Source organism: Sulfurisoma sediminicola (assembly GCF_003865015.1).
GTDB classification, from domain to species: Bacteria; Pseudomonadota; Gammaproteobacteria; order Burkholderiales; family Rhodocyclaceae; genus Sulfurisoma; species Sulfurisoma sediminicola.
This window is the reverse complement of the sequence record NZ_BHVV01000008.1, coordinates 394568-506460: the sequence shown is the minus strand read 5'-3', so window position 1 is coordinate 506460 and position 111893 is coordinate 394568. Positions and strand designations below refer to the sequence as shown.

Annotated in this window: 110 protein-coding genes (2 of these 110 running past the window's edge); 62 read left to right on the top strand and 48 right to left on the bottom strand. The window is 66.4% G+C overall.

Annotation, left to right across the window (positions count from 1 at the left end; genetic code table 11):
* The 6 genes from accD to EJE94_RS13885 all read left to right on the top strand — a co-directional run.
* A protein-coding gene (gene accD / locus EJE94_RS13910) for an acetyl-CoA carboxylase, carboxyltransferase subunit beta (RefSeq protein ID WP_121243085.1) crosses the window boundary here: on the top strand, positions 1 to 89 show its 3' portion. Its footprint begins 775 nt before the window's first position; only the last 89 of its 864 coding nucleotides appear in the window; its start codon lies beyond the left edge, outside the window; it ends in the stop codon at positions 87 to 89.
* Entirely contained in the window at positions 86 to 1390 is a 1305-nt protein-coding gene (folC, locus tag EJE94_RS13905; protein WP_121243084.1) for a bifunctional tetrahydrofolate synthase/dihydrofolate synthase, read from the top strand. Before accD ends, folC begins: the two co-directional genes overlap by 4 nt.
* A 19-nt stretch (positions 1391 to 1409) precedes the next feature.
* Positions 1410 to 2111: an SPOR domain-containing protein gene (locus EJE94_RS13900; RefSeq protein WP_243642625.1), complete on the top strand. Its 702-nt coding sequence runs from the start codon at positions 1410 to 1412 to the stop codon at positions 2109 to 2111.
* 7 nt (positions 2112 to 2118) lie between these two features.
* The gene (locus EJE94_RS13895; RefSeq protein WP_121243082.1) at positions 2119 to 2610 is read left to right on the top strand and encodes a CvpA family protein; all 492 of its coding nucleotides are present in this window, start codon (positions 2119 to 2121) and stop codon (positions 2608 to 2610) included.
* Between the two features lie 18 nt (positions 2611 to 2628).
* Entirely contained in the window at positions 2629 to 4173 is a 1545-nt protein-coding gene (gene purF, locus EJE94_RS13890; protein ID WP_121243081.1) for an amidophosphoribosyltransferase, read from the top strand.
* Between the two features lie 146 nt (positions 4174 to 4319).
* Positions 4320 to 5489, top strand: a complete 1170-nt coding sequence (locus tag EJE94_RS13885; RefSeq protein ID WP_121243080.1) for an O-succinylhomoserine sulfhydrylase — start codon at positions 4320 to 4322, stop codon at positions 5487 to 5489.
* 430 nt (positions 5490 to 5919) lie between these two features.
* Here the strand turns inward: EJE94_RS13885 and EJE94_RS13880 are convergent, their stop codons facing one another.
* From EJE94_RS13880 to EJE94_RS13840, 9 genes are read right to left on the bottom strand one after another with little or no spacing between them, the layout of a single operon-like run.
* Entirely contained in the window at positions 5920 to 6708 is a 789-nt protein-coding gene (locus EJE94_RS13880; RefSeq protein ID WP_121243079.1) for a dienelactone hydrolase family protein, read from the bottom strand.
* Positions 6705 to 7190 (bottom strand): TlpA family protein disulfide reductase, encoded by a 486-nt coding sequence (locus tag EJE94_RS13875; protein WP_121243078.1) that lies wholly within the window; start codon positions 7188 to 7190, stop codon positions 6705 to 6707. Before EJE94_RS13875 ends, EJE94_RS13880 begins: the two co-directional genes overlap by 4 nt.
* A gap of 16 nt (positions 7191 to 7206) precedes the next feature.
* On the bottom strand, positions 7207 to 9045 hold the full coding sequence (gene recQ, locus EJE94_RS13870; RefSeq protein ID WP_121243077.1) for a DNA helicase RecQ: 1839 nt from the start codon (positions 9043 to 9045) through the stop codon (positions 7207 to 7209).
* Entirely contained in the window at positions 9046 to 9288 is a 243-nt protein-coding gene (locus tag EJE94_RS13865; protein WP_121243076.1) for a hypothetical protein, read from the bottom strand.
* A 14-nt stretch (positions 9289 to 9302) separates the two neighbouring features.
* The gene (locus EJE94_RS13860; protein ID WP_121243075.1) at positions 9303 to 10025 is read right to left on the bottom strand and encodes a UDP-2,3-diacylglucosamine diphosphatase; all 723 of its coding nucleotides are present in this window, start codon (positions 10023 to 10025) and stop codon (positions 9303 to 9305) included.
* Between the two features lie 23 nt (positions 10026 to 10048).
* On the bottom strand, positions 10049 to 10540 hold the full coding sequence (locus EJE94_RS13855) for a peptidylprolyl isomerase (RefSeq protein ID WP_121243074.1): 492 nt from the start codon (positions 10538 to 10540) through the stop codon (positions 10049 to 10051).
* Position 10541: 1 nt separating this feature from the next.
* Positions 10542 to 11105 (bottom strand): peptidylprolyl isomerase, encoded by a 564-nt coding sequence (locus EJE94_RS13850; RefSeq protein ID WP_121243072.1) that lies wholly within the window; start codon positions 11103 to 11105, stop codon positions 10542 to 10544.
* 40 nt (positions 11106 to 11145) lie between these two features.
* Positions 11146 to 12339, bottom strand: a complete 1194-nt coding sequence (locus EJE94_RS13845) for a L,D-transpeptidase family protein (protein ID WP_121243070.1) — start codon at positions 12337 to 12339, stop codon at positions 11146 to 11148.
* Positions 12339 to 13472: a L,D-transpeptidase Cds6 family protein gene (locus tag EJE94_RS13840; RefSeq protein WP_121243068.1), complete on the bottom strand. Its 1134-nt coding sequence runs from the start codon at positions 13470 to 13472 to the stop codon at positions 12339 to 12341. Before EJE94_RS13840 ends, EJE94_RS13845 begins: the two co-directional genes overlap by 1 nt.
* Before the next feature lie 152 nt (positions 13473 to 13624).
* Here EJE94_RS13840 and cysS point away from each other — a divergent pair, with 152 nt between their 5' ends.
* Positions 13625 to 15004, top strand: coding sequence for a cysteine--tRNA ligase (cysS, locus tag EJE94_RS13835; RefSeq protein WP_121243203.1), 1380 nt, complete (start codon positions 13625 to 13627; stop codon positions 15002 to 15004).
* 31 nt (positions 15005 to 15035) lie between these two features.
* Here the strand turns inward: cysS and EJE94_RS13830 are convergent, their stop codons facing one another.
* Together EJE94_RS13830 and EJE94_RS13825 are read right to left on the bottom strand one after the other, a co-directional pair.
* Positions 15036 to 15491 carry a DUF302 domain-containing protein gene (locus EJE94_RS13830; RefSeq protein WP_121243066.1) on the bottom strand — a complete coding sequence of 152 codons (456 nt, stop codon included), beginning with the start codon at positions 15489 to 15491 and terminating at the stop codon, positions 15036 to 15038.
* Positions 15488 to 16528, bottom strand: a complete 1041-nt coding sequence (locus EJE94_RS13825; RefSeq protein WP_121243064.1) for a c-type cytochrome — start codon at positions 16526 to 16528, stop codon at positions 15488 to 15490. The genes EJE94_RS13830 and EJE94_RS13825 overlap by 4 nt, the downstream gene beginning before the upstream one ends.
* 244 nt (positions 16529 to 16772) lie before the next feature.
* Here EJE94_RS13825 and EJE94_RS13820 point away from each other — a divergent pair, with 244 nt between their 5' ends.
* The 9 genes from EJE94_RS13820 to EJE94_RS13775 all read left to right on the top strand — a co-directional run bounded on the left by EJE94_RS13820 (position 16773) and on the right by EJE94_RS13775 (position 28769).
* Positions 16773 to 18470, top strand: a complete 1698-nt coding sequence (locus EJE94_RS13820) for a cytochrome D1 domain-containing protein (RefSeq protein ID WP_121243062.1) — start codon at positions 16773 to 16775, stop codon at positions 18468 to 18470.
* Positions 18471 to 18614: 144 nt separating this feature from the next.
* A complete protein-coding gene (locus tag EJE94_RS13815; protein WP_121243060.1) occupies positions 18615 to 19484 on the top strand; it encodes an ethylbenzene dehydrogenase-related protein in 870 nt (289 codons plus the stop codon).
* A 348-nt stretch (positions 19485 to 19832) separates the two neighbouring features.
* Positions 19833 to 20126 carry a c-type cytochrome gene (locus EJE94_RS13805; protein WP_121243058.1) on the top strand — a complete coding sequence of 98 codons (294 nt, stop codon included), beginning with the start codon at positions 19833 to 19835 and terminating at the stop codon, positions 20124 to 20126.
* Positions 20123 to 21277 (top strand): cytochrome D1 domain-containing protein, encoded by a 1155-nt coding sequence (locus tag EJE94_RS13800; protein WP_121243056.1) that lies wholly within the window; start codon positions 20123 to 20125, stop codon positions 21275 to 21277. The genes EJE94_RS13805 and EJE94_RS13800 overlap by 4 nt, the downstream gene beginning before the upstream one ends.
* Positions 21278 to 21279: 2 nt before the next feature.
* Complete coding sequence (gene ahbB / locus EJE94_RS13795) at positions 21280 to 22275, top strand: siroheme decarboxylase subunit beta (RefSeq protein ID WP_121243054.1); 996 nt, start codon at positions 21280 to 21282, stop codon at positions 22273 to 22275.
* 28 nt (positions 22276 to 22303) lie between these two features.
* Positions 22304 to 25909, top strand: a complete 3606-nt coding sequence (locus tag EJE94_RS13790) for an EAL domain-containing protein (protein WP_121243051.1) — start codon at positions 22304 to 22306, stop codon at positions 25907 to 25909.
* Complete coding sequence (locus tag EJE94_RS13785) at positions 25906 to 26379, top strand: Lrp/AsnC family transcriptional regulator (protein WP_207855981.1); 474 nt, start codon at positions 25906 to 25908, stop codon at positions 26377 to 26379. Before EJE94_RS13790 ends, EJE94_RS13785 begins: the two co-directional genes overlap by 4 nt.
* Positions 26369 to 26848, top strand: a complete 480-nt coding sequence (gene ahbB, locus EJE94_RS13780) for a siroheme decarboxylase subunit beta (RefSeq protein WP_121243047.1) — start codon at positions 26369 to 26371, stop codon at positions 26846 to 26848. Before EJE94_RS13785 ends, ahbB (EJE94_RS13780) begins: the two co-directional genes overlap by 11 nt.
* A gap of 73 nt (positions 26849 to 26921) precedes the next feature.
* On the top strand, positions 26922 to 28769 hold the full coding sequence (locus EJE94_RS13775; RefSeq protein WP_121243045.1) for a potassium transporter Kup: 1848 nt from the start codon (positions 26922 to 26924) through the stop codon (positions 28767 to 28769).
* Here EJE94_RS13775 and EJE94_RS13770 read toward each other — a convergent pair.
* Positions 28766 to 29125 (bottom strand): hypothetical protein, encoded by a 360-nt coding sequence (locus EJE94_RS13770; protein WP_121243043.1) that lies wholly within the window; start codon positions 29123 to 29125, stop codon positions 28766 to 28768. The two genes, EJE94_RS13775 and EJE94_RS13770, sit on opposite strands and share 4 nt — an antisense overlap.
* A gap of 90 nt (positions 29126 to 29215) precedes the next feature.
* Here EJE94_RS13770 and EJE94_RS13765 point away from each other — a divergent pair, with 90 nt between their 5' ends.
* Positions 29216 to 29713, top strand: coding sequence for an ankyrin repeat domain-containing protein (locus EJE94_RS13765; RefSeq protein ID WP_121243041.1), 498 nt, complete (start codon positions 29216 to 29218; stop codon positions 29711 to 29713).
* 6 nt (positions 29714 to 29719) lie between these two features.
* On the top strand, positions 29720 to 30208 hold the full coding sequence (locus EJE94_RS13760; protein ID WP_121243039.1) for a DUF411 domain-containing protein: 489 nt from the start codon (positions 29720 to 29722) through the stop codon (positions 30206 to 30208).
* Here the strand turns inward: EJE94_RS13760 and EJE94_RS13755 are convergent.
* Both EJE94_RS13755 and EJE94_RS13750 read right to left on the bottom strand, forming a co-directional pair.
* Entirely contained in the window at positions 30205 to 31497 is a 1293-nt protein-coding gene (locus EJE94_RS13755) for an NAD(P)/FAD-dependent oxidoreductase (RefSeq protein WP_121243037.1), read from the bottom strand. The genes EJE94_RS13760 and EJE94_RS13755 overlap by 4 nt on opposite strands.
* A 25-nt stretch (positions 31498 to 31522) precedes the next feature.
* Positions 31523 to 32134, bottom strand: a complete 612-nt coding sequence (locus tag EJE94_RS13750) for a c-type cytochrome (RefSeq protein ID WP_243642624.1) — start codon at positions 32132 to 32134, stop codon at positions 31523 to 31525.
* Positions 32135 to 32285: 151 nt separating this feature from the next.
* Between EJE94_RS13750 and EJE94_RS13745 the strand changes: the two genes are divergently transcribed.
* Entirely contained in the window at positions 32286 to 33551 is a 1266-nt protein-coding gene (locus EJE94_RS13745) for an ATP-binding protein (protein WP_243642623.1), read from the top strand.
* Positions 33548 to 34090 carry a response regulator transcription factor gene (locus tag EJE94_RS13740; protein WP_121243031.1) on the top strand — a complete coding sequence of 181 codons (543 nt, stop codon included), beginning with the start codon at positions 33548 to 33550 and terminating at the stop codon, positions 34088 to 34090. Before EJE94_RS13745 ends, EJE94_RS13740 begins: the two co-directional genes overlap by 4 nt.
* Before the next feature lie 15 nt (positions 34091 to 34105).
* Here the strand turns inward: EJE94_RS13740 and leuD are convergent, their stop codons facing one another.
* The 4 genes from leuD to EJE94_RS13720 form a co-directional block, all read right to left on the bottom strand.
* Positions 34106 to 34744: a 3-isopropylmalate dehydratase small subunit gene (gene leuD / locus EJE94_RS13735; protein ID WP_121243029.1), complete on the bottom strand. Its 639-nt coding sequence runs from the start codon at positions 34742 to 34744 to the stop codon at positions 34106 to 34108.
* 13 nt (positions 34745 to 34757) lie between these two features.
* Positions 34758 to 36164, bottom strand: a complete 1407-nt coding sequence (gene leuC / locus EJE94_RS13730) for a 3-isopropylmalate dehydratase large subunit (protein ID WP_121243027.1) — start codon at positions 36162 to 36164, stop codon at positions 34758 to 34760.
* Between the two features lie 35 nt (positions 36165 to 36199).
* Complete coding sequence (gene cimA / locus EJE94_RS13725) at positions 36200 to 37783, bottom strand: citramalate synthase (RefSeq protein WP_121243025.1); 1584 nt, start codon at positions 37781 to 37783, stop codon at positions 36200 to 36202.
* An 84-nt stretch (positions 37784 to 37867) separates the two neighbouring features.
* Positions 37868 to 39205: a sigma-54 interaction domain-containing protein gene (locus EJE94_RS13720; protein ID WP_121243023.1), complete on the bottom strand. Its 1338-nt coding sequence runs from the start codon at positions 39203 to 39205 to the stop codon at positions 37868 to 37870.
* Between the two features lie 424 nt (positions 39206 to 39629).
* Here EJE94_RS13720 and EJE94_RS13715 point away from each other — a divergent pair, with 424 nt between their 5' ends.
* The 17 genes from EJE94_RS13715 (at position 39630) to EJE94_RS13635 (ending at position 53638) form a co-directional block, all read left to right on the top strand.
* On the top strand, positions 39630 to 39821 hold the full coding sequence (locus EJE94_RS13715; protein ID WP_121243021.1) for a hypothetical protein: 192 nt from the start codon (positions 39630 to 39632) through the stop codon (positions 39819 to 39821).
* Positions 39822 to 39888: 67 nt separating this feature from the next.
* Positions 39889 to 40458, top strand: coding sequence for an SCO family protein (locus EJE94_RS13710; RefSeq protein ID WP_121243019.1), 570 nt, complete (start codon positions 39889 to 39891; stop codon positions 40456 to 40458).
* A 46-nt stretch (positions 40459 to 40504) separates the two neighbouring features.
* Positions 40505 to 40834: a hypothetical protein gene (locus EJE94_RS13705; RefSeq protein ID WP_207855979.1), complete on the top strand. Its 330-nt coding sequence runs from the start codon at positions 40505 to 40507 to the stop codon at positions 40832 to 40834.
* Positions 40797 to 41933: an ABC transporter permease gene (locus tag EJE94_RS13700; protein ID WP_121243017.1), complete on the top strand. Its 1137-nt coding sequence runs from the start codon at positions 40797 to 40799 to the stop codon at positions 41931 to 41933. The genes EJE94_RS13705 and EJE94_RS13700 overlap by 38 nt, the downstream gene beginning before the upstream one ends.
* Positions 41934 to 42238: 305 nt before the next feature.
* A complete protein-coding gene (locus EJE94_RS13695; RefSeq protein WP_121243015.1) occupies positions 42239 to 42916 on the top strand; it encodes an ABC transporter ATP-binding protein in 678 nt (225 codons plus the stop codon).
* The gene (locus EJE94_RS13690; protein WP_121243013.1) at positions 42917 to 43918 is read left to right on the top strand and encodes a hypothetical protein; all 1002 of its coding nucleotides are present in this window, start codon (positions 42917 to 42919) and stop codon (positions 43916 to 43918) included. It begins immediately after the preceding gene.
* Positions 43918 to 44406 (top strand): TlpA family protein disulfide reductase, encoded by a 489-nt coding sequence (locus tag EJE94_RS13685; protein ID WP_121243011.1) that lies wholly within the window; start codon positions 43918 to 43920, stop codon positions 44404 to 44406. The genes EJE94_RS13690 and EJE94_RS13685 overlap by 1 nt, the downstream gene beginning before the upstream one ends.
* 7 nt (positions 44407 to 44413) lie before the next feature.
* Entirely contained in the window at positions 44414 to 44599 is a 186-nt protein-coding gene (locus EJE94_RS13680; protein WP_121243009.1) for a metal-binding protein, read from the top strand.
* Positions 44600 to 44728: 129 nt separating this feature from the next.
* On the top strand, positions 44729 to 45097 hold the full coding sequence (locus EJE94_RS13675; RefSeq protein WP_121243007.1) for a hypothetical protein: 369 nt from the start codon (positions 44729 to 44731) through the stop codon (positions 45095 to 45097).
* A gap of 10 nt (positions 45098 to 45107) precedes the next feature.
* Positions 45108 to 45779, top strand: coding sequence for a hypothetical protein (locus tag EJE94_RS13670; protein WP_121243005.1), 672 nt, complete (start codon positions 45108 to 45110; stop codon positions 45777 to 45779).
* Positions 45776 to 48373: a heavy metal translocating P-type ATPase gene (locus tag EJE94_RS13665; RefSeq protein WP_207855977.1), complete on the top strand. Its 2598-nt coding sequence runs from the start codon at positions 45776 to 45778 to the stop codon at positions 48371 to 48373. Before EJE94_RS13670 ends, EJE94_RS13665 begins: the two co-directional genes overlap by 4 nt.
* 126 nt (positions 48374 to 48499) lie before the next feature.
* Positions 48500 to 49042: a flavin reductase family protein gene (locus tag EJE94_RS13660; protein WP_121243003.1), complete on the top strand. Its 543-nt coding sequence runs from the start codon at positions 48500 to 48502 to the stop codon at positions 49040 to 49042.
* Between the two features lie 377 nt (positions 49043 to 49419).
* On the top strand, positions 49420 to 50805 hold the full coding sequence (locus tag EJE94_RS13655) for an AlbA family DNA-binding domain-containing protein (RefSeq protein ID WP_121243002.1): 1386 nt from the start codon (positions 49420 to 49422) through the stop codon (positions 50803 to 50805).
* Positions 50806 to 50927: 122 nt separating this feature from the next.
* Positions 50928 to 51413 carry a protein NO VEIN domain-containing protein gene (locus tag EJE94_RS13650; RefSeq protein ID WP_207855976.1) on the top strand — a complete coding sequence of 162 codons (486 nt, stop codon included), beginning with the start codon at positions 50928 to 50930 and terminating at the stop codon, positions 51411 to 51413.
* Between the two features lie 121 nt (positions 51414 to 51534).
* A complete protein-coding gene (locus tag EJE94_RS13645) occupies positions 51535 to 51999 on the top strand; it encodes a hypothetical protein (RefSeq protein WP_121242998.1) in 465 nt (154 codons plus the stop codon).
* The gene (locus EJE94_RS13640) at positions 51996 to 52664 is read left to right on the top strand and encodes a hypothetical protein (protein ID WP_124962469.1); all 669 of its coding nucleotides are present in this window, start codon (positions 51996 to 51998) and stop codon (positions 52662 to 52664) included. The genes EJE94_RS13645 and EJE94_RS13640 overlap by 4 nt, the downstream gene beginning before the upstream one ends.
* Positions 52665 to 52759: 95 nt before the next feature.
* On the top strand, positions 52760 to 53638 hold the full coding sequence (locus EJE94_RS13635) for an FRG domain-containing protein (protein WP_121242996.1): 879 nt from the start codon (positions 52760 to 52762) through the stop codon (positions 53636 to 53638).
* Positions 53639 to 53811: 173 nt separating this feature from the next.
* On the opposite strand, the gene pepN is transcribed toward EJE94_RS13635, so the two are convergent.
* The gene (gene pepN / locus EJE94_RS13630) at positions 53812 to 56493 is read right to left on the bottom strand and encodes an aminopeptidase N (protein WP_121242995.1); all 2682 of its coding nucleotides are present in this window, start codon (positions 56491 to 56493) and stop codon (positions 53812 to 53814) included.
* A 58-nt stretch (positions 56494 to 56551) separates the two neighbouring features.
* Here pepN and EJE94_RS13625 point away from each other — a divergent pair, with 58 nt between their 5' ends.
* From EJE94_RS13625 to EJE94_RS13610, 4 genes are read left to right on the top strand one after another with little or no spacing between them, the layout of a single operon-like run.
* Positions 56552 to 57250 carry a sulfite exporter TauE/SafE family protein gene (locus EJE94_RS13625; RefSeq protein ID WP_121242993.1) on the top strand — a complete coding sequence of 233 codons (699 nt, stop codon included), beginning with the start codon at positions 56552 to 56554 and terminating at the stop codon, positions 57248 to 57250.
* The gene (locus tag EJE94_RS14990; protein WP_121242991.1) at positions 57250 to 58014 is read left to right on the top strand and encodes a pentapeptide repeat-containing protein; all 765 of its coding nucleotides are present in this window, start codon (positions 57250 to 57252) and stop codon (positions 58012 to 58014) included. The genes EJE94_RS13625 and EJE94_RS14990 overlap by 1 nt, the downstream gene beginning before the upstream one ends.
* A 50-nt stretch (positions 58015 to 58064) precedes the next feature.
* Positions 58065 to 58655: a cytochrome c oxidase subunit 3 family protein gene (locus EJE94_RS13615; protein ID WP_121242987.1), complete on the top strand. Its 591-nt coding sequence runs from the start codon at positions 58065 to 58067 to the stop codon at positions 58653 to 58655.
* Entirely contained in the window at positions 58655 to 58954 is a 300-nt protein-coding gene (locus EJE94_RS13610; RefSeq protein WP_121242985.1) for a cytochrome C oxidase subunit IV family protein, read from the top strand. The genes EJE94_RS13615 and EJE94_RS13610 overlap by 1 nt, the downstream gene beginning before the upstream one ends.
* Positions 58955 to 58958: 4 nt before the next feature.
* Here the strand turns inward: EJE94_RS13610 and EJE94_RS13605 are convergent, their stop codons facing one another.
* The 4 genes from EJE94_RS13605 to EJE94_RS13590 all read right to left on the bottom strand — a co-directional run bounded on the left by EJE94_RS13605 (position 58959) and on the right by EJE94_RS13590 (position 61663).
* Complete coding sequence (locus EJE94_RS13605; RefSeq protein ID WP_121242983.1) at positions 58959 to 59687, bottom strand: hypothetical protein; 729 nt, start codon at positions 59685 to 59687, stop codon at positions 58959 to 58961.
* 4 nt (positions 59688 to 59691) lie between these two features.
* Positions 59692 to 59955, bottom strand: coding sequence for a DUF2249 domain-containing protein (locus EJE94_RS13600; protein WP_121242981.1), 264 nt, complete (start codon positions 59953 to 59955; stop codon positions 59692 to 59694).
* 86 nt (positions 59956 to 60041) lie between these two features.
* A complete protein-coding gene (locus EJE94_RS13595) occupies positions 60042 to 61214 on the bottom strand; it encodes an NnrS family protein (protein ID WP_121242979.1) in 1173 nt (390 codons plus the stop codon).
* A complete protein-coding gene (locus EJE94_RS13590; protein WP_121242977.1) occupies positions 61214 to 61663 on the bottom strand; it encodes a MarR family winged helix-turn-helix transcriptional regulator in 450 nt (149 codons plus the stop codon). The genes EJE94_RS13595 and EJE94_RS13590 overlap by 1 nt, the downstream gene beginning before the upstream one ends.
* Positions 61664 to 61763: 100 nt before the next feature.
* On the opposite strand from EJE94_RS13590, the gene EJE94_RS13585 reads away from it, so the two are divergent.
* Positions 61764 to 62090: a TusE/DsrC/DsvC family sulfur relay protein gene (locus tag EJE94_RS13585; RefSeq protein ID WP_243642622.1), complete on the top strand. Its 327-nt coding sequence runs from the start codon at positions 61764 to 61766 to the stop codon at positions 62088 to 62090.
* On the opposite strand, the gene EJE94_RS13580 is transcribed toward EJE94_RS13585, so the two are convergent.
* The 4 genes from EJE94_RS13580 to EJE94_RS13565 form a co-directional block, all read right to left on the bottom strand.
* On the bottom strand, positions 62087 to 62770 hold the full coding sequence (locus EJE94_RS13580) for an ABC transporter ATP-binding protein (RefSeq protein ID WP_121243200.1): 684 nt from the start codon (positions 62768 to 62770) through the stop codon (positions 62087 to 62089). The genes EJE94_RS13585 and EJE94_RS13580 overlap by 4 nt on opposite strands.
* Before the next feature lie 34 nt (positions 62771 to 62804).
* Positions 62805 to 64007: an ABC transporter permease gene (locus tag EJE94_RS13575; protein WP_121242975.1), complete on the bottom strand. Its 1203-nt coding sequence runs from the start codon at positions 64005 to 64007 to the stop codon at positions 62805 to 62807.
* A gap of 79 nt (positions 64008 to 64086) precedes the next feature.
* On the bottom strand, positions 64087 to 65271 hold the full coding sequence (locus EJE94_RS13570; protein WP_121242973.1) for an efflux RND transporter periplasmic adaptor subunit: 1185 nt from the start codon (positions 65269 to 65271) through the stop codon (positions 64087 to 64089).
* Complete coding sequence (locus tag EJE94_RS13565; protein WP_165904846.1) at positions 65268 to 65831, bottom strand: TetR/AcrR family transcriptional regulator; 564 nt, start codon at positions 65829 to 65831, stop codon at positions 65268 to 65270. Before EJE94_RS13565 ends, EJE94_RS13570 begins: the two co-directional genes overlap by 4 nt.
* Positions 65832 to 65971: 140 nt before the next feature.
* Between EJE94_RS13565 and EJE94_RS13560 the strand changes: the two genes are divergently transcribed.
* From EJE94_RS13560 to EJE94_RS13540, 5 genes are all read left to right on the top strand, one after another.
* A complete protein-coding gene (locus EJE94_RS13560; RefSeq protein ID WP_121243198.1) occupies positions 65972 to 66595 on the top strand; it encodes a hypothetical protein in 624 nt (207 codons plus the stop codon).
* Positions 66596 to 66607: 12 nt separating this feature from the next.
* Positions 66608 to 67084 (top strand): hypothetical protein, encoded by a 477-nt coding sequence (locus tag EJE94_RS13555; protein WP_243642621.1) that lies wholly within the window; start codon positions 66608 to 66610, stop codon positions 67082 to 67084.
* 109 nt (positions 67085 to 67193) lie between these two features.
* On the top strand, positions 67194 to 67799 hold the full coding sequence (locus EJE94_RS13550) for a nitrous oxide reductase accessory protein NosL (protein ID WP_121242969.1): 606 nt from the start codon (positions 67194 to 67196) through the stop codon (positions 67797 to 67799).
* 7 nt (positions 67800 to 67806) lie between these two features.
* Positions 67807 to 68298, top strand: coding sequence for a nitrous oxide reductase accessory protein NosL (locus tag EJE94_RS13545; RefSeq protein ID WP_121242967.1), 492 nt, complete (start codon positions 67807 to 67809; stop codon positions 68296 to 68298).
* A 55-nt stretch (positions 68299 to 68353) separates the two neighbouring features.
* Entirely contained in the window at positions 68354 to 69076 is a 723-nt protein-coding gene (locus EJE94_RS13540) for a Crp/Fnr family transcriptional regulator (RefSeq protein WP_121242965.1), read from the top strand.
* A gap of 30 nt (positions 69077 to 69106) precedes the next feature.
* Here EJE94_RS13540 and EJE94_RS13535 read toward each other — a convergent pair whose 3' ends face one another.
* From EJE94_RS13535 to EJE94_RS13525, 3 genes are read right to left on the bottom strand one after another with little or no spacing between them, the layout of a single operon-like run.
* Positions 69107 to 69601 carry a copper chaperone PCu(A)C gene (locus EJE94_RS13535; RefSeq protein ID WP_165904845.1) on the bottom strand — a complete coding sequence of 165 codons (495 nt, stop codon included), beginning with the start codon at positions 69599 to 69601 and terminating at the stop codon, positions 69107 to 69109.
* Positions 69598 to 70227: an SCO family protein gene (locus EJE94_RS13530; protein WP_121242961.1), complete on the bottom strand. Its 630-nt coding sequence runs from the start codon at positions 70225 to 70227 to the stop codon at positions 69598 to 69600. The genes EJE94_RS13535 and EJE94_RS13530 overlap by 4 nt, the downstream gene beginning before the upstream one ends.
* The gene (locus EJE94_RS13525; RefSeq protein ID WP_243642620.1) at positions 70227 to 70700 is read right to left on the bottom strand and encodes a hypothetical protein; all 474 of its coding nucleotides are present in this window, start codon (positions 70698 to 70700) and stop codon (positions 70227 to 70229) included. The genes EJE94_RS13530 and EJE94_RS13525 overlap by 1 nt, the downstream gene beginning before the upstream one ends.
* 182 nt (positions 70701 to 70882) lie before the next feature.
* On the opposite strand from EJE94_RS13525, the gene nosZ reads away from it, so the two are divergent.
* The 14 genes from nosZ to EJE94_RS13455 all read left to right on the top strand — a co-directional run bounded on the left by nosZ (position 70883) and on the right by EJE94_RS13455 (position 85231).
* On the top strand, positions 70883 to 73177 hold the full coding sequence (gene nosZ, locus EJE94_RS13520; protein ID WP_121242959.1) for a Sec-dependent nitrous-oxide reductase: 2295 nt from the start codon (positions 70883 to 70885) through the stop codon (positions 73175 to 73177).
* A gap of 77 nt (positions 73178 to 73254) precedes the next feature.
* Positions 73255 to 73569, top strand: a complete 315-nt coding sequence (locus EJE94_RS13515) for a c-type cytochrome (protein ID WP_121242957.1) — start codon at positions 73255 to 73257, stop codon at positions 73567 to 73569.
* A gap of 96 nt (positions 73570 to 73665) precedes the next feature.
* Positions 73666 to 74397 (top strand): c-type cytochrome, encoded by a 732-nt coding sequence (locus tag EJE94_RS13510; RefSeq protein WP_121242955.1) that lies wholly within the window; start codon positions 73666 to 73668, stop codon positions 74395 to 74397.
* A 164-nt stretch (positions 74398 to 74561) separates the two neighbouring features.
* Entirely contained in the window at positions 74562 to 75545 is a 984-nt protein-coding gene (locus EJE94_RS13505) for a hypothetical protein (RefSeq protein WP_121242953.1), read from the top strand.
* A complete protein-coding gene (gene nosD / locus EJE94_RS13500; RefSeq protein WP_121242951.1) occupies positions 75542 to 76936 on the top strand; it encodes a nitrous oxide reductase family maturation protein NosD in 1395 nt (464 codons plus the stop codon). Before EJE94_RS13505 ends, nosD begins: the two co-directional genes overlap by 4 nt.
* The gene (locus tag EJE94_RS13495) at positions 76933 to 77880 is read left to right on the top strand and encodes a 4Fe-4S dicluster domain-containing protein (protein WP_121242949.1); all 948 of its coding nucleotides are present in this window, start codon (positions 76933 to 76935) and stop codon (positions 77878 to 77880) included. The genes nosD and EJE94_RS13495 overlap by 4 nt, the downstream gene beginning before the upstream one ends.
* Positions 77877 to 78860 carry a NapH/MauN family ferredoxin-type protein gene (locus tag EJE94_RS13490; protein ID WP_121242947.1) on the top strand — a complete coding sequence of 328 codons (984 nt, stop codon included), beginning with the start codon at positions 77877 to 77879 and terminating at the stop codon, positions 78858 to 78860. The genes EJE94_RS13495 and EJE94_RS13490 overlap by 4 nt, the downstream gene beginning before the upstream one ends.
* 43 nt (positions 78861 to 78903) lie before the next feature.
* On the top strand, positions 78904 to 79761 hold the full coding sequence (locus EJE94_RS13485) for an ABC transporter ATP-binding protein (RefSeq protein ID WP_121242945.1): 858 nt from the start codon (positions 78904 to 78906) through the stop codon (positions 79759 to 79761).
* Positions 79761 to 80234 carry a hypothetical protein gene (locus tag EJE94_RS13480; protein WP_121242943.1) on the top strand — a complete coding sequence of 158 codons (474 nt, stop codon included), beginning with the start codon at positions 79761 to 79763 and terminating at the stop codon, positions 80232 to 80234. The genes EJE94_RS13485 and EJE94_RS13480 overlap by 1 nt, the downstream gene beginning before the upstream one ends.
* A gap of 3 nt (positions 80235 to 80237) precedes the next feature.
* Positions 80238 to 81065 carry an ABC transporter permease gene (locus tag EJE94_RS13475; protein WP_121242941.1) on the top strand — a complete coding sequence of 276 codons (828 nt, stop codon included), beginning with the start codon at positions 80238 to 80240 and terminating at the stop codon, positions 81063 to 81065.
* Entirely contained in the window at positions 81062 to 81562 is a 501-nt protein-coding gene (locus EJE94_RS13470; protein WP_207855975.1) for a TlpA family protein disulfide reductase, read from the top strand. The genes EJE94_RS13475 and EJE94_RS13470 overlap by 4 nt, the downstream gene beginning before the upstream one ends.
* Positions 81563 to 81578: 16 nt before the next feature.
* The gene (locus tag EJE94_RS13465; RefSeq protein WP_121242939.1) at positions 81579 to 82520 is read left to right on the top strand and encodes a prenyltransferase; all 942 of its coding nucleotides are present in this window, start codon (positions 81579 to 81581) and stop codon (positions 82518 to 82520) included.
* 12 nt (positions 82521 to 82532) lie between these two features.
* Complete coding sequence (gene nirJ, locus EJE94_RS13460) at positions 82533 to 83687, top strand: heme d1 biosynthesis radical SAM protein NirJ (RefSeq protein ID WP_121242937.1); 1155 nt, start codon at positions 82533 to 82535, stop codon at positions 83685 to 83687.
* On the top strand, positions 83675 to 85231 hold the full coding sequence (locus EJE94_RS13455) for a nitrite reductase (RefSeq protein WP_121242935.1): 1557 nt from the start codon (positions 83675 to 83677) through the stop codon (positions 85229 to 85231). Before nirJ ends, EJE94_RS13455 begins: the two co-directional genes overlap by 13 nt.
* Before the next feature lie 41 nt (positions 85232 to 85272).
* Here the strand turns inward: EJE94_RS13455 and EJE94_RS13450 are convergent, their stop codons facing one another.
* The 10 genes from EJE94_RS13450 to EJE94_RS13405 all read right to left on the bottom strand — a co-directional run bounded on the left by EJE94_RS13450 (position 85273) and on the right by EJE94_RS13405 (position 93648).
* The gene (locus EJE94_RS13450) at positions 85273 to 87120 is read right to left on the bottom strand and encodes a nitric oxide reductase activation protein NorD (RefSeq protein ID WP_121242933.1); all 1848 of its coding nucleotides are present in this window, start codon (positions 87118 to 87120) and stop codon (positions 85273 to 85275) included.
* Positions 87121 to 87528: 408 nt separating this feature from the next.
* On the bottom strand, positions 87529 to 88530 hold the full coding sequence (locus tag EJE94_RS13445; protein ID WP_243642619.1) for a 4Fe-4S binding protein: 1002 nt from the start codon (positions 88528 to 88530) through the stop codon (positions 87529 to 87531).
* Positions 88523 to 88915 (bottom strand): hypothetical protein, encoded by a 393-nt coding sequence (locus EJE94_RS13440; protein WP_121243194.1) that lies wholly within the window; start codon positions 88913 to 88915, stop codon positions 88523 to 88525. Before EJE94_RS13440 ends, EJE94_RS13445 begins: the two co-directional genes overlap by 8 nt.
* Positions 88896 to 89690: a CbbQ/NirQ/NorQ/GpvN family protein gene (locus EJE94_RS13435; protein ID WP_121242929.1), complete on the bottom strand. Its 795-nt coding sequence runs from the start codon at positions 89688 to 89690 to the stop codon at positions 88896 to 88898. The genes EJE94_RS13440 and EJE94_RS13435 overlap by 20 nt, the downstream gene beginning before the upstream one ends.
* Positions 89687 to 89947: a cytochrome C oxidase subunit IV family protein gene (locus EJE94_RS13430; RefSeq protein WP_121242927.1), complete on the bottom strand. Its 261-nt coding sequence runs from the start codon at positions 89945 to 89947 to the stop codon at positions 89687 to 89689. The genes EJE94_RS13435 and EJE94_RS13430 overlap by 4 nt, the downstream gene beginning before the upstream one ends.
* Before the next feature lie 4 nt (positions 89948 to 89951).
* A complete protein-coding gene (locus tag EJE94_RS13425) occupies positions 89952 to 90542 on the bottom strand; it encodes a cytochrome c oxidase subunit 3 family protein (RefSeq protein ID WP_121242925.1) in 591 nt (196 codons plus the stop codon).
* A gap of 75 nt (positions 90543 to 90617) precedes the next feature.
* Entirely contained in the window at positions 90618 to 91334 is a 717-nt protein-coding gene (locus EJE94_RS13420) for a DUF1684 domain-containing protein (RefSeq protein WP_121242923.1), read from the bottom strand.
* Between the two features lie 97 nt (positions 91335 to 91431).
* Positions 91432 to 92808 carry a cbb3-type cytochrome c oxidase subunit I gene (locus tag EJE94_RS13415; protein WP_121242921.1) on the bottom strand — a complete coding sequence of 459 codons (1377 nt, stop codon included), beginning with the start codon at positions 92806 to 92808 and terminating at the stop codon, positions 91432 to 91434.
* A gap of 34 nt (positions 92809 to 92842) precedes the next feature.
* Complete coding sequence (locus tag EJE94_RS13410; protein ID WP_121242919.1) at positions 92843 to 93271, bottom strand: c-type cytochrome; 429 nt, start codon at positions 93269 to 93271, stop codon at positions 92843 to 92845.
* Between the two features lie 146 nt (positions 93272 to 93417).
* Positions 93418 to 93648, bottom strand: a complete 231-nt coding sequence (locus EJE94_RS13405) for a hypothetical protein (protein WP_121242917.1) — start codon at positions 93646 to 93648, stop codon at positions 93418 to 93420.
* 222 nt (positions 93649 to 93870) lie between these two features.
* Between EJE94_RS13405 and EJE94_RS13400 the strand changes: the two genes are divergently transcribed.
* The gene (locus tag EJE94_RS13400) at positions 93871 to 96780 is read left to right on the top strand and encodes a hypothetical protein (protein ID WP_121242915.1); all 2910 of its coding nucleotides are present in this window, start codon (positions 93871 to 93873) and stop codon (positions 96778 to 96780) included.
* A gap of 9 nt (positions 96781 to 96789) precedes the next feature.
* On the opposite strand, the gene pbpC is transcribed toward EJE94_RS13400, so the two are convergent.
* The 8 genes from pbpC to EJE94_RS13360 form a co-directional block, all read right to left on the bottom strand.
* The gene (gene pbpC, locus EJE94_RS13395; RefSeq protein ID WP_121242913.1) at positions 96790 to 98991 is read right to left on the bottom strand and encodes a penicillin-binding protein 1C; all 2202 of its coding nucleotides are present in this window, start codon (positions 98989 to 98991) and stop codon (positions 96790 to 96792) included.
* The gene (locus tag EJE94_RS13390; protein ID WP_121242911.1) at positions 98988 to 104705 is read right to left on the bottom strand and encodes an alpha-2-macroglobulin family protein; all 5718 of its coding nucleotides are present in this window, start codon (positions 104703 to 104705) and stop codon (positions 98988 to 98990) included. Before EJE94_RS13390 ends, pbpC begins: the two co-directional genes overlap by 4 nt.
* A 29-nt stretch (positions 104706 to 104734) precedes the next feature.
* The gene (locus EJE94_RS13385; protein WP_165904844.1) at positions 104735 to 105148 is read right to left on the bottom strand and encodes a TFIIB-type zinc ribbon-containing protein; all 414 of its coding nucleotides are present in this window, start codon (positions 105146 to 105148) and stop codon (positions 104735 to 104737) included.
* 4 nt (positions 105149 to 105152) lie between these two features.
* Positions 105153 to 105533 (bottom strand): hypothetical protein, encoded by a 381-nt coding sequence (locus EJE94_RS13380; RefSeq protein WP_121242907.1) that lies wholly within the window; start codon positions 105531 to 105533, stop codon positions 105153 to 105155.
* Positions 105534 to 105552: 19 nt separating this feature from the next.
* Complete coding sequence (locus EJE94_RS13375) at positions 105553 to 106221, bottom strand: hypothetical protein (protein ID WP_121242905.1); 669 nt, start codon at positions 106219 to 106221, stop codon at positions 105553 to 105555.
* Between the two features lie 125 nt (positions 106222 to 106346).
* Entirely contained in the window at positions 106347 to 107246 is a 900-nt protein-coding gene (locus EJE94_RS13370) for a hypothetical protein (RefSeq protein WP_124962467.1), read from the bottom strand.
* Positions 107247 to 107546: 300 nt separating this feature from the next.
* Positions 107547 to 110273 (bottom strand): DUF2339 domain-containing protein, encoded by a 2727-nt coding sequence (locus EJE94_RS13365; RefSeq protein ID WP_124962466.1) that lies wholly within the window; start codon positions 110271 to 110273, stop codon positions 107547 to 107549.
* 14 nt (positions 110274 to 110287) lie between these two features.
* Positions 110288 to 111893: the 3' portion of an MFS transporter gene (locus EJE94_RS13360; protein WP_121242901.1), read on the bottom strand. Its footprint extends 101 nt past the window's final position; the window shows 1606 of its 1707 coding nt (coding positions 102–1707); its start codon lies beyond the right edge, outside the window; the stop codon is at positions 110288 to 110290.

The following is a 111893-nucleotide window of genomic DNA, read 5'->3' as shown; positions in this document are numbered from 1 at the left end:
CGATCGACATGATCGTAGATCGCCGCGAGATGCGCGACCGCCTCGCTTCGCTGATCACCCTGCTGCAGAGGGTTCCGGCAGTCCAATGATCCTGCATCAGTGGCTGGCGCACATCGAGCGCCAGCACGCCCAGCCGATCGCGCTGGGCCTCGACCGGGTGCGCGAGGTCAGTCGCCGTCTCGGCCAGCGGCAGCACTGCCCCGTCATTCTCGTCGGCGGCACCAACGGCAAGGGCTCCACCTGCGCCATGCTCGAGCGCATCCTGCTTTGCGCCGGTTATCGTGTCGGCCTCTACACCTCGCCGCACCTGATCGACTACAACGAGCGTGTGCGCATCGACGGGCGGCCCGCCGACGATGCCGCGCTCTGCGAGGGCTTCGCCCGGGTCGAAGCGGCACGCGGTGACGTGCCGCTGACCTATTTCGAATTCGGCACGCTCGCCGCGTGGGAAATTTTCTCCCGCCGGCCGCTCGACGCCATCATCCTCGAGGTCGGTCTCGGTGGCCGCCTCGATGCCACCAACATCTTCGAGCCCGACGTCGCCATCGTCACCGGCGTCGATCTCGATCACATGGACTACCTCGGTCCCACTCGCGAGGACATCGGCCGCGAGAAAGCCGGCATCTTCCGCGCGGGCAAGCCGGCCATCTGCGGCGACGCTCAGCCGCCGGCGAGCCTGCTCGAATACGCTCGAAGCCTCGGCAGCGTCCCAGGGGATACCGCTTCGCATAACCTGCAGCTGATCGGTCGCGACTTCGGCTACGAGAGACAGGAGGGCCAGTGGCAGTTCCGGGGCCGCCTGGGACAACGCTCGGGGCTGGCCTGGCCGGCGCTGCGCGGCGCGATGCAGCTCGCGAACGCCTCCTGCGCGCTGGCGGCGCTCGACGCGCTGCGCGACCGGCTGCCGGTGGCGATGCAGGACATCCGCCGAGGCCTGCTCGAGGTCGAATTGCCCGGGCGTTTCCAGGTGCTGCCGGGGCGGCCGACGCTGGTGCTCGACGTCGCCCACAACCCGCAGGCGGCGCGCGTGCTGGCCGAGAATCTCGGCAACATGGCCTTCCACCCCAGAACCTGGGCGGTCTTCGGCATGCTGCGCGACAAGGACGTCGGCGGCGTCATCGCGGCGCTGAAGCCGCGCATCGACGTCTGGCTGCCATGCTCGCTCGAAGGCCCCCGTGCCGCCAGCGCCGACTTTCTCGCCACCGCGCTGGAGGCGGCCGGCTGCAGGGTCGGTGGCCGCTTCGCCAATCCCGCCGCGGCCCTGGCGCAGGCCCAAGCCGCCGCGGGTGAAGGTGATAGAATTCTCGCCTTCGGATCCTTCCTGACGGTGGCCGAGGTTCTGCGCGCGCGAGCACCTCAACCCATGGCGAATGGCGAAAATTTCGACTGACAGCGCGACTGCGAGCGCAATGGACGACGACGCGCAAAGCGAACTCAAGCGCCGCGCCCGGCGGCGCCTCGTCGGCGCGACGGCTCTCGCGCTCGCCGCCGTGATCGTTCTGCCGATGGTGATGGACCACGAGCCGCGCGTTCCGGCACAGGAAATCCAGGTGCGCATTCCCAGCCAGGATGGCGGTGGAGGTCTCGTCTCGCGCATCCTGCCCGGCAAGGGCTCGACGGCGTTGCCGCCCCTGGCCGACAGCCAGCCTGCGGCGCAGCCCGGCGTCTCGCCCAAGGTGGACACAAAGGCCGAGGCCAAGACCGAACCCAAGATTGAGCCCAAGGCGGAAGCCAACGTGGAAGCGAAGGCCGAGGTGAAGGCCACGCCCAAGGTCGAGCCGAAGCCAGCGCCTGTTGCCGCCAAGGCCGAGCCCCAGCCGCCGGCGAAGGCGGCCGAAGGAGCGCGGGCCGCCGCGGCGCTCAGCGGGCAGGGCAGCGGCACGGAACAGTGGGTGGTCCAGCTCGGCGCCTACAAGGAAGCGGGCAACGTCAAGCTGCTGATGAAGAAACTCAAGGAAATGGGTGTGCCGAGCTACACGGAAGAGTTCGACTCGCCGCAAGGGCCGCGGACACGGGTGCGCGCCGGTCCCTTTGCGACGAAGGAGGCGGCCGAAAAGGCGCAGGTGAGGGCGAAGGCCATCGGCGTCAGCGGGACCGTCGCGCCCAAGTGAGGATGGGGTGACGGCATTCGACTATGCCGTGCTCGGCATCATGGCGGCATCGCTGTTGCTGGGGCTGTGGCGCGGAGTGGTGAGCGAGATACTGGCGCTGGCGGCCTGGGTGGTCGGCTTCGTGGTGGCCCGCATGTTCGCGGCCGACGTGGCGCCGGTGTTCGGCAAGCTGCTGCCGGATGCCACGCTGCGCTACGTGGCAGGTTTTGCGACCGTATGCCTGGCGGTGCTGGTAGTATTTTCGATCGGCCGGCTGGTGGTGCGGCTGTTGTTGAAGGCGGTCGGGCTGGGTTGGGCGGATCGCACGCTCGGCGCGGTGTTCGGCATCGGTCGCGGCGTCTTGATCGCGCTGATGCTGGTACTGGTCGGCGGTCTGACGCCGCTGCCGAAGGAAGTATGGTGGCGCGATGCGACATTGGCGCCACCGCTGGAAACGGCGGTCATCGCCGCGAAGCCCTGGCTTCCGGCGGACCTGGCGAAACGGATTCGTTACAGATAGCGGGACGGGTGAAGCGCGATGTGTGGAATTCTCGGAGTCGTAGCGACAACTCAGGTCAACCAGCTGCTCTATGACGGCCTGCAGGTGCTGCAGCATCGCGGCCAGGACGCGGCGGGCATCGCCACGGCCGAAAGCGGCCGTTTCCACATGCACAAGGGCTCGGGTCTGGTGCGCGACGTCTTCCGCACGCGCAACATGCGCAACCTCATCGGCCGCTGGGGCATCGCCCACTGCCGCTACCCGACCGCCGGTTCGGCCTACAACGCCGCCGAGGCCCAGCCCTTCTACGTCAACTCGCCCTTCGGCCTGATGCTCGCCCACAACGGCAACCTCACCAACGCCGAGGAGCTCAAGCGCGACATGTTCCTGCAGGACCTGCGCCACATGAACACCAACTCCGATTCGGAGGTGCTGCTCAACGTGCTGGCGCACGAGCTGCAGGTGGCATCGACCAAGTACCAGGTCGATGCCGAAACCATATTCAAGGCGGTCGCCGGCGTGCATCGCCGCGTCAAGGGCGCCTACGCCGTGGTGGCGATGATCGCCGGCTACGGTCTGCTCGCCTTCCGCGATCCCTGCGGCATCCGCCCGCTGGTGGTCGGGCGCAACGAGACGCCGGACGGCATGGAATATCTGGTGGCCTCGGAGAGCGTGGCCGTCGACACCCTGGGCTTCAAGTTCATGCGCGACGTCGAGCCGGGCGAGGCGGTACTGGTCGACATGCAGGGCAATTTCGTCAGCCGCCAGTGCGCCGAAAACACCCTCCATGCACCCTGCATGTTCGAATACGTCTACCTGGCGCGTCCCGACTCGCTGATCGACGGCGTTTCCGTGTACGAGACGCGCGTCAAGATGGGTGAATATCTGGCCGACAAACTCAAGCACACCATGCCGCATCTCGAGATCGATGCGGTGATCCCGATTCCCGACTCGTCGCGGCCGGCGGCGATGGAAATGGCCGTGCGCCTGGGGCTGCCCTACCGCGAGGGCTTCGTCAAGAACCGCTACATCGGCCGCACCTTCATCATGCCCGGCCAGGCCTCGCGCCGGAAATCGGTGCGGCAGAAGCTCAATGCCATCACCCAGGAGTTCCGCGGCAAGAACGTGCTGCTGGTGGACGACTCCATCGTGCGCGGCACCACCAGCAAGGAAATCATCCTGATGGCGCGCGAGGCCGGTGCCAAGAAAGTCTACTTCGCGTCCGCATCGCCGCCGGTGCGCTTCGCCAACGTCTATGGCATCGACATGCCGACGCGGACCGAGCTGATCGCCGCCTTCCGTTCCGACGAGGAGATCTGTCGCGAAATCGGCGCCGATGCGTTGATCTATCAGGATCTCGAGGCATTGCGCCAGGCCGTGCGTACGCTCAATCCGTCGCTGACGCAGTTCGATACCTCCTGCTTCGACGGCCGCTACATCACCGGCGACATCAGCGCCGAGTACCTCGATGGTGTCGAGCAGGCGCGCGGCAGGAAGCCCAAGGCCGGCAGCGACGACGGCAGCGACGGTGGCGACGGTGGCGATGGCAGCCAGCTCGACCTCAACCTGGTCACGTCGGAGTGATTGACGCGGCCGGTCCGCCTGTGTAAGGTGCGGTCTGTGCGCCGATTTGAGTTCAGCTTGCGGGCGCCTAACAAATACAGCTAAAGCGAGAACGGCAAAGAGCCCGGTTCGCGCAAGCTGACCGGGCTTTTTTATTGGAGATTGCGATGGACGAGAATTATCACCTGGACACCCTGGCCGTCCGCGCCGGCCAGGAGCGCAGCCAGTTCGGCGAGCATTCCGAGGCGCTCTACCTGACCTCGAGCTTCGTCTTCACGAGCGCCGCCCACGCCGCAGCGCGCTTTTCCGGCGCCGAAGAGGGCATGGTCTACGCTCGCTTCACCAACCCCACGGTGGACATGCTGCAGAAGCGCCTGGCCGCGCTCGAGGGCGCCGAACGTTGCGTCGCCACCGCCAGCGGCATGGCGGCCATCCTCGCGACGACGATGGCACTGCTCAAGGCCGGCGACCACATCGTCGCCTCCAACGGCATCTTCGGCGCGACGCAGCAGCTCTTCGGCGGCAACATCCTCGGCAAGTTCGGCATTGAGACCAGCCTGGTCGCCGCCACCGACCTCGACGCCTATCGCGCCGCGGTGAAGCCGAACACCAAACTCTTCTTCATCGAGACGCCGTCGAACCCGCTGACCGAGGTCATCGACATCGCGGCGGTGGCCGAGATCGCCCATGCCGCAGGCGCGCTGCTGGTGGTCGACAACTGCTTCTGCACGCCGGTGCTGCAGCGCCCGCTCGAGTTCGGCGCCGACCTGGTGATCCACTCCGCGACCAAGTATCTCGATGGCCAGGGCCGCGTCCTCGGCGGTGCCGTCTGTGGTTCCAACGCCCTGGTCGAGGAGGTGTTCAAGTTCCTGCGCACCGCCGGGCCGACGCTGTCGCCCTTCAACGCCTGGGTCATCCTCAAGGGCCTCGAGACGCTGCGCCTGCGCATGGAGGCGCAGTCGGCAAACGCCCTCAAGCTCGCGCAATGGCTCGAGGCGCAGCCGCAGGTGGCCCGCGTCTTCTACCCCGGCCTGGCCTCGCATCCGCAACACGCGCTGGCGATGCGCCAGCAGAAGAGCGGCGGCGCCATCGTCTCCTTCGAGGTCAAGGGCGACCGCAAGGCGGCGTGGCGGGTGATCGACTCGACCCGGCTGCTCTCGATCACCGCCAACCTCGGCGACACCAAGACCACCATCACCCACCCGGCCTCGACCACCCACGGCCGCATCACGGCCGAGGCGCGCGCCGCCTCGGGCATCACCGAGGGTCTGCTGCGCGTCGCCGTAGGCCTCGAGGACATCGGCGACATCGAGGCGGATCTGGCGCGGGGGCTGTAGCACCGGGCGGTGAGGCGGGCTGCGTTTTTTCTTCGCGGACCCGAAGGGCCGCCATCCCGCCCGGCCTCCCGCTGCCCAGGAAGGCACATATCCCCAAAGGGGACTTCCTTCGGGGCGTCGCCCGAACGGCATGCCCCCCGGTAACGACCGTTGCAGCGTGCTCCATCCGATGAAAAGTCGGCGCTGGCGGGACGCCGGTGACTATGCCTTTCGCTGGATTGACCGCTCGAAGCCTTCCCTTTAGCCTGCTGTGATGCGAATGGAATCCCAATACTGCGAGGCGTTGCACGCCGCTGGAAACGTGGTCTGTCCCTTATTGCTCAACACGACGCCGAAGCCATCGACGACATTCGCCGCGCACTCACAGTAATAGGGGACAGACCACGGTTTTCCCCTGCTCCGGGGCGCGGGAGTATCCCTCCTTCGTCCCCTATGGACAGCGGCCGTTCCCGTCGAGCTTCATCCAGCGCTGCAGCCAGTCCTTGACGCGCTGGCGGGCGTGGCGGGTCGCGACCTTTTCCTCGGGCGTCTGGTCGGCGCGGAAGTCGAAGGCGCGCCGCGCCAGCGGGTAGCCCTGCAACTCGACCGGCACGCCGCGCTCCCACAGGGCGTAGAAGGCGCGGCCGTTGCTCATGCGGCGCAGTTCGAAGTCCTGCTCGCCGATCAGCAGCAACATCGGCGTGGTGATCTGCATGATCTCGGGGGCGACGCGGAACAGTTGGTCGGGCTCGGGGGCGTTGGGGTTCTGCATGTGGCCGTAGTAGCTGGCGATGGCGGCGATGTCCTTGCCGCGCTTGGCCGCGAGGCGGATCGCGTAGTAGGGCCCGCGCGACTGGCCGACGATGCCGACGGGCATCTTGCAGGCCTTCGGATGCTTCATCAGGTAAACCATCGCCGCCTCGACGTCGCCCTCGGTCGCTGGGTCGTGCTCCGAGGGCCAGCGCTCGATCATGCGCCCGGCCTGCCAGTCGGGCATCACGACGAGGAATCCCTGGTCCGCCAGCTCGGCGATGTGCTTCTGCTCGTTCTCATCCACGCCGCGCTTGGCGTGGATGAACAGCACCGGCGGGAAGGGGCCTTTGCCCGCGGGCACGGCGATGGAGAGCGGTACCTCGACGTCGCCGGCCTTGATGGTGGTCTGCTCGAGGGTGGCGGCATTGGCTCCCGCGGTGGCGACGGCGAGCAGCAGGGCGAAACGAATGCGGGCAATGGCAGTCATAGCAAGGGCTTGAGGGCGGTTTCGAGTTGTTGGTAGCCGATCGCGCCGAAATGGCGCAGGGCGAGCCGGCCGTCGCGACCGATGAGGAAGAAGCGTGGCGGCGCCCGCGTCACCCCGAAAATTTCCGAATGCCGCGCCGTGCGCATCGCCACCGGGAAGGTGTAGCGGTGGTCCTGCCAGAATTCGTCCACCTCGATGCGCTCGGCGTCGATGGACAGCGCCAGGATCTCGAAGCCGGCGGCCTTGTACTTCTCGTACAACTTCTGCAGTTCGGGCAGTTCCTTGCGGCAGGTCGGGCACCAGGTGGCCCAGAACACCACGAGCACGGGTTTGCCCGCAAGCGATTTGGCGGGCAGCGTGCGGCCGTCGAGCAGCTGGGTGTCGAAGGCGGGGATCGCGTCGCCGACCGCGGGCTGGGCTTGGGCCGCGCCGGCGAGCAGGAACAACAAGGGATACAGCAGACGCCACGACTGGGGGAACATCGGAAACCTCCTCCCGTTAAGACGCGACAGCCTCCGCGATTATTTCATCGTCGTGGGCGCCATCCCGCAGCAGCGCCAGCAGCGCGGCGCCGTAGCGCTCGGCCTTGGCCGCGCCGATGCCGGCCACTGCGAGCAACTGGTCGAGCGTCCGCGGCCGCAGGCTCGCCAGCTCGTGCAGGGTGCGGTCGTGCATGATGACGTAGGCGGGCACACCCTGTTCGCGCGCGCTGGCGGCGCGCCACTGGCGCAGGGCGTCGAAGAGGGCGTCGCCTCCCTGCGGCAGCAGCGGCATGGGCGCGGCACGCTTCTTCGCGCCGCGCACGCGGACCGACTGGCGGCGCAGCATCAGCGTGGTCTCGCCCTTGAGCACGGGTCGCGCGGCGTCGGTAAGCTTCAGGGCGCCGTAGTGGTGGGCGTCGGCATGCAGCAGGCCGGCGGCCAGCAGCTGGCGGGCGATGTTGCGCCAGCCGGCCTCGTCGAGGTCGGCGCCGACGCCGAAGGTGGGCAGGGACTCGTGGCCGAACTGGGCGACCTTCTCGGTGTGCTTGCCGCGCAGGATGTCGATGAGGTGGCCGGCGCCGAAGCGCTGGCCGGTACGCAGGGCCGCCGACATGAACTTGCGCGCGGCCTCGGTGCCATCCCACAGCTCGGGCGGAGCGAGGCAGGTGTCGCAATTGCCGCAAGGTTCGTGCTCCTCGCCGAAGTAGCGCAGCAGCAGGGTGCGGCGGCAGCCGGCGGTCTCGCAGTAGCCGAGCATGGCGTCGAGCTTCTGCCGTTCGATGCGCTTCTGCTCCTCGGGCGCGGCCGACTCGTCGATGCGCTGGCGGTGGATCACCACGTCGTTCATGCCGTAGGTCATCCAGGCCTCGGCCGGATCAAAGTCGCGCCCGGCGCGGCCCGTCTCCTGGTAGTAGGCCTCGAGGCTCTTGGGCAGGTCGAGGTGGGCGACGAAGCGCACGTCGGGCTTGTCGATGCCCATGCCGAAGGCGATGGTGGCGACCATCACCACGCCTTCCTCGCGCACGAAGCGCTGCTGGTGGGCGCGGCGCGTTTCGGCGTCGAGACCGGCGTGGTAGGGCAGGGCGGCGATGCCTTGCGTTTGCAGCCAGGCGACGGTCTCGTCGACCTTCTTGCGCGACAGGCAATAGACGATGCCGGCTTCGCCGCGGTGGCCGGCGAGGAAGGCGGCGAGCTGGCTGCGCGGATTGTCGCGGTCGACCACGGTGTAGCGGATGTTGGGGCGGTCGAAGCTGGCGACGAAGACCGCGGCCTCCTCGAGGCCGAGGCGGCGGCGGATTTCTTCGCGGGTCAGCGCGTCGGCCGTGGCGGTGAGCGCGATGCGCGGCACCTGCGGGTAGCGCTCGTGGAGAATCGAGAGCTGGATGTACTCGGGGCGGAAGTCGTGGCCCCACTGCGAGACGCAATGCGCCTCGTCGATGGCGAACAGCGCCACGCGCTCCTCGCCGGCGAGGCGGTCGAGCAGGCCGAGGAAGCGGTCGGTCAGCAGTCGTTCCGGCGCGACGTAGAGCAGGTCGAGCTCGCCGGCGAGGAGCCGCCGCTCCGTCGCCATCGCGGTGGCGGCGTCGAGGCTGGAGTTGAGGAAGGCGGCCTTGACGCCGAGCTGCAGCAGGGCATCGACCTGGTCCTGCATCAGCGCGATCAGCGGCGAGACGACGATGCCTGTGCCTGCGCGCAGCAGCGCCGGCAACTGGTAGCAGAGCGACTTGCCGCCGCCGGTGGGCATCAGCACCAGGGCGTCGCCGCCGCCAAGCAGTCGATCGACGATCTCGGCCTGGCGGCCGCGGAAGGCGGGAAAGCCGAAGACGCGCTGCAGCGTCTCGAGTGCCTCTGCCATCTACCGCTTGTCGGCGTCCGACTTATCGAGGGTGACGATGCCCTTGAGACGCGTCGTGGCGATGACGTGCAGCACGATGCCGCAGCCGACGAAGAACACGACGGAGGCCATCAGGCTGGCCTGGATGGCGTCGTAGGCTCCCCGGACCGGATAGAGCGCCGCACCGACGGCGCAGCCGACGCCGGCGATGTAGCAGAGCACGGCGATGGCCATCGCGATTTTCTGGCCGAAGGTTTTTTCCATGGGGGTCCGTTACGTTAGGTGAAGGGAATGGCGCGACAGCCGGTGGCATCGCAGGCGAGGTAGCCGCCCAGCGTTTCGCTCCAGTCCGGCAGCACCCAGCGCTCGGCGGTGCGGCCACCGATGTCGACCTCGTGGCGGGCCGGGCGGTGGGTGTGGCCGTGGATCATGCGCCCGACCTCGTGGCAGCGGAAGGCCGCCGACACCGAGGCAGCCGCGACGTCCATGATCTCGCAGGTCTTGGTCTGCTTCTCCTGCTCGCTTTTCTCGCGCAATTGCTCGATGCGGGTGCGGCGCTCGGCCAGGGGCTGGGCGAGGAATTCGCGCTGCCAGCGTTCGTCGCGGACCATGGCGCGGAAGCGCTGGTAGTCGGCGTCGTCGGTGCAGAGGGTGTCGCCGTGGAGCAGCAGGGTGCGCATGCCGGCGATGTCGACGACGATTTCCTCGGGCAGCAGCTTCGCGCCCGTGGCCTTGCAGAAGTCGGCGCCGACGAGGAAGTCGCGGTTGCCGGGGAGGAAGAAGATCGCCGTGCCGCCGGCACCGACTTTTCGTATGGCGGCGCAGATGTCGGCGTTGAAGGGATCGGCGAGGTCATCGTCGCCGGCCCAGTATTCGAAGAGGTCGCCGAGCAGGTAGAGCGCGGTCGCCTCGCGCGCCGGCCCGGCGAGAAAGCGCTCGAACAAATGCACTGTGCCCGGGCGGGCCGGGCACAGGTGCAGGTCGGAGGCGAAGAGGATCAAGGAAGAGTCGCCAGCGGGCTCGCTCAGACGACTTCGACCTTCTGGATCACCACGTCCTCGAGCGGGACGTCCTGGTGGAAGCCCTTGTTGCCGGTTCTGACGGCGCGGATCTTGTCGACCACGTCCATGCCCTCGACCACTTGGCCGAAGACGCAGTAGCCCCAGCCGCTGCCACTCGGGGCCTTGAAGTCGAGGAAGTCGTTGTCGACGGTGTTGATGAAGAATTGCGCCGTGGCCGAGTGCGGGTCGTTGGTGCGGGCCATGGCGACGCTGCCGCGCTTGTTCTTGAGACCGTTGCCGGCCTCGTTCTCGATCGGCTCGCGCACCGGCTTCTGCTTCATGCCGGGCTCGAAGCCGCCGCCCTGGATCATGAAACCGCTGATGACGCGGTGAAAGACGGTGTTGTCATAGTGGCCGGCATTGACGTAGTCGATGAAGTTCTGCGCCGACTTGGGGGCCTTCGCGGCGTCGAGTTCGATGGCTATGGTGCCGAGGCTGGTGGTGAGCTTGATCATGTTATTTCTTTTCGGGGAGGAGTTTGACGGATTCGATGACGACCGGCGTGGTCGGCACGTTCTGGTGGAAGCCGGCGTTGCCGGTGGGTACCTTGGCGACCTTGTTCACGATATCCACGCCCTGGGTGACCTTGCCGAATACGGCGTAGCCCCAGCCGTCGCGGGACGGATAATCCAGGCCGGCGTTGTCGACGAGGTTGATGAAAAACTGCGCCGAGGCCGAGTGCGGGTCGGACGTGCGCGCCATGGCCAGCGTGCCGGTCTGGTTCTTGAGGCCGTTCTTGGCTTCGTTCTGGATCGGCGCGCGGGTCGGCTTCTCCTTCATGCCGGGCTCGAAGCCGCCGCCCTGGATCATGAAGCCGGGGATGACGCGGTGGAAGATGGTGCCATTGTAGAAGCCGTCCTTGACGTACTGGACGAAGTTCTCGACGGTCTTCGGCGCCTTGTCGGCGTAGAGTTCGATGGTGATCGTGCCCTGATTCGTCTTCATCTCGACCATGGGGTTGGCGGCGAGGGCCGACAGGGAAATACCGAGGGCGGCGAGCGCCGCAAGCCACTGCTTCATGGGGATGCTCCTGAATAAAACCGGGGCGGCCAGGCCGGCGTCAGGCCGCGCCCTCGTAGATGATCTTCCAGCGTCCGTCTTCCTTGATCCAGTACTGGCGCTTCTTCATCTGGTTGGAAAGATTGCTGCTCTTGTAGTCCTGGTCGAAGGTGACCACGACGTATTCTTCCTTGCCGGGATTGCGGAACATGCTGATGTCGCCGGTGGCGACCTTGATCCAGCTCTTGCCGGCGTTGACCTTGCGCTTCTGCTCGATCCAGGCCTGCAGGCCCTGGCTGTCGGCCTGGAACTTGGCCGAGTAGTGGCGGGCGTAGCGGTCGGTGTCGCGGCTTTCCCAGTCGCGGCGCCACTCGTCGATCATCGACAGCAGGGATTGCCGCTCGGCCTGCCAGTCGTCGAGCGACAGCCATTCGATCGAGTTGCTGATGATCACCGGCGTCAGGCCGATCTGCAGGTTTTTCGACAGGGCGTCGAGGTCCTGGTTGGCCAGCACCACGCAGCCGTCGGAGGCCTTGGGCGGGCGCGAGAAAGTGTCGGAGGGCGTGCCGTGCAGCCAGATGCCGTGGCCGTTGCGGCCATGGCGCTTGTCCCACTCGTTCGGATAGTTGATGGGGAAGGCGCCGCTGCCGTAGAAGTCGGTGAGTTTCTGGCGCGGCAGGCTGGATGTGACGTGATAGACGCCGATGGGCGTCTTCTTGTCGCCTTCCTTGAGTTTCTCGGAGCCGAGCTTGCCGTGCGAGATGTAGTAGTCGGCGACGAAGCGCGGCGTGCCCTTGTCGTTCTGATAGACGTAGAGCCGCGCCTTCTGGGTGTCGACGACGATGGCGAATTTCTGGTCCCGCTCCATCTGCAGCAGGTAGCGCGGCACGTAGTCGGCGGTGGGCTTGCTCTTGTAGGCCTTGAGTCGGGCCACTGCCTCTTCGCGCAGGTCGGCGACCTTGTCCTGTTGCCCGCCCGATGCCCCTTCGCCGAAGGTCTTGAGCGGCTTGCTGCGGGCCAGCAGCAGGTCGCCTTTGATCAGGTTGCCGAGGCGGAAATTGGGGTAGGCGGTGAGCAGATCCTCGGTCTGGCGCAGCGCGGCCTCCCACTTGTTGGCCTCGATCTGCTCGAAGACCCCGGCCAGCAGCGGCTCTGGGCCGGAATCGGTGTAGCGCGCGGTGCCGGCTGCGAAGGCGCTCGCCGCGCAGGCGGCGAAGACGACGATGAGGAGGCGAGAGCGCAGCGCCTTGATCATCAGGTTCCGATCTTCTCTTGCTGGATCAGCCACTTGCCGTCACGTTTGACCATTTCGAGCACCTTGTTGCTGGATGTCTTGAGCGAGGCCGACTTGTAGTGCTGGCGGAACCTGGCGGTGGCGCGGTCGGCGCCATCGAGGGTAATGCGCAGATTATCAAAGCTGACCTGGATCGCGCCGGGCTTGGCGATGCGCTTCTGGCGCTCTGCCTCCCAAGCCGAGCGGGATTCGCCGCCGGGGGTCTTGAAGTCCTTGGCGTAATGCGAGAGGTAGCCTTTGACGTCCTTCTTCGACCAGGCGGCGGCCCAGGCGGAAACGGCCTTGGTGATTTCGGCGTTGGCGTCGCCGCCCGTGGCAGCCGGCCTGGCCTCGACCGCGATTTTGGCTTCGGGCGCGGGTTTGGCTTCCGCGACAGGCGTGGCTGGTGCGACAGGCGTGGCGACCGGCGCGACGGCGGCCACGGGAACGGTGGCGGCAGGCTTAACTTCAGGCGCCGCAATGGGCCTGGTTTCGGCCTGTTTGGCTTCCGCGACCGGCGCAACGGCGGCGGCCGGCTTGGTGACGACCGGCCTGGCGCCTGGGCGGCCCGTGGTTCCGCTGGTGCTCATGATGTCGCGGATCATCGCCAGTTTGGACTGGGCGCTGGCGTTGCCCTTGTCCAGTTGCAGGGCCTTGTCATAGGCCTGGCTGGCCAGGCGCGCGTAAATGTCGCCGAGGTTTTCGTGGGCGGTGGCGTAGGACGGATGGGTGCGGATCGCCATCTCCAGCGCCTGCTTGGCCTTGTCGTACTGCTTCTGCTGGGCGTAGATCACGGCCAGGTTGTTGTAGGGCTCGGGCAGTTCCGGGTAGTCCTCGGTCAGCTTGGTGAAAATGACGATGGCGTCGTTGGTCTTGCCCATCTCGGTGAGGATCAGACCCTTGAGGAAGCGCCCTTGGGCGTCCTTGGGCTTGCCTGCGAGGTATTTGTCGACCTGTTCAAGGGCCTGGGCGTGCTGCCCCTGCTTGAGGAAGCGCTGGGAGTCCTGCAGATTGTCTGCGCGTGCCGGGAGCGAAACGAGGCTGAGGCCGGCACAACCGGCGAAAGCGATCGCCAGCAGGGTCTTGCGGCACGGAAAATCGCGGAATTTGAGCATGGTATACTTGCGTCGAAGCTGTGCCAGACGGTCGAATTTAGCTGGCAATTCTATCAAGAAGGCGCCTCCCGCCACAACTTTCGGGGCCCGAGGAAGGCCGGAGAATGGCGGCTTTTCCCGACCTGCTTCCTTTTACCCGCTTGTCCTTCGGCATGCTCAAGCTCTACAACTCCCTGCACCGCGAGATCCAGGACTTTGTGCCGATCGAGCCGGCGCGTGTCCGCATGTATGTCTGCGGCATGACGGTGTACGACTATTGCCACCTCGGCCACGCCCGCGTCATGGTGGTGTTCGACATGGTGGCACGCTGGCTGCGCGCCTCCGGCTTCGACGTGACCTACGTCCGCAACATCACCGACATCGACGACAAGATCATCCGCCGTGCCGGCGAGAACGGCGAGTCGATCCGGGCGCTGACCGACCGCTTCATCGCCTTCATGAACGAGGACGCGGAGGCGCTGGGCGTGCTCAAGCCGGACTTCGAGCCGCGTGCCACCGAATATGTGCCGCAGATGCTGGCGATGATCGACCAGCTCGAGCAGAACGGTCTCGCCTACAAGGCCGACAGCAACGACGTCTGTTACGCAGTGCGCAAATTCGACGGCTACGGCAAGCTCTCAGGCAAGTCGATCGAGGACCTGCGTGCCGGCGAACGCGTCGACGTGCGCGAGGGCAAGCACGATCCGCTCGACTTCGTGCTGTGGAAATCGGCCAAGGTCGGCGAACCGGCCGAGGCGCAATGGGATTCGCCCTGGGGCAGGGGGCGTCCTGGCTGGCACATCGAGTGCTCGGCGATGGGCTCGGACATCCTCGGCAGGCACTTCGACATCCACGGTGGAGGCCAGGACCTGCAGTTCCCGCACCACGAGAACGAGATCGCCCAGTCCGAAGGGGCGCACCAGTGCGCCTTCGTCAATTACTGGCTGCACAACGGCTTCGTCCGCGTCGACGACGAGAAGATGTCGAAATCGCTCGGCAACTTCTTCACCATCCGCGAGGTGCTGAAAAAATACGACGCCGAGGTGGTGCGCTTCTTCATCCTGCGCGCCCACTACCGTAGCCCCTTGAACTACTCCGACGCCCATCTCGACGATGCGCGCGGTGCGCTGAGCCGCCTCTATACGGCGTTGAAGGGTTGCGCCAGCGACGGCCGGCTCGACTGGGACGAGCCGCACGCGCAACGCTTCAAGGCGGCGATGGACGACGACTTCGGCACGCCCGAGGCCATGGCGGTGCTTTTCGACCTCGCCAACGGGGTGAATCGTGGCCACGATCCACGCCTGGCGGTCCAGCTCAAGGGCCTGGCCGGGGTGCTCGGTCTGCTGCAGCGCGATCCCGTCGAATTCCTGCAGGCGGCACCGACCGTCGCGGGGGATATCGCGGCCGAGGACATCGAGGCGCGCATCGCCGCCCGCGCCGCCGCCAAGAAGGCGAAGAACTTCGCGGAGTCCGACCGCATCCGCGACGAGCTCAAGGCGGGCGGGATTATGCTCGAGGACGGCCCGCAGGGCACGACATGGAGGCGCGCTTAGGCATAGCGCTTAGCGGCGCCGCGCCCGGTTTCTAGCGCGCTTCCCGCACCTTCTCGAGAATTTCCAGCAGGTCTTTCTCCCAACGCGCGAAAACCGGCTTGAGTTCCGGCGCCGGGAAGAATTCGCCGAGCACGCCGGGACGATTGGTGGCCAGCAGGGTCTGGTCGCCCTCGGCGAAAATCGCGATGTTGAGCGGCAGAAATGGCATCAACTGCGGGTGCTTCTCGGCCAGCGCGGCCACTTCCTCGGCCTTGCCGTAGAACACCACGCGATACTTGTCGGTCTTGTAGCCACGGGCTTCGAGGCCGACATCGACACGCTGCACGCGCGCCAGGGTGTAGCCCTGGGCGGCGATGGCGTTCTGCAGCGTCAGCATCGCCCCCTCGAAATCCTGTCCGGAACGGATGATCAGCATCTGGTCGGCATGGGCGGCCGCGGGTGCCAACAGCGCCGACACCAGAGCGAGGAGGATGCGCAGAGTTCTCACAGCGTCGCGTCCTCCATGATGGTCAGATACATCTTCGTCAACTTCTCGCACATTTCGTCGAGTTCCGAGTTGTTGAAGATCTGGCTCAGCCGCTTGGGATTGCTGGCCATCATCGTCACCTTGCCGGCCTGTTCGAGGATGGTGAAGCGGCAGGGCAGGAACAGCCCGACGCGGGGGTCGGTGTTGAGGGCCTGGGCGAGCAGGCCGAAGTTGCAGACGTACACGATCTGCTGGTTGTGGTTTTCCCTGCCCGGCGGGACGATGCCCTCGTCGAGCGTCTGCTCGCGGATGAAGATGAAATTGTTGGTCTCGGCTGCCCGCTTGAGGTTGGCGACGGTGGTCTTCAGGTCGTAGGGCGATTCGACCGACAGGACCGGTTCCGGCGCGGGTTTCCCGGCGTCGGGCCTGGCCAGGGGCGACTGCTCGAAGTTGCGGACGAAGGCGACGAGGTCGTCGATGTCCTGTTCCTTCAGCCCCTTCCGCACGAAGGACACCATGGGCGTGCCGGTGACACCCTGCGTCAGGATGGCCTTGATCTGCAGGTCGGTGGTTGAAGCGAGGAAGCCGGCGTTGTGCAGGGCCGGCGCCATGATGGTCTGCTCGCGGGGTCGCGACAGCGTGACGCCGGTGCCCTTGCCGCCTTCGCCGGTCGCGCCGTGGCAGCTCGCGCAGTGCTTCTGGAAGAGCTTGCCGCCGTTGGCGAGGTCGCCCGGGATGCGCGTCTCGGCGTACTCGGCCGGTCTGCCCGGGTTCCAGCTGCCCATGTGGGCGACGATGGCGTCGACCTCGGCAGCCGACAGGCTGGCGAAGGCCGGCATCACGCGCCCGGGCCGGCCATGACGGATGGAGCGGCGCAGGTATTCCTCGGTGGTCAACGCACGAATCGACGGCAGGGCCAGTGGCACGCCGATGCCGCCGCTGCCCCGCTCGCCGTGGCAGGCGGCGCAGTTCTGGGCATAGAGTCTGGCGCCGTCGTCGGCAAGCGCGGACAGTGCGGGCAACAGCGCGAGCAGGAGAGACGGGATGGCTGGTCTCATGGTTGCAGGCAATCCGGAGAAAAGGCAGACCGCCGTATTATGGCAGCCGCGCAGCCGCGGGTGGATGCCACGCCGCCGCGCATATCCGGCCGCAGGGCTCCTCGCCTGGCTTTTGGCAGAATCCCTGGTTCGTGTGGGGAAAATTTGATTACGGTCAAAGAAAGCCGCGGCGCGGAGGTAGATGCTGGCGGCGCTCGGGTGCTGCAATACCGATCGACCATCAATCACGGGGAGCCACAAGGTTATGAAGACGCGCAAGCTCGTTAGTTCTCTCAAATACGCATTGCTGCCGGCCGCGCTGTTCGGCGCCTTCGGCAGCGCCTTGGCGCAGACGCCGGCCGCCTCGCCGACGATGACGGCCGATGAAAAGGCCCAGGCCAAGAAGATCTACTTTGAGCGTTGCGCCGGCTGCCACGGCGTGCTGCGCAAGGGCGCCACCGGCAAGAACCTCGAGCCGCACTGGAGCAAGAAGCTGCCGGACGGCTCCACCCAGGAAGGCGGCACGCTCAAGCTCGGCTCGAACCGTCTGGAGAAAATCATCTCCTACGGCACCGACGGCGGCATGGTGAACTTCGACGACATCCTGTCCAAGGACGAGATCAGCCTGATGGCGAAATACATCCAGAACACCCCGGATGTGCCGCCCGAGTACAGCTTCAAGGACACGATGGACTCCTGGAAGGTGATGGTGCCGGTCAAGGATCGTCCGACCAAGCAGATGAACAAGTTCAACCTGAAGAACATGTTCTCGGTCACCCTGCGCGACACCGGCGAGGTGGCGCTGATCGACGGCGACACCAAGGAGATCCGCAGCATCGTCAAGACCGGCTACGCCGTGCATATCTCGCGCCTGTCCAAGTCCGGCCGTTATGTGTATGTGATCGGCCGCGACGGCCGCCTGAGCCTGATCGACCTGTGGATGGAGAAGCCTGCCGTGGTCGCCGAACTGAAGATCGGCTTCGACGCCCGGTCGGTCGATACCTCCAAGTTCAAGGGCTACGACGACAAGTACGCCATCGCCGGTTCCTACTGGCCGCCCCAGTACGTGATCATGGACGGCGACACGCTTAAGCCGCTCAAGATCGTCAGCACCCGCGGCATGACCGTGGATGGCGAGTACCACCCCGAGCCGCGCGTGGCCTCGATCGTTTCCTCCGAGATCAAGCCCGAGTGGGTCGTGAACATCAAGGAAACCGGCCAGATCCTGCTGGTGGATTACTCCGACATCAAGAACCTGAAGACCACCACCATCGAGTCCGCCAAGTTCCTGCATGACGGCGGCTGGGACGCCTCCAAGCGCTACTTCCTGGTCGCGGCCAATGCCTCGAACAAGATCGCCGCGGTGGATACCAAGCTCGGCAAGCTGGCTGCCCTGATCGACGTCAAGAAGCTCCCGCACCCGGGTCGCGGCGCCAACTTCGTGCATCCGCAGTTCGGTCCCGTCTGGGCCACCGGTCACCTCGGCGCCGATGTCGTGACGCTGATCTCCACCGCCTCGGACGACAAGAAGTTCGCCAAGTACAAGGAACACAACTGGAAGGTCGTCCAGGAAATGAAGCACGTTCCGGGCAACCTGTTCGTCAAGACCCATCCCAAGTCCAAGCATTTCTGGGCCGACTCGCCGCAGAACCCCGAGAAGGAACTGGCGGAATCCGTGGCGGTGTGGGACATGGCCGACCTGTCCAAGCCGACGAAGATCATCAACGTCGCCAAGGATTCCGGCCTGCCCGAGACCAAGGCGACCCGTCGCGCCGTGCATCCCGAGTACAGCGCCGACGGCAAGGAAGTCTGGATCTCGCTGTGGGGCGGCAAGACCGACCAGTCGGCCATCGTGGTGTATGACGACGCGACGCTCAAGGTCAAGAAGGTGATCACCGATCCGAAGATGATCACCCCGACCGGCAAGTTCAACGTCTACAACACCCAGCACGATATCTATTGATCGTTGCAGGGCTGAGAATTGCCGGGGGGTGGAGCGATCCGCCCCCCGGTTTTTCATTTGATTTCTTGAGTGCCGTCAACCCCCGCACGCGGCACGACGTTCTAGAATCGACGCCATCCGGCCACTTCAACCTAGGAGTCTGAAATGAACAAGAAGCTCATCGTTTCCTCGATCGCCACGATGCTGGCCTGCGGCGCCGGCACCGCGCTTGCCGCCGCGCCCGATTGGGGCAAGGTGCCGAGCAAGAAGATCACCGTTTTCTACCCCGGCGTATCGCCGATCGAGTGGATCGTCAAGGGCACCGAGCACGGCGGCGCCAAGGGTCTCAAGAAGGGTGAGAGCTGCGCCAGCTGCCACGACGAGGAGGCCGCCGACATGGGCAAGAAGATGGCCACCGGCCAGAAGCTCGAGCCCAATGTCATCAAGGGCAAGGCCGGCAGCATTCCCGTGACGGTACAGGCCGCCAACGACGGCACCAACCTCTACATGCGCTTCACCTGGAAGGAGCCCGCGGCCAGCGGCGGCGGCGCCGACAAGGAAAACCAGGTCAAGCTCGCCTTCATGCTCGAGGACAACAAGGTCGAGCGCGCAAACCTCTCCGGCTGCTGGGAAACCTGCCACCAGGACGCGCGTACGATGCCCGGAGTCACCGACGACAAGAAGACCAAGTACGTTACGGGCGGCAGCGTCGCCTCCGGCAAGTTTTACGACCTGCTGCAGTGGAAGAGCAAGGCCAACAAGGGCACCGACGGCTACGTCGCCGACAAGCGCGTGATGGAAGGCGGCAAGGGCCTGGTCGAGGCCAAGGGCGAGAAGAAGGGCGATACCTGGACGGTTACCTTCACCCGCAAGCTGGCCGGCGGCGGCGAGGGCGATATCGCCATGGCCTCGGGCAAGCTGTACAACTTCGGCTTCGCCATCCATGACGACCAAGCGGTCGGCCGTTTCCACCATGTCTCGCTCGGTTACACGCTGGGCATCGACGCCAAGGCCGACATCACCGCCGGCAAGTGACGCGTTGAGCGGGCTTTCCGCATGAGGCGACGAATGGGGGCAGCCCTGCGGGCTGCCCCTTTTCTTTTTCTTGCGCCATGAGTCGCGGCCGGCGAAACGGTCGATGTGCGCATCGTCGCCTACAAGTATTTTCCGGCGGCTTCGAGTCAGAGCGTATCTTTCCGGGCGAGTCCTGGTCGCGCACCTTCGAGCAGCCTTGCAGCTACCGTTATCGCTGCGGTTCCCATCCGGAGATGAAGGGTGCGGTCGAAGTCTCCGAGTAGCCGGCGTTTGACGCGCGTCAATGCGGTCGCGTCGTGGCGAAGCGATGCTTGCTGCGTGTTTTCTCGACTACTGGCCATTACCCTGATGATCGCCGCAACAGCCGATGCAGCGGAGCCCGACAGCGCGCGTCAGCGCGAACTGGTGCGGCTCGTGCGCCAGGACTGCGGTTCCTGTCATGGCATGACGCTCAAGGGCGGCCTTGGCCTGCCGCTGACCGCAGAGGCGTTGCGCGACAAGCCTTTCGACGGTCTCGTCGCCACGGTCGTCTACGGCCGCCCGGGCACGGCGATGCCGCCATGGAAGACCATGATTTCCGAGAACGAGGCAGAATGGATCGTGCGCCAGTTGATGCAGGGCTTTCCGGAGGAAGCCAGATGATGACGATGAATCGCTGGCTGACCTTCCTCGCCGCTCTGCTGCTGGCCGGCTGTGCCCAGACGGGCCTTCGCGGCACCGGCGACCTCGGTGTCGTCGTCGAGCGCGCCAGCGGGCGCATCGCCATCGTCGATACCACCGCCAAGTCCATCATCGCTAGCGTCCACGGCCTGGGCGACCTTTCGCACGCCTCGGTGGTGTTCTCGCGCGATGGCCGCTACGCCTATGTCTTCGGCCGCGACGGCGGGCTTTCCAAGGTCGACCTGCTGCTGGCGCGAATCGACAAGCGCGTGATGCAGGCCGGCAACAGCATCGGCGGAGCGATCTCGCAGGACGGCCGCCTCGTCGTCGCACAGAACTACGAGCCCGGCGGCATCAAGGTATTCGACGCGGATACGCTGGAACTGCTGTCCGAGGTGCCGGCGCAGTCGAAGGTCGTCGGCCTCGCCGACCTGTCCGGCAACCGCTTCGCCTACGCGCTGTTCGACAAGGGCGAGATATGGATCAGCGATCTTGCCAATCCGCGCGATCCGAAGACGCAGAAATATCCCGCCGGACAACAGCCCTACGACGGCCTGGTGACGCCCGACGGCCGCCACTACATGGCCGGCCTTTTCGGCGAGGATGGCATCGCGCTGCTCGACACCTGGCGGCCTGAGCTCGGTTCGAGGAAGATCCTCGAGCACTACGGCAAGGGGCAGGAGAAATTGCCGGTGTTCAAGATGCCGCACCTCCGCGGCTGGGCGGTGGCGGGGGGCAAGGCCTACCTGCCGGCGATCGGCCGCCACGAGGTGCTGCTGGTCGATACCGCGACTTGGAAGGAGGCCGGGCGCATCGAGGTCAAGGGCCAGCCGGTGTTCGTCATGGCGCGGCCCGACGGCCGCCAGGTCTGGGTGAATTTCGCCTTCCCCGACAACGGCTGGGTCCAGGTCATCGACACCCTCAAGGGTGAAGTGGTGCAGACGCTGCAGCCGGGCAAGGCCATCCTGCACATGGAATTCACACCGCGCGGCGAGCAGGTCTGGCTGTCGGCGCGCGACGACAACCTCGTCTCGATCTACGATACCCAGAGCTTCGCCCGGCTGACGACGCTTCAGGCCGAAAGCCCCTCGGGCATCTTCTTCACCTCGCGCGCCGCAAGGACAGGATTCTGAGCATGGACTCGCCCTACACGCCGCTGGAATTCGAACTGCTCAATGCCTGGCAGCGCGGCCTGCCGCTGGTCGCGCGGCCGTTCGCGGCCGTCGCGGAGAAAATCGGCGCTGGCGAGACGGCGGTGATCGAGACGCTGGCCCGCCTGCAACGGCGCGGCGCCATCAGTCGCGTCGGCGCGGTGTTCGCGCCGCGCCGCATCGGCGCCAGCACGCTGGCCGCGCTGGCTGCGCCGCCCGAGCGGCTCGAGGAAATAGCCGCCCTGGTCAGCGCGCGCCCCGAGATCAACCACAACTACCAGCGCGAGCACCGCTACAACCTCTGGTTCGTCGCCACGGCGTCCGATCAGCGCCGGCTCGACGAAACGCTTGCCGCCATCGCCGCGGACACCGGCTGTGCGGTGATGTCGCTGCCCCTGCAGCAGGAGTTCCACATCGATCTCGGCTTCGATCTTGCCGGCAAGGACGGCAAGACCACCCGGGCAGCGCATCCCTGCCTCGGCGGTTCGCCTGAACCGCTCGCCGCGGCGGACCAGGCGCTGATGGCGGCGCTGCAGCCGGGGCTCGAACTGGTGGCGCGACCCTTCGCCGCGCTCGCGGCGAAGGCCGGGATCGACGAGGCCGCGGCGCTGCGGCGGGTCGGCGAGTGGCTCGAGGCGGGCATCGTCAAGCGCTTCGGTGTCGTCGTGCGCCACCACGAGCTCGGCTACACGGCCAATGCGATGACCGTATTCGACGTGCCGGACGAGCAGGTCGCCGCGGTCGGCGCGCTGCTTTCGCGGGAGGAGGGCGTGACGCTCTGCTACCGCCGCGCCCGCCACCTGCCGGAGTGGCCGTACAACCTCTACTGCATGGTCCATGGCCGTTCGCGCGAGGAAGTGCTGCCGGTGATCGAGCGCCTCTGCCGCGTCGCCGGCCATCCCTGCGAGGCGCTGTTCAGCCTGCGCCGCTTCAAGCAGTGCGGCGCGCGCTATTTCGCGTCGCCGCGCGACGCCGGCTAGCCGTCGCGCTGCCGCAGTCGCGACGGCGATGCCGACTTTCTCGCTTTCACGCAAGTTTCTTGCCGTCGCGCTGGGCGTGCTGACGCTCTGGTGCGTCGACTTCGCGGTGTTCTACCGCACGCTTGGCGAGCACCATCACATCGACGAGCAGGTCAATGCCATCGGCCGCATGCGCATGCTGGCGCAGAAGGTCGCCTATCGCTGCGCCGTGGAGGGCGCGGCGCCGGGCCTTCATCAGGCGGAAGTGGCCGGAATGCTGGAGACCTGGGAGCATAGCCTCACCTCGCTCGAGCGTGGCGGCGAGGTCTTCGGGGCCGCGCTGCAGGCGGCGGACGATGGCCAGCGCGGCCGGTTGCACGCCCTGCGCGCCCGCTTCGAGGGATGGCGCGACGAGATTCGCGGCGCGATGGCGCTGACGGCCGCCGGTCGTTCCGGTGCCTGCCTCGAGCCGAGAATCACCGGCGCCACGGACGACATCGTCCAGGCCATCGATGCCTTCCTCGGCGACGCGTCGCGGCGGGTGCGCAACGAGGAAAACCAGACCTGGTGGATCGTCGCGACCCTGATCGCCATCAACCTGCTGCTGATCGTGGTGGGCCTGCTGGCGGTGCGGCGGCATCTGGTGCAGCCGCTGCGCTCGCTGGCGCAGCTCAGCGGCGAGTACGCGCGCGGCCGCTTCGAACGGCGCATGGATTTCGCCGCGGCCGACGAGATCGGCGACCTCAGTCAGGCCTTCAACCGCATGGCCGAACAGACCATGTCCGACCTGGCGCAATTGCGCAAGCTTTCCCAGGCCGTCTCCCACAGCGCCGCCGGTGTCGTCATCACCGATGCCCGCGCCCATATCGAATACGCCAATCCGCGCTGGTGCGAAATGACCGGCTACGCCGCCGACGAAGTTCTCGGCGCCAATCCGCGCATCGTCCAGTCGGGTCAGACACCGCCCGAAACCTACGAACAGATGTGGGTGGCCCTGCTGGAGACCGGCGTCTGGCGCGGCGAATTCCTCAACCGCCGCAAGAACGGCGAACTCATCTGGATGCTGCAGAACATTTCCACGGTTCTCGACGAGCGCGGCGATGTCGCCGGTTTCGTCTCCGTCAGCATTGACATGACCGAGTACCGGCGGGCGTTGCAGGAAGTCTCGCGCATCAATCGCATGCTGCGCCTGCTGTCGAGTTGCAACGAGGCGCTGATCCATGCGACCGACGAGCGCAGCTTCATCGACACCACCCTGCATCAGATCGTCGAACTCGGCGGCTACGCCGCGGCCGGCGTCCTCTGCCATGTGGATGGGAACGGCGGTGGCATGGTGGTCGGCCAGGCCGGCGCATGGTGCGAAGACGATGCGGTGGCGGACGTCTCCGCGCGGCCCGAGATGATCGCGCTGTCGCTGGTGCAGAACGGCAGCGTGCGGGGCGAACTGCGCCTGCGCCAGGCGGTCGCCGAGCCGTTGCAGGTGGAGGAGCTGCGGCTGCTGCACGAGCTTTCCGCCGATCTCGCCTTCGGCATCGCCAGCCAGCGCCTCGCGGCGGCGAAGCGCATCGCCGAGGACTCGCTGCGCCTGCGCGAACGTGCGATCGACTCATCGGCCAACGCCATCATGATCGCCGAGCTTTCGGTCGCCGGACTGAGGCTGAGCTACGTGAATTCGGCCTTCGAGCGCATGACCGGCTACGGGCGTGCCGATGCGCTCGGCCGCGACCCCGACTTCCTGCTCGGCGCCGCCGCCGAGCAGATCGGCAGCGGCGAAATCCGCGACGCCCTGCGCGAGAAGCGCGAGGCGCGGGCGCAACTGCGCCTGGTGCGCAGCGACGGCACGACGTTCTGGAGCGAGATGTTCGTCTCGCCGGTGGCGGCCGAGGCGGGCGACGTCAGCCACTTCCTGCTGGTGCTCAACGACGTCAGCGAGCGCGTCGCCTACGAGGAGGAACTGGCGCGACAGACCAACTACGACGCGCTGACCGGGCTGGCCAACCGCAACCTGCTGGCCGATCGCCTCGGCCTCGCGGTGGTTCAGGCGCAACGCCGCGGCCACATGGCGGCGGTGGCGGTCATCGACATCGACCATTTCAAGTACGTCAACGACGGCATCGGCCACGGTATCGGCGATCGCCTGCTGCAGGAGGTCGCCCGGCGCCTCTCCGGCTACGTGCGCCATGGCGACACGGTCGCGCGCATGGCGTCCGACGAGTTCGTCGTGGTGCTGTCGGAGGTCGCCGACGAGGGCTACGTTTCGGAAGTTCTCGAACGCATCCAGAAGCTCATCGCCGCGCCGCTGGTGTTCGACGAGCACGAGCTGCTGCTCACCTGCAGCATCGGCGTCGGCCTGTTTCCGCGCGACGGCGGTGACGCGGCGACGCTGTTGCAGAACGCCGATGCGGCGATGCACCGGGCCAAGGCCGCCGGCCGCAACCAGTTCCAGTTCTTCACCGCCGACATCAATCGCGCGGTCGGCGCCCGCCTGGCTCTGGAGAAGCAATTGCGCCGTGCGGTGGAAGCCGACCAGCTGCGGCTGCACCTGCAACCGCAGGTGGACCTGCAGAGCGGGGCCATCGTCGGCGCCGAGGCGCTGGTGCGCTGGCAGCATCCGGAGCACGGCTTGCTCGAGCCGGACCGTTTCATTCCACTGGCCGAGGACACCGGGCTCATCGTCCCCATCGGCGAGTGGGTACTGGACGCCGCCTGCACCCTGGCCAGCGCCTGGAACCGCGAAGGGCTGCCGCGGGCGAACGTCGCGGTGAATCTGTCGGCGCGACAGTTCCGGCAGAAGAACCTGATTCCGCTGGTGCGCGAAGCCCTGGCCGTAAACGAGCTCGACGCCGACCAGCTCGAGCTCGAGGTCACCGAAAGCATGGTGATGGACGACGTCGTCGAGGCGGCCGCCATCCTTGGCGAACTCAAGGCCATCGGCGTGCGCCTCTCGCTCGACGACTTCGGTACCGGCTATTCGAGCCTGGCCTATCTCAAGCGCTTCCCCATCGACACGCTCAAGCTCGACCGCTCCTTCATCCGCGATCTAACGGTCGACGCCGAGGATGCCGCCATCGTCCGCGCCGTGCTGTCGATGTCGCGCAGCCTCAACCTCAAGGTCGTGGCCGAAGGCGTCGAGGACGCCGCGCAGCTCGGCTTCCTCGTCACGCAGCGCTGCGACCTGATCCAGGGCTATTATTTCAGCCCGCCGGTGCCGGCCGGGGATTTTACGTCCTTGTTGCGTTCGGGCCGTCGCCTGGCTCCCGACTACCGGCTCGGACGGGCCGCGATCCTCGTGGTCGATGACGACCCGCTCTCTCGCGGTGCCCTCTGCGCCGTGCTGGAGGAATCGGGTTTTGCCGTCAGCGAGGCGACGCGGGGCGAGGAAGCGCTCGCCGTGCTCGAGCGCCAGCCCGTGAACATGGTCATCGCCGACTACTTCATGCCGGGCATGACCGGGACCGACCTCCTGGCGAAGGTGCATGAGCGGCGGCCGGATGTCGTGCGCGTGCTGATGTCGGGCCGGGCGGAAGTGCCCATGCTGCTGGAGGCGGTCAACCGCGGCGCGATATCGAGGTTTCTCGCCAAGCCCTGGGCGATTGACGACGTTCGCACCACTGTGGAGGAGGCACTGGGGGGGATGAGCGTATGGCGAGCATGAACGAACGGCCGCGGGAAGCGGCGCTCGAACCGGCGGACCGCGCCATCATCAACGCCCTGCAGGGTGGTTTCCCCGTTTGTGATCGCCCCTATCTGGAGGTGGCCCAACGGCTGGGCATGAGCGAGGAGGAGCTGCTCTCACGGCTGCAGCGCCTGCTCGACGAGCGCGTGCTGACGCGCTTCGGCCCGATGTTCCAGGTCGAGCGCATGGGCGGTGCCTTCGTGCTGGCGGCGCTGAAGGTGCCGGAGGCCGACTACGAGCGCGTCGCCGAAATCGTGAATGGCTTCGCCGAAGTCGCCCACAACTACCGCCGCGAGCACGCGCTCAACATGTGGTTCGTGCTCGCCACCGAATCGCCGGCCGGCATCGCGAACGCCACGGCGGCCATCGAGGCCGCGACGGGACTGACGGTGTTCGCCTTCCCCAAGGAGCGCGAATACTTCGTCGAGATGAAACTCCATGCAGACTGACGACCTTGACCGCCGACTGATCGTCGCCACCCAGGGTGGCATGCCGCTGGTGCCGCGCCCCTACGACGCGCTTGCCGAGCAGCTTGGCATAGCGGCTGCCGAGGTTCAGGCGCGCCTCGCCGCCATGCTCGAGAGCGGCCTGATCCGCCGCATCGGCGCCGTGCCCAACCACTACGCGCTCGGCTATCGCCACAACGGTATGACGGTCTGGGACGTCGCCGACGAGCGGATCGACGAGCTTGGCGAGAAAGTCGGCGCGCTGCCCTTCGTCACCCACTGTTACCGGCGGCCTCGACATCTGCCCGACTGGCCCTATAATCTGTTCGCGATGGTGCACTGCAAAAGCCGTGCGGAAGCCGATCAGCGGGTCGCGGAAATTGCCGCGCTGCTGGGGTCCGCCTGCCGTGCCCACGACGTGCTGTACAGCAGCCGCATCCTGAAGAAGACGGGTTTGCGCATCGCGGGCTGATCAGGCTCGCAGCGACCGTCAGGAGATTGATTTGTCAGCAACCGAAGAGGGTCGCAAATCCGGCCTCGCCGCCATGTCGGTGGCTGCCATGGGCGTCGTCTATGGTGACATCGGCACCAGCCCGCTCTATACCCTGAAGGAAGTCTTCTCCAGCGGCCACCACCCGGTACCGGTGACGCCGGACAACGTGCTCGGCATTCTGTCGCTGGTGTTCTGGGCGCTGACCATCACGGTCTCGCTCAAATACGTCGTCTTCATCACCCGGGCCGACAACAAGGGCGAGGGCGGCATCATGGCGCTGACCTCGCTGGCGTTGCGTACCGAGCGGCTGCATCCCAACATGGTGTGGCTGCTCTCGGCCTTGGGTATCTTCGGCGCCGCGCTGTTCTACGGCGACGCGGTGATCACGCCGGCGCTGTCGGTGCTCTCGGCGGTCGAGGGGCTGGAGGTCGCCACGCCGGCCTTCAAGCCCTACGTCGTGCCGATCTCGCTCGGCATCCTCATCGGCCTCTTCCTGTTCCAGCGCAGCGGCACGGCCAGCGTGGCCGCGCTGTTCGGGCCGGTGATGCTGTTCTGGTTCGCCACCCTCGGCGCGCTCGGGGTCTGGAACATCGTCAAGCACCCCGGCGTGATCGCTGCCATCAACCCCTGGTATGCGCTGAACTTCTTCGCCACCAACACGACGCTGGCCTTCCTTGCGCTCGGCGCGGTGGTGCTGGCGATCACCGGCGGCGAGGCGCTCTACGCTGACATGGGCCACTTCGGCCGGCGGCCGATCAAGTGGGCCTGGCTGGCCTATGTCTTCCCGCTGCTTTATCTCAACTACCTGGGGCAGGGCGCGCTGATCCTCGACAACCCGCAGGCGATCCAGAATCCCTTCTTCCTGTCCGCGCCCGAGATGTTGCTGTATCCGCTGGTGGCGCTGGCGACGGTCGCCACCATCATCGCCTCGCAGGCGGTGATCTCGGGCGCCTATTCCCTGACCAGCCAGGCCATCCAGCTCGGCTATTGCCCGCGCATCCAGATCAGGTTCACGTCCGAGCGGCAGATGGGCCAGATCTACATTCCCAACATCAACTGGCTGCTGCTGATCGCCGTGGTGGCGCTGGTGCTGATGTTCCGTTCCTCGTCGGCACTGGCCTCGGCCTATGGCATCGCCGTCACGCTGACCATGATGATCGATACCGTGCTGGCCTTCGTCGTGGTGCGCGCGCTGTGGAAGTGGAACTGGCTTCAGGCCGGCCTGTTTCTCGCCGCCTTCGTCGTCGTCGATTTCGCCTTCTTCTCGGCCAACATCGTCAAGGTGCTCGACGGCGGCTGGTTCCCGCTGGTGCTTGGCAGCGTCATCTTCACCTTCCTCGCCACCTGGAAGCGCGGCCGCGCGCTCCTCTACGAGCGGCTCAAGCAGGACTCGATGCCGCTCGATGCCTTCATCCAGAGCCTCGAATACGGTGGCCCCCACCGGGTCGAGGGCCTCGGCGTGTTCATGACCACCAACCCCGACGGCGTGCCGCGCGCCATGCTGCACAACCTGCTGCACAACAAGGTGCTGCACGAGAAGGTGGTGCTGCTCAACGTGCGCGTCGAGGATGTGCCGCATGTGCCCGAAATCGACCGCATCGAGGTGCGGCCGCTACCGCAGGGCTTCTACCAGGTGCTGGTGCGCTACGGCTTCAAGGACGAGCCCGACATTCCGCTGGCGCTGACGCTGTGCGAACCGCTCGGCCTCAAGTACGAGGTCATGGAAACATCGTTCTTCCTCGGCCGCGAAACCATCGTGCCGCGTGCGCGTGTCGCGCGCATGCCGCGCTGGCGCCAGCTGCTGTTCACCTTCATGTTCCGCAACGCCGAGCCGGCGACGGCCTTCTTCAAGATTCCGACCAATCGCGTGGTCGAGCTCGGCACTCAGGTCGAACTCTAGTTGTCGAGGTGCTCGTTGCAGTAGCCTCGGCCGAAGGCTTCGGCACGCTTTGGGCTGCTGATGCCCGGCTCCGCATAAACTTTCTCCACGATGGCCTTGGCGATTGCCGGTCCCGGGCCGCCGTCTTCGGGGAAGACGCGCATCGGCAGGCCATGCTCGCGGTCGCGCAGCGCTTGCAGCGCGACGCTCGACATCTGCTCGCAGAGCCGGTACCTCCAGGCGTCGGGACTGGCGGGGTCGATGGCGGCAGGGTGGCCATGCGCCGCCGTGTCGCCAGCGCCGAAAATTACCGCGAAGGCGAGGGGCAGGGGCCCGATGGTCGCGAAGCGCAGGCGTGGGCGAATGGGACTGGGCATGGTGCCGGATTATCGCCGACGCGCGTCGCCGGCGGTTTGATGTCAAAATCGCGCTTGCTTTAACCCTCAAACACTGCGACGGACGCTGCCATGATCCTCTCCCGCTTTGCCCATTTTCTCGTCCCCCTTTTCATAGTGCTTGGCGCCGGCACGGCCGCGTCCACGGAATCCACCCTCGGCATGAACGAGTCGCCGATCCACGACGCCGCACGCACCGGCACGCGCGCCGACGTCGAGAGGCTGCTCAAGGCCGATCCGGCGCTGCGTGACGCGCGCACATACATGGGGTCGACACCGCTGCACTACGCGGCGCTCAACCTCGATCCCGGCCCGCTGGTAACGCTGCTCGCGGCGGGGGCCAATGTCAATGCGCGGGACAAGGAGGGCAATACACCGCTGCACTTGGCCGCCTTTTCCACCCGGCTCGAGCAGACCAAACTGCTGCTCGCGGCAGGCGCCGACGTTTACGCCAGGAACGAACTTGGGCGCGACCCGCTGAGCCTTGCGCGCAAGGTGCGCGCCGACGAGGTGGCCGGGGTCATCTCGCTCTGGGTGCTCAAGGGCTGCAAGCCCAGCGTGGCCTGCTAGCAGCCGATGTCCCTGCGCCTCGCCCTCGCCGCCGCCCTGTCGTTCGCCCTCGCCGCGCATGCCGAGACGCGGCCGCGCATCGAGGTGTTCATGCCCTCGCCCTGCCTCGCCTGCATCGAGTGGGGCGTGCATCTGATGGACAACGGCTTCGCTGTCACTTACCGCGACACGGCCGACATGGCCGCGCTCAAGCGCCGCCTCAAGGTGCCTGCCGCGGTCCAGTCGGTACCCACTGCCACGGTCGATGGCTATTTCGTCGAGGGCCACGTGCCGGCCGAGGACATCATGACGCTGCTGGCCGAGCGGCCCAAGGCGCGCGGGCTCGCCGTACCGGGCCTCCCGCGCGGCGCGCCGGGGCGCGAGGACAGGTCGCGCTCGTGCGAAACCGGCTGCGTCGTCCTCGACGGCGAGGGCGGAGCCGAGCAGCGCCACGAGCTGTTCGAGACGTTGCTGGTGATGCCGGACGGACAGACGCGCCGCTGGGCGCGGCACTAGCCCAGGCCGAGCATGTCGCGCAGCATCGTGCGCGCCCACATGCCGTCCTCGTCGCGCGGCTGCGGGTCGTGCGTCTGCCGCGAGGTCTGGCTGATGAGGTCGCCGTCGCGCAGGCGGTACTGCGTCTCGACACGGATCAGCTCGCGCGGTTCGACGCGGCTCACCACATGGCAGACGCTGTCGGGAACGCGCCGCTCGGGCTCGCGTCCGCGCGCACGGGCCGCCACCACCGCGGCGGCGATGCGGCCGAGGCCGGCGGCGGTCTGCCCGGTCTTGGTGTAGTGGCCGAACAGCGGCGAGACGCGTCCCATCAGGTCGCCGATCAGCAGCACGCGTTCGTCGTCGCGGGCGGTGAGCAGCACCGGGTGCGGGTCGGCCCAGCCGGTCGGCTTGCCGGCCTCGTCGCGGCCGATCAGCCCGGCCTGCCAGACGATGTCGGCCGCCTGCTGCGGCGGCATCAGGATGGCGTCGTCGAAGCGGAACTCCTCGAATTCCGTGGCGACGATGCGGGCGTAGGGGTCGACGCGCGTCACGCGCACGTTGGGCCGATAGACGATGCGCTCGGCGAAATGCTCGGCGAAGATGCGCGGGAAGCCGAGTACGCCGGGGCCTGCGTCGAGCACGATGACGCGACCGCGCACGCCGCGCTGCTGCAGCTGCCAGGCGATCAGGCAGGCGCGTTCGAAGGGCGCCGGCGGGCAGCGGTAGGGCGCCGGCGGAATGGTCATCAGCAGATCGCCGCCGGCGAAGGTCGCGAGTTTCTTCTTCAGCGCCGGCAATTCGCCGCCGGTGACGAAGGCGCAGGGGTAATGGCGCAGGGTGTGGGCGATGGCGTCGCGGTCGTCGCCGTACCAGGTGGAATAGTCGTAGCGTATCCCCGCCGCCAGGATCAGCCAGTCGTAGGCCAGGCTGCCCTGCGCGGTGACGATGCGGCGGCGGTCGCGCTCGATGGCCTCGACCGCGGCCTGGACGAAGGTGTAGCCGAAGGCGCCGGCGGCGCGGCGGTAGTCGTGCACCACCGCTGCGTCCTCGGCGAGGCCGACCAGCCACTTGTTGCCGAGCGGCGCCATGTGGAAGGCACCGTTGCGTTCGAGCAGCACCACCTCGAGTTCGGGCGCCGTCTCGCGCAGATGGCGGGCGGCGGCGAGCCCGCCCCAGCCGCCGCCGACGATGACGACGCGGCGGCCGCGCGGCGGTGGCAGCAGTTCGGGCAGGGGAACGGCGAGGAGCGGGCCGGCGAACAGCGCGGTGGCGGCCGTGGCGAGGAAGTGCCGGCGAGTGCTGCTCATCCCCGCGACGGCGCCCGGCCGCGTCTCACTGCTGCGAATCCTGCAGCGTAGTCAGGTAGGCGAGGATGTCCTGCAGGTCGCTTTCCTTGAGCGTGGCGAGGATGCCGCGGCTGTCGTCCTCGTCGTGCGGCCGCTCGCCCTTGATGTAGGAATCCATCTGCTTCCTGAGGTAATTCGTGTATTGCCCGATCAGCATCGGAAACTTGCCGCGGCCCTTTCCCGTCTTGGCGTGGCAGGAAGCGCACTGCTTCTGGTAGATATCCTTGCCGTTGTCAACATTGCCCTCGGCGCGCGGCACGATCATGACCTTTTCCATCGCCGTCAGGCGCGTCAGCGCGTCGTCGTTGTCCTTGAACACCGGCCACTTGGTCGGCAGCTCGATGCTGGCGAGATAGGCGGAAACATCCTTGATGTCCTCATCCGGCAGCTCGCGCTCCTGGGTGTAGGGGAACATCGGGATGTTCATGCGCTTGCGCGAGCGGAAGGAGCGCAGCTGGTCCTCGATATAAGCCGCGCGCTGGCCGGCGATGCGCGGGTATTCGCCCTTCTTGCCGCCGGCGCCGTACTGGCCGTGGCAGGCCGCGCAGGTGCCGTTGATGTCCTTGCCCTTGGCGAGGTCCTGGGCGAGGGCGGGCATGGCGAACAGGCAGACCAGAAGAAGACAGAAAGGCCGCGGCAACTGCATGGGCGATGCGCTCCATGATGAAATCGGGTGCGGCGAATTGTCTCACCAAACTCGGCCATCTCCTTGATCGCGATCAGTTCGACGGCGCGCATAATGCCGGCCCATGCCCATGTTGCCGCCGCCCGCCGCCGACGCTGCCGAGACCCTGACCAGCATCAGGCGGCTGGTCGTCGTGCGCTGGTGGGTGCTGGCGACGGCCGCTGCCGCGGTGCTGACGGTACCGCTGCTGCTCGACATCGCGCTGCCGGCGCCACCCATGCTGGCCGCTATCGCCCTCGCCCTCGGCTGGAACGCGCTCACCGCGCGGCGCCTGGCGGCGGCGATCGATGCCGCAGCGGCCGAGCTGTTCAGCCAGCTCTGCCTCGATCTCGTGTTGTTCTCGGTTTTGCTGTTCTTCAGCGGCGGTGCCACCAATCCGCTGGTCTCACTGCTGCTGCCGCCGGTCGCGGTCGCCGCGCTGACCCTGCCGCCCCGCCTGGTGGCGGCCGTCGCCACTCTGGCGGTGGGCGCCTACTCGCTGCTGATGGTGAGTTTCGTGCCGCTGCCCTTCGACGATCCGGCGCGCGCCACCCGCCTGCACCTCGGCGGCATGTGGCTGACCTTCGTCGTCTCGGTCGCGCTGATCGGCTGGTTCATCCTGCGCATGACGGCGACCATCCGCAGCCGCGACGCCGAGCTTGCCCATGCCCGCGAACAGGCGCTGCGCGACGAACGCGTGCTGGCGCTGGGCACGCTGGCGGCGGGCGCCGCGCACGAGCTGGGCACGCCGCTGGCGACGATGGCCGTGCTCGCCGGCGAACTCGAACACGATGCGGCAGCGACACCCGCGACGCGCGCAGACCTGGCACTTCTGCGCGAGCAGATCGCCCACTGCAAACGCATCATCAGCGGACTGGCCGAGCGTGCCGGCGCCGAGCGCGCCGAACACGCCGAACGCATGCGCTGCGACGAATGGCTGGCAGTCGTCCATGCCGGCTGGCTCGACTTGCGCGGTGATGTCGATTGCCGCCTTGAAATTGTCGGTACTGGCGCCACGCCGCGGGTCGTCGTCGAACCGACGCTGGAGCAGGGCATCGTCAATCTGCTCAACAACGCGGCGCGCGCCGGCGGGCAGATCACCATGCGTGCGGGCTGGGATGAGGCCACGCTGTTCCTCGAGGTGCGCGACCATGGCCCGGGGTTTTCCGAGGTGGTGCTGCGCGCCGGCGGCAGCACGCCGTTTCCTTCACATGCGAGCGGCAGCGGCATCGGCCTGTTGCTTACGCGCGCCGCGATCGATCGCCTCGGCGGTCGGCTGACGCTGTCCAATCCGCCGGACGGCGGTGCCCTGGCCCGCATCGAATTGCCGCTCGCTAGAATCGCGTTATGAACGACATTACCCTGATCGTCGACGACGATGCCACCTTCAACGCCGTGCTGGTGCGCGCGTTCGAGCGCCGTGGCATTCCGGCGCGCGGCGTCACCGATGCCCGGGAAGTGGCGGCGGTGGCCCGCGAACTGCGGCCGCGGCGCGTCGTCCTCGATCTCAACATCGCCGGCGTTTCGGGTTTGACGCTGATCCCGCAGCTGCTGGAAATCGAGCCCGGCTGCCACATCGTCGTGCTCACCGGCTACGCCAGCATCGCCACCGCGGTCGATGCCATCAAGCTCGGCGCCGTGCAGTACCTGGCCAAGCCGGTCGAGGTCGATGCGATCCTCGGTGCTTTCGACGAGGCGGACGGGACGGACGAGGGCGAGGTGGATGCGACGGTCAGCAGCGAACCGCTATCGGTCGATCGCCTCGAGTGGGAACACATCCAGCGCGTGCTGCGCGAGCACGACGGCAACATCTCGGCGACGGCGCGCGCACTGAAGATGCACCGCCGCACGCTGCAGCGCAAGCTGGCCAAGAAGCCGGTCAGGAGCTGACCGGCCCGCCGCGATTCAGGCGAACAGCCAGGGCTGGGCGGCCTTGTGCCGGGCCTCGAAGGCCCTGATTTCGTCGGCGTACTGCAGGGTGAGGGCGATTTCGTCGAGGCCGTTGAGCAGGCAATGCTTGCGGTGGGGCGTGATGTCGAATTCGAACCACTCGCCGGCGGGATTCCTCACGGTCTGCGTCTCCAGGTCGACGCGCAGACGGTAGCCCTTCTGGGCGGCACATTCGCGGAACAACTGGTCGACGATTGCCGCCGACGCGACGATGGGCAGAATGCCGTTCTTGTAGCAGTTGCCGAAGAAGATGTCGGCGAAGGAGGGCGCGATGACGACCTGGAAACCGTAATCCTCGATGGCCCAGGGGGCATGCTCGCGGCTGGAACCGCAACCGAAGTTGTCGCGCGCCAGCAGGATCTGCGCGCCCTTGTAGCGTGACTGGTTGAGCACGAAGTCCTTCTTCAGCGGACGCTTGCTGCAATCCATGCCCGGCTCGCCGTGGTCCGTGTAGCGCCATTCGTCGAACAGGTAGGGACCGAAGCCGGAGCGCTTGATCGACTTGAGGAACTGCTTGGGGATGATCGCGTCGGTATCGACGTTGGCGCGGTCGATCGGGCAGACCAGGCCATCGAGTTGGGTAAAGGCTTTCATGGGCGTGTTCCGTTCAGAACTTGCGGATGTCGACGAAGTGGCCGGCGATGGCGGCGGCGGCGGCCATCGCCGGGCTGACCAGGTGGGTGCGGCCGCCGGCGCCCTGGCGTCCCTCGAAGTTGCGGTTCGAGGTCGAGGCGCAGCGCTCGCCCGGCTCCAGGCGATCGGCATTCATGGCCAGGCACATCGAGCAGCCCGGCTCGCGCCATTCGAAGCCGGCCGCGATGAACACCTTGTCCAGCCCTTCGGCTTCGGCCTGGCGCTTGACGATGCCGGAGCCCGGCACCACCAGCACCTGCTGCACATTGGCGGCTTTCTTCCTGCCCTTGGCCACCGCGGCGGCGGCGCGCAGATCCTCGATGCGCGAGTTGGTGCAGGAACCGATGAACACCTTGTCCAGCTTGATGTCGGCAAGCGGCGTGTCGGCCGCGAGCCCCATGTACTGCAGCGCCCGCTCGATGCCGCCGCGCTTCTGCGGGTCGGCCTCGTCGGCCGGGTTCGGCACGCGTCCGCCGATGGGCAGCACCTGTTCCGGCGAGGTGCCCCAGGTCACCTGCGGTTCGATGCGCGCCGCGTCGAGTTCGATCACGGTGTCGAAGACCGCGTCGGCGTCCGACTTCAGGGTCTCCCAGTAGGCCACGGCCTTGTCCCAGTCGGCGCCCTTGGGCGCGTAGGGCCGGCCCTGCAGGTACTCGACGGTTTTCGCATCGGGCGCCACCACGCCGGCGCGGGCGCCGCCCTCGATGGCCATGTTGCACAGGGTCATGCGGCCTTCCATGGAGAGGTCGCGAATCGCGGCGCCGCCGAATTCGATGGCATGGCCGGTGCCGCCGGCCGTGCCTATCCTGCCGATGATGGCCAGGGCGATGTCCTTCGCCGTCACGCCGGCGCCGAGTTTTCCTTCCACCTTGATCAGCATGCGCTTGGAGCGCTTGGCCACCAGCGTCTGCGTGGCGAGCACATGCTCGACTTCCGAGGTGCCGATGCCATGGGCCAGCGCGCCGAAGGCGCCGTGGGTCGAGGTGTGGCTGTCGCCGCAGACCACCGTCATGCCCGGCAGGGTGGTGCCCTGCTCCGGGCCGATGACGTGGATGATGCCCTGGTTGGCATGCTTGAACGGGAAATAGACCAGGGCGCCGAAGTCCTTGATGTTGGCGTCGAGCGTTTCCACCTGCAGGCGCGAGATCGAGTCCTTGATGCCCTCGTCCCAATGGTCGGTCGGCGTGTTGTGATCCGGGTTGGCGACGATGCTGGTGTTGCGCCACGGTTTGCGGCCGGCCAGGCGCATGCCTTCGAAGGCCTGCGGGCTGGTCACCTCATGCATGAGATGGCGGTCGATGTAGAGCAGGCAGGTGCCGTCCGCTTCCTCGCGAACCACATGCGATTCCCACAGTTTGTCGTAAAGCGTTTTGCCAGCCATCGCGGCTCCTCTGATGAACTACTTCGGGTAAAGGGTCATGCTGCCTGCTGCGTGCGTTCCTGGTCGCGCAGCAGCTTGTATTCGATCGAATCGACCAGCGCCTGCCAGGAGGCATTGATGATGTCTGTCGACACGCCGATGGTCGTCCAGTTCTCGCTGCCGTCGCTCGACTCGATCAGCACCCGCACCTTGGCCGCGGAGGCCAGGTCGGAATCGAGCACGCGCACCTTGTAGTCGGTGAGCCGGATTTCGCCGATGGCCGGGTAGAGGCGCTCCAGCGCCTTGCGCGCAGCCTTGTCGAGGGCGTTCACCGGGCCGTCGCCTTCGGCCACGGTGAGCACTTCCTGGTCGCCGACGCGCACCTTGATGATCACCGACGAATTGACGTCATTGACCGCCGGCTCGTTGGTGATGACCTTGAATTCGACGAGTTCGAAGAACGGCGTGTAGCGCCCGAGCATTTTGCGCACGACCAGGTCGAAGGAGCTTTCCGCCGCCTCGAACTGGTAGCCCTCGTGTTCCAGTTCCTTGAGGCGGTCGATGATCCTGCGGATCTCGGGCGAATCCTTGGTCAGCGTCGGATCGACGACATTGATGCGGGCCAGCAGCGTGCTGCGACCCGCCACCTCGGACATCAGCACCCGGCGGCTGTTGCCGACGAGATCCGGGTTGATGTGCTCGTAGGAGATCGGGTTCTTGACCACCGCATCGATGTGCATGCCGCCCTTGTGGGCGAAGGCATGGCCGCCGACGTAAGCCGCCTTCTCGTTGTGCGGCATGTTGGCGATTTCGCTCACCGAGCGCGCCACCGACGTCAGGTGACGCATCGCCTCCGCCGGAATGCACTCGAAACCCAACTTCAATTGCAGGTTCGGAATGATCGAGCAGAGGTTGGCGTTGCCGCAGCGTTCGCCCAGGCCGTTGATGGTTCCCTGCACCTGGGTGGCGCCGGCCTGCACCGCGCGGATGGAATTGGCCACCGCCATTTCGCTGTCGTTGTGGCAATGGATGCCGACGGTGACATCGAAGCGCCGGCGGACCTCGCGGGTGATGTCGAAGATCTCGTCAGGGAAACTGCCGCCGTTGGTGTCGCACAGGCAGATGCAGTCGGCGCCGGCGTCGACCGCCGCGGCCAGCGTTTTCATCGCGTAGTCCAGATTGTCCTTGTAGCCGTCGAAGAAATGCTCGGCGTCGAAGACCACTTCCTTGCGCTGCTGCTTCAGATAGCGGATCGTGTCGCCGATCATGCACAGGTTTTCGTCGAGCGTGGTGCGCAGGATTTCCAGCACCTGGTAATCCCAGCTCTTGCCGAAGATGGCGATGGCGGCGGTGCCCGCCTTGAGCAGCGACAGGACGTTGGCGTCCTCGGCAACCCGCAGGCCGGCCTTGCGCGTCGCGCCGAAGGCGATGATGCGGGCGCTGGCCAGCTTCAGCGTGGCCGCCCGCGCGAAGAACTCCAGGTCCTTCGGATTGGAGCCGGGGTTGCCGGCCTCGATGTAGCCGACGCCCAGCGCATCCAGTCGCTCGACGATCTTGATCTTGTCCTCGACCGAATAGGAGATGCCCTGCGTCTGGGCGCCGTCGCGCAGGGTCGAGTCGTATATGGAGATCCGTGCCATGGAGGTTTTGGGGTGGTGCGGTGCAGCATCAATTGTACAGATTGAATCACGCGCAATGGACGAACGCAGATGCAATGTCGGCGATCAGCGCTTGCGCAGCAGTCGATAAAGCGTTCGCGCCGAGATTCCCAGTTGCGCGGCGAGTTCGCTCCTGTTGCCGGCGCTGGCGTCCAGCGCCCATTGCAGATATCGCGACTCGAGTTCGTCGAGCCTGATCGGCGCGGCGATGCGGAATTCGGTTTCGTTCCCGGGTGCAGCGGGCGCAGTTGTCGTCGACTCGTCGAGGTGTTCCGGCAGGATTTCCGTGCCGTCGGCGAGCAGCGTCGCGCGTTCGACGAGGTTGCGCAGTTCGCGGATGTTGCCCTCGTAGTCCCGTGCCTGGAGCGTTCGCAGGGCACCGGCGGAAAGACGGTGGTGGCCAATGCGGCCGCTGTTGGCGGCGTCGATGCGCGCGAGCAGCGACGCCGCCAGCAACGGAATGTCCTCGCGGCGCTCGGCCAGCGCCGGCATGTGGATGGGGAAAGTGTTGACGCGGTAGTAGAGGTCGCGGCGGAAGTCGCCGGCTCGCACCATGGCGGCGAGGTCGCGGTGGGTGGCGGAGACGAGGCGAAAATCGGCGGGCAGCCATTCGACGCCGCCGACGCGGCGGTAGGTGCCGGATTCCAGCAGTCGCAGCAATTTCGCCTGCTGTGCCGGCGGCAACTCGCCGATCTCGTCGAGAAACAGCGTGCCGCCGGCGGCCGCCTCGACCAGGCCGGCCTTGAGGTGGGTGGCGCCGGTGAAGGCGCCCTTCTCGTAGCCGAACAGCTCGCTTTCGAACAGCGTCTCGGTCAGGCCCGAGCAATCGACGGCGACGAAGGGGCCGGTCGCGCGCGGGCTGCCTTCGTGCACCGCACGCGCGGCGAGTTCCTTGCCGGTACCGGTCTCGCCCAGCAGCAGCACCGTCGCTTCGGCCGGCGCGGCGCGGGTGATGCGCGCAAGCATCGCCTGGAAGGCCGGCGAGCGCCCGACCAGGCCCTGCACCGCCGGCTGGCTGCTGGCGTGACGCACCACGCGCATGCTTTCGACAAAGAGTCGGGGTTGTCCCGCTTTTGACTTGCCTGGCCCACGTGCCAACGGCCGCGTCTCGACATCGACGTGCTCCTCGCCGCGCGGCGTGTGGTGCAGGTGCAGGGCCCGTTGCGGATGTCCCGACTGCGCGGTCTGGCGCAGCGGGCAGGCTTCGCCGGCTTGGTCGCAGGGCCGGTCGATGCGGTGCGAGACCTCGTAGCAGCGGCGCCCTGTCACGTCCTGGCTGCCGGCGAAGTCGCGACGATAGGCGACATTGGCGGCGAGGATGCGGTAGTCGTCGTCGAGGATGATGCTCGGCTCGGCCACTTCTTCGAGATAGGCGGCGAGTTGTGCGATCCCTTGATCGGTCATGGGATGAGTGTCAAAACAGGGAGGTGGTGACAAAAATGTCAGTCAATTTTGGCACAACTCTTGATGGGATGATAGCGCTCGAGAAAAAACCCCATTTGGAACAGCAGGGTAGATCCTCACATCGGGCTGGCACGGGTCTTGATAGTACTTGCGTGAAGCCGCCGCCTTTGCCGGTTATCGACGATCGACTGCAAAGCCCGTTGCCGGGTTGCCCACCTCCTCTAGGGCACCCAGGTGGCGCTCTCCGGAAGGAATTCCCCTTCCCATTCCGGAGTTGCGGTGGCGGAGGGCCCTCCTTCCCTCCGGCGCGGCTTCTTCTTTTCTCCTCCTTGCTTCCTTCGCTGCGGCAATATGCCGCACGACAAGTGCGCACATCGTCTCTACCATCTGCCTCTAGTGAAATCGTACGGACGGGAGCGGCGCAATGAACCAGAACACGCAGGATGCAACGGTGGTCGCGAGCGAGGGCAGTGAAATGGCTTCGCTGTTGCTGGGTGCCGGTTTCGCCCTGGCTTCATTGATCCTGCTGCCCGCGGTCGCGCAGCGCGTGGGGCTCGGCTCGAGTTTGACGATCGCCCTGCGCGGCGCGCTGATGCGTGCCGCCAACCGCTTCTAGGCGAGGGGCCACCCTTCCCCGAATCGGCGACCGCTCCGCGGTCGCCCTGCGCTGTCCACCGCATCCGATGTTCCGCCTGCCTGCAATCCTTGCCCTCGGTGTCGCCCTGCTCGCCGCCTGCTCCGACGGCGGCCACGGCACGGCCGGCCTCGCCGCCAAGCCGGTCGGCGGCGATTTCGTGCTGCAGTCCGCCGCGGGTCCGCTCGATACCGCGAGCCTGCGTGGCAACGTGCTGCTGGTCTATTTCGGTTACACCCACTGCCCCGACATCTGCCCGGCCTCGCTGGCGGCTGGCGCGCAGGCGCTCAACGCGCTGAAGCCCGAGGAGCGCGCGCGCACCCGGTTGATCATGGTTTCGGTCGATCCCGAGCGCGACACGCCGGCCCTGCTCAAGGAATACACCGCCTACTTTCATCCGGCCATGGTCGGCGTCACCGGAACGCCCGCGGAGATCGCGGCCGTCGCCAAGGCTTACGGTGCCGGCTACGTGCGTCAGCCGCTCCGGCCCGACGGCGGCTACGCTGTCGACCACAGCGCCGATACCTACGTGGTCGGACCGGACGGCAAGCTCGCGCAGGTGATCCACTTCGCCGCCCCGGCGACGACCATCGTGGACGCCGTGCGCAAGCTGCTTTGATCCAGCTCAGGGTCGCGGTGCACCACCCCACGCTATCATCGTCCCGATGTCCCCGACCACGGTTCGTCCCTCCACGCTCGCCCTGACGCTGCTCGCCGCGGCCGCGGCCGCCTTCGCGGCGACGCTGCTCGATGCCGCGATCCCGCGCGCGCAGCGCGAGGCCGAACTGAACGAGACCCGCGCGCTGGTCGCGCGGCTCGGCCTTACCGACCTCGCGCTGTTCACCGAGGCCCGCTATACGCGCCACCCCACGCAGGCCGACCTGCACTCGGCCTTCCAGGACCATCCGCTCGCCTTCGAGCACTTCCCCACGGGCAGCCTGCTGCTGCCCCCGCGACATGAAACTGTGGCTCGAGAAGCAGCGCTACCTGATTGACTTCACGCTGGAGTCGCTGGCGCGGCGCAAGGCCCGCAACCTCGGGCTGCTCGGCGTCTACACCGTGCTGGTGTTCGTGCTCGCCTCGGTCGCGCTCTACACCCACGCGCTGCGGCAGGAAGCGGCGAACGTGCTCGCCGCCTCGCCCGAGGTCATCCTGCAGCGCCTCGTCGCCGGGCGCCACGACCTGATCCCCCCGGGCTACATCGAAAAGGTCGGCAGGATCCGCGGCGTGCAGAAGAAGGAGGGTCGGCTCTGGGGCTACTACTACGATGCCGTGGTCAAGGCCAACTACACCTTCATGGTGCCCAACGACGGCAGCGTCGCGAAGGGGGAGATCGTCGTCGGCCCGGCGCTGGAACGCTCGCGCGGCCTAGCTGCCGGCAACGGCATTTCCTTCCGTTCCTACTCGGGCAAGCTGCACACCTTCATCGTGGCGAGCGTGCTGCCGCAGGCCTCGGAGATCGTCAGCGCCGACCTGCTGTTGATGCACGAGGACGACTTCCGCGCCTTCTTCGACTACCCGGCCGGCCACTACACCGACATCGCGCTGACGGTGGCCAACCCGCAGGAGGTGCGCAACGTCGCCACCAAGCTCGCCGCCGCGCTGCCGGATTCGCGGCCCATCCTGCGCGACGAGGTGCTGCGCACCTATGCCTCGATCTTCGACTGGCGCGAGGGCATCGTGCTGGCACTGCTCTCGGCGGCGATCCTCGCCTTCGGCATCCTCGCCTGGGAAAAGGCTTCGGGCCTCTCGGCCGAGGAGAAGCGCGAGATCGGCATCCTCAAGGCCATCGGCTGGGAGACCGGCGACATCATCAAGATGAAGTTCTGGGAAGGGCTGCTGATTTCGCTGACCGCCTTCCTCGCCGGCTTCGTCGCCGCCTACGTCCATGTCTTCTATGCCGGCGCCGGGCTATTCGAGCCGGTGCTCAAGGGCTGGGCCGTGCTCTACCCCGAGTTCCGCCTGACGCCGCACGTCGACGGACTGCAGGTCGCGACGCTGTTCTTCTTCACGGTGTTCCCCTACGCGGCGGCGGTGTTGGTGCCGATCTGGAAAGCGGCGATCACCGACCCGGATGCGGTGATGAGGGGCTGAGATGGAATTCGACGTTTGGTGCTCGATCTGGCCGGTGGGGTGCTCTGCGCTGCTCATGTCCCCCGTCGGCCTTCGGCCTCCTCCTCCTTTACTTCGCTGCGCAGAGCACCCCACCGTCCCGATCAGGCAGCGCCGTGCTTGTTTTGCGGCCCCAAGGCACCGGCGTACCTTGCCACGGGTGGCGGGTGGCCGACGCAGCGAAGTAAAGGGGGAGGGGCGGGCGCAGCCCGGCCCGGAGGACATGAGCAGCGACGGCCACCCGTCGCCCGTGGCGCGCTCATGCCAAGCGCGATTGGGCAACAGACATGATTGAGCTTTCTGGAATCCGCAAAGCCTTCAACCAGGGCCAGCACAACGAGTACTGGGCGCTCAACGGCATCGACCTGGCCATCGAGGCCAACAAGGTCACGGCGCTGCGCGGGCCGTCGGGCTCGGGCAAGACGACGCTGCTGACGTTGGTCGGCTGCCTGGCGCGGCCGACCGAAGGCCGCGTGCGGCTCAACGGCACGGACATTTCGGGCCTGCCCGAGCGCTTCCTCACCGAGATCCGCCGCCGCACTTTCGGCTTCGTCTTCCAGCAGTTCAACCTGATCAAGGGGCTGACCGCGCTCGACAACATCATCCTGCCGGCTTACCCGACCGGCCGGCCGCGCAGGGAACTGCTCGAGCGCGCGGAAGGCCTGCTCGCCCGGCTCAACCTCGGCCATCGCCGCGCCGCCAAAGTGGAATGGCTCTCCGGCGGCGAGCAGCAGCGCGTCGCCATTTGTCGGGCGTTGATCAACGACCCGGAGGCGCTGATCGCCGACGAGCCGACCGCCAACCTCGACACCCACCTGGCGAAGGAATTCATGGCCATCCTCGAGGGCCTCGCCGGCGAGGGACGCACCATCCTGCTGACCAGCCACGACCCGCTGGTCACCGAATCGGATGTCGTCGATCGCGTCGTCGAGATGCGCGACGGCCAGATCGTGGATGAACGGTAAGTGATCTTTCAGCCTGCGATCATCGCGCTGCTGCTTTCCTCGGCCATCTGCGTGCTGGCGCTGGCGGCGAGCGCGCCCTTCGCCCTCGAGGTGATCCGCCGCTGGGACATCGCGAGCGGCAGCGAGCGGCAGCTCAAGCTGGAGCGGCGCACCTACCTGTTCTCGACGCTGCTCGCCTTCGTGCTTGTGGCGCAACTGGCCTCGGTGCTGCTGTTCGTCTTCAACGCCGAGAAGATGTCGGGCATGTTCGTCGGCGCCATGTGCGCGGTGGGCACGCTCAACGTGAACCCCTGGGGTTTCCCGGCGCTCAACGCCAAGATCGCGCTGTTCTTCCTCGCCGCGATGTGGCTGGCCATCAACCACGTCGACAGCCGCGCGCGCGACTATCCGCTGGTTCGCATCAAGTACGGCCTGCTGCTCGCCCTGGCGCCGCTGCTGGCGGGCAGCGCCTGGCTGGAGGCGCAGTTCTTCCTCAACCTCAAGGCCGACGTCATCACCTCCTGCTGCGGGAGCCTGTTCTCCGAGGGTTCGAAGACCATCGCGGCCGAAGCCACGGCGTTGCCGCCGCTGCCGGCGATGTTCCTGTTCTACGGCGCCATGGGCCTGGCCATCGCCGCGGCGAGCTACCAGTGGGCGTTCGGCAAAGGCGGCTATTTCACTGCGGCGGGCGCCGCGCTCGGCTTCGCCGCCGGCATCAGTGGCATCCTGTCCTTCGTCTCGCTCTACATCTACGAACATCCGCACCACCACTGCCCGTTCTGCGTGCTTAAGCCCGAATACGACTACCAGGGCTACGCGCTCTATGTTCCGCTGTTCGTCGCCACCGCCGCCGGCCTCGCGGTGGGTGCCATTCGGCCCTTCGCCGGCGTCGCCAGCCTGAAGAGCATCGTGCCCGAGTTCTCGCGCCGGCTCGCCGCCGTCGCCAGCATCGGCTTCCTGTTGGCCACCGCGGTGGCCACGGCCATGATCCTGCGCTCCAACCTCGTGCTGCTCGAACACTGATGCGCCGCCTGCTCATCCTCCTCACCATGCTGCTCTCCGCCTGCGGCAGCGAACCGCCGGTCAATCTCAACACCGGCGACATCGCGCCGACCTTCCAGACGACGCGCCTCGACGGCATGGCTGCCCACTTTCCCGCAGCCTGGGCCGGCAAGCCGGTGGTGGTGCGCTTCTGGGCCGACTGGTGCAAGTACTGCGAAGGCGAGATGCAGGCGATCGAGAAGGTCTACCAGCGCCACAAGGGGAAGGGGCTGGAGGTCATCGCCGTCAACGCCGGCCAGGATCGCAAGACGGTCGAGGCCTTCATCAAAAAGATCGGCGTGACCTACCCGGCGCTGCTCGACGAGCAGGCGAAGATCGCCAAGCGCTACGGCGTGGTCGGCCTGCCCACCACCTATTTCGTCGATGCGAAAGGCGTCGTGCGCGGCAAGGTGATCGGCGAGGCCGACGAGGCGACCTTCGAGCGCCATGCGCTGCAGTTACTCAACTGAGGCTCAAATGAGCGACCCCAAGAAGCCCTGCGACCTGTGCAGCCTGCCGGTGGGGGTGAAGCCGTTCACCCTGACCGCATCCGGCGGGACGCTGGAATTCTGCTGCGAGGGCTGCCTGGGGATTTACCAGATGTTGAACGAGATCAATGAAATCCCGGCGGCCGTGCCGGACAATCAAGCCACGAAAACCTGAGAGGGGCGGCATGAGCAGCGGAGGGGGCCCCGTGAGCAAAGCGAATGGGGGCGTAGCGGCCGCGAATGCCGCCAGGCGCCGACCCGTAGGACATTCAAGATTCAACAAGCGCAAGGAGGCGCAGACGCCATGATGACCGAAGAGATGATGAAACAGATGCCCGCCCACATGATGGGCAACGGCATGGGAATGATGGGCCATCCGGTCGCGCAGGGCGCGATGATGGCGGCCACCGGCTTCGCCGCCGGCAAGGGTCTGCTCGGCGGCACGCTGCTGCGCAACCCGCTGGTGCTGCTGGCCGCCGGCGCCGCCGCCGGCTATCTGCTGTTCAAGTACGAAAAGGAGATCATCCAGGCGCTGTCCAAGGCCACCGGCATGGGCAAGGACTTCGTGCTGCAGCAGAAGGAGAACCTCGACGACCTGATGGCCGAGGCGCAGGAGAAGGAAGCCCAGCAGGGCGCCGCCGCCGCCGCGCCGGCCGAGGCGCCGAAGGCGTAGCCATCGCACCATGAACGCCGCCGATCTCTCCCGCCGCATCGTCGTCCGCCATCGCGAGGCCGGCTACCTGCGCCTCGAGCTGCCGGGCGAGATCTGCCATGCGGCGGCCGCCGCCGTGATCGAGCAGGGCCTGCGCGCCGTCGCGGGGGTCTATCGCGTCACCGTGTATCCGGCCGACCGCCGGCTGGCGGTGCGCTACGACGCCCACGCCTGCGGCGTCGCCGACGTCGCGCGCGGGCTCAAGAACCTGCTCGGCGAGCTGCCGGAGCCCGCCGCCGGCGTGGCGCCATCGCCCGTGCCCGCGGCGCGGCCGCTGCCCACGCTGCGCGACATCCGCGCCCAGGCGCGCCGCGCCTTCGCCGACCTGCGCGCGCGGCTCGAGCGGCTGCGCCAGCCGGGTGCGCCGGCCGGATCGCTGCAGGCCAAGCTGCAGCCGATGCTGGCCAACGCCCTGACCGAGAAGGCCGTCACCAACTTCCTCAACGACATCGTCGCCTTCTACCTGATCAAGGTGCATTGGGAACTGATCACCCAGCGCTGGCTCAAGGACCCGGTGAAGTACGGCAACGCCTGGCTCACCACCTTCTACCTGGTGTTCCTGCTGGTGCGCTACCGCAAGTCCATCGCCAAGCCTGTGCCGTTGCCCGCGCCGCCGGCCCCGGTTCAGACTGGCCAGCCGTGAAGCACTTCCGCGTCGTCCATCGCCTCACGCGCCGCATCCGGCTGATCGCGCCGGCACTGGCGAAGCAGCCCGAGCGCTGCTACATCCTCGAGATCCTGCTGAGGAAGCACGGCGCGGTGAGGGACGTGAAGAGCGTGCCCGAGATCGGCTCGGTGACGCTGCACTTTGATCCGGCGCAGGCGAGCGAGGAGCGGCTGCTGGCCGTGGTCGATGCGGTGATCGGCAACATCGCTGCCGCGCCGCCTCCCGCCGCCGTCCCGCCAGCGCCGACTTTTTCCGGCACAGCCATTCCCGACGGCCCGGCGCAGGAATGCAACGCCGCCGTCGAGGGCATGACCTGCGCCTCCTGCGCGCTGCTGATCGAGATGAAGCTGCAGCGCGACCCGCGCGTCGATTCCGCGGCGGTGAACTTCGCCGCCGGCACGGTGACGGTCAGGGGCCATCTGCCGCGCGAGGAACTGTTCGCCGCGGTGGGCAAGCTCGGCTACGAGGCGCGGCCGATGGACACGCTGGCGCAGCGCCGCCTGCTGGTCGAGCGCGAGAAAGCCCGGCTCGAACTGGCGAGGAAGCGCCTGCTGCAGGCGGCCCTGCTGACGGCGCCGGTGATGGTCTCCGGCATGCTGATGCACCGCTCGCCCGCCTTGCGCCTGATGGAGTTGGTGCTGTCCACCGTCGTGGTGTTCGGCAGCGGCGGCGAGATTTTCAAGAAAGCCTGGGCGCTGGCGCAGCAGCGCGAGGCCAACATGGACACGCTGATCGCCATGGGCGCCGGCGCCGCCTGGGCCTACAGCCTGCCGGGCGTGCTGCGGCCGCACCACCACGTCTATTTCGAGTCCGCCGCCGCCATCGTCGCCTTCGTGCTCGGCGGGCGCTACATGGAAGAGCGCGCCAAGGGCAAGGCCTCCGAGGCGATCAGGAAGCTCATCGAGCTCCAGCCCGAGACGGCGATCTGCGTCACCGCCGCCGGCGACGAAACCGTGCCCATCGACGAGGTGCAGTTCGGCGACCGCCTGCGCGTGCGCCCCGGCGACAAGGTGCCGACCGACGGCGTGGTGGAGCAGGGCGGCTCCAGCGTCGACGAGGCCATGCTCACCGGCGAATCGCTGCCCGTGGCCAAGGGCGTCGGCGACGCCGTGGTCGGCGGCACGCTGAACGGCAACGGCGCCTTCGTCATGCGCGTCACCGCCGTCGGCGGCGACACCGTGCTTTCCGGCATCGTCAAGCTCGTCGACCACGCGCAGGGCGCCAAGCTGCCGGTGCAGAAGCTGGCCGACCGCATCTCGGCGCGCTTCGTGCCGGCCGTGGGCGGCATCGCCGCGGCCACGCTCGCCGGCTGGCTGCTGGCCGGCCACCCGCTGCCGCGCGCGTTGTCGCACGCCGTGGCCGTGCTGCTCATCGCCTGCCCCTGCGCGCTGGGGCTGGCCACGCCCACCGCCATCATGGTCGGCACCGGCCAGGCCGCGCGGCGCGGCATCTACATCCGGAAAGGCGAGGCGCTGGAAACCGCGGCGCAGCTCGACACCCTGGTGTTCGACAAGACCGGCACCATCACCGAAGGCAAGCCGGTCGTCACCGACTTCCTGCCCGTGGCCGGCCGCGATGAGAGCGCCACGCTCGCGCTGGTGGCCGGCGCCGAGAGCCATTCCGAGCACTTCCTGGCGCGGGCCATCGCCGCCTGGTGCAAGGCGCGCGGCGTGTCATCAGGCGACGCCGAAGCGCGGAGCAGGGGCCCCGCTTGCGGGGATGCGACCGCGGAGGCGGATGCGGCGGCCGCGCTTCGGAGCTCGGCGTCGCGCATCCCGCTTGCGGGCGCTACGCCCCCACCGGGTGGGGCCCCCTCCGCTGCAAGCGGTCGCCCGACTTGGTCCTTCGAAGCCGTGCCCGGCAACGGCGTGCGCGCGCAGTCCGAGTCCGGCGAGGTGCTGGTCGGCAACGCCGCGCTGCTCGAAGCCGCGGGCATCGATTGCACGGCGCAAGCCGCGCAGGCCCAGGCCTGGGCCGAGCAGGGTAAGACGCCGGTGTTCGTCGCCATCGACGGCGCCGTCGCCGCGCTGTTCGCGATCGCGGATAAACCGCGCGAGGGGGCGAAGGAGGCGATCGCGCTGCTGCACCGGCTGGGGTTGAAGACGGTGATGGCGACCGGCGACGTCGAGGCGGCGGCCAACCACATCGCCCGCGAGGTCGGCATCGACCGCGTCATCGCTCGCGCCACGCCGGCCGACAAGCTGGAACTGATCCGCAAGTTGCAGGAGGAAGGGCACAAGGTCGGCATGATCGGCGACGGCATCAACGACGCGCCGGCGCTGGCCGCCGCCGACGTCGGCTTCGCCATCGGCGGCGGCGCCGACATCGCGGTCGAGTCGGCCGACATCACCCTGGTCGGCGGCGACATCGCCCGCGTCGCGGGCGGCATCGACCTTTCGCGCCGCACCATGAAGATCATCCGCCAGAACCTGTTCTGGGCGCTCGGCTACAACGTCATCTCCATCCCCGTCGCCGCCGCCGGCCGGCTCAACCCGATGATCGCCGCCGCGGCGATGGCGATGAGCTCGGTGTCGGTGGTCACCAACTCGCTGCGGCTGCAACGGCGCTGACGTGGCAGGATGGCATCGGCAACGGCCCGCCCGTCGCCAAGTCGGATTGACATAGCCGCTGCGCCGTACCAAGCTGAAGCAGTTCGGCCCGACTGGCCGGGCAAGGGAAGCTCAGGAGGTGCGATCATGCGTCAGTTCAAACTCGGCAAGGCCTTCACCCTGATGGAATCGGGCCCGGTCGTCCTCGTGACGACGCGCGACGGGGAGAAGAGCAACATCATGACGATCTCGTGGATGATGGTGGTGGACTTCATTCCCCGATTCGCCCTCACCACCGGTGCGTGGAATCACTCTTTCGCCGCGCTGCGCAAGCACCGGGAATGCGTCATCGCGATTCCCACCGTCGACATGCTGGATCAGGTGGTCGGGATCGGCACGTGTTCCGGCATCGACACGGACAAGTTCGCCAGGTTCGGCCTCACGCCCGAGGCAGGCAAGATCGTCAAGGCGCCGTTGATCAAGGAATGCCTGGCCAACATCGAGTGCAAGGTCATCGACATCGTCAGTCGGCACAACATCGTCGTGCTGGAGGGCGTCGCCGCCTACATGAATCCTGCGCGCAAGGAAAAGCGGACGATCCATGCCGTCGGCGACGGCACATTCATCGTCGACGGACGCAAGCTCGACCGCAAGAAGATGATGGCCCCCAAGCTGCCGCCCGGCCTCTAAGCCGCTTGGGCACGACTGTCACGACCATCCATCAGGAAAGCAGCCGGTCAGCTTTGTCGGCCGGAGCTGCCACCCGAACCTCATGCTGATTACATCAGCTGACGGCCAGGAGCGGACTCTGGCCTAATTCCCACGAAGCGGCTGTTCATTGATGCCGAGAGCATTGTCAGCGGCCGCCATGCGGAGCAGAATGGGTCTGGTTGACACACGATCGCTGTAGTAGGTCCTACAAAATTGACACAACCTTCTGATTCGGCAGTGAAACGCGGTCGTGCGGATGAATTAGCCAGCCTAGTGTCGGAAAGTTTTCCGACTTTTAGGCGCCAGACATTACGTTGGGCGAACTGTCTGAATTGCTTTGACGCGGAAAGCGTGGCATGAGCAGAGCACAAGAACTAATTGACCTTCCGAGTGAGAGCCTTTCTGTCGAGTTGAAGCAATGGATCGACCCGGACTCCCCCGAAGGGATTGCGAAGATCGCGCGATCTGCTTTGGCCCTTCGGAATTTCGGCGGGGGGTATCTTGTAATTGGGTTCATGGACGACACCCTCGCCCCAGATACCACGAACGTGCCTTTGGATGTCCACGGTGCATTTCACCTCGACAAAATCCAAGGGCTTGTGTCGCGTTACGCATCAGAACCCTTCGAGATCACGGTGTCGTTCCCGACCCGTGGGGAGCAAGCATATCCCGTAATAGAGATTCCCCCGGGTATCAAAACACCGGTGGCAGCAAAGGCTGACTTGATCCACAACGGGCAGAAGTTGATTACAGCCGACGACGTCTATGTAAGAACGCTAAGGTCTAACAACACACCGAGCACATCGAAGGCAGGGTGGAAGGATTGGCCGAAGGTAGTAGAGGTGTGTTTTGACAACCGGGAGGCGGACATCGGTCGCTTCTTGCGTCGTCATTTGAGCGGCGGAAATTTGACCGTGCTGCAGGAACTGTTAGGCGGACTTGCTCAAGGTGGTGAACCGGTACCGACGACCGAAGAGTTGGCTAGGGCGTTACTTCAAGAAGGGGAATCCAGATTTCTAACGGCGTTGTCTCAGCGAAAAATCGAACTTCCTTCGCATGGCACGTGGGAGGTTGCTCTCGTAATAAGCGGGGCTATCGGGCAGTTCGCAGCAAATCGGGACTTTCTCAATCTCTTAGATTCAACCAACCCAGACTATACGGGGTGGCCAGTTTGGCTCGATAGCAGAGGCTTCACCGACACACAATCGCGCCCTTACGTCCTCGATGGAGGATGGGAGGCGCTCATAGTCAGTTTGGATTCCGGGTGGTCGAATCACATTGACTTCGAGAGATTTGATCCAAAGGGGCATTTCTACCTTCGGCGCGCCCTTCAGGACGACATTTCAGGCTCCGAGCGCGCCCCGGCCCCAATGGTTGCAATGGATTTTGCATTGCAAGTTATCAGGGTTGCTGAAGCTCTAGCTGTTGGGACTGCGTTCGCAAAAGCGATGTCTACTGATCCAGAGAAGACCGTCGCAACGTTTGCGCTACGCTGGACACGACTGAGAAATCGAGAACTCCACTCTTGGGCTAACCCAGAGCGATACATCTCACCCGGGCGCCGAGCGCATCAGGATACTGTCGAGTCGACGGTCACGATTCCGTCTGACGTCGCAATATCCGGCCTAGATGTTTTCGTAGCCAAGGCACTTGGTCCGCTGTTTGAGGTGTTTGATGGATTTGTTCTAGGACAAGCCGTTTATGAGGATCTGACAAAACGGCTCATTGAAAGAAAGCTCTAGGTGAGGAACGCGGTTCGCCCAACCCATCATTCCACCGGACCTGCGCGAAAAGCCGCGCAGGCCGGTGAATTCAAACGTTGGGGCGCAGAGAGATGACTCGCGTATCGAATGAGCAGAAGAATTTGAACCGCCTCGCAGGCGAGTTCCTCGTCGCGTCACGGCTCACGCAACGCGGCTACATGGTCACGCTGCAATGGGGCACCACTATCGGCTATGACATTCTAGTTTTCGACAAAGCCGGAAATGTCGCGTTCCTGGAAGTGAAGTCTTCTGCAAAGTATTCACGCCGCTGGATTCTTCAGAGCAAATACGCCTCACCTGAAAAGGACACAATTCCTCTTTCTCGGCGATTTGTCTGCTGCGTCGACCTTGCAAACGGACAGCTTGCGCCTGAAGTATTTGTCTTTCCGGCTGCAACTGTTGCCAAAGGACTTCACTACTTTTTCAGCAGCAAGTTTCCGAACAGCGCCAGTTACCACTTGTCACTCGACTTTAAGCCACAGGGGCGCACCAAAGAGTCTGGCGTTCAAACTGTCGGTGAGTTCATCGGTTCCGACAGATTTATTGACAACTACTCTTTGCTGGGCATTGAGCCGGTAGTGGCATGAAGTCTGCGTGCCAACCCGGCAGTCGAGCGGCCTTGCGCATAGAGTCGCGGAAGGCCGCTCACTTCTACGTTAGCCCTCATCAATCCTTTCACAAATTGCCTTCCACAGGAGCACGATAGCGATGACCGACCAAAGCCGAGCAGCACTCGACCTCCTACGTTTGGACGAGAAGCTGTCATGGGTCTCTGAGCAGTTGGTTGCCTCGTTCACCGAAGGAATCACCCACAGCGCAAAGGAAGAGACTGGTCTTGGCCAGCGGAATTTCTTGGATTCAATGGACCTGACACCGCGAGAGCGAACTAAGCGCGAAAAGTATGAGATGTCACGTCCGTATGACGAAAGCGAAAAGATGGAGCTTATTCAATTTGCGCTCAAAGAGATATTTGTCACATTACCTTCTATGCAGGACGCTACAGCTAAGGCTCTGCGGGACCTAGGATCACGAGCATCAGCAATTGAATTCTCGGCCCCCGATGATGAGGAACGCCCCGACGGGGGCTATCAGCGCTCGCTGCGGGACGGTGCAGTGGATGCTGAAGACCTTTCAGAGCGATTTGCCGCGTTCCGTGAGAGGCTTGCCAAATGACCAGCCTCGCGGATTTACAAGCTGCCTATAACACTCTATTGAGTGGCTATGCACCAGTAGCATCATCCGGCCAAGCGAACGACGCATTCGAAGTGTATGTAATGACTTTGGCACTTCGGGCAGCCAGGGAAGAAGGTGCGTCAGTCAGCTTTGAATCAGCCTCGGGCACCCATAATCCATCCCCTCTCCGATTTCGAACTGCTCCAGGCCGCATCTACTCTCCCGCTAACGACTATTCACATGCGCGCATTGACTTTCCACAAGGACTGTCATTTGAAGCTCATGTCGGCGTCTACGTTGAAGGGCTTGCTGGCGTCTTGCATGAATGTGACATTGCCGTGATCGAGGCAGCTGAAGCCCAGTTTTGCCGAAGGAACTGGGTACATCCCAAGAAGGCCGACGTGCTAATGACTGCTGAATGCAAGTTCTACACTGGCAAACTCGGCATCGCTCTCGGGCGGGAATTTCTCGGCACCACGGCGGACCTTGGCTCCGATGGGCGCTTCATGCTAAGCAATAGTGATGGCCGTTCAGTCGACCGTGTGCTTGCGCACCATAAGCGGAAACGCCACTTTGGTCTTACTCCACTGAACGCAGATTCGGAAGTCCAAGTGGTTGCTCAGTTCCGAGAGGTATTTCGGAATGCAAGAGCCAAGCGCCGATAACGCCATGAGGGCTAACCCTGCGTTCGAGGCGACCTGCGCAAAAGGCCGCGCAGGCGCCTCAACACCACGTTAGATCGCCAGCACCCGGGGGTCGTATGCTTCGTATCAGTTCAAGTATTTGGTCGCACCACTCAATCACAACTGGAAAGAAATATCCGTTAAAGGACGTTCTCTCCAGCATGCCCGTCGAAATTGCAACGTTTCGAGAATTGGTCAGAGCCGTAGCAGAAATCTCGTACCACAACCCTGAGCAGGTTCTGTTTTATCGCGGGCAAGCCAACCAATACTGGAAGAATACGGAAGATGGTCAGCGCATCAACAGCTTTTACCCATCCATCTACCGTTTACCCGGCCGATCTTTAACGGAAAATGCGCTTGAAGAGCGATACAGAACACTCCAACAACAGTCTGATGCACTCCTCAAAAGACTTAAAGAAGAAGGGATTCGCGGTCATGACAAACTTGCCAAGTTTTCGGAACTCACGTGGGCAATTTTGCAGCACTATGAAGTTTGCCCAACTCCGTTTCTGGACGTCACTCACTCTCTGAGAGTGGCAGCATCTTTTGCGCTCAATGATGCAGAAGACGCTGGCTATCTTTATATATTTGGGTTCCCACACCCAAATGGAAGCATTACATACTCGGTTGAACACGAAATTATCAATATTCGCCTACTGAGTATCTGCCCACCAGAAGCACAGCGACCATATTTCCAAGAAGGATTTCTTGTTGGAACATTTCCATCGAAGCGCCTTCGCAAACACCCGAGCCTCGACACGGGAGTCCGGCTGATTGCCAAATTTAAACTGGTAGCTAAGGCATTCTGGGACGAGAATTTTCACGCCATTCCTACTGAGGCACTCTACCCCGGAGATGATCGAATCAAAGAGATTTGCTCACAGTTAAAGACCACGTCTGAAAACGATCCAACCATCGCTTTAACTCGGACGCGCCGTAAGCGGCGTGCCGGTTAAGCAGAACGTTGAACGTCTGCTTTCGCACCCAAGCTAGTTCCGCTATGGGTCGCTAGCAACGATCAAGGCCGCGACTTCGCAAAGTCTGCTTCGACCGAACACCCGCCGCGAGGACGGCGGCTTCACATAGGCTCGCGAACCCGCGAACGCCTCACCTGAATCGACAGGGCCGCCTACCCCTCCAGCGCCTTGCCCACCACCTCGGCCACGTCTCGCGCCAGGCCGGCGCAGTCGCGGATGCGCTCCAGCGCGGCGCGGGCGTGGGCCTGCCGCGCGGCGTCGACCTGGCGCCAGCGGTCGAAACTGCGGGCGATGCGGGCGGCGACCTGCGGGTTCATCGCCTGCAGCTCGGTGATGACGTCGGCCGCCAAGCGGTAGCCTTCGCCGTCGGCGGCGTGGAAGTGGCGCGGATTGGCGGCGCAGAAGGCGCGCACCAGCGCATAGACCTTGTTCGGGTTCCTGATGTCGAAGGCGGCATGGCGCATCAGCTCGCGCACGCGCGCCGCGGTGCCGGGCAGGCGCGAGGTGGCCTGCACCTGCAGCCACTTGTCGACCACCAGCGCCTCGCCCTGCCAGCGTGAATGGAAGGCGTCGAGCGCCGCCGTGCGCTCGGGCGCGTCAAGGTTGGCGAGCGTGCCCAGCGCGGCGATCACGTCGGTCATGTTGCCGGCGCCGCTGCACTGCGCCGTCAGGCGCGGCATCACGCTGGCATTGAGGTATTCCGCGTCGCTTTCGGCGAGGTAGCCCAGCACCAGGTTGCGCAGGGCGCGGCGACCGACCTGCGGGCCGTCGGGAGAGTAGGGCTCGGTCGGGGCGAGGGCGGCCCACGCCGCCTCGAACCGGTCGCGCAGCCGCGCGGCGAGGTGGCGGCGCAGGGCGATGCGCGCGCGGTGGATGGCCTCGGGGTCGATGGCCTTGCCTGCTCCCGCCATTTCCTCGGCCAGCACCTGCTCGGCCGGCAGGATCAGCGCCTCGGCGGCGAGTGCCGCGTCGTGGCGCAGGCCGTCGTCGAGCACGCGCGCGACGGCGGCGACGAAGGTGTCGGGAATCCAGTCCGTGCCTTCGCCGCCGGCGGCGATCCCCGCGAGCAGGATGCGGGTGGCGAGGCGCTGGCCGGCTTCCCAGCGGTTGACCGGGTCGCTGTCCCAGGCCATCAGGTGGGCGAGTTCTTCGTCGCCCTGCGCGAAATCGAGATGCACCGGCGCCGAGAAGCCGCGCAGCAGCGAGGCGACGGGCGCGGCGGGGATGCCGTCGAAGACGAAGGTCTGGCTTTGCTGCGTGAGCGGGAGCACCCGGGTCTTCTCGGGCAGGGCGTCGCTGCCGTCGGGCAGCACGAGGCCGAGGGCGACGGGGATGTGCAGCGGCCCGTCGTCGATGGCGAGGCCCGCCTCCTGCAGGCGCTTTTCGTAGGCGGTGGGGGCGAGGCTTTGCGTCAGCGTCAGGGTGTAGCGCCGGGCCTGCGCGTCGTAGCGGCCCTCGGCCTTGAGGTGCGGCGTGCCGGCGCGGGCGTACCAGCGGCGGAACTGGGCCAGATCCACGCCCGAGGCGTCCTGCATGGCGGCGACGAAGTCCTCGCAGGTCACGGCCTGGCCGTCGTGGCGCGCGAAGTAGAGGTCCATGCCGCGGCGGAAGGCGGCTTCGCCGATCAGGGTGTGGATCATGCGCACCACCTCGGCGCCCTTTTGGTAGACGGTGGCGGTGTAGAAGTTGTTGATCTCGGCGTAGGAGGCCGGGCGGATCGGGTGCGCCATCGGGCCGGCGTCCTCGGGAAACTGCGCGACGCGCAGCGCCCGCACTTCCTGGATTCGCGTGACGGCGCGCGAATGCACGTCGGCGCCGAACTCCTGGTCGCGGAAGACGGTGAGGCCTTCCTTGAGCGAGAGCTGGAACCAGTCGCGGCAGGTGACGCGGTTGCCGGTCCAGTTGTGGAAGTACTCGTGGGCGACGACGCGGTCGATGCCCTGGAAGTCGGCGTCGGTGGCGGTGTCGGGGCGGGCGAGGACGTATTTGGTGTTGAAGATGTTGAGGCCCTTGTTCTCCATCGCGCCCATGTTGAAGTCGCCGACGGCGACGATCATGTAGTGGTCGAGGTCCATCTCCAGCCCGAAGCGGCGCTCGTCCCAGGCCATGCTCTTCTTCAGCGCGGCCATGGCGTGGCCGCACTGGTCGAGCTTGCCCGGCTCGACGTAGACCGCCAGCCGCACCGTGCGGCCGGACCGGGTGGCGAAGCGGTCTTCCAGCACGTCGAGCTTCGCCGCGACCAGCGCGAAGAGGTAGCAGGGCTTGGCGTAGGGGTCTTCCCAGCGCGCCCAGTGGCGGCCGTCGGTGGCATCACCCGTTGCGACGAGGTTGCCGTTGGAGAGCAGCTGCGGAAAGCGCTCGCGCGCGGCCTCGATGGTGCAAGTGAAGCGCGCCATGACGTCGGGCCGGTCGGGGTAGAAGGTGATGCGGCGGAAGCCCTGCGCCTCGCACTGGGTGAAGTAGCCGTCCTTCGAGCGGTAGAGCCCGGAGAGCTGGGTGTTGGCGTCGGGCGCGATGCGCACGCGGGTGGCGAGCGTCAGGCGCTCGGGCAGCGGCGCGCCGTTGGCGCTGGCGATGGCGAGGCGGTCGTCGGCGAGGGCGTAGCAGAAGGGCGCCAGCGCGGCGCCGTCGATGGCGAGCTCCTGCAGCGCCAGTTCCTCGCCGTCGAGCACCAGCGCGCCGCCGGGACCGGCCGGATTGCGCCGGCAGGCCAGCGTGGCGCGCACCTCGGCGTGGGTGTCGTGGATGGCGACGTGGAGGTCGACCGTGTCGACGAGCCAGGCCGGCGGGGTGTAGTCCTTGAGGTAGATGCTTTGGGGGGTGTCGGTTCTCATGGCGGCATTTTAGGGCGCTTCGGCGCGTGCCATCGGGGATCGGGCAGAATGGCGCCCCATGGATCACGCCCACCAGCACATCGCCGAGTTCTCCTACGCGGCCGCCTTCATGGTCGGCCTGCTCGGCAGCGGCCATTGCCTCGGCATGTGCGGCGGCCTGGTGTCGGCGTTCTTCATGAAGCTCAAGGCGCGCGGCCCCTGGCCCTACCTCGCCTACCACGGCGCACGCATCTCGATCTACGCCGTGGTCGGCCTCATCGCGGCGTCGATCGGCGCTGTCGTCGTCGCCAGCGGCGGCGTCGGCCTGGCGCAGGGCGTGCTGCAGATCGTCGCGGGGCTGATCGTGATCCTGCTTGGCGTCGACCTGCTCGGCGTCTCGCCGATCCGCAATGCCTACGGCTTCGCGCCGCTGGCCTGGCTGCGCCGGCAGTTCGCCACGGCGACGCAGAAGGGACCGGTCGCGGGCGCCGTGATCGGCGGCGCCATCAACGGCCTCATGCCCTGCTCGATGACCATGGCCATGGCGGTGCAGGCGACCACCGCGCCCAGCCCGCCCGAGGGCATGCTGCTGCTCTTGGCCTTCGGCGCCGGCACGCTGCCGTCGATGCTCTCGGCGTCCTTCCTCTTCGGCAAGCTCGGGCCCGCCTTGCGCGGCTGGCTGCTCAAGGGGGCGGCGCTGTTCGTGATCTTGCTCGGCGCATCGACCTTGTGGCAAGGTGTGCGCTTCTACCTGGTCATGCACAAACTGGTGGCGTGATGCGCATCCTTTCCGTGATCTTCTTCGCCCTGACATGTTCGCCGCTGCTCGCGGCCGAGCTGCCGCCGGGCGACTGCGCGGCACCGAAGGCGGCCACCGATCTCTCGCGCTGCGACTTCACCCGGCGATCTCTTGCGGGCATCGACCTCTCCGGCGCGAAGCTGGCCGGCGCCAAGCTCGAAAGCACCAACCTGAAGAAGGCCAATCTCGCCGGTGCCGACCTGCGCGAAGCCAACGCCAAGTGGGCCAACTTCACCGGCGCCAACCTCGATCGCGCCGACCTGCGCAAAGCCGATCTGTTCCACGCCATCTTCGACGAAGCCCGTCTCGAGGACGCGCAGCTGCAGGGCGCCTATCTCTTCGGCGCCAACCTGATCAATGCCCGTGCCGCCAGGGCCGACTTTTCCGGTGCCTACCTCAAGGACATCCTGATGGAGGGCATCGACCTCACCGGCGCCTCGATCCGCAACTGCTATTCGTTCCGCGGCGTGTTCTCGGGCGCGAAAATGGCCGGCGCCGATCTGTCCGGCGCCGACCTCACGGGCGCGGCGATGGAGGACGTCGATTTCAGCGGGGCGAATCTCAAGGGCACACGCCTGGCCGGCGCGACGCTGCGCCATGCCCGATTCTTCAAGGCCGACCTCGACGGCGCCGAGTTCGCCAATGCCGACGTATGGGATGCCAACTTCGACCAGTCGCTCAATCGCGCTGCCTCGGTGCAGGAGGCGCTGAGCGAGATCTTCGTGGTGCGCGAGCGGCGCTAGGCTTGATTTCGCTCATGCCGCCGGCCGCGGCCTGCGCCTAGAATCGGCCGATGTCCGCAACCCTCGCGCTCGATCCCGCCGCCGCCCCTGGCCGCATTCCCGGCAACAAGGGCATCTGGGTCGGCATCTTCTGCGTGCTGGTCGAGTTCCTGCTGCTGTTCGGCGTCTATTTCATCGCCAAGGCCCACCATCCCGAGGCCTTCCTCAAGGGCCCCAGCCAGCTCGCCACCGTCGCCGGCACGACCATCACCTTCCTGCTGCTCACCAGCGGCTACTGCATGGTCAAGGCCGTCGCCGCGATACGGCAGGACCGCAAGCGTGCGACGCTGGGCTGGGTGGTCGGCGCGATTCTGCTCGGCCTCGGCTACCCACTGGTGAAGTTCTTCGAGATCCGCTGGAATATCGCCAACGGCATCGACGGCCAGGCCGGCATCTTCTACACGACCTACTACTACCTGACGCTCAACCACCTGGTGCATGTGAGCTGGGGCATCCTCGGCCTGGGCTGGGTCGCGGTGCGCACCGGCCTCGGCGTCTATTCGGCCGAGGACTACAGCGGCCTCGAGGCGGCGGCCGTCTATTGGCACACCACCGACGTGATTTGGCTGGTGATCTTTCCCTTCTTCTACGTGCTGCGCTGATGAGCCCGACCTCCGCCGCTCACGCCGAACGCATCTGGCTGCTGCTGCTCGGCCTCACGGCGGCCGGCGCCTGGCTCGGCGAAACCGGAGAGCGCGGCTGGGCGCTGAGCCTGACAGTCGCCTTTCTCATCGCCTTCAAGGGGCGGCTGGTGATCGACCATTACATGGAAATGCGCGACGCCAGCCCCACCATCCGCCGCGTGCTCTACGCCTTCATCGTGGTCGTGCCCGTGCTGGTGCTGCTGAGCCACGGCTTCGGCGACGTCATCGCGCGCGTGACGGCGCGCGTGGTCGGATGAGCTGCTAGCGTCCCTGTGCCGGGGTCGCGGGGAGCCGTGCGAGGACCCTGCCCGATGCGGCGTCGTAGAACCACACGGCGGCGAGCTTGCCGATCAGGTAGCGCTTCTTCAGGGTGAAGTCGACGGGCGCGGCAGAGGTCGCCTTCCAGAAGGTGGTGCTGTCGGAGATGCAGTCCGCACCGAGCCGGCCGGAGAGCGCCATGCGCAGGTCGCCGCCGGCTAGCCGCGCGGCCTCGGCCGCGGGCACGGCGACATCGGCGACGAAGCCGGCGTCGTCGTCCGCATCGTGCGGGTAGAACCCGTAGGGATTGTCGAAGGCGAAGAAGTAATCCGTGCGCCATTGCACGCGGAATTCCTGCGGCGAGCCGATCTTGTCCTCGGCGCGGTAAGTGCCGCGGTCCTCATCGACCGAGGCCAGCGGCAGGTACTTGTAGGTGTAGTAGTCGTCGCCGGCCAGCGCGCGCTCGGGGTGCCAGTTCCAGCCCTCGGTGAGCTGGTTGAAGGCCATGCGGTAGAGGATGCGCAGCCGGCCGCGCGCGGCGTCGTAGGTCGCCTCGAGGCCGGACCTGGCATCGGCGGCGACGGTCAGCGCGACCACATCGCCGGTTGCGCACGGCGCGGCCGCGGCGGCGCGGCGCGCGTACTCGGCCGGCGCCTGCTGCAGTGGCGGCAGGTCGTCCGCCGCCAGCGCGCCCAACGGCGCGAGCAGCAGCCAGACCGCCGCTCGTTTCATGTGCTCAGCGCTTGGTGAAGTCGATCATCACGCCGGCGGGATCGCGCTGGCGGTAGGCGATCTCGACGCCGTCGCCGTAGCGGGCCTGCATCTGCTGCAGCAGCGGGATCGGGTCATGGTCGTTGACGAAGCGCATCACTTCGCCGGCATTGAGCGAATCGAGTGCGCCGAAGATGGCGGCGTGGCGGAAGCGCTTGGCGATGCCGCGCGCGTCGAAGCCGTAGACGCCTTCGGCGTTGGTGTGGTTGTGGACGTGGATGGTGGTCATGATCGGTCTCTCCGTGTGTTCAGGGTCGGCGGATCATAGTTGACGGCATCCCTCGGGTAATTGATCCGGATCAGGTCGCCGCCCTGTCAGTGTTCCTTGCCGTCGACGCGCGGCTGGAGCAGCCAGGGGATGACGCGCCAGCCGAGCAGGCCGAAGCCGGCCGCCCAGAGGGTCGCCGACAGGTGGATCCACATCGGGTAGGCGCCCGGCAGCAGTTGCGGCAGCCCGATGCGGACGAACAGGGCGGCGAGCATCAGCCACAACACCGCTCTGTCGCGCGCATCGAAGGCGGCCTTGCGCCCGGTATGGCCCTTGGCGATGCGGGTGATCATCGCCGGCACGATCAGGCCCATGGCGCCGAAGGTGAACAGGTGGACCTGCACCGTGCCGACCCAGGCGATGGCGCGCACCTGCCCGAGGAATTCGAGCGCCAGCTGGGCGACGATGGCGAGATAGCCGAGATACATGATGCCGATGTCGAGGCGCCGCAGTGCGACCTGTGGCTGCCACAGCATCCAGCGCACGAACAGCAGGGCGGCGAGCAGCAGCGAAGCACCCGCTGCAAGCCACGACGGCAGCCACGGCGCGAAGACCAGCGCCAGTGCCAGCGCCTTGACGGCGTGGTCCAGCGGCGCGACGCGCGGCAGTTCGACCTTGGCCGCGACCCGCATGAACTGCGTCACCGTGCGCTCGAGCATCAGCAGGAAGACCAGCCGGAACAGCGCCAGCGTCATGCCGGTGCCGGCGGCGAAGTGCTCGGGCGAGAGCGTCAGCCACTTGGCCGGCAGGAACAGCGGCAGCGCCAGGAGAAAATAGATGTTGTCGCCGCGGTAGCTGTCCTTCTCGCGGTGGCCGATCAGTGTGGCCAGCAGCAGGGAGACGATGGCGGCGAGGAACAGGAACTGCGACAGATCGAGCAGCGCCGCCGGCCAGGCGCCGCCGAAGAGCATGCCGGCGCGGTCGAACAGCCAGGCGGCGGCGAGGAAGACCAGCGTGCCGCCATGGTAGCCGCGCACGCCCACCCAGTTCTTGGTCGAGGTCAGCAGGAAGCCGCCGAGCACGGCCCAGCCGAAGCCGTAGAACATCTCGTGGGCGTGCCACTGCAGCGGCGGCAGCGGAAGAGTCGGCGCCGGCGACACGGCGCCGGTGAATAGCAGCGCCCAGGCCAGCGGCAGCGTCGCCCCGGCGAGGCAGGCCAGCGCGAAGAAGGGGCGGAAGCCGACGAGCCAGAGCGGATGGGCGGCGAATCTGGCAAGCATCAGGCTGCCTCCCGGCCGGCGCGCTTTCGCGCCGATTGCGTCAGCTGCTCCGTGCCCGGCACGGCGAAGGCGCCCTCGATCCGCATCAGCTCGTCGCGATGAAGGCGGGCGAGGCGGTCTATCGTTCTTTCGCCCTTGCGCGTCAGGTGGATTTCCACTTCGCGGCCGTCGGAGCGCCCGGGGCGGCGTTCGACCAGGCCGAGCTTCTCGCAGCGCGACACCAGCGCGACGACGCCGTGATGCTGGGCCTGCAGCCGCTCGGCCAGTTCGGTAATGGTCGCCCATTCGCGTCCCGCGTAGCCCGCGACGTGGAGCATCAACAGGTATTGCAGATTGGTGACGCCGTTGCTGCGTGTCAGTTGCTCGCTCCAGTGCTGAAAGCGGCGCAGCTGGTAGCGGAAATTCGACAGCGTCTCGAATTCTTCCTTGGCGAAGGGCGGATCTTGCATGCAGTGTCTAACCCAAATGGGGGAGTTGACGAACTATAACATTCGGAAAATAATGTCATGGCGTGATGTAATATTTCATATGGATTTCAAGGAGGAGACCATGGACGCAAGCATCAAAATGCCGGCTCGCGATGCCGACGGTTATCTGGTCGAACCGGCGGAATGGAACGAGGGCGTGGCGGAGAGGCTGGCGCGCGAACTCGACATCGAACTCGCCGACGACCACTGGGACGTGATCCGTTTCATGCGTGGCCTTTACGAGGAACGCCAGGTCGCACCCGACGCGCGCCACGTCATCAAGCATCTCGACCAGCGCTATCCCGGCCAGGGTCGCAAGCGGCTGTTCGAACTCTTCCCCTACGGCTACCCCGGCCAGGCCTGCAAGGTCGCCGGCATGAAGCGCCCGCGCGCCTGGAGCACGGGTTAGAGGGGGCGTCCCTCGCCCGCCTCCTCGTGCGTCCTGCCGTCGCGGATGTGATAAATCCGCTTGAAGGTCGGAATGATCTTTTCGTCGTGGGTGACGACGATGATGGCGGTCTGGTACTGCACCGCCATGTCGTTGAGGATGCGAATGACGGTCAGGGCGCGCTCGGAATCGAGGGGGGCGGTCGGCTCGTCGGCGAGGATGATCGGCGCATGGTTGGCCAGTGAGCGGGCGATGGCGACGCGCTGCTGCTCGCCGCCCGAGAGCTGCGACACCTGCGCGCCGGCGCGGTGGGCCACGTCGAGCGCCGTCAGCAGCTCCAGCGCGCGCTTGCGGGCGGCCGCATTGTCGATGCCGGCCAGCATGGGCAGCAGCGCGACGTTGTCGGTGACGTCGAGGAAGGGAATCAGGTAGGGCGCCTGGAAGACGAAGCCGATGCGGTCGCGGCGCAGCGCGCGCAGGTCGCCGGTGCGCCAGCCGCCATCCTTGCCGTCGTAGATGGTTTCCCCGGAGAGCTGCATGTGCCCGCCGGTCGGCTCGATCACGGCGCCGAGGCACTTCAGCAGCGTTGTCTTGCCCGAGCCGCTGGGGCCGATGAGGCCCACCACCTCGCCGGGCCAGACGGTCATGTCCACACCCTTGAGCGCGTCGACGGCGGCGTCGCCCGTGCCGTAGCGCTTCATGAGGCCTTCGATGCGGATGGCGGGAATGCTCGTCTTATCCACCGATGGCCTCCGCCGGATCGATGGCGAGCGCGGCGCGGATCGCCACGACGCTGGCCAGCGCGCAGATCGCCATGACGATGGCGAAGCCGCGCAGCGCGTCGCCCGGCAGCAGCAGGACGTACTTGGGAAACACCGGCGCCCACAGCCCGGCGGCGAGGCGGCCGACGAAAAAGCCGATCAGGCCCAGCCCCAGCGCCTGCTGCAGGATCATGCCGGCGATGGTGCGGTTCCTCGCGCCGATCAGCTTGAGCACGGCGATCTCGCGTACCTTGGCCAGCGTCATGGTGTAGATGATGAAGGCGACGATGGCGGCGGTGACGACCGAGAGGATGACCAGGAACATGGCGATCTGCCGGGACGAGGTGGCGATCAGCTTGGCCACCAGGATGTCCTCCATCTGCACTTTGGTGTAGGCCTGCAGGCGCTTCCAGCGGCGGATCTCCGCGGCCACCGCTTCGGGATCGGCGTTCGCCTCCAGCCGCACCAGCACGGCATTGACCATGCGGCTCTGCGCGTTGGCGGCCTGCACCGCCTCGAGCAGGCCCGGCACGCCGGGGCGGTTGAAGGCGGGGTTGGCGGCGGTGCGGGCGCGCTCGTTGAGCAGCGCGTCGTTGTCCTTGAGGAACTGGATTTCCTGCGCGTCCTTGAGGGGCACGAAGATCATCGGGTCTCCGCTGGAGGACACCATGCGCCGCGTCAGCCCCACGATCTCGTATTCATGGCGGCGGATGCGCACGCGCTCGCCGAGCTTGAATTTGGCGAGTTCGTCGGCGATCGCTTCGTAGTGTCCGGCAAGCACCGGTCGGCCGGCGGTGAGATAGGCCGGCGCGCCGGGCCGATTGGGACGGTCGACCTCCATGCCGACCACCATCGCCCGCGACTCCTTGCCGGCGTGCTCGATCTGCATCGTCAGGTAGGCCGCGTTGCCGGTCTCGGCCACGCCGGGCAGTCCCGCGATGCCGCGCCAGACGTCGTCGCGGATGCTCGACGGCTCGGCGTACGGCCCCAGCGTTCCCTGTTGCACGACCCAAAGATCGGCGCCGCTGTTGTCGATCAGCACCTGGCCGTCGTCGACCATGCCGCGGTAGATGCCGGCCATGGACAGGGTGACGCCGATCAGCAGGCCGAGCCCGACGCCGGTGAACAGGAATTTGCCCCAGCCATGGAGGATGTCGCGGCCGGCGAGGTTGATCATGCTTCCGCCGGGCCGCCCCAAGGAGGCATGCGCCTCCCTGCGGGGGGCAGTGAGCCGGGCTTGCGAGCGAGTGGGGCCGTCACGGCGCGGCTTTCACCAGCGTGTCGACCACGTTCACCCGCAAGTCCGGCGTGAGCGTCCGGTTGCTATGGACGATGACTGCGTCGCCGGCCGCCAGGCCGTTCAGCACCTGCACCATGCCGTCCGCGGATGCCGGTCCAGTGGAGACGGCGGCAAATCTGGCGCGGCCCTCGACCAGCCGCCACACGCCGTTTTCCGTGCCGACGCGCTTCACGGCCGCCGCTGGCACGGCCAGCGCCTTGGCGGCGGGGGGTAGATGCAGTGTCGCTTCGGCCAGTTCGCCGATGGCCTGGTTGCCCGGTGCTTCGCCGAGACTCACGTTGGCGATGCGTTCCTCGGCCACCGCGTCGCCCACCAGATCGACCCGTTCGACCCGGCCCTTCAGCATCTGGCCGGGGCGCGAACGCAATGCGATGTCGACGGGCAGTCCGACCGCCAGTCCGGCCGAGCGCCCCTGGTCGATGCGCACGCGCAGCCACAGCGTGGCCGGGTCTATGACCTGCACCACCGACTGGCCGGCTACCACAGTCGAGCCCGGCTCGGCCAGCCGGGCGGTGACGATGCCATCGACGGGGCTGACCAGACGCAAATGTGCGCGGCTCTTGCCCAGCCCCGCGAGGTCGGACTGGGCGCGGCGCGCTTCGTCCTTCGCCGCGGCGAGCGCCGCCGCGGCGGCTTCCTGCCCGGCCTGCGCGGCGGCCGCTTCGTGGACCTTGGCGTCGGCCGCTTCCTGGCTGACGAAACTCTTGCGCCGCAGATCGGCGTAGCGTTCGCTGCTGGCCTGGGCGAGGCGGGCGCGGCTGCCCGCTTCGGCGAGCGCGGCCTGTGCCGAGGCGACGAGTTGCCCGGCACGGGCGGCGGTGGCGCTGCCGGCGGCCTGTCGTGCCTCGAGATCGACCGGGTCCATCTCGGCCAACAGCTGGCCCGCCGTGACGGCTTCGCCATGGTCGACGAGCACGGCCGCCACGCGACCGGCCACCGTCGGGCCGATCGCATAGCTGCGCCGCGCCTCGACCGTGCCGATGCCGAACAGCGTGCGATCGAGCGTCGTTTCGCCGGCCTTGGCCACGGTGACCTTGACCCGCGCCAATGGCCCCTGGGTGGCGACCAGCCAGCCGAAACCGGCGAGGAAGAGCAGGGCGGCGAGGCCGAGTGCGAGCGCGCGGCGGGAAGGAAGTTTCATGCGTTCACTCCGCGAAAGCCGTTCAGCAGCAAGGGAAAGATGCGGCGGGCGGCCGACTGCATGCCGGCCTCACCGCGAAACAGCGTGCTTTGTACCACCAGGCCTTGCACCGTGCCGAGAAACAGCACCGCGGCGGCTTCCTCGTCGAGCCTGGCCGGCAGCTGGCCGTGCTCTTTTGCCAGCACCAGCAGCGCGCAGAGCCGCTGACGGTATGCGCCGACCATCTGCCGTACGCGCTCGTGGAATTCCGAATCGACCGGGCGCTGCAATTCGTGAAACAGGATGCGCGGCACGCCGGGATGGCTGGCGACGAAGCCGACATGGGCGAGAAAGACGCGTTCGAGGATGGCGAGCGGCTCGCCGCCGGCCGCGAAGGCCTCGCCGACGACTTCGCCGAGTTCGGCCTGCACCCAGTCGAACACGGCGGCCCACATCGCGGCCTTGTCCGGGAAGTGGCGGAACAGCGCGCCATGGGTGACGCCGATGCGGTCGGCGATGGCTTGCGTCGTGATCGCGTCGGGGCCGTGGTCGCGCGCCAGCTCGACGACGGCGGCGACCACCTCTCGGCGGCGCTCGCCGGCGGGAAGGCGGCGGCGTTTTTCGCTTGCCTCGGGCAGTGATTTTTTATCGTTGGCATCGCTTGAAAAGTAAGTAACTTGTTACTATCCTATCGTCTGTGCCGCCTTCGATCAAGACCATCATGAATCCAAGCCAGTTTCCGGACTTCTTCGCCGCCGCTCCCCCCATCCCGGTTGTCGACCCGCTGGCGGAATTTCTCGGCGCCGCGGCCGGCGGGCTCATCGAATACCGCTACGCCGATGCGGTGCGCCTGGCCGGCCACTCCTGCCCGACGGTGGCGGCCGCCTTCCTGATGACGCGGGCGGCGCTCAAGGCCCTCTACCCCGAGGCGCTGCCCGAGCGCGGCAACCTCCGGGTCGATTTCCGCGAACCGCGCGATGCCGGGGTGACCGGCGTCATGGCGGCGGTCGCCACCCTGATCACCGGCGCCACGGAGGACAGCGGCTTTCGTGGAATCGGCGGTCATTTCAACCGGCGCGACCGGCTGTTCTTTGGTCAGGCGCTCGCCGCCGGCGATGTGCGCTACACCCGCCTCGACGGCGGTGCCGCGGTCGAGGCAGCGGCGCGGCTCGATCGGGTCCCCGGCGATCCGCGCACGTCCCGCCTGATGTCGCTGTGCCTGATCGGAGCGGCCAGCCCGGCGGAGACGAGCGAATTCCGCGAACTCTGGCAGGGGCGCGTGCGCCGCCTGTTGCTCGACCATGCCGACGACCCCGAGGTCATCTGCGTCTTCCCCCAGCCCTGAAAGGAGACTTCAATGAAGCGCTGCAACCTGTTCATCGCCCTGCTGAGCGGAGTGAGCATCGGCGCCGCGATTCCAGCAAAGGCCGCGGAATCGCACGACCATCGACATGAGGCGGCACCCGCCAAACTGCAGCTCAACCAGGGCAAGAAGTGGGCGAGCGACGCAACCCTGCGCCAGGCCATGGCCGCGATGCGTGCCGAACTGGCGGGCAAACTGCATGCGATCCACAAGGGCAGTCTCGCCAGGGAGGACTATGCCGCGCTGGGCAAATCCATCGAAGGGCAGATCGGCGCCATCGTCAGCCAGTGCAAGCTGGAGCCCAAGGCCGACGCCATGCTGCACATCGTCATCGCCGATCTTGCCGGCGCCGCCGAGGTGATGCAGGGCAAGGCTGCCGGCCAACCGGCGGACGCCGCACACCGTGCCGCCTTGGCGTTGAACAGCTACGGCAAGTACTTCGCCCACCCGGGCTGGCAGCCGATCGAGTGATGGCAGAACCCAGGCACGCGGGTTCCTGCGACAACATGTCGCAAGGTCGCCATGCGATCCGGCGCTAGCATTGGTGCAGCGCATTAATGTCCTCGAAAGGAGCTGCATCATGGATCGCCGCGATCTGTTCAAATTCTCGCTCGCCGCCGGCGTCGGCCTCGTCGCCGCCAACAGCCACGCCCAGCAGGCTTGCCCCGCCGATGGCACGCCGGCGCAGTTCATCCCGAAGAAGCCGGCCGACGCCAAGGCCAATGAAAACGACATCGAGAAATACCCGAAATGCCCCTACTGCGGCATGGACCGCAAGCAGTATCACCACTCGCGCATGCTGGTGCAGTACAGCGACGACCTCGCCGACGGCACCTGCTCGCTGCATTGCACGGCGATCAGCCTCGCGCTCAACGTCGACCGCGAGCCGAAGGTACTGTGGGTCGGCGACAATGCGGCGGCCGGCGAGGTGAAGCCGCTGGTGGAGGTCGACAAGGCGACCTTCCTCGTCGGCAGCAAGCTGCCCGGCGTGATGACCGCCAACAGCAAGGTGGCTTATGGCACGGAAGCCGCGGCCAAGGCGGCCCAGGCCGCCAACGGCGGCGAGCTGGTCAAGTTCGACCAGGCGCTGCTCGTAGCCTATACCGACATGTCTAAGGATGTCAGCCGCATCCGCAAGAACCGCGCCGAGCGCCGCAAGAAGATGATGGAGCAGCAGAAGGGCTGATGTGAGAGTGAGGCGCTTTCTTCTTGCGCTGCTGCTCGCCGCCTGGACGGCGCTCGCCGTCGCCCAGGCGCTGCCGCCGAAGCCGGGGCCGAAGCCGGGGCCGAAGGATCTGTGCCCGGTCTGCGGCATGCTGGTGTCGAAATATTCCAACTGGGTCGCGACCATCGTTTACAAGGACGGCCACGTCCACCATTTCGACGGCGCCAAGGACATGTTCAAGTTCTGGTTCGATCCGGCGAAATATGCGGCCGGCCACAAGCGCGAGGACATGGCGGTGATCTGGGTCACCGACTTCTACAACCTGCAGCGCATGGATGCGCGCAAGGCCTGGTACGTCACGGGTTCCGACGTGCTCGGCCCGATGGGCCACGAGTTCGTGCCGCTGGCTTCGAAGGAAGATGCCGCCGATTTCCTGAAGGAACACAAGGGCCGCAAGGTGCTCACCTTCGATCAGGTGACGAAGGACCTGCCGACGAATCTCGACGACGGCAGGTTTTGAGGTTCGCCGTCCCGCCGGAGCCGACTTTTCGGTCGACGGGTTATCATTGCACTCCATGTCAAAACATCCGCCACAAGTCCGCTGCCAAGGTCGCAGCAACTGCTTCGCCTGCGCCCTGCGGCAGGACATGGTCTGCTCCGACGTCACGCTCGAGGATCTGGTCGATTTCCATGCCGGCATCGACGACTTCGACTACGGCCACGGCGCGACGATCTTCGGCATGGGCGTGCCGACCGAGGCGGTCTATTGCATCCGGGCCGGCGCCGTGAAGATGGTGCGCTACGATCCGGCCGGCGGCGAGCACATCGTGCGCGTGCTCAAGGTCGGCGACGTCGCCGGCTTCGAGTCGGCTTTCGCCGACCATTACGAGCACGCAGCCGTTGCCGTCGGCGACGTGCGCGCCTGTCGCATTCCCATCGCCTATTTTCGCCGCTTTGTCGCCCAGCACAGCGCCTTGCAGGCGCGCCTGTTCCAGAAGTCACAGGATGCCCTGCGCGAGGCGGAGGCCTGGCTATCCGAGCTGGTCGGGGGCACCACGCCGGCGCGCACGCGCATGGCGCGGCTGCTGCTGCGCCTGCGCGTCGGCAGCGGCGACCGCATCCACCGCTTCAGCGTGGACGACATGGCGGCGATCATCGGCAGCACGCCCGAGACGGTGAGCCGCATCGTCTCCGAGTTCGTACGCCAGGGCTTCCTGGTCAAAAGCGGCAGCGGCGCCGCCAGCCGCCACTTCCGCGGCGACATCGCCGCGCTGGAGAAAATCTCGCAGGAAGGTTAGCGGCGCGGCAAAAGCGCGCCGCCGGGAACATCAGTGCTTGTGCTGGCTCATGTCGTGGCCGCTCATGCCACCCATGGGCATCGCGGCGGCAGTCGGCTTCATCACCTTGGCGTCGACCTTCTTCGTGCTGCCGTCGTCGAAGGTCAGGGTGATGGGCACGATGTCGCCTTCCTTCATCGCCTTCGGCTCAATCATCATCACGTGCAGGCCGCCGGGCTTGAGTGAAGTCTCGCCCTTGGCCTTCACCTCGATGTCCTTGACCGGGCGCATCTTCATGACGCCGCCTTCGTCGATATGGGTGTGCAGTTCAGTCGCCTTCGAGGCCGGGTTGTCGGCCTTGACCACCTTCACGTCCTTGGTGCCGCCGTTCTTTATCACCATGAAGGCGCCGGTGGTCGTGGCGCCGGGAGGCGCCAGGCGCACGTAGGGATCGACGACGCTGATCGAGTCGGCGGTGCCGGCGGCAAAAGTCGGCGCCGACAGCACGGCGAGCGAGGCGGCGAGAGAAAGGGCGAATCGTTTCATTGCGTTGCTCCTTGAGTTGAAGTGGAAAGCCATTTGCGGATTTCGGTGACGACCTTTTCCGGCGGCGCGGCGTGGGGCAGGGCGCCGACCAGCCGACCGTCGGGGGCGACGACGTAGGTCAGTGCCGAGTGGTCGACGACGTAGTTCGAGGCGCCTGCGAGTTGCTGCTTCGCGTAGCTGGCGCCGTAGCGCCGGGCGACTTCGGCGATCTCGGCCGGCGCGCCGGTGATGCCGATGATGGAGGGATGGAAGAACGCGCCGTACTCCTTGAGGCGGTTCGGCGTGTCGCGTTCCGGGTCGACCGAGATGAAGATCGTCTGCACTTGCGCGAGTTCGGCGGGCGCCAGTCGGCCCAAAGCCTGCGCCGTCGCCGTCAGCGAAGTCGGGCAGATGTCGGGACAGTAGGTATAGCCGAAGTAAACCAGCACCACTTTGCCACGGAAGTCCCTGAGCGAGACAGGGCCGGTGGCCGACTGCAGGGTGAAATCGCCCCCGCTCGGAGTGGCGGCGGGCAGGGCGGCGTGAGGTGCCGTGGCGGTTGGCGGCGCCGGGTTCCAGAGCAGTGCGAGGCCGACGATCGCTGCCGCGAGAACGCCGATCAGGACGAGCAGCATGCGGTTGGACATCAATCGGGCACCGAGTTGAAACGGAAGGGCGCGGCGATGCGCTGCCGCCCCGCCTCGACGATCACCGTCGCCTGCCAGGCCATCTTGCCGGTGACGCAGACCGGCAGCATGGCCTCGGCCCGGAACAGGCCTGGCCCGACGGCGGCGAGTTCGGGCCGGTTGTAACCCATGTTCATGTCCACGCCGGCGAAGTCGACCTCGACCTTGGCAGCCTCCAGTCCGGAGGTTTTCACCTCGACCTGCAGCGGCATGACCATCGGGATCGGTCGTGGCGCGATCGACAGCTCGATGCGGCCGCCGCCGGTCATCGTCGCCGCGCAGGCACGCTTGTGCAGGTCGCAGCCCGCTTCTGAGACGGCACTCACGTCGGCCTTGGGCATGAGCAACGGCGACAGCTTGTAGCCGATCACCGCGATCAGGACGATGCCGAGAATCGCGGCAAGGTCCATCAGGATCTTCTTATTCGGGGTCATGGGAAGGCGCGATTCTTGTGCAGGGAAGCAGCAAGGGACTTGACCCAAGTCAAACCGTTCCCGCACCAAAGGTCATAAAGTCCGCGTCATATTGCCGCAGTGGCATTTTGCCGCATGGCGATTGCAGTTTGAAGTGGCTGCATCGGGTGACGCAAGTCATTGTTTATAAACGGGAGAAAATTATGAAGAAATTTGCAGTGCGGTCCACCTCGCTGCTGCTGGCGGCGGGTCTCGGGCTCGCGGCGGCCGCATCGTGGTCGGCAGAGTCCCTGCAGGACGTGATGAAGCGTCGCAATTTGAGCCAACAGGATCTGCTGGCCGCTTCCAAGACCTACGTCCCCACCGGCAAGCGCGATGACTTCATCGCCTTCAGCTCCGGCGGTCAGTCGGGCCAGATCATCGTCTACGGCATCCCCTCGATGCGCATCCTCAAGTACATCGGCGTGTTCACGCCCGAGCCCTGGCAGGGCTACGGCTTCGACGAAGAGTCGAAGGCCGTGCTGAAACAGGGCCGCATCGACGGCAAGGATATCACCTGGGGCGACACCCACCACCCGGCGATCTCCGAGACCCAGGGCAAGTACGACGGCCAGTATCTGTTCATCAACGACAAGGCCAACCCGCGCCTGGCGGTGCTCGACCTGCGCGACTTCGAGACCAAGCAGATCGTGGTCAACCCGATCTTCAAGTCCGAGCACGGCGGCGCCTTCGTCACCCCGAATACCGAGTACGTGATCGAGGCCGCGCAGTACGCTTCGCCGCTGGAGAACAAGAAGTTCTTCCCGCTCGAAGAGTTCAACGAGAAGTATCGCGGCGGCGTCACCTACTGGAAGTTCGACCGCAAGGAAGGCCGCATCGTCGAGAAAGAGTCCTTCTCGCTCGAACTGCCGCCCTATTCGCAGGACCTTTCCGACGCCGGCAAGGGCCCGTCCGACGGCTGGTCGTTCACCAACTCCTTCTGCTCCGAGCGTTACGTCGGCGGCATCGAGAAGGGTCGTCCGCCGTACGAAGCCGGCTGCTCCGCCAAGGACACCGACTACCTGCACGTGATCAACTGGAAGAAGGCCGCCGAACTGGTCAAGGCCGGCAAGGCCAAGAAGATCAACGGCCACGACGTGCTGATGATGGAAACGGCCATCAAGGAAGGCATCCTCTTCCTGATTCCCGAGCCCAAGTCGCCGCACGGCGTCGATGTCACGCCGGACGGCAAGATGCTGGTCGTCGCCGGCAAGCTCGACACCCACGTGTCCGTGTATTCCTTCGAGAAGATCATGGCCGCCATCAAGGCCGGCAAGTTCGAGTCCAAGGATCCGTACGGCATCCCGGTGCTGAGCATGAAGGACACGTTGCACACCCAGGTGCAACTCGGCCTCGGCCCCCTGCACACGCAGTACGACTCCAAGCCTTGCATCGCATATACCTCCCTGTATGTCGACAGCCAGGTCGCGAAGTGGAACTACTGCGAAGGCAAGGTGCTCGACAAGATCTCCGTCCATTACAACATCGGTCACCTGATGACCATGGAAGGCGATTCCGTCGATCCGAAAGGCCGTTATCTGGTCGCGCTGAACAAGCTGTCGATCGATCGTTTCAATCCGGTGGGTCCGCTGCATCCGCAGAACCACCAGCTGATCGACATCAGCAACGACAAGATGCAGCTCCTCTACGACATGCCGCTGCCGCTGGGCGAGCCGCACTACGTCGTCGCCATCTCGGCCGACAAGCTGAAGCCGGGCGTGCGCTACAAGGTCGGCACCAACAGCCGCACCGACAAGCCGCATCCGGGCCGCGTGGTTGCCGGCGAGGAGAGGACCGTCAAGAAGGGCAACAAGGTCGAGGTCTTCGGCAGCCTGATCCGCTCGCACATCACGCCTGAGACCATCGAGGCCGAAGTGGGCGACGAGATCACCATCAACCTGACCAACCTTGAGCGCGCGCAGGACGAGACCCACGGCTTCACCGTCTCGACCTACAACGTGCATGCCTCGGTCGAGCCGGGCAAGACCGTCCAGCTGAAGTTCAAGGCCGACAAGGAAGGCGTCTATCCCTACTACTGCACCGAGTTCTGCTCCGCTCTCCACCTCGAGATGCAGGGCTACCTCCTGGTGAAGCCGAAGGGCTGGAAGCCGAGCAAGACGACGACGCTGGCCAAGGGTTCCTACACCGAAGCCGACTACAAGGCGACCGTGAAGAAAGTGGCCGACACCCAGGTGATCATCGACTCCGTCGTGGCCTACATCACCAGTGTCAACTACAAGGACTTCCCGGATGTCGTGGCCATGGTCGAAGACGCCTTTGACCAGTTGGGCAAGACCAAGGGCCTGAAAGAGAAGCATGAGGCGTTCGCCGCCAAGAAGGATTGGGAGAATGCCAACCTCTGGGCCGAGCAGATCTGGCAATACCAGGTCAAGACCGCCGACCTCGGGTTGCGCGCCAAGACCTACCTTGAGCAGAATGGTGCCAAGAAGGTCAAGTAAGTTGATCTAGCGCAATGTGTCACGAACGGGGGGCGGAGTAATCTGCCCCCCGTTTTTCTTCTACGAAAGGAATACCCATGAAACTGACCCTGACTCTCGCTGCCACAGCGATGATGTTCTCCGCTTCGGCTTTCGCCCTTGACGGCGCTAAGCTTTTTCAGGAAAAGACCTGCTGGTCCTGCCACGGCAAGGATGCCAAGACCCCCCTCAAGGGCATGCCCTATCCCAAACTCGCCGGCCAGAGTGCAGCCTATGCGGAGGCCCAGATGAAGGACATCAAGAGCGGCGCGCGCAACAACGGCCAGACCGCTGCGATGAAAGGGGTCATGGGGCTCGTCAGCGACGAGGAAATCAAGGCGCTGGCCGACTACCTCTCCAAGCTGAAACCCTGATCGAGCAGCGCTGTCTCATTGATTGACGTCTATCAATGAGCGCTGATATTCCTTCGGGGATAATAAGATATATTGACTTTTGAAGAGGATCACTACATGAAATCACCCACCCTGCTCGTCCTTGCGCTGCTTTCCGCCACCGTTGCCTTCGCCGGCCCGCCTGCCCCGAAGAAGGAAGGCATCGAGGGCAAGGATTACAAATGGAATGCCCAGGAGGGCGAAAAGATCGAAGCCCTGCAGAAGAAGGGTGATCCCAAGGCCGGCAAGGAAGGCTACGAGATTTGCGGCGCCTGCCACCTGCCGTCCGGCGCCGGTCGTACCGATGGCACCTTCCCGCAACTTGCCGGTCAGCACAGCACGGTGCTGATCAAGCAGATGGCCGACATCCGCGCCGGACTGCGCGACAACCCGACCATGTATCCCTTCGCCAAGGAACTGACCGACGCACAGGAACTGGCCAATGTGGCCTCCTATATCAACAGTTTGTGCATTCCGATCGATCATGGCCAATACGAAGGCGCCGATGCCGCCAAGCAGATCGCCATGGGCAAGGACCTGTACGAGAAGCAGTGCAAGGAATGCCACGGTGCCACCGGTGAGGGCAACAAGGAGAAGTTCTATCCCGTCATCGCCGGCCAGCATTACAAGTACCTGCTGCGCCAGATGACCGAGATTCGCGACGGCAAGCGCCGCAACGCCAACCCGGACATGGTGAAGATTATCAAGCCCTACACCAACGACCAGCTGGTGGCGATTTCCGCCTACCAATCCAGCCTGTCCATGCCGGGTTCGATGTGCAAAGCCAAGGCCGGCGGCAAGAAGAAGTAAGCAGAACCGTGCTGTAATGGACCCCGCGCACCGCCCTCGCGGCGCGCGGGCGGTTTCTGCCAGAAAGTCGGCGCTGGCGACGCCCCGAAGGAAGTCCCTTTGGGGGACACGCCGCGTCGATACCGCAATGCTGTTGCGATAGCTCCAGGACAAGAGAGAGCACGATGAACACCCCCAAAAATCCCAATGTCGCTATTGGCGGCCTGACCCTGATCGCGCTGGTCGCCATGATCGCCGCCTTCTTCGCTCCCATCTGGTGGGTGTCGCTGACCGCGCCCAACTACCCGCCGGATGCCTTCCCCGACGGCATCCGCATCCATTTCCATTTCAACGGCGTCTATAACGGCTGCAGTGCGGCCGGCAAGGGCACCCGCATGGCGGGAGAGATCATCCAGAAGGATCTCGGCGCCGAAGACGAGCGCTACAACCCCATCCTCGATGCCAAGAAGAACGTGGACAAGGGTGCCGAGGGCCTCGATTGCGTGCACGAGATGAACACCATCAACCACTACGTCGGCATGTTCCCGATCGCCACCGGCGCCCCGGTCGAGAAGCCGCTGGCCAAGTTCTTCTTCGGCTTTTTCGCCGTGATGCTGGCGGGCTTCGCCTGCACCAAACAGAAATTGCGCCTGACGATCCTCTCGGTGGGTTTTGCCGCCGTGGCGACCTGGGCCATCGTCGATCAGTACGTGCTGGGCCATCTCGCCAGCCATGTCGCGGACTATGTGCGCGAGGCCGGCACCTTCTTCAAGGAGCCGGACAAGATCAAGCACTGGGGCGACAACGTCACCTTCTACACGCACATCGCCATCGCCTTCCTCGTCGTCGCCATGGTGATCGTGGTGCTCGGCGTCTGGAAGATCCGTCAGTTCCAGTTGCTGCTGGCAGCCGTGCCGGCGCTGCTGCCGGTGTTCTTCGTCATCGAATACGCCGGCTGGTTGTGGTTCTTCGGCCACAACATGCACCCCTGGGGCGCTTTCACCGTCAAGCCCTTCATGCCCACGGTGTTCGGCGAAGGCAAGGTGGCGCAGTTCTCGACCTTCTCCTACCCGTACTGGGGTTATGGCCTGCTGCTGGTGACCTTCGTCGCGTTGGCGCTGGCCATCCTGCTGCGCCGCAAGCAGATCCGCGAAGGCACGGTCGAATGAAACCCGTCCGCGCCCTGCTGCCGTTGCTGGCGCTGGGCGTATCGACGCTGCTGGTCGCGGCCGAAACCAGCGGCGAGCTCGGCTGGCGCGGCGGTGACGAAAGCCCGGTAAAGGCGCAGAAGCTCGGCGCGACGGCCGACATGAGCAACGCGCCACGCGTTGAAGTCGACCGGCCGAAGCCGCAATTCATGCTGAACGAGCGCGACAAGCGCGTGCACGGCCTCAAGCCCTTCCAGCAACTGGTCGATGCGGCGCCGGCCGGTTCGGTGCTGAAGCCGCCGCCGGGCACTTATGCCGGCCCCGTGGTGGTCGACAAGCCGCTGACCATCGATGGCGGCGGCAAGGTCACCATCGATTCCGGCGACAAGGGCACGGTGTTCGAGCTCAAGGCGAACGATTCGACCTTGCGCGGCTTGCATCTCACCGGTTCCGGCGACTCGCACGACTCCGACGACAGCTGCCTCGACGTGCGCGGCCACCGCGCCACCATCGAGAATCTCGTCGTCGACAACTGCCTGTTCGGCATCGACCTCAAACAGTCCAACGACAGCGTCGTGCGCGGCAACCGCATCCGCTCCAAGCCTTTCGACCTCGGCGTCCGCGGCGACGGCCTGCGCCTGTGGTACAGCCACCGCAACCTGATCGAGAACAACGAGGTGATCGATACCCGCGACATGGTGGCGTGGTACTCCAACGACAACATCTTCCGCGGCAACGTCGGCAAGCGCAGCCGCTACTCCATCCATTTCATGTTCGCCAACAACAACATCGTCGAGAACAACCGCTTCTACGACAATGCCGTCGGCATTTACTTCATGTACATGGAAGGCGGCGCCGCCCGCAACAACGTGATTTCGCACGCCACCGGCGCGGCCGGCATGGCCTTCGGCTTCAAGGAGTCGAGCAACATCGAGATCTCGGGCAACGAGATCATCTATTGCGCCGTCGGCGTCGGCTCCGACCTGTCGCCGTTCCAGCCCGACACCACCATCCGCTTCAACGGCAACCGCTTCGCCTACAACGGCATCGCCGTGCAGCTCACCTCCGAACTCGGCGGCAACATCCTCAAGGACAACGTCTTCGAGGGCAACATCACCGACGTCTTCCAGGGCGGCCGCGGCAGCGGCGACAAGAACACCTGGATCGGCAATTACTTCGACACCTACCAAGGCTTCGACCGCGACGGCGACGGTATCGGCGACACGCCGCACGAGAATTTCGCCTATGCCGATCAGCTCTGGATGGAAATTCCAGCGGCGCGCTTCTTCAAGAACTCGCCGGTGCTCGAATTGCTCGACTTCCTCGAGCGTCTGGCGCCGTTCTCGACACCCGAGCTGCAACTGCGGGACAAGACGCCGCGCTTCAACAAGCCGGAGGCAAGACACGCATGAGCGACGAAGAACAGCTTCCCGACGACTCCGCTGCGCCGGATTCTCCGTCCCCGGCCGCCGCCAAGAAGGTTCCCGAAGGCGACCCGAAGGTAGTGCAGGGCAAGCACAGCGCTGGCGGTGGCGGCACGCCGCCGCTGTCGAAAGAGCGCCGGCAGCAGGCGCGCCGTCGCGTGCTGCGCACCATCCTGCTTACCGGCGGCGTCATGGGCGCGGCCCTGTCGGGCTTCCTGCCGCTGGTCTACGCGCAGAAGCAGCGCCTGCGACCGCCCGGCGCGCTCGATGAAAAGGACTTTCTCTCCAGCTGCATCAAGTGCGGCCAGTGCGTGCAGGTTTGCCCGGTGTCGGCGATCAAGCTCGCCGACCTCGTCGACGGCTTCGGTGTCGGGACGCCTTACATCGACGCACGATCTCAGGCCTGCGACTTCTCCTGCGACGCCGTGCAGTGCATCCTCGCCTGTCCGACCGGCTCGCTGACCTACCACAAGCCGGAATTCCTCTCGGTGCGCGCCGGTGCGGCGCTGGCGGCCAAGCCCATCCTGCTGGCCAAGGAAAAAGACGCCGAACCGACGCTCAACCTCAACGAACGCATCGGCGTCGCGCGCCTGACGCGGCCCGAGGCCTGCCTCGCCATCCAGGGCAAGGGCTTCAAGGGGCAGGCGCGCGGCTCAAACTTCAAGGGCCGCATGCGCTACATGTCGGTCAACCGCTGGAAGCCGATCAAGATCACCGAGCATCCCTACGACGTCGCCGAGTGCGACCTCTGCGCGCGCGAGTGCCCGGTCAAGGGCGCCATCTCCATCGAGACGGTGTTCGCGCCCGACGGCAGCAAGCGCAAATCGCCGGTGGTGCATGAACCCTGCGTCGGTTGCGGAGTCTGCGAAATGATCTGCCCGGTCGAGTCGGCCGCCATCGAAATCGTTCCGCGCGAGGTGTGGAAAACATGAATCAGGTACTGAAGCGCCGCTTCCGCGATCAGATCATGGTCATGTTCGGTCGCGAGCCGAAGAAGCCCGAGCAGATTACAGAGCGGGCTCAGCAGGTGCATAAGCTCAAGCGCGTGACCAACAAGGCCGATCTGAACGCGGCGAAGGAGCACATGCGCGCTCATCAGGAACACTCAACCAAGTGGCGCAACCGGCGCTGGGCGACGCTGATCATTGCCAACCTGCTATTCGTGATCTCGTACTATTTCGACGTCCAGATGCTCGAGGGCGCGCTGACCGCCTCGCGCTTCGTCGGCTTTCACCTGATCGACCTCAACTCGGCGCTGCAGGTGATGCTGGCGCACAAGCACATTATCAACAACCTGCTGATCGGGACGGGAACGGTGCTGGTGCTGTGGGTGCTGCTCGGCGGGCGCACCTTCTGCTCCTGGGTCTGCCCCTACCACCTGCTGGCGGAGTGGGCGGAGAAGCTGCACCTCTACCTCGTCAAGAAGAAGCTGGTCACCGACCAGACCATCGACCGCCGCCTGCGCAGCGTGTTCTGGCTGGTCTTCGCCGTGCTCGCCATTGCCACCGGCTACACGGTGTTCGAGGCGATCTCGCCCACCGGCATCCTCTCTCGCGCCCTGATCTACGGACCGGGCGTGGCGCTGCTGTGGGTTCTGGCGCTGCTGGTGTTCGAGGTGTTCTTCTCCAAGCGCGCCTGGTGCCGCTATGCCTGCCCCATCGGCCTGACCTACGGCGTCGTCGGCATCCTCTCGCCGGTGCGCATCAAGTACAAGCTCGACGGCTGCTTCCACGAAGGCGACTGCCGCAAGGTCTGCCTGGTGCCGCATGTGCTGGACACGGTGATCAAGGGCCGCGCCGTCGACGTCGAGGTACCGATCGGCCCCGACTGCACGCGCTGCGGCCTCTGCGTCGACACCTGCCCGACGGGCTCATTGACCTTCGAAGTGAAGGGTCTTTCCAAACTGCTCTGAATCAAACCGCGGTGGGGCGGATGCCCGTAAAATCCGCTCCACCATGATTCGATTCCACAACGTCGCCAAGACCTTCCGCCGCGCCCGCGTGCTCGACGGCATCGACCTCGAGATCGGGCTGGGGGAGCGCGTCGCGCTGATCGGCTCCAACGGCGCCGGCAAGACCACGCTGATCCGCTGCCTGCTCGGCGAATACACCCACGACGGCAGCGTCACCATCGAGGGCCAGTCGCCGCGGAGCGAACGCACCACGGTTCTCGGCAAGATCGGCTTCGTGCCGCAACTGCCGCCGCCGCTCAGGATGCCGGTCGGCCAGCTGATCCACTTTTCCGCCTCGCTCTGCCGCAGCGATCCGCAGCGCATCCTCGACCTGGCCAAACGTCTCGGCCTCGACGTCGATAGCGTGATGTCGCGCCAGTTCGTGCGGCTCTCCGGCGGCATGAAGCAGAAGCTCCTGATCGCCATCGCGCTCGGTCGCTCGGCCCGCGTGCTGGTGCTCGACGAGCCCGCCGCCAACCTCGATCCCGAGGCGCGCAAGATCTTCTTCGAACTGCTGGCCGAGCGCGCAGAATCGGCGACGATGCTCATTTCCAGTCACCGCCTCAACGAGGTGTCGACGCTGGTCAACCGCGTGGTCGAACTCGACATGGGCAAGGTGGTGCTCGACGATCGTGTCGCCGACGATGTCTCGCTCACGGGCAAGCTCGACTGCCGCATATCGGTCAAGCGTCCCGAACCGGCCTTCGCCAAGGCCATGGCCAGCTGGAACTTCACCGATCTCGGCGACGGCCTCGACTGGACCGGCAAGGTGGCCGGTCCCGACCGTCTGCGCTTCATGGGCATGGCCTCGCGCTACGTCGCCGTCATCGACCATATATCGCTGACCGAGGTCGAAGGCTGATGGATCGCCGCCGCTTCATCGCCGCCGGCGGCGGCGTGGCACTGGCACCGCTGGTGGCGGCGCTCTCCGCCTGTTCCGGCCGCGGCGACTGGCCCGAGGGCATGCAGGAAATCAAGTGGGATCGCGACACCTGTGTCCGCTGCAGCATGGTGATCTCCGACCGCCGCTTCGCCGCCGAGATGCGGGGCGGCCCGAAGAACACCGTGTTCAAGTTCGACGACATCGGTTGCGCCGTGTTCTGGCTGCGCGACAAGGCTGCCAACTATCCGTGGATGGCCGAGCCGGCGACGCGGCTCTGGGTCGCCGACGTGAACAACCGCGGCAACGAGTTGCGCTGGCACGATGCGCGCAAGGTTCAATACTTCGGCAAGGTCTCGCCGATGGGCTACAACTTCGGCGCCGTGGCGCTGCCGCAGGCCGGATCGACCGATTTCACCGACATGAGCCGGCATGTCCTGGCCAAGGGAAAGTAAGCAATGAAGCAACTGTGGCTCACCGCCAAGCTCGACATCGTGGAAAGCCTGCGGGCGCGCTGGTTCCAGATCTACACCCTGGTATTCGGCGGCATCGTCGCGCTGCTGTTCCTGTTCGGGCTGACCGAATCGCGCGTGCTCGGCTTCATCGGCCTGTCGCGCCTGCTCGTCACCTACATCCAGCTCACCATGGCGATCCTGCCGATCTTCGTCCTGATCACCACCGTGCGCTCGGTCGCCGGCGACCGCGAGGCCGGCGTGTTCGAGTACCTGCTGTCGCTGCCGGTGTCGCTCGCGGCCTGGTTCTGGGGCAAGATCCTCGGTCGCTACATCGTCATCTTCGTTCCGGTGTTCGCCGCCATGCTCGGCGCCGTGCTCTACGCGGTGGTCGCCGGCATCGAGGTGCCGTGGGGCATGTTCGGCTACTACACGGCCCTGCTCGCCGTGATGGCCGCCTGCTTCCTCGGCATCGGCATGCTGATCTCGGCCGTGGCCCGCAGCACCGACGTCGCCCAGGGCGCGGCCTTCCTCGTCTGGCTCACGCTGCTCCTGTTCCTCGACCTGATCCTCCTCGGCGTCATGATCCAGGGCAAGGTGGCGCCCGAGGTGGCCGTCACCATCGCCCTGGCCAACCCGCTGCAGGTCTTCCGCACGGCGGCGCTGGCACTGTTCGATCCGCAGCTGATCGTGCTCGGCCCCTCGGCCTTCGTCATCCTCGATCTCTTCGGCGCACTCGGCTACAAGATATTCGCCCTCGCCTATCCGGCCGCGATCGGCGTCGGCGCCGCGACGCTGGGTTACTTCCTGTTCCGTCGCGGGGATCTGCCTTGAGGCCGCTGCTCGCCCTGTTGCCCCTGCTCGCGCTGCTTGCCGCGAGCGGCGTGCATGCCGAGAGCGCGGTGAATGCCGAGCCGCTGTTCGTCGCGACCCTGGCCGATCTCGACGACAAGCCCGCCGTGATGGCCGCCTACAAGGGCAAGCCGCTGATCGTGAACTTCTGGGCGCGCTGGTGCGCGCCATGCCGCGAGGAGATCCCCGAACTGATCAAGGCCCGTGTCAGGTACAAGGCGCGCGGCCTCGAGGTCATCGGCATCGGCATCGAGGACAAGGCCGAGGCGGTGCGCGAATTCGCCAAGGCCTACGAAATGGACTATGCGATCGTGCTGGCCAAGGACAAAGGCCTGCCGCTGATGCAGGCGCTCGGCAACACCCGCGCCGGCCTGCCCTTCACCGTGGCGATCGACCGCAAGGGCAACGTCGTCGCGATGAAGCTCGGCGTCATGAGGAAGGCCGATATCGAAGCCGCCGCCGAGGCGGCGCTCAAGTAACCCCGGGAGACAACCCATGCCGCAGCCGCTCGAACCGACCCTCGCCGCACTGCCCAATCCGGCGCTGCGCTATTTCGCGGCGACGCGGCCGGCCTTTCTCTCGGTCACCTTCGTCGGCTGCCTTCTCGGACTGGCCACCGCCACCGTCAGCGGCATCCGCCTCGATCCGGCGCTGGCGACGCTGACGCTGTTCTTCGCCCTGGTGGCCCATGCCGGCGCCAACGTCATCAACGACTATTACGATGCGCTCTCCGGTTGCGACAGCGCCAACACCGAGCGCGTCTTCCCTTTCACCGGCGGCAGCCGCTTCATCCAGAACGGCGTGCTTACGGTCCGCGCCACCGGCGTTTTCGGCTATGCCCTGCTCGCCGCGGTGGTGCCGGCTGGCCTCTACCTCACCGCGGTCAGCGACGGCGGGCTGATCTGGATCGGACTGGCCGGGCTCATCGTCGGCTGGTCCTACTCGGCGCCGCCGCTCAAGCTGCAAAGCCGCGGGCTGGGCGAGTTCGGCATCACCGCGGGCTGGCTGCTGGTCGTCGTCGGCAGCGACTTCGTCCAGCGCCACGGTTTTTCCTTCACGCCTGTCGCTGCAGGCCTCGGCTTCGCCCTGCTGGTGGCGAACGTGCTCTACATCAACCAGTTTCCCGATGTGAAGGCCGATGCCTCGGCCGGCAAGCGCACGATGGTCGTGCGCCTCGGAGTCCAGCGCGCGCGCTGGGGCTACACCCTGATCACCTTGCTGACCTACGGCTGGGTCGTCGCCATGGTCGCCACGGGCATGCTGCCATGGCTGGCGCTAGCTTCCCTGCTGGCGGCCGGCGCCAGCGTCGGCGCGCTGCGCATTCTCTGGCGTCACGCGGCCGAGCCGACCCAACTGGTGCCGGCGCTCAAGCTGACCATTCTCGCCGCCTCGCTGCATGGCCTGCTACTGGCAGGCGCGCTGGTGCTGTCGCGCTGAGGCGGGCGGACGATGTTCCGCATTTCCCAGTTCATGCAGGAGATCGCCGCGCCGACACCGCTCGGTCCCGCGCGCAAACCGCCGGGGCCGGTGGTGATCTGGAACCTGGTGCGGCGCTGCAACCTCACCTGCAAGCACTGCTACTCGATCTCTGCCGACAAGGACTTCGCCGGCGAGCTGACGACCGCCGAAGTATTCGGCGTGATGGACGACCTCAAGTTATTCCATGTGCCGGCGCTGATCCTCTCCGGCGGCGAGCCGCTGCTGCGTCCCGACATCTTCGACATCGCGGGCCGTTCGAAGGCGCTCGGCTTCTATACCGCGCTCTCCAGCAACGGCACGCTGATCGACGAGGCCATGTGCCGCCGTGTCGAAGCCGCCGACTTCGACTACGTCGGCATCAGCCTCGATGGCATGGGCGCGACCCACGACAAGTTCCGCCGCATGCAGGGTGCCTTCGACAAGTCGCTGCACGCGATCCGCCTCTGCCGCGACGCCGGCCTCAAGGTCGGCGTGCGCTTCACGCTGACGCAGGACAACTTCGACGACCTGCCGGCGCTGCTGCAGCTGGTCGAGGACGAGGGCATCGATCGTTTCTACTTCTCGCATCTCAACTATGCCGGGCGCGGCAACAAGAACCGCAAGGACGACGCCCACCACCAGATGACGCGGCAGGCCATGGACCTGCTGTTCGACACCTGCTGGCGGCACCAGCAGCAGGGGCTGAAGAAGGAATTCACCACCGGCAACAACGATGCCGATGGCGTCTACCTGCTCTACTGGGTGCGACGCAATTTCCCGGACCTCGCGGCGCACATCCGGCAGAAGCTGGCGCAATGGGGCGGCAACTCCAGCGGCGTCAATGTCGCCAACATCGACAACCTCGGCAACGTGCATCCCGACACCATGTGGTGGCACTACACGCTCGGCAACGTGCGCGAGCGGCCGTTCTCGCAGATCTGGACTGACATCTCCGACCCGCTGCTGGCCGGGCTCAAGGCGCAGCCGCGCCATGTCGGCGGGCGCTGCGGCCGGTGTCGCCACTTCGACATCTGCGGCGGCAACACCCGCGTGCGCGCCCAGCAGCTCACCGGCGACCCGTGGGCGGAAGATCCGGGGTGCTACCTCAGCGACGAAGAAATCGGAGTCGTGCCATGCGCGGCCTGATCGCGTTCGTCCTCGCCTGCGCGACCGGCTGGGCAGTCGCCGCCGAGCCGCAGAATATTTTCCGGCAGCATTGCGTGGCCTGTCACGGACCCGACCGCCTCGGCATCACCGGCCCGGCGCTGCTGCCCGAGAGCCTGGAACGGCTGCGCAAGCCGGAGGCGATCAAGACCGTGCGCGAGGGCAGGGCGGCGACGCAGATGGAAGGATTCAGGGATCGCCTCTCGACCGAGGAAATCGAGGCGGTGGTGAACTGGATCTACACGCCGGTGAGCCCGAAGCCGGCGTGGACGGAGGCGCAGATCCGCGAGTCGCGCATCGTCAATTTCAAGCCGGGCAGCCTGCCCGACAAGCCGGCCGCCGTCTTCGACGGCGTCGACATGATGAACCTGTTTATCGTGGTCGAGACCGGCGACCATCACGTCACCGTGCTCGACGGCGACAAGCTCGAACCCATCCACCGCTTCCCCAGCCGCTACGCGCTGCACGGCGGGCCGAAGTTCACCCCGGACGGCCGCTACGTCTTTTTCGCCTCGCGCGATGGCTGGGTCAGCAAGTTCGACCTGTGGAACCTCAAGGTCGTCGCCGAGATCCGCGCCGGCATCAATACCCGCAACGTCGCGGTGTCGGGCGACGGCAAGTATGTCGCTGTCGCCAACTACCTGCCGCACACCCTGGTGCTGCTCGATGCCGACCTCAACCTGCTCAAGGTGCACCCGGTGCGCGACAAGGACGGCAAGGAAAGCTCGCGCGTGTCGGCGGTCTATGATGCTGCCCCGCGCCAGAGCTTCGTCGCCGCGCTCAAGGATGTGCCCGAGGTGTGGGAGATCAGCTACGATCCGAAGGCCGAGGATGTGCCCGTCGGCATGATCCACGACTTCAAGTACAAGGAAGGCGCCTTCATTCCGGGTTTCCTCAATCCGCGCCGCACCTTCCTGTCGACGCCGCTCGACGACTTCTTCTTCACGCAGGACTACTCCGAGCTGATGGGCGCCGCACGCGAGGGCGGCGGCGGCCAGGTGGTCAATCTTGACGCACGCAAGAAGGTTGCCGACCTCGACCTGCCCGGCATGCCGCATCTCGGCTCCGGCATCACCTGGGACTGGAACGGCCGCCGCGTCATGGCCTCGCCCAATCTCAAGGAGGGGATGGTCAGCGTCATCGACCTCAAGAGTTGGCAGACGGTGAAGCAGATCCCGACGCGCGGCCCCGGCTTCTTCATGCGCAGCCACGAGGCGACGCCCTATGCCTGGACCGATTCGATGATGTCCAAGGCCAAGGACACGCTGCAGATCATCGACAAGCGCACGCTCGAACGTGTGGCCGAGGTGAAGGTCGCGCCGGGCAAGACGCTGGCGCACGTCGAATTCACCCGCGACGGCAAGTACGCGCTGGCCAGCCTGTGGGAACGCAAGGCCGACGGCGGCGCGCTGGTGGTGTTCGATGCCGCGACCTTCAAGGAAGTGAAGCGCATCCCGATGGACAAGCCGGTCGGGAAGTACAACCTCTACAACAAGATCACCCGGTCAGAAGGCACCAGCCACTGAGGCGCGGGATCAGGCCTCGCCGTACGGCCAGCGCCGACTTTTCAGTGCCCCGTCAGCTGCGCATAGAGCAGCGGCAGCTTGGTCGGCAGTTCCTCGGGCTTGCGCAGCACGGTGAAGCCGCCGGGACCGAAGACGTGCGGTAGATACGAGGCACCCTCGCGGTCGATGGTGACGCAGAAGGGCTTGATGCCGGCTTTGCGGGCGTCGATCACGCTCATGCGCGTGTCCTCGATGCCATAGCGGCCCTCGTAGAGATCGATGTCGTGCGGCTTGCCATCCGACAGGATAAGCAGCAGGCGCATGGCGGCCGGCTGCTTATTCAGCAGCGTGGTGGCGTGGCGAATCGCGGCGCCGATGCGGGTGTAGTAACCGGGCTTGATGGCGGCGATGCGGCCGCGCGCGGCGGCGTCGAGCGGGTCGGCGAAGGTCTTGATCTCGTGGAAACGCACCAGGCTGCGCTTGAGCGAGGAGAAGCCGTAGAGGGCGAAGGCATCGCCGGTGGCGCCGAGCGCCTCGCCGAACAGCATCAGGCTGTCGCGGATGACGTCGATGACGCGGTGCTCGTCGGCGATTCCTGCATCGGTGGAGAGCGAGAGGTCGGCGAGGACGAGGCAGGCGAGGTCGCGCTCACGCTGATTCATCGCCAGATAGGCGCCGGCGTTGCCGAAGTGCTGGCCGGCGAGGCGGTCGGTGTGGATGCGCACGCAGGCGTCGATGTCGAGCTCGGTGCCGTCGGGCTGGGCCTTGAGCCAGCGCCGTGCCGGTGCCAGCGCCGCGAACTGGCTGCGCAATTTCCGCGCCGGGCGGCGCAGGCGTTCGGGCAGCGGCATGGGTTCGGCGCCGCGCGCGAGCAGCGGCTGCAGGCGGCAATAATCGGGCTTGAGTTCGTGCTTGCGGTAGTCCCACTCGGGCAGCGGGATGCCGGGGCCGAGGGGGATGTCGTCCTCGGCGGCAGCGGGCAGGTCGAGGTCGAAGCGCACCTTGGAGGCGACGCGCTGGCCGTCGTCGTCGGCCAGCGAGAGCTTGTCGAGGCTTTCGGCGGCGGCTCCCGCATCCGGGTTCTCGTCCTCGTCGGTGTCGCGATTGACGCGCACGAATTCGGCCCACGACAGGATGCTCTCGGCGCGGAACATCAGGATCATCGGCGACTCGTTCTCCGGCATGTCCACGCGCTCGGCCTGGTATTGCTTGCGCTCGGCCTCTTCCTGCTTGGCGCCGGCGCTTTCGGGGTTCTGATTGGCACCACCGCGGCCACGCGGCAGCGCTGTCGGCGCGGGATAGAGCCAGAGCGGCACGGGCTGCAGTGCCTTGGCCTTGGGGCGCGACAAGGTCGGCAGTCGCGGCACGGTGCCGGGCGCGGTCAGCGCCGCGCGCACCGCGCGTTCCTGTGCCGCCTCGTCCTCGGGCATCGTTTCGGGGGCAATGCGCTCGGCGATGGCGGCGGCCACCAGCCGGTCGTAGCGGGCCTTGAGTCCGGGAAAGCGATGCAGCGCCGAGATCGTCGCCTGCTGGTTGCGGACGATCCATTCGTGAGCCGACGGCGGCGGCTCGTGTGCGGCGACGGCCGTGAGCCACAGGTAGAGATCGCGGTTGAGGCTGCGGTCGGCGAAATAGGCGATGCTCGGCGGCAGCCGCAGCGTCTCCATGTCGAGCGCGGCGTGGGCGGAGCGCAGGCCGGTGCCGGCGATGCGTTCGAGCAGGCGGCGACGGGCGCCGTGGTGCTGGTCGCTGGCGGCGGCCACGCGCAGCCCGGCGTCGCCGCCGAGCGCGCGGAACACCACGCCCAGCGTCTTCTCCATGTCGGCCAGCCGCACGGCGGCCTCGGGATGGTCGCGCCGCGCGGTCTTGGTGATCCAGCGGTGCCAGAGGTCGCCGACCCACTCTTCCATGGCGTTATTTCATGGCGCTGTGCGCCAGCCTTGATTGTGATCTCGGTGCGTCCGGGACGCCGGGTATCCGATGCTGCTCATGTCCTCCGGGCTGGGCGACGCCCAGCCCTCCCCCTTTACTTCGCTGCATCGGATACCCGACGCCCCGGGCGAAGAACCTGTGGGCGTTGGTTTGCGTGAAAACCCACGCGGCCATTGTCTGGGTCGGTGGGGTGTCTCGACCAGCGAAGTAAAGGGGGAGGCGTTGGCTTATAGCCAACGCCGGAGGGCGTAGGCAGGGTTGCGCGGAGCACTGCTCCGCGCTGCCGTAGCCGGCTTGCTGTGCAAAGCAAGCCGTGGAACATGAGCAGGGCGGGACACCCCAGCGGCCCACGTGCGCGCAACTCTGAAACTGCGGGTGGTCCATTCCTAATCCCGCTTCCCCGTGAGGCTGACCTGCGCCTCGTTCTGCTGCGCGGCTTCATGTTCCACCCACGCCAGCAGCGTGCCCTTGGGTGAATCGCGCTGCACCGTGGCGCAGGCGGCGATGCACTGGCCGCACTGGGTGCAGGTGAACATCTGGTGCTTGGGCACGCGCGGCCGCAGCCGCATCGGGCAGACGCCCTCGCAGGCCGCGTAGCCGGGGCCGTCGGCGGTGTAGCAACTGTTGCAGTCGGCCGCGCGGCGGCGCTGGAAGCCGATCACCATGGCGCCGCGGTTGCCCATCCACGCCAGGCTCTGGAACAGGCCGACCGCGCAGCCGAAGCGGCAGAACAGGTGCCGCGCGAAAATGAATTCGAGCGTCAGCACCAGCGTGCCGACGCCGATGAACAGCGCCTGGTTGCGCGTCGGGGCGAGCGCGAGGAGGTTGCCGTAAACCTCCGCCGGCGGCAGCAGGTAGGTGATCAGCACGATGGCCCAGAGGGCGGCGAACAGCACGGTGAGCGGCAGGGTGACCAGCCACCAGCGCGCATCGACGACGAAGGCGCTGCCGTCCGGATTCTTCGGCGGCACGGGTTTGCGGTCCCACAGGCTCTGCTTGCCCGACGCATGGCGCATCAGGCGGTTGATGGTCTCGACCACCGAGAAATGCGGGCACAGCCAACCGCAGTAAAGTCGGCCCCAGCGCCAGGCGATGGCGAGGAAGATCGCGGCGCCGCCGAGCAGTGGCAGGAACAGGCGCAGCAGGATGTTGATGCCGGCTTCGGTCGCCGTGATCCTGCCGGCGAAGAAGTCGTCGAGGCCGAGGTGCCAGTCGAGGCCGAGGATGATGGCGTGGCCTTGGGTCAGATCGTAGCGGAAGATGTCGAAGACCGGCGCGACGACGAACAGCACGAAGAAGCCGATCTGCGCCCACAGGCGGCCGTGCTGGATCGCGCCGGCCTTGCCCGGCGCCGACTTGGTGTGCCAGCTGACCGGCGCCTCAATCACATTTGCGGCCGATGAGGGGATAGACATAGGGTTGTCCCGCCATGGCCTTGGCCAGGCCGAGGATGCCGAACATGATCAGCGTCGAGTGGATGCAGGTGAAGTAGAGGATGACGTAGGTCCAGGTCCATTCCGAATGGAGACCGAAGAGGAGCACGAAGCCGGCGACGGCGGCGACGATCAATGCGCCTCCCCAGAGGCTGACCCAGAAGGTCTGATCGAGATGGCAGCGGGCCAGCACCGGCGCGGTGCCGCGGTGCTTGAACCAGAGCCAGGCGATGGCGAGAAAGCCCAGCCCTGGCGCCAGCATCAGGTTGACCAGATAGAGCGACTCGGCCGCGATGGCGAGATCCTGGCCGGGCGCGGGGTCAGCGCCCGAATGTGGCAAGCACCACCTCCAGCAAGGCCTCGGCGACTTCCTGGTCGTCGGTGAGGCTCTCGACCAGCGAGGCACGGCAGGCCTCCACCGGGTCCATGCCGTCGCGTATGAGTATCGCCGCATAGACCAGCAGGCGCGTGCTGGCGACTTCCTCGAGGTCGACGTCCTTGAGCGCGCGCAGGCTGCGGCCGATGCCGACCAGGCGCTTGGCCGTCATCTCGTCGCAGCCGGTTTCGCCGCGGAGGATGCTTTCCTCGCGTTCGGCATTCGGAAAGTCGAAGCGCAGCGAGACGAAGCGCTGCCGCGTCGAGGGCTTCATGCCCTTCATGAAGTTCTGGTAGCCGGGGTTGTAGGAAACCACGAGCATGAACGAGGATGGCGCGTGCAGCACCTCGCCGGTGCGGTCGATGGGCAGCACGCGGCGATGGTCGGCCAGCGGATGGATGACGACGGTGGTGTCCTTGCGCGCCTCGACCACCTCGTCGAGGTAGCAGATGCCGCCTTCGCGCACGGCGCGCGTCAACGGGCCGTCGGACCAGTAGGTGGCGCCGTCGCCGATCAGATGGCGGCCGACCAGGTCGGCTGCGGTCAGGTCGTCGTGGCAGGCCACGGTGTAGATGGGAAGGTTCAGTTTCGCCGCCATGTAGGCGACGAAGCGCGTCTTGCCGACGCCGGTCGGGCCCTTGATCAGCACGGGCAGGTGGTTCTTCCAGGCGTGTTCGAAGAGATCGACTTCGTTGCCGGCGGCTTCGTAGTAGGGCAGTTCGGTATGGGGTGCGTTCATTTCAGACCTAGCCAGTACGCCAGCATGATGATCGCCAGCACGAGGAGCAGCCAGCCTAGCACGACCGCGCGCCAAAGAAATTTGACGCGACGCAAGGCCATGAAATCGTAGATCACCAGCCAGCCCTTGACGCCGGCGATGGCGAGGATGACGGCGACGGCCTTGGGGCCGGCGGCGTGGATTTCGCCGACGAACCAGGTGACGGCGGTCGCCGCCATCAGCGCGATCCAGACGACATTGAGGACATGGGGGCTCATATATTCATCGCATCACATAGACCAGCGGGAACAGGATGATCCACACCAGGTCGACCATGTGCCAGTAGGAGGCGCCGGTCTCGATGCCGTGGTGCTCGCGCGCCGTGTAGGCGCCCTGGCGCGCCTTGTTCCAGACGAAGCCGAGGATCACCATGCCCAGCACCACGTGCAGCGCGTGGAACATGGTGAGCGAGATGTAGAACATGTAGAAGGTGTTGGTGTCGAGGCTGATGCCGGCATCGAACTTGGCCGAGTACTCGAAATACTTGACGACAAGGAAAGCGAAGCCGGAGGCGATACCGGCAAGCAGAAAGTTGGCGGCTCCGTGGCGGCGGTCGGCCTTGATCGCCGCCACTGCCCGTGCAACGAACCAGCTGCCGGTGATCAGCAGCAGGGTGTTGAGGGCGCCGGCGTCGCGGTTCAGCGTCAGTTGCATCTCGTTGAAGAGGTCGAGGTTCTTCAGCCGGGTGATGGCGTAGGCGGCGAACAGCACGCCGAAGGCCAGCAGCTCGGCGAGGATGAAGACCCAGATGGCGAGGTCGCCGGGCGGATACTCGGCCAGGGCGTGGCCGTGGCGGCGGGCGTGGGCGGTCATGGTGCGGATGGATGAGGAAAGGCCTCAAGTATCAGCAAACCCTCATGGAGCCGCCTTGACTCGGGATAAGGTGAATCAACCCTTCCAGGTCTTTTCGCCGGCCGTTACGGCGAACGGCAGGCGGTTCTCGGTCGGCGGCAGCGGGCAGACCGCGAACGGGGTGAAGGCGCAGGGTGGATTGATGGCGCGGTTGAAGTCGAGCGTCAGGCGGTCGCCTTGCGGGGCGAGGGCATGCAGGAAGCGTCCGCCGCCGTAGGTTTCGCGACCGCTGCCGGCATCGGCTATGACGAAATGCAGCGGGTCTGCGTCTGGTCTCTGCGGGCGCAGCGCATGGACCACCCCATCCCGCGTGAAGCGGGCCAGCGTGCCGTCCCAGCGGGCTTCGATGCGCCACGCCGGATCGAAGTCGAAGCAGTCGATGCCGGTGAAATTGCGGCGCGTCGGACTCTCCGCGTCGCGCACGCGCAGCGCGAGGCGGCCGTCGCGCTCGATGACGAAGAAGCTGGTGGCGCCATGGCTGACGACGGTGGGTGCGCCGCCGGAATCGCTCCGCAGGACCTGCGGCGCGCCGTCCGTGGGCAACCATTCGGCCCGGCTGCCGGCGACGCGCAGGGCTCCGAGGTGGGGCGGCACGCCCGGCAGTTCGATGTCGCAGCCGGGGGCGGAGCCGACGCGATGCTCGCCGTCGTCGAGCCAGACGAGGCCGGCCAGCGTGAGCCAGCCGTCGGCCTTGGTCAGTTCGGCGAGACGGGCGGCGCGCCAGCGATCATGTTCTTCGAGTAAGGAGTGCATGGGTCGATGGTAGCAGCATCGCCGACTTGTCCGTACTCCCAAAACAAAACCGGCGCCCGTCTTGCGAGGGGCGCCGGCTGTGCTCGGGGCTTCAGGATCAGGCCTTGGCCTTCTCTTCGCCCGGGATGAAGAAGCTCGAGATGTAGACGATCAGGCCGATCAGGAAGATCACGCCGGCCCACTCGCGCATCCAGTAGAACATCGACACCTGCGCCTGCGCGTCCATGAAGGACATCGGCGTCGCGGACACGCGCTGCAGCCAGACCTGCAGGATGCCGGCGGCGGTGAGGAACAGCGTGATGAACACGATGGCGACGGTCATCAGCCAGAAGCCCCACATCTCGGCGACCTGCGCCTTGTTGCTGTTGGCGGCGCGACCGCGCATCAGCGGCATGGCGTAGGAGATCATGGTGATCACCACCATCACGTAGGCGCCGTAGAAGGCCATGTGGCCGTGCGCAGCGGTGATCTGCGTGCCGTGGGTGTAGAAGTTCACCGGAGCCAGGGTGTGGAGGAAGCCCCAGACGCCGGCACCGAGGAAGGACATCACGCCCGTGCCCAGCGCCCACAAGGTCGCGGCCTTGTTCGGGTGTTCGCGGCGGCGGCGGTTCACCATGTTGAAGGCGAACAGCGTCATGGCGAAGAAGGGGATGGGTTCCAGGGCCGAGAAGATCGAGCCGAACCACTGCCAGTACTCGGGCGTGCCGATCCAGTAGTAGTGGTGGCCGGTACCGATGATGCCGGTGACCAGGGTCAGGGTGATGATCACGTACAGCCACTTCTCGATCACTTCACGGTCGACGCCGGTGATCTTGATCAGCACGAAGGCCAGGATGGCGCCGAGGATCAGTTCCCACACGCCTTCCACCCAGAGGTGAACAACCCACCACCAGTAGAACTTGTCGCGCACGACGTTGTCCGGGTTGTAGAAGGAGAACAGGAAGAAGATCGCCAGGCCCCACAGACCGATCAGCAGCACCGTGTTGATCGCGGTCTTGCGGCCCTTCAGCACCGTCATGGTGATGTTGAAGAGGAAGGCCAGGGCGACGACGACAATGCCGAGCTTGGTGGGCAGCGGCTGTTCGAGGAACTCGCGGCCCATGGTCGGGATAAGGTCGTTGCCGGTCATCTTGGCCAGCGTGGCGTAGGGCACCAGCAGGTAGCCCACCACGGTCAAGGCGGCGGCGACGAGGAATATCCAGAACAGCGCAATGGCCAGTTTCGGACTGAAGAGCTCCGTTTCCGACTCCTCGGGCACGAGGTAGTAGGCGGCGCCCATGAAGCCCATCAGCAGCCAGACGATCAGTGCGTTGGTATGCACCATGCGCGCGACGTTGAACGGGATGTGCGGGAAGAGGAAGTCGCCCATCACATACTGCAGGCCCATGATCAGGCCGAACAGGATCTGTGCGACGAACAGCCCCAGTGCCGCGATGAAATACGGTTTGGAAACCGCTTGCGATTTGAATTGCATATTCAATCTCCTTTAAGTCGAGTCGGTTTCCGCATCAGCCTTCGATATTCGGAGGCCACTTGGCGGTGTCGATCTCGCCCACGTACTTGAAGAAGGCGACGAGGTCGTCCAACTGCTTGTCGGTCAGGTTGAATTGCGGCATCTGGCGGCGGCCCGGGGCACCGGTGGGCTGCGCCTTGATCCAGGCCTTGATGAATTCACCGCCGCGGCGCTTGTAGACGTTGCCGAGTTCGGGAGCGAAATAGGCGCCTTCGCCGAGCAGCGTGTGGCAGCCGATGCACTGGTTGGTCTCCCACAGTTTCTTGCCCGCCGCAATGTCCGGGTTGGCCAGCGCCGCGCGGTTGTCGCGCTTGGGTAGAACCTGCTCGGTGTTGTAAGTCAGGCCGAGGAACACCAGGAAGAAGAATATCGTTCCCCCGTAAAAGATGTTCCTTGCCGCCGACGTGGTGAATGATCCGCTCATTTAGCCCCCCTTTGATCATGCCGCACCATGCGGCGTGTCGGGACTTTAGGGAAGGCGGTCAAGCCATTCCTTGACGGCAGTCAATTCTGCCGGAATGCGGTCGCCAGGCGCCGGCGGGCGTGGCCAGGCAGGGCAGGAGGAACGACTTACTGGTGGGCGTTGAGCAGGCGTGCCTTGCTGCGGGCCTCCGCCTTGTTGGTCTCGGTCATCTGGCGGCCGTAGGCCTCGCGGGCCGCCTTGCCCTGTTTCGTCGCCTCGATGCTCTTGAGGCAGCGCCAGCGCTTGCCGGTCTTCGTCACCAGCAGGCGCATCTCGGCCTTCGGGTGGTGGATGCGGCAGTGGTAGCAGAAGATGGTCTCGGGGGTCGGAGCGGACATGTTTGACGGGAATTGAGGATTTCTTCCTGTGGACAGGCGCTAGTATGCCGAATAATCGCAGCTTTGGCGTCGCTGGCAGGCAGGATGGTACGGGGCAATCGTGCTGCGGGTGACCGTGTGATGCCCGGCTGCTGCCAGCGCTACCGTAAATTCGTACAATGCGGGGCGTTCAGTCGCTAGACTAATGCAATTCCAGGGGTGAGGCCGGTCGGTTCGGACGACATGGATAAAACGACAATTTTCACCAAGACCGCAAAGGGTCTGCGCGAAGCCTCTGGCAAGACCAGTCTCGTTTCGCGCAATGTGCGCAATCTTCTGAAGGACATCGACGGCAAGAACACCGTTCGTCACCTGCTGAAGAAGTTCGATTTCTCCGAGACCGATCTCCGGGACATCCTCAAGGAATTGCTCCAGGAAGACTTCATCCGCGAAGTCGAACGCGAGGCGCCTCCACCCGACACGTCGACCGCGCGCCCCACGTCGCCAGCGACGCCGAAGCCGGAGGGAGGCGGGGGCGGCGAAGATCTGGACTTTACTGCGCTGGTGGCCGCGCCGAGCCCGGCCGATCTGGCGGCGGAGCGCGCCAGGGCCGAGGAGGCGGAGCGTCAGGCACAGGCCGCTCGTGCGCAGCAGGATGCACAGGTGCGCGCCAGGGCCGAAGCAGAAGCAAGGGCTCGTCAGGAAGCGGAGGAGAAGGCGCGGCGTGAAGCCGAGGCGAAGGCCAGGGCGGAGGCCGAAGCGCGAGAGAAGAAGGAAGCGGAAGAAAGAGCGCAGCGGGAAGCGGGAGCGCGTGCCAAGGCGGAGGCCGAAGCGCGAGAGAAGAAGGAAGCGGAAGAAAGAGCGCAGCGGGAAGCGGGAGCGCGTGCCAAGGCGGAGGCCGAGGAAAAGGCGCGTCGCGAGGCGGAAGCGAAGGCGAGGGCGGAAGCCGAAGCCCGGGCGAAGATCGAGGCGGAGGCTCGGGCAAGGAAGGAAATCGAAGACAAGGTACGGCGCGAGGCCGAAGAGCGCGCGCGGCAGGAGGCCGAAGCACAGGCCAGGAAGGAAGCCGAAGAGAAGGCGCGGCGGGAAGCCGAGGCAAGCGAAAAGGCCGAAGCCAATGGGCGGGCGCTGGCGGAAGCGCAACAGCGCAAGCTCGCCGAGAAGAGGGCGCAGCGCGAAGCCGAGGAGCGCGCTCGACAGGAGAGCGAAGCGAAACCGAAGGCCGAAGCCGAAGAGAAGGCGCGGCGGGTAGCGGAAGAACGCACACGGCAGGAGGCCGACGCGAAGGCCAAGGCCGAAGCGGAAGAACGCACACGGCAGGAGGCGGAAGCGAAGGCCCGGGCCGAAGCGGAGGCGCGGGCGAAGCAGGAAGCCGAAGAGAAGGCGCGTCGCGAGGCGGAAGAGCGGGCGCGCAAGGAAGCCGAAGAGAAGACGCGTCGCGAGGCGGAAGAACGGGCGCGCAAGGAAGCCGAAGAGAAGGCGCGTCGCGAGGCGGAAGAGCGGGTGCGCAAGGAAGCCGAAGAGCAGGCGCGTCGCGAGGTGGAAGAACGGGCGCGCAAGGAAGCCGAAGAGAAGGCGCGTCGCGAGGCGGAAGAGCGGGCGCGCAAGGAAGCCGAAGAGAAGGCGCGTCGCGAGGCGGAAGAGCGGGCGCGCAAGGAAGCCGAAGAGCAGGCCCGCCGCGAGGCGGAAGAGCAGGCGCGCAAGGAAGCCGAAGAGAAGGCGCGTCGCGAGGCGGAAGAGCGCTCGCGCAAGGAAGCCGAGGAAAAAGCGCGGCGCGAAGAGGAGGACCGTGCCGAGCAAGCCGCCGAGGAACTGGCGCGTCGCGAAGCCGAGGAGCAGTCCCGCCGCGAAGCTGAAGAGCGGGCACAACGCGAAGTCGAAGAGCGGGCACAACGCGAAGAAGACGAGGCGCGGGCGGGCCGCGAGCGTGCCGCGGCCAAGCCCGCGGCGGCGGTCGCCAAGGCCGCTGGCGGCAAGCGCTTCGCCTGGGGGCGGCTGGTCGTGGCGGCAGCGGTGGCGTTGCCCGTGCTCGGTATCGCCCTGGTGCACGTCATGCCCTTCGACGGCAAGATTCCCGAACTGCAAAAGGCGGCCGGCACGCTGCTGCAACAGCCGGTCAAGATCGCGAGCGTGAATGCTTCGCTCTTCCCGCCGCACTTGAGTCTCGCCGGTGTCGTCGTCGGCGACGGCGGGCAGATCAAGGCACCGCGCGTCAAGCTCGCGGCGGGCATCGGCGCCATCTTCGGCGGCGACATGACGTTCGAGTCGCTCGAAGTGGAATCGCCGGTCCTGACCGACGAGGGCCTGTCATGGCTGGTCCTGCGCAAGCCGTCCGGTCAGGGCGCCAAGGCAGGCAAGGTCAGCATGAGCAACGTCAAGCTGGATTCGACGACCGTCAGCCTGCCCGCATTCTCGGTCAAGGCCGAGACCGGCGGCGACGGCCTGTGGAAGAAGGCGCAGCTCGAGACGACGGACAAGTCGCTGACGGTGGATATGACGTCGCAGGGCGAGACGGTACAGTTCGATGTCAGTGCCGCTTCGTTCGCCGTGCCCTTCGGCTCCAGCGTCGTGCTGGCCGACTTCAGCGCGACCGGGGTCGCAGGCAGCGGCGGCATCACGGTGACGGAATTCAAGAACCGCCTGCACGGCGGCCTCCTCTCCGGCAATGCCAGGCTGAAGTGGGGACGCCAGTGGAGCCTCGACGGCGAAGTCGTCGCACGCCAGATCGACACCGCACAACTGCTGCCGGGACTGCTCGAAGGCGACAAGCTCGAAGCCAAGGCCAGCTATGCAATGCGGGCCGAGGTCGCGGCGAAGCTGTTCGGCGCGGCGCGGCTCGACGGTACCTTCGTCATCAAGAAAGGCACGCTGGTCGGGATCGACCTCGCCCGCATGCTGCAAAGCGGCGACAGCGGCGGCAAGACGGAATTCAACGAACTCGCCGGCAGCTTCGTCCACGAGCGCGGCATGCTGCAGCTGCAGGGCTTGCGCCTGAGCGCGGGGAATCTCTCCGCCAGCGGCAGTGCCGAGGCTGACGCCAACAAGAGCATCCGCGGTCGCATTGCCGTCGAATTGCGCATGCCCGCGGAGACGCGCCGCGCCAGCATTACCGTCTCGGGAACGACCAAGGCCGCCGTCTGGAGCCGGCGCTAGGACCAACCCTCAGCGGCGCTGTCGATTGCCGCGCAGCGCCCGCACTTCGAAACTGATCGCATCCAGCTCGCGGCCGCCGACGTCCAGCAGGGCGAGGCGGTGGCGGCCGGGCTGCGGCAGCCACAGCACCACACCCCCGGCGCCACCGAGCCTGCGCTCATCGAGTTGCCATTGCCAGCCCTTCTGCGCCGGCGATGACAGGCGCAGGGGCAGGCGCTGGCGCATTGGCGGGATGTCCGGATCGAGGGCGATGACGGTGCCTTCCGCCGGATAGCTGATGCGCGCCAGCGCACGCGCGGCGGCGCCTCGCACCCGCTTCGTTTCCGTGCCGGCGACGAACCACTCCTGTCGCGGCGGCTCCTGCGACGGCTCGAAGCTCAGCGCGGTGCGCACGATGCCCGGTGGCGGCAGGGGCGGCGGGCTGCCGACTGACGGCCTGCCGCTGGCCGCATCGCCCCGGTGCAGCCAGTCCATCACTTCGCGCCAGACCGGCGCGGCGCCCGACACGCCGGACACGTCGTGCATCGCCTGGCCCGAGGCGTTGCCGACCCAGACCGCGACGGTGTAGCGGCGCGAGTAGCCGATGCACCAGTTGTCGCGCATGTCCTTGCTGGTGCCCGTCTTCACCGCGGCCCAGTAGGGCGTCGCCAGCCACGATTCGAGGCCGAAGGTGGCGGCCCGCGCGTTGCGGTCGGCGAGGATGTCGGCGACGATAAAGGCGGCCTGATCCGAAAACGCCTTGCGCCCCTTGCCGGCGAAGACCCCGGTACATCCGCTGTCGCGACAGGGCGCGGCGTCGGCGGGGTTCTGGCTGGCGCGCAACGGCGACCAGCGGCCGCCGTTGGCCAGCGTGCGGTAGGCGTTGGCCAGCATCAGCAGCGAGACGTCGGCCGAGCCGAGCGCGAGGCTGTAGCCGTACCAGTCGCCGTTCTCGTTGAGGCTGTCCAGACCCGCCAGCCGCAGGCGCTGGCGGAAGGGCTCGGGGCCGATGCGCACCAGCGTCTTCACCGCCGGCACGTTGAGCGAGCCGCCGAGCGCGCTGCGCGCCGAAATCCAGCCACGATACTGCGGCTCATAGTTCTGCGGCGCGTAGAGGCCGTTGCCGGTGTCGAGCGTCAGCGGCGCGTCCTCGATCAGCGAGGCCGGCGTCAGGTTGCGGCGTTCGAAGGCGAGCGCGTAAAGGAAGGGCTTGAGCGTCGAGCCGGCCTGGCGCAGCGCGGTGACGCCATCCACTTCGGCCGCCTCCGACAGCGTGCCGCTCGATCCGATCCAGGCCAGCAGTTCGCCGCTGGCGTTGTCGATCGCCACCACCGCGCCGTCCTCGGCGTTCTGCTGCGCCAGCGCCGAGAGGTGCCGGTGCAAGGCCTCGCCGGCGAAGCGCTGCAATTCGGCGTCGAGCGTGCTTCTGACCGTCTGGCCCGGGCGATTGAGCAGCCTGCGCGCGAGATGTGGCGCGAGCGCGGGTGTTTCGGCGCCCTGGCGCAGGGCACCCGCCAGGGTGCTGGCCGCGTAGCCGTCGAGGCCCGCACATTCGCCCGGCCGCTGCATTTCCTTGAGGATGGCGCAGGCGCGCTGCGCCACCTTCGAGGCTGGGGCATTGGGTGCGCGCAGCAGGGCCGCGGCCAGCGCCGCCTCGCGCTCGTCGAGGCCGTCGGGCCACTTGCCGAACAGCGTGCGGCTCATCGCGCCCACGCCCTGCAACTCGCCGCGGAAGGCCGCGAGGTTGAGATAAGTCTCGAGGATCTGGCGCTTGCTCCACTGGCCGTCGAGGCGCAACGCGACGCTTGCCTGCGTGACCTTCTCGAACAGGCTGCGGCGGCCGCGGCGCCGCGCATCCTCGTCGATGAGGCCGGCGAGCTGCATGGAGAGCGTACTGGCGCCGCGCACGCGCTCGCCGCCGAGATTGCTCCAGGCCGCACTGCCGGCCGCCTGCCAGTCGACGCCGCCGTGCTCGAAGAAACGCTTGTCCTCCGACAGCACCACCGCGCGCAGCAGCGCGGGCGAGATCTCGTGCAAGGGCGTCCAGGCGAAGCGGCGCACCGTTGGATCGACCCGCAGGCTCTGCAGCGGACGGCCGTCGCGCGCGAGCAGCGTCGCCTCGGATGACACGTAGGCAGCCTTGACCTCGGCATGGCTCGGCAGCGCAAAACTCGGCCCTGGCGCCACGGTGAGTGTCGCCAGGGCAATCGTCGCCAGCGCCCGTCGCATCATTCGCCCACCACCAACTTCGCGTTGGGCGTCTCGCCGAATACGTCGGGTGCATACATCGCCTCGACGCGCGTCGGCGGCAGGCTGAACTCGCCGGCGTTGTTGATGCGCACGGTGTAGTCGATCTGGAACGGCCCCTTGGGCACGACCTCGTAGTAGGCGCGGAAGAAGCCGAAGGTGCGCTCGACGAAGGTCGGCCAGACGCGGCGCGCCAAGCGGTTTTCATCCATGGTGGCGATGTGCGAGTCGCGGCCGTCGCCGTCCCCCATGATGCGCGCGCCGGCCGGGATCGGGTCGGAGACGACCACCCACGTCATGTCCTGCTCGGCCTCGACGCGCACCGTGACGCGCCACAGGTCGCCGCGGCTGACCTTGCCCGCCGTCTTCTCCTGCAGCGGCGCGACGCTGCGCGTGACGCGGTAGCCGAAGGCGCGCGGCGCGCCCGCCGGAATTGCGGCGAGCACCTGCACCGAGGCCCAAGGCTTGCCGCTGCCCTCGTGCTGGATGTAGAGCCTGTCGTTCGCCGGCGGCCAGGGAAGGGACAGCGGCGCAAGCTCGCCCTCGTTCTGGCCCGCTTTCCATTTCAGCTCGGCACTGGCCTTGCCGAGGCTCGCGCGGGTCGTGCCGGTCACGGTCTCGCGTTCGAACTTGCGGCCGAACCGGTCGAGCACCAGCGCGGCCCAGGCATTGGCCGTGGTGGTGAACCAGCGGCCGTGGGCCTGGCGCTCGATCGCGCCGCGCACCAGCCGCGGCAGGTCCTCCTTCCAGGCCGGCTCGTCCATCACGGCCTCGATCAGGCGGAAGGCGTTGGAGTCGCCGCTGATCATCATCCACCACCAGTAGTCGGAGCGCTCGGTGGTGAAGCTCAGCCGCCCGCCGGTGTAGGCGAGGCGGTTGCGCAGCTCCTGCTCGGCCGCGGCGAGGCGTGCCGTGCGTTGCGGCAGTTCGGGCAGGCGCTTCGCGACCAGGTACCAGTCGATCAGGGCGGCGGTGGGCAGGCGCATCGGCTCGACGTCGAGCGCGGCGGCGATGCGCGTCGGCCCGGCCAATCCACTAGTGGGCACGTTCTGCCGCGTCAGCGCCTGCAGCGCGAACAGCTTGCGCACCGTGAGGTCGTTGCTCGGATCGTTGAGCGGCGACCAGTGCGTGGGCTTGATGCGTCCCTCGGCGAAGGCGGTGAGGCCCTGCAGCATGCGGTTCCTCGCGTCCTCGGGCAGCGCCAGGCCCGAGAGCGCCGCGAGGTCGAGCAAGTAGGCGGTCAGCACCACGCTGCCCGGTCCGTCGCCGGGGAAGTAGCGCGCCAGGCCGTTGCCGTCGAGATAGCCCGGCAGGCCGTCGGCGATCTCCTGCCAGCGTTTCGCATCGCGCAGGCCGGCGGCGATCGAGGCCTTCTGCTCGAGGCAGATGAAGGGGTAGGTCTCGAAGAAGCGCTTCAGTTCCGGTGGCGGCGTCGACAGCTTCGGCGACAGGCCGATCTCGATGCCGCCCTTGCCCGGCAGCGCGCCGGCGGGCAGCGCCGAGGCGACGTCGTACTTGCCCTCGACGCGGACGAAGGTCGCCTGCTGCACCGTCACCGGCACGGCCGGCGCGACCTCCTGCACGATTTTCAGCCTGTCCTTCGCGCTTCCGCCGCCTTCTTCGTTCGCCTCGAATTCCCAGACGAGTTGCTTCACGTCCTCGGGCGCCTGGCCGTCCCAGCGCAACTCGGCCGCACCCTCGGGCTCGAGCTTGACCGTGCGCTTGTCCAGCGGCTTGCCGCCGAGTTTGGCGGCGACCGCGACGTTCATCGCACGCGCGGTGCCGTTCCTCAGCGTGAGCAGCCCCGTGAACGTGTCCTTCTCCCGCACCAGCGGCGGCAGGCCCGAGATCATCTGCAGGTCCTGCTTCGTGCGCACCGCGGCCGAGCCGGTGCCGAACAGGCTGGTTCCTGAAGTCGCGACACCGACGAGCTTGAACTCGGTGAGCGAGTCGTTCATCGGCACCTTGATCGTCGCCGTACCGTCAGCGCCGACTTTTACGCGCGGGTTCCAGCTCAGCAGCGTGTCGAAGAGCTCGCGCGCCGGCGCGCGTCCGCCGCCGCCGCCCGGCGGCAGCGCCTTCTTGCCGAAGTGGCGCTTGCCGATCACCTGCGACTGCGCGGTCGCTGTCTCCACTTCGTAGGCGCGCTTCTGCAGCAGCGCTTCGAGCAGGTTCCAGCTGTCGTTGGGGCGCAGTTCGAGCAGCGCCTGGTCGACGGCGGCGAAGGCCACTTCGGTGCCGGCGGGCGCGGGCTTTCCCTCGGCCGTCGTCACCTTGAGCTTCACCGTGGCTTCCTCGCGCGGGCGGTAGTCCTTGCGCTCGGTCGCGACGTCCACCTTGAGGCGGAAGGCCTCGGTACCGACGCCGATCTCGCCGAGGCCGATGCGGTAGGCCGGCTTGGCCAGATCGACCATCGCGGTCGGTTTGAGCGGCGCCCACCATTCCTTGAACCAGCTCGACGGCTCGCGCCAGCCCCACTGGAAGAAGGAGTACCACTTGAGCGGCTCGACGCGACCGCGCACCGCGAGCACCGAGACGAAGACGTTGGGCGCCCATTCGCCCTTGACCGGCAGTTCGACCACCGGCTTGAAGCGCGACAGCGGCCGCACGAAGGTCTCGATCACGCCGCCGGCCTCGACCGAGATCAGCGCGGTCGCCTCGCGGAAGGGCGTGCGCACCTGGAAGCGCGCGGTCTCGCCGGCCTTGTATTCGCGCTTCTCCGGGATGACGTCGATGCGGTCCTGGTTGCCGGCGGTGAACCAGAGGTCGCCGCCGCCGGTGATCCAGTAGCTGCTGCCGCTGCGCGCGGCGTTGCCCTGGCCGTCGCGCGTTTCGGCCAGCAGGTAGATCGAGCCGGGGTCGGCGACCGCTTTTCCGCTTGGCTCGCAGAAGAACAGGCCGCGGCTGTCGGTGCGGCCGCTGCAGACCTCGCCGAGGTCCTTGTATTCGTGGTGGTGTTCGTAGGCGTAGAAGCCGCCGACGATGCGTCGCCGGTGCGAATAGTCGATGCGCCGCTGCGCCTTGACGGTGACCGCTTGGTCGGCGAGCGGCTTGCCGTTGGTGTCGAGCGCGACGATCTCGGCGTGGGTGCCGTCCTTGCGACTCGCGGCCCAGTCGGCCACGCGCATGCCGAGTACCACCGCGGCGGGCCACAGCTCGACGCTGCCGCGTATGGTCTGGATCTCGCCGTTGGGATCGGAGAAGCGCATCTCGGCGTAGAGCTCGCTCGGCCCCTTGGGCTTGGCCGGCAGCGTCACCTCGAGCTTGCCGGCGCCGGCGCGGTCGAGCGTCACCGCCTGCTTGTCGAGCACCAGGTGCTCGTCCTCGCGGCCCTCGTCGACGCCGAAGGCGGACAGCGTCTCGCGGTCGAAGCCGAGGCCGAAGCTGTAGCGCTCGTAGCGCGGATAGGTCGGCCAGCGCGGGCGCAGCGTGGCCGAGACGTCGACCGCCGCGCCCTTGGCGGCGCCGCCGTTGAGGAAGGACAGGCCCAGCGTCAGCGGCACCTTCGTCGGCGCCACCTGCCGCGGCGGCACGCCCTGCACGCTGCCCGTGAACACCGGCAGGCGGAAGTCGCTGACGCGGAACTCGCCGCCGCTGCTCATGCCGCCCCGGCCGCCTGAATAGGCGATCTCGTAAGTGCCGCGCTTGGCCGAGTCGGGGATCTTCCACTGGCTGATCGCGCTGCCCTGCATGTCCCATTCGAGCGGCTGGGAGAACTCCGTGCCGGTCTCCGTATGGCGGATGGTCAGGCGCTTGGGCAGGGCGGCCGCGTCGGGGAAGGCGAAGCCCCTGCTGCCGCGTGCGCGCGCGACGTGCTTCATCGACACCGTCTGCCCGGCGCGGAACAGCGAGCGGTCGAGGATGGCGTGGATCTTCATCTCGCTGCGCTCGCCCCAGGTCTCGACGCCGAAGCGCCAGGGCTCGATGCCCTCGTTCCAGTCGGAGCGCACGAAGCTGTAGTCATCATTGAGGCGCGCGCTGGCGAAGACGAAGTTGCTCTCCTTGCAGTACGCGGCCTTGATCGGCTTGTCGATGAGCGCGCGGCCCTGGGCGTCGGTCTTGCCGCTCCACTGCGGCTTGCCGTCGCAGGTCGAGATGCGCACCTCGGCATTGCCGACCGGATTGCCGCTGTCCAGCGCCGTCACCCAGACCAGCGCGTTGTCGCGGCCGAGCTTGAGATGCACCGCCATGTTGGTGACCAGCACCGCGCTGCGCACGTACATCGGCGCGGGCTTGGCGAGCAGCGCGGCGCCGAGCAAGCGGCTCTCGATCTCGACGATGTGGTAGCCGGGCTTGGCCAGCGGGATGCCCACCACCTCGAACTCGGCGCTGCCGCCGGGCTTGGGCAGTTCCTGGCGGTTGACGTTGGCCTGCCCGGCGAGGAAGGGCAGCTCGCGGGCGTAGTGCGGGTCGATGGCGTCTTCCACCTTGCCGTTGCGTTCGAGCTTGACCTTGCGCGTCTGGCGCTCGAAGCGCGCCAGCGCCTCCATCGCGGCGATGACGTCGCCGTCCTCGGTCAAGCGCTTGTCGGCGAGGCTGTGGCTGCCCGGCAGCCTGAGGCTGCTGGTAGGCAGCTTGGCCTCGACGTTGCGCAGCGTCACCGGCAGCAGCCCGCCTTCCTTGAGCTCGACGATGCCGAAGCTGCCGGGGAACTTGGCCAGCGGCGGCAGCGCGCCGGTGCGGAACTTCAGCGGGAAGCTCGCCGCGTTCTCGAGCGTGCGGCCGGCGTCGTCCTTGATGCCGGCGGGCAGTTCCAGGCGCAGCTCTGCGTTCTGCGGGAAGGGGCCGGGGAAGGCGACGGCACGCGCCGTCGTCTCGCGCCGGCTGCTGTCGCGCTCGGGGTCCTTGGGGCTGCGCGCGCCTTCGGGCGTCACCAGGCGGATCTTTTGCAGCAGCTTGGCGTCGGTGAACGCGGTGAACTCGACGTTGATGGCCGACAGCGGCGAGCAGGGCGCGCCGGCCTTCTCGCGTTCGCAGCTGAGCTTGGCGCGGAAGGGCTCGCGCACCGTATAGACGAAGCTCTCCTCCTTCTCGGATTTGGCCCCGTTGGCGGCTTCGACCCCCTTGCCCCACACCAGCTTCATCTTCGCGCCCGGCGGCAGGCGCTCGGCACAGGCGAGCACCAGCGGCTCCGGGCCGAAGTTGCCATGGACGTGGGAGAGGATTTCGCGGCGCTGCGCCTCCGGCAGCAGGCGCACGCCGATGCGGTTGCCCACGCCGTCGGCCTCGCACCAGATGTCCTTCTCTGCCGACGCCGGCTTTATCGCCCCGCCGCCGTTGATGATGAAGGCCTGCTCCTCGTCCACCGCGCCGCCTGGCCGCGGCTGGATGGACCGCGGCCAGGGGCCGGCGGCGAAGAACTCGAAGCGGCCCTTGCCCGTCACCGCCTCGCCGTTGAGTGCGACCTGGCCGGAACGCAGCAGGAACTCGCAGCGCTCGCCGGCGGCCAGCGGCTGGTTGAGCTGCCAGGCCCAGGTGCGCGGATCGACCCAGCGCCCCTCGCCCCTGATCTGGCCGCAATTGACCGTGAAGGGCGCCGGCGCCGTGGTCGCGCCCAGCTCGACCATCGGCGTGCTGAACAGCACCGTCGCCCGCGTCTGCTGGTCGATGCGGCCCTGCGGCTGGAACTGCTGCACGGTGGCGGCGACGGCGAGGCCGGCGTGGAGGGCGAGGGCGAAGAGGATCGGCAGACGCATCATGGTGGTCACCTGTCGGGAAGGGCGAACGGCTAATTGAAGATGTCGAGCACGGACAGCACGAAATCGACGACGTCACCGGCGTCGCCGCCGCTGCTGCCGCCGCCGTTCGCTGTATGCGGATAGTCCTTGAGCATCGCCGCGACCTCGCCGCGGTCGAACCAGATGCCGTGGCAGCCCGGGCAGAAGTCGAGGTCGATGCCCTTCACGCTCTTGCGCTGGAGCGTGCCGCAGCCGGCCGGGCAGCCGATGGTGGAACGGAACTTGGGCCGCTCGAGGATGGCCGCGTAAAAGGGCTTTGCCGAGAAATTGCGCAGGTGGGCGAGCGACTCGATGTACTGGCGCGGCAGCCAGAGGCCGCCGCAGGTCTCGCACAAGTGGCCGATGTGGCCCTCCGCTTCCTCGATGGTCAGCGGGCGGGCGTCGTGGGGGCAGGGAATAGACATGTGCCTAGCTCGGCGTCTCATTTCCGCGGCGAAACCGGGTAACAAGGCGCTTCGCCACGCCGCCGAGCAGGCCGGCAACCGCGGGGACGATGATCAGCAAGAGGGTCGAAATAGCGCCGCGCATCGCCCAGACGCGGGACTCGGAACCGCCAAACACATAGGCATAGCCATTCAAGCCGATGTATCCGCCGACGACCAGAACGAACGAAGCGGCAATGCCCTTGCGGTATCCCGCTATCGCAGCAGCCGGCGCCAGGACGATTTGCGTGGCAAGAAACCCGGCACCGCTGTCGAGGGGCTCGAACTGGCCTGACACCCAGTGCGATATGCCCCAGCCGAATGCTCCGAGCGTGATTCCGGCGAACATCGTGGCGAGATGGCTCATGAATCTGAAGCGAAACGTGCTAATTCAGGGACCCGCCGCCAATAGGCGAGGCGTCCCCTGCAACGGTAGGTTGGGCCTCATTGGTAAGACAAAGGGTTCGTTCTTCGACGGTAAGTGTCTTTCGGTTCATCCATGTGACCTTGAGAGCTAGGTCGTCACGAACCAATAGCATAAGAGGGCCAGTCACGTTTCCATTCCGCAAACCTTCAGACTCGACCAACTGTTCGACTTGCGGGATGTAGCTCACGAACAGAGCAATCTCCGAGGCCATCAGATCCTCGTCGCGTGCGACGAGGTCGTACCGAATGCCAAAGTAGTCATCCGGTACGGGTAGGCCAAGAACAAGTTTTGAGTGCGCGGGAAGAGATTCCCGCAGCTTAGCGAGCGCTCTAGCAAGCTTTAAAACCTTGTCTCCGGCAGTAACCGAAGCATGGACGATCTTTGCTCGGCTCTTCCATGTTTGTTTTCCGGCTTCCTTAACAATCTCTGCAACATAGAGCGCAACATACGCACCGAGTGTCTTTAACCACCACGGCCCTTCAGCAAAGAACTGAACCCACGAAGGCGGCTCAACCGACTTGAGTGAGATCGAATGCTCGTCAAGCACAAGCTCAAGGTCTGGAGAAAGCTCATCGCGCAGTGACCTGAGCACGCGAGGATCAATGTCGGAAGTGGCGAGAGCTTTCATTGCGTGTATGAGGCTCAACGTTCAAGGTGACCGGCGCTGCGCGGCTTTATCGCGCAGCGTCCAGAGAGCGAAGCGAACGGGGTCGACCGCCGGGTTGGGCCACACGAGGCAAGAGCTTGACGGCATTAGTGCGAATAGCCTATTTGTTTTGCAAGTAACAGCCTGATTAGAAGCGATACGCCATATGTTGCGGCTACTTTCTCGAGCATAACCCGCTCCAGCGGACTGTCAGCCAAAATAGCCTGTATGTCGCATTGGCCACCGATATTTTCGACAACTAGTCGTGCGGTAGCACCCATATCAAAAGGATTGGAGCCAAGTGTTTCGGGGTCAATGTTATTGAGTTCGTTTGCAAGTGAGCCCGCATAATCTTGGAATAGTCCGTAAAGAGATCGGGAATTGTTGGGGTTTGACAGCTTGCCGTTTTCGTCGGCAAACAGTGCTGTAAATCCGTCGCTGAGACCGCTACCAACTTCTGTGAGAACTTGCTTATTGGACGAACAGAGTTTGTTGGCACAAACGTAAAGCACTCCTACGATTAAAGCCAATAAATGCAGTTGAACTGCGCCCTTTTTTGAACGGATCGATTGTTGTCCTGGCAATTCACCCGTGCCGATCATTTCGTCAACTGCTTGCTGAGAGTCTTCAATCCCGGTCTTTACGGCGAGCACCCCAAATGAGTACGGATCAAGACATTCTCCGCTGCCCATCTTGAAACTAGGTGCACTACGTTGGGCAAGCTGGGGGCTCGCGTCATTGATTGATCCACTCGTTTTACTAGACGACGCGGGCATTGGCTGGTGTACGTCGAAATCCGGCGCGCGAGGAGCGGGATGTTCTAGTAGCTCCCTCTTTTTCGCTGCGTTGAATAGCAAGATTCCGATCGCAAACAAAATGATCCCGGCCACGGCTGAACCCATCCCGGTAAGGCCCAGCGCGGAAACAACAATAAATTGCCGCCCAAATATCGGAAGAACAAACGATAAGCCGCCCACGACCATTAGCGTTACGCCCCAACTAAACATGGCTTACTCGTTTTGCGTGCCTGCGGATGCTTAAGCGCATGTGGATTTAGCTGGGAAGTTTGAATAGCGAGCGATCATGGATTTATGGAGCCCAACGTTAAATAGCCTGCCTAAATGACGAAAAAAATGCGTCATGACGGAAAACTTCGCGTCATGTCGAGAAATTCCTGACATCGCCTGTCGTCGTTCGAAGTATGCATTCGATCCGACGCATCGGCAATCCGCATGACATAGCGGTGGCCGTCCCGGAATGGCTCGTGGACGAGCGCTTCTGCCCGCACAAGGGTGACGGCAGGGGGGCTACGGCGCCGCATCCCGCACGTCCTTCGGCGGCAGCGGCGCGAAGTAGCTCGCCGCGAGCACCAGCAGCGCGACGCCGATCAGTGTCGCGGTCCAGGTGACGGTGCCGCGGCCGGTGGCGTCGAACAGCAGCAGCTTGGCGCCGACGATGCCGAGCAGGCCGAAGCCGCCGAACCAGAGTTCGCGCAGGCTGCGGCGCGAGGCGTGGATCATGGTGCCGATGGCGGTGACGGTCCAGAAGATGGTGAGGATGGCCTGGAACAGCGTCGAACGCATGAGCGCGTGCATGTCGAAGGGCACGCCGCCCCAGTGGTGGGCGATGCGGCCGGCGAGGGCCGAGAGCCAGAGGAAGGCCAGGGCCGCCGCGAGGGCGCGCAGCGCAGGTCGCAGCTGCTCGTCCACCGCGCGGGAGAGGAGCAGCAGGGCGCCGATGCCGGCGAGCTGCGTGGCATCGAAGAAGTTGAGCACGGGAACGTAGGGCATGCCGAGGCCGCTGGCGCCGGCGAGATGCAGGTTCGCCCACGCCAGAAGGATCACGAGCCCCAGCGTCGGCGGCGCGATGCCGATCGGCACGTAGCCGCCCTGGTCGGCCGCGAAGGGCCAGATGCCGCGGCGAACACCCAGGCCGGGCAGTGCGATGCCGGCGGCGAGCGTCAGCGCCCAGGCCATGAACGGCCACAGCTTGACGCCGGGGGCGAGCTGCTGTGCCTGCCATGACAGTTCCGCCGGCAGCACGACCAGCAGCAGCCACCAGGCGCCGAGATGGCGCACGGTCTGCAGGCTCGCCGTGCCGGTTCGTTCGTGCGCGGCCAGCAGCAGGTAATGGAGGACGAACGCGAGCGGCAACGCCAGGGCCATGAAGCCGGCGAGCGGGTGGCCGGCCCGGTCGATGGTCATCGCGGCGGCGACCCACATGCCGGCCAGCAGCAGGATCGCCGCCGTCCGCACCTGCGGCCACGACCACAGCCGCGCCAGTTCCTCGAGGCCGATGACGGTGGCAGCGACATAGAGCAGGCCGTAAGGCGCGTGCAGGGAGTGCGCTGCGAAGCGCTCGATCTCGCCGAGGCCGGCGCCGAGCCACCAGAGCATGGACCAGACGAAGGGCAGGGCGGGCGGAACGCGGTTGTCCTTCCTGTCGGTCGGGTCCGCTTCGAGCGAGCGCAGCAGGCGGGCGGCGACGAGGCCGGCGAAGGTGAGGATGAGGGCGCCGAGCACCGCGTCGTTGGTGACGGGCAGGCGATGGCCGAGGTTGTGCCAGCCGAGCAGCAGCGCGACGCCGGCGGCGAACTGCATCGCCAGCCCGGTGCCTTGCGCCAGCTTGCGCCGCGTATGGACGCCGAACCACAGCACGGCCGTGCCTTCCGCGGCCCAGAAGGCGGAGGTGACTTGGGCGCCGAAGGCCAGCGGCACCGAGACGGTGAGCAGCGCGATGGCGATGCCGAGGTGGCTGCGCTCGACGATGCGGATCTCCGGCTCGGAGCGGCGGAACATCAGGGCCCAGAGGGCGAAGTACCAGAGCGAGCCGATCAGCGCGCTCCACGCCAGTCCGTATTCCGTGCCCTCCATCAGCCGCGCCTGCAGGAAGGCGCCGATCAGCGGCGTGCCGAACAGCAGCATGCCGTCGCGCCAGCCGGCCAGGCCCGGCGCGCGCAGCAGCGCGGTGGCCGCGGGCATCGCCGAATAGGCGACGAGGAAGATGACGACGAAGATCTGCGTGACCAGGTAGTGGCGTTCCTCGTAGCCGTCGATGGCCCAGGCCATGCCGACCGCGAGGGTGAAGAAGAAGCCGGCGATGTTGAGCACCCGCCAGGACTTGAACCAGTCCACGACCAGGATGAAGACGTTGAGCAGGGCGAAGTAGGAGAACAGGGGCAGCGGGCTGTCGGCGCGGCCGCCGGCGAGCACCGGGGCGAGGAAGGCGCCGGAGAGGCCGAGCACGGCGAGCGCCGGGCCGTCCTGCTTCGCCGCGAGGAAGACGCAGGCCACGCCGAGCACGGCGAACAGGCCGAAGGCCGGCCCCTGGCCGATCATGGCGTAGCGTTCGAGCATGAAGTAGCCGACGAGGTAGAGCAGGGCGAAGCCGCCGCCCTGGATGGCGAGGCCGAAGGTGCGATGTGTTTCGTCGCGCACCTTGGCGACGCCGAAGACGATCAGCGCGACGCCGGCCGCGGCGGCGACGAACAGGCGCAGCGGCACCGGCATCAGGCCGTATTCGGCGGCGAGCTTGAGGCCCGAGGCGACGCCGAAGAAGAGCAGGATGATGCCGATCTTGGCCAACGGGTTTCCGGCCCAGATTTTGGCCAGCCACTCCGGCATCTCGACGGGGGAGCGGAAGGGCTCGGGGGGCGGCGCGACGGGCAGTTCCTCCACGGCTTCCGGAGCAGCCGGCTTCTCGTCGACGGCGGGCACGACGACGAGGTTCCAGTCGTCCTTGTCCGTGGCGGCCGGCGCGGCGGCCGTGGCCGGCAGCGGCATCGCTTCGCTCGCGACATCGGCTGCCTCGGGCGCGCGGCCCGCGCGCAGCGCGGCGACTTCTTCGCGCAGTGCGGCGACCTCGTTTTCGACGTGCCGCAGGCGCTCGTGGATTGTCGCTTCGGGTGCGGGCTTCGGTTGACGCTGGTTCAGCCAGAGGCCGACGATGCCGCCGATGACGGCGCCCAGCGCCCAGAGGCCGTGGCCGATGGCGGCACCGACGAATGCTCCGATCAATGCTCCGACGATCCACATGGTGTCGTCCCTCCTCAGTTCGCCGGTGCGCCGACGGCGAGATCGATGCGCGAGAACAATCCGCCGCGCGGGGTCAGCGTCACTGGCAGGCGCGGGGCTGCGCTTGCTGCGTCGCTCAGGGCATGCGGCGCCAGCAGGCCCACCAATTCTCCAGCTGCGAGCGCGGCATCAATTTCTGAAAAAGTCGGCGCTGGCGGCACGGCGCCATCGTAGTAGATCGCGCGACACTCGCCGAAGACGAAGCGCAGCAGCGGGCCGTGGGAGAGCCGGCGATCGATGACGAAGCGTATCGGGCGGCGGCAGGCCGCCATCAGCAGCAACGCGTCGATGGCGTCGGCCCGCTCGCAGACGAGCACGGCGGCGCCGTCGTGCGGCACCTGCTCGAGGCCCGTGGCGCGCAGGCGATAGGCGCTGTGGATCAGCAGCCAGACGACGAAGCGCTGCAGGAACTCGGGTACCAGTCCGTAGATGAACACGGCGACGGCGGCGTTGCACAGCGCGGCGACGCCGAACAGGGCGGGGATCGACAGGCCGTTGCCGAGCATGGCCGCGGCGGCGAGCGCGCCGACCACCATGAACAGCGCGTTGAAGATGTTGTTGGCGGCGATCACGCGGGCGCGGTGGGCCGCGGCCGAGCGCTGCTGCACCAAAGCGTAGAGCGGAACGATGAAGAAGCCGCCGAAGATGCCGAGCAGCGCGAGGTCGGCGAGGATGCGCCAAGTCGCCGCCTGCTCGAGCAGGGCCAGCGCGCCGAGCGCGTCGCTGCCGGCAGGCCCGGCGGGGGAGGCGAAGGCGAGGTCGAGGCCGAACAGCGTGAGGCCGATGGAGCCGAAGGGGACGAGGCCGAGCTCGACGCGTTCGGCCGACAGGCGCTCGCACAGCATCGAGCCGACGCCGATGCCGAGCGTGAAGGTGGCGAGCAGCAGCGTCACGGCGGTCTCCGAGCCGCCCAGCACGTTCTTGGTGTAGGCCGGGAACTGGGCGAGGAACATGGCGCCGTAGAGCCAGAACCAGGAGATGCCCATGATCGAGAGGAAGACCGAGCGGTTCTCGCGGGAGAAGGCGATGTTGCGCCAGGTTTCGACTATCGGGTTCAGGTTGACCTTCAGCTCGGGCGCCGGTGGCGGCGCCTGCGGAATGCCGCGGCTGGCGAGATAGCCGGCGACGGCGAAGACGAGTCCGACCAGGGTGATGGCACCCGATCCGCCGAGGTCGCCGGCGAGCAGGCCGCCGAGCAGGGTGCCGATGAGGATGGCGACGAAGGTGCCGGCCTCGATCAGCGCGTTGCCGCCGACCAGTTCCTTTTCCCCGAGGTGCTGCGGCAGGATCGCGTACTTGATGGGGCCGAACAGCGTCGAGTGCAGGCCGAGCAGGAACAGCGACGCGAGCAGCACCTCGAGGCTGTGGAGCACGAAGCCCGCTCCGGCGACGAGCACGATGCCGATCTCGAGCAGCTTCACCAGGCGCGTGAGCACGGCCTTGTCGTACTTGTCGGCGATCTGGCCCGCCGTCGCCGAGAAGAGGAAGAAGGGCAGGATGAATATGCCGGCCGCAAGGTTGGCCAACACCTCGGGCTTCAGCGCTGTCCAGCTCGCGGCCTGGAAGGTGAGCAGCACCACC

Bases quoted from the DNA above. Each gene is read 5' to 3' on its own strand.
- folC (WP_121243084.1), top strand. From the start codon at position 86: ATGATCCTGCATCAGTGGCTGGCGCACATCGAGCGCCAGCACGCCCAG.
- EJE94_RS13900 (WP_243642625.1), top strand. From the start codon at position 1,410: ATGGACGACGACGCGCAAAGCGAACTCAAGCGCCGCGCCCGGCGGCGC.
- purF (WP_121243081.1), top strand. From the start codon at position 2,629: ATGTGTGGAATTCTCGGAGTCGTAGCGACAACTCAGGTCAACCAGCTG.
- EJE94_RS13885 (WP_121243080.1), top strand. From the start codon at position 4,320: ATGGACGAGAATTATCACCTGGACACCCTGGCCGTCCGCGCCGGCCAG.
- EJE94_RS13880 (WP_121243079.1), bottom strand. From the start codon at position 6,708: ATGACTGCCATTGCCCGCATTCGTTTCGCCCTGCTGCTCGCCGTCGCC.
- EJE94_RS13875 (WP_121243078.1), bottom strand. From the start codon at position 7,190: ATGTTCCCCCAGTCGTGGCGTCTGCTGTATCCCTTGTTGTTCCTGCTC.
- recQ (WP_121243077.1), bottom strand. From the start codon at position 9,045: ATGGCAGAGGCACTCGAGACGCTGCAGCGCGTCTTCGGCTTTCCCGCC.
- EJE94_RS13865 (WP_121243076.1), bottom strand. From the start codon at position 9,288: ATGGAAAAAACCTTCGGCCAGAAAATCGCGATGGCCATCGCCGTGCTC.
- EJE94_RS13855 (WP_121243074.1), bottom strand. From the start codon at position 10,540: ATGATCAAGCTCACCACCAGCCTCGGCACCATAGCCATCGAACTCGAC.
- EJE94_RS13850 (WP_121243072.1), bottom strand. From the start codon at position 11,105: ATGAAGCAGTGGCTTGCGGCGCTCGCCGCCCTCGGTATTTCCCTGTCG.
- EJE94_RS13845 (WP_121243070.1), bottom strand. From the start codon at position 12,339: ATGATCAAGGCGCTGCGCTCTCGCCTCCTCATCGTCGTCTTCGCCGCC.
- EJE94_RS13840 (WP_121243068.1), bottom strand. From the start codon at position 13,472: ATGCTCAAATTCCGCGATTTTCCGTGCCGCAAGACCCTGCTGGCGATC.
- cysS (WP_121243203.1), top strand. From the start codon at position 13,625: ATGCTCAAGCTCTACAACTCCCTGCACCGCGAGATCCAGGACTTTGTG.
- EJE94_RS13825 (WP_121243064.1), bottom strand. From the start codon at position 16,528: ATGAGACCAGCCATCCCGTCTCTCCTGCTCGCGCTGTTGCCCGCACTG.
- EJE94_RS13820 (WP_121243062.1), top strand. From the start codon at position 16,773: ATGAAGACGCGCAAGCTCGTTAGTTCTCTCAAATACGCATTGCTGCCG.
- EJE94_RS13815 (WP_121243060.1), top strand. From the start codon at position 18,615: ATGAACAAGAAGCTCATCGTTTCCTCGATCGCCACGATGCTGGCCTGC.
- EJE94_RS13805 (WP_121243058.1), top strand. From the start codon at position 19,833: ATGATCGCCGCAACAGCCGATGCAGCGGAGCCCGACAGCGCGCGTCAG.
- EJE94_RS13800 (WP_121243056.1), top strand. From the start codon at position 20,123: ATGATGACGATGAATCGCTGGCTGACCTTCCTCGCCGCTCTGCTGCTG.
- ahbB (WP_121243054.1), top strand. From the start codon at position 21,280: ATGGACTCGCCCTACACGCCGCTGGAATTCGAACTGCTCAATGCCTGG.
- EJE94_RS13790 (WP_121243051.1), top strand. From the start codon at position 22,304: ATGCCGACTTTCTCGCTTTCACGCAAGTTTCTTGCCGTCGCGCTGGGC.
- EJE94_RS13785 (WP_207855981.1), top strand. From the start codon at position 25,906: ATGAACGAACGGCCGCGGGAAGCGGCGCTCGAACCGGCGGACCGCGCC.
- ahbB (WP_121243047.1), top strand. From the start codon at position 26,369: ATGCAGACTGACGACCTTGACCGCCGACTGATCGTCGCCACCCAGGGT.
- EJE94_RS13775 (WP_121243045.1), top strand. From the start codon at position 26,922: ATGTCGGTGGCTGCCATGGGCGTCGTCTATGGTGACATCGGCACCAGC.
- EJE94_RS13770 (WP_121243043.1), bottom strand. From the start codon at position 29,125: ATGCCCAGTCCCATTCGCCCACGCCTGCGCTTCGCGACCATCGGGCCC.
- EJE94_RS13765 (WP_121243041.1), top strand. From the start codon at position 29,216: ATGATCCTCTCCCGCTTTGCCCATTTTCTCGTCCCCCTTTTCATAGTG.
- EJE94_RS13760 (WP_121243039.1), top strand. From the start codon at position 29,720: ATGTCCCTGCGCCTCGCCCTCGCCGCCGCCCTGTCGTTCGCCCTCGCC.
- EJE94_RS13755 (WP_121243037.1), bottom strand. From the start codon at position 31,497: ATGAGCAGCACTCGCCGGCACTTCCTCGCCACGGCCGCCACCGCGCTG.
- EJE94_RS13750 (WP_243642624.1), bottom strand. From the start codon at position 32,134: ATGCCCGCCCTCGCCCAGGACCTCGCCAAGGGCAAGGACATCAACGGC.
- EJE94_RS13745 (WP_243642623.1), top strand. From the start codon at position 32,286: ATGCCCATGTTGCCGCCGCCCGCCGCCGACGCTGCCGAGACCCTGACC.
- EJE94_RS13740 (WP_121243031.1), top strand. From the start codon at position 33,548: ATGAACGACATTACCCTGATCGTCGACGACGATGCCACCTTCAACGCC.
- leuD (WP_121243029.1), bottom strand. From the start codon at position 34,744: ATGAAAGCCTTTACCCAACTCGATGGCCTGGTCTGCCCGATCGACCGC.
- leuC (WP_121243027.1), bottom strand. From the start codon at position 36,164: ATGGCTGGCAAAACGCTTTACGACAAACTGTGGGAATCGCATGTGGTT.
- cimA (WP_121243025.1), bottom strand. From the start codon at position 37,783: ATGGCACGGATCTCCATATACGACTCGACCCTGCGCGACGGCGCCCAG.
- EJE94_RS13720 (WP_121243023.1), bottom strand. From the start codon at position 39,205: ATGACCGATCAAGGGATCGCACAACTCGCCGCCTATCTCGAAGAAGTG.
- EJE94_RS13715 (WP_121243021.1), top strand. From the start codon at position 39,630: ATGAACCAGAACACGCAGGATGCAACGGTGGTCGCGAGCGAGGGCAGT.
- EJE94_RS13710 (WP_121243019.1), top strand. From the start codon at position 39,889: ATGTTCCGCCTGCCTGCAATCCTTGCCCTCGGTGTCGCCCTGCTCGCC.
- EJE94_RS13705 (WP_207855979.1), top strand. From the start codon at position 40,505: ATGTCCCCGACCACGGTTCGTCCCTCCACGCTCGCCCTGACGCTGCTC.
- EJE94_RS13700 (WP_121243017.1), top strand. From the start codon at position 40,797: ATGAAACTGTGGCTCGAGAAGCAGCGCTACCTGATTGACTTCACGCTG.
- EJE94_RS13695 (WP_121243015.1), top strand. From the start codon at position 42,239: ATGATTGAGCTTTCTGGAATCCGCAAAGCCTTCAACCAGGGCCAGCAC.
- EJE94_RS13685 (WP_121243011.1), top strand. From the start codon at position 43,918: ATGCGCCGCCTGCTCATCCTCCTCACCATGCTGCTCTCCGCCTGCGGC.
- EJE94_RS13680 (WP_121243009.1), top strand. From the start codon at position 44,414: ATGAGCGACCCCAAGAAGCCCTGCGACCTGTGCAGCCTGCCGGTGGGG.
- EJE94_RS13675 (WP_121243007.1), top strand. From the start codon at position 44,729: ATGATGACCGAAGAGATGATGAAACAGATGCCCGCCCACATGATGGGC.
- EJE94_RS13670 (WP_121243005.1), top strand. From the start codon at position 45,108: ATGAACGCCGCCGATCTCTCCCGCCGCATCGTCGTCCGCCATCGCGAG.
- EJE94_RS13660 (WP_121243003.1), top strand. From the start codon at position 48,500: ATGCGTCAGTTCAAACTCGGCAAGGCCTTCACCCTGATGGAATCGGGC.
- EJE94_RS13655 (WP_121243002.1), top strand. From the start codon at position 49,420: ATGAGCAGAGCACAAGAACTAATTGACCTTCCGAGTGAGAGCCTTTCT.
- EJE94_RS13645 (WP_121242998.1), top strand. From the start codon at position 51,535: ATGACCGACCAAAGCCGAGCAGCACTCGACCTCCTACGTTTGGACGAG.
- EJE94_RS13640 (WP_124962469.1), top strand. From the start codon at position 51,996: ATGACCAGCCTCGCGGATTTACAAGCTGCCTATAACACTCTATTGAGT.
- EJE94_RS13635 (WP_121242996.1), top strand. From the start codon at position 52,760: ATGCTTCGTATCAGTTCAAGTATTTGGTCGCACCACTCAATCACAACT.
- pepN (WP_121242995.1), bottom strand. From the start codon at position 56,493: ATGAGAACCGACACCCCCCAAAGCATCTACCTCAAGGACTACACCCCG.
- EJE94_RS13625 (WP_121242993.1), top strand. From the start codon at position 56,552: ATGGATCACGCCCACCAGCACATCGCCGAGTTCTCCTACGCGGCCGCC.
- EJE94_RS14990 (WP_121242991.1), top strand. From the start codon at position 57,250: ATGCGCATCCTTTCCGTGATCTTCTTCGCCCTGACATGTTCGCCGCTG.
- EJE94_RS13615 (WP_121242987.1), top strand. From the start codon at position 58,065: ATGTCCGCAACCCTCGCGCTCGATCCCGCCGCCGCCCCTGGCCGCATT.
- EJE94_RS13610 (WP_121242985.1), top strand. From the start codon at position 58,655: ATGAGCCCGACCTCCGCCGCTCACGCCGAACGCATCTGGCTGCTGCTG.
- EJE94_RS13605 (WP_121242983.1), bottom strand. From the start codon at position 59,687: ATGAAACGAGCGGCGGTCTGGCTGCTGCTCGCGCCGTTGGGCGCGCTG.
- EJE94_RS13600 (WP_121242981.1), bottom strand. From the start codon at position 59,955: ATGACCACCATCCACGTCCACAACCACACCAACGCCGAAGGCGTCTAC.
- EJE94_RS13595 (WP_121242979.1), bottom strand. From the start codon at position 61,214: ATGCTTGCCAGATTCGCCGCCCATCCGCTCTGGCTCGTCGGCTTCCGC.
- EJE94_RS13590 (WP_121242977.1), bottom strand. From the start codon at position 61,663: ATGCAAGATCCGCCCTTCGCCAAGGAAGAATTCGAGACGCTGTCGAAT.
- EJE94_RS13585 (WP_243642622.1), top strand. From the start codon at position 61,764: ATGGACGCAAGCATCAAAATGCCGGCTCGCGATGCCGACGGTTATCTG.
- EJE94_RS13580 (WP_121243200.1), bottom strand. From the start codon at position 62,770: ATGAAGCGCTACGGCACGGGCGACGCCGCCGTCGACGCGCTCAAGGGT.
- EJE94_RS13575 (WP_121242975.1), bottom strand. From the start codon at position 64,007: ATGATCAACCTCGCCGGCCGCGACATCCTCCATGGCTGGGGCAAATTC.
- EJE94_RS13570 (WP_121242973.1), bottom strand. From the start codon at position 65,271: ATGAAACTTCCTTCCCGCCGCGCGCTCGCACTCGGCCTCGCCGCCCTG.
- EJE94_RS13560 (WP_121243198.1), top strand. From the start codon at position 65,972: ATGAATCCAAGCCAGTTTCCGGACTTCTTCGCCGCCGCTCCCCCCATC.
- EJE94_RS13555 (WP_243642621.1), top strand. From the start codon at position 66,608: ATGAAGCGCTGCAACCTGTTCATCGCCCTGCTGAGCGGAGTGAGCATC.
- EJE94_RS13550 (WP_121242969.1), top strand. From the start codon at position 67,194: ATGGATCGCCGCGATCTGTTCAAATTCTCGCTCGCCGCCGGCGTCGGC.
- EJE94_RS13540 (WP_121242965.1), top strand. From the start codon at position 68,354: ATGTCAAAACATCCGCCACAAGTCCGCTGCCAAGGTCGCAGCAACTGC.
- EJE94_RS13535 (WP_165904845.1), bottom strand. From the start codon at position 69,601: ATGAAACGATTCGCCCTTTCTCTCGCCGCCTCGCTCGCCGTGCTGTCG.
- EJE94_RS13530 (WP_121242961.1), bottom strand. From the start codon at position 70,227: ATGTCCAACCGCATGCTGCTCGTCCTGATCGGCGTTCTCGCGGCAGCG.
- EJE94_RS13525 (WP_243642620.1), bottom strand. From the start codon at position 70,700: ATGACCCCGAATAAGAAGATCCTGATGGACCTTGCCGCGATTCTCGGC.
- nosZ (WP_121242959.1), top strand. From the start codon at position 70,883: ATGAAGAAATTTGCAGTGCGGTCCACCTCGCTGCTGCTGGCGGCGGGT.
- EJE94_RS13515 (WP_121242957.1), top strand. From the start codon at position 73,255: ATGAAACTGACCCTGACTCTCGCTGCCACAGCGATGATGTTCTCCGCT.
- EJE94_RS13510 (WP_121242955.1), top strand. From the start codon at position 73,666: ATGAAATCACCCACCCTGCTCGTCCTTGCGCTGCTTTCCGCCACCGTT.
- EJE94_RS13505 (WP_121242953.1), top strand. From the start codon at position 74,562: ATGAACACCCCCAAAAATCCCAATGTCGCTATTGGCGGCCTGACCCTG.
- nosD (WP_121242951.1), top strand. From the start codon at position 75,542: ATGAAACCCGTCCGCGCCCTGCTGCCGTTGCTGGCGCTGGGCGTATCG.
- EJE94_RS13495 (WP_121242949.1), top strand. From the start codon at position 76,933: ATGAGCGACGAAGAACAGCTTCCCGACGACTCCGCTGCGCCGGATTCT.
- EJE94_RS13490 (WP_121242947.1), top strand. From the start codon at position 77,877: ATGAATCAGGTACTGAAGCGCCGCTTCCGCGATCAGATCATGGTCATG.
- EJE94_RS13485 (WP_121242945.1), top strand. From the start codon at position 78,904: ATGATTCGATTCCACAACGTCGCCAAGACCTTCCGCCGCGCCCGCGTG.
- EJE94_RS13480 (WP_121242943.1), top strand. From the start codon at position 79,761: ATGGATCGCCGCCGCTTCATCGCCGCCGGCGGCGGCGTGGCACTGGCA.
- EJE94_RS13475 (WP_121242941.1), top strand. From the start codon at position 80,238: ATGAAGCAACTGTGGCTCACCGCCAAGCTCGACATCGTGGAAAGCCTG.
- EJE94_RS13465 (WP_121242939.1), top strand. From the start codon at position 81,579: ATGCCGCAGCCGCTCGAACCGACCCTCGCCGCACTGCCCAATCCGGCG.
- nirJ (WP_121242937.1), top strand. From the start codon at position 82,533: ATGTTCCGCATTTCCCAGTTCATGCAGGAGATCGCCGCGCCGACACCG.
- EJE94_RS13455 (WP_121242935.1), top strand. From the start codon at position 83,675: ATGCGCGGCCTGATCGCGTTCGTCCTCGCCTGCGCGACCGGCTGGGCA.
- EJE94_RS13450 (WP_121242933.1), bottom strand. From the start codon at position 87,120: ATGGAAGAGTGGGTCGGCGACCTCTGGCACCGCTGGATCACCAAGACC.
- EJE94_RS13435 (WP_121242929.1), bottom strand. From the start codon at position 89,690: ATGAACGCACCCCATACCGAACTGCCCTACTACGAAGCCGCCGGCAAC.
- EJE94_RS13430 (WP_121242927.1), bottom strand. From the start codon at position 89,947: ATGAGCCCCCATGTCCTCAATGTCGTCTGGATCGCGCTGATGGCGGCG.
- EJE94_RS13425 (WP_121242925.1), bottom strand. From the start codon at position 90,542: ATGACCGCCCACGCCCGCCGCCACGGCCACGCCCTGGCCGAGTATCCG.
- EJE94_RS13420 (WP_121242923.1), bottom strand. From the start codon at position 91,334: ATGCACTCCTTACTCGAAGAACATGATCGCTGGCGCGCCGCCCGTCTC.
- EJE94_RS13415 (WP_121242921.1), bottom strand. From the start codon at position 92,808: ATGCAATTCAAATCGCAAGCGGTTTCCAAACCGTATTTCATCGCGGCA.
- EJE94_RS13410 (WP_121242919.1), bottom strand. From the start codon at position 93,271: ATGAGCGGATCATTCACCACGTCGGCGGCAAGGAACATCTTTTACGGG.
- EJE94_RS13405 (WP_121242917.1), bottom strand. From the start codon at position 93,648: ATGTCCGCTCCGACCCCCGAGACCATCTTCTGCTACCACTGCCGCATC.
- EJE94_RS13400 (WP_121242915.1), top strand. From the start codon at position 93,871: ATGGATAAAACGACAATTTTCACCAAGACCGCAAAGGGTCTGCGCGAA.
- pbpC (WP_121242913.1), bottom strand. From the start codon at position 98,991: ATGATGCGACGGGCGCTGGCGACGATTGCCCTGGCGACACTCACCGTG.
- EJE94_RS13390 (WP_121242911.1), bottom strand. From the start codon at position 104,705: ATGATGCGTCTGCCGATCCTCTTCGCCCTCGCCCTCCACGCCGGCCTC.
- EJE94_RS13385 (WP_165904844.1), bottom strand. From the start codon at position 105,148: ATGTCTATTCCCTGCCCCCACGACGCCCGCCCGCTGACCATCGAGGAA.
- EJE94_RS13380 (WP_121242907.1), bottom strand. From the start codon at position 105,533: ATGAGCCATCTCGCCACGATGTTCGCCGGAATCACGCTCGGAGCATTC.
- EJE94_RS13375 (WP_121242905.1), bottom strand. From the start codon at position 106,221: ATGAAAGCTCTCGCCACTTCCGACATTGATCCTCGCGTGCTCAGGTCA.
- EJE94_RS13370 (WP_124962467.1), bottom strand. From the start codon at position 107,246: ATGTTTAGTTGGGGCGTAACGCTAATGGTCGTGGGCGGCTTATCGTTT.
- EJE94_RS13365 (WP_124962466.1), bottom strand. From the start codon at position 110,273: ATGTGGATCGTCGGAGCATTGATCGGAGCATTCGTCGGTGCCGCCATC.